The organism is Maritimibacter sp. UBA3975 (assembly GCF_002384975.1).
In the GTDB taxonomy this organism is placed as follows: domain Bacteria; phylum Pseudomonadota; class Alphaproteobacteria; order Rhodobacterales; family Rhodobacteraceae; genus Maritimibacter.
Map to the genome: position 1 here is coordinate 422,894 of NZ_DGCP01000009.1, position 110,142 is coordinate 533,035.

Genomic DNA, 110,142 nt, shown 5'->3' on the forward strand with positions numbered 1-110,142 from the left:
AGTTCCAGCGTGCGCGCGATGTCCGCCAGCGCCGGTCCGACGAGCCCGGCCTGGTAATACGCCGTCGCCCGGGCGTTCCAGCCCTCGGCGAACTCCGGCGCGTTCTCGACCAGCGCGGTGAAATGCTCGATGGCTTCGTCGAAAGCTTCTTCGCCCATCGCCTCGCGGCCGCGTTGCAGGAGCAGGTCCATCGCCGGCGAGCCAGATTCGGACCATTCCGACCAGATCTTGTTCTCGATCTGCTCCCAGCTGGTCTCATCCGCCTCCTCGAGCGAGTCGAACAGTTCATCGAGCCGCTCCTCGTCCACGGCATGGGCCGGACCGGCGAGGAGCAGCAAAAGGGCAATCATGCGTGTCATGCCCCCAATCTAACGCGCCATGCCATGCCCTGCCATCACCATCGCGCGACCGCGCCCCACCGGCGGCGTGAGGCAAGGCCGCGACCACTTCCCGCACGTCACTCCGCGCAATCCCCGGTTTCCCGGCCCCCCGCCCCCTGCTAACCTGCCGTTGACGTTAACTCGGGCGTGGCCCGGAACCCGGAGGACATGAAGGTGAGCGACGTGATCGACGCGGCTGTGACCGCGCTGAACGAAAAGATGGAAGGCCAGAGTTTCGACTCCACGGCGAAATTCGTGATCGAAGGCGAAGGCGCCGTCATCGTCGACGGCGACGGCGCCCACGCGGGCGACGAAGAGACGGACGTGACCCTCACCGCCTCGCAGGAAACCTTCGAGGCGATGATGTCGGGCGATCTCAACCCCACGTCCGCCTTCATGGGCGGCAAGCTCGCCGTGGATGGCGATATGGGCACGGCGATGAAGCTGGGCGCCATCCTCGCCTGATGGACAAGGCGCCGCTCTTCGACGACATCGCACAAGGCCCAGCGAACGGGTCCGCCTGGTGGCTCACCTGTTCGGACGGGGTGAAGATCCGTATGGGCCACTGGCCTGCGACGGGATCGGCTCCGGCCCGGGGAACGGTGCTCCTGTTCCCCGGCCGCACCGAATATGTCGAGAAGTACGGACCTGCCGCTGCGGAGTTCACTGGCGCGGGCTACGACATGATCTCGATCGACTGGCGCGGCCAGGGCATCGCAGATCGTGTCGCGCCCGACCGGCTTCTGGGCCACGTCGATGAGTTTGACCACTATCAGGCCGACCTCGCCGCCGTCATGGAGGCCGTGCGCGAGCTCGACCTGCCGAAACCTTACTACCTGATCGGGCACTCGATGGGCGGCTGCATCGGCCTGCGCGCGTTGCATGAAGGTCTGCCCGTGAACGCGGCGGTCTTTTCCGCCCCGATGTGGGGAATCGGCATGTCGCTCATGCTGCGCCCGATTGCCTGGTCTTTGTCATGGTTCACCCATTCCTACGGCAACGGCACACGCCTTGCCCCCGCGACCAAACGCGAGGGGTATGTCCAGATTTCGCCGTTTGAGGACAATCAGCTCACCCGCGACCCCGAGATGTGGGACTTCATGGTGCGCCAGCTCAAGGCCCAGCCGGACCTCGCCCTCGGCGGGCCTTCGGTCACATGGCTCTACCACGCCTTGCGCGAGACCGCCGAACTGGAGCGTATGGCGCCGCCGACGACGCCCACGCTGACTTTCCTCGGTACGAACGAACGCATCGTGGCGACCCCGCCGGTTCACAAGATCATGGGGGGCTGGACGAACGGCACTCTGGTCATGGTCAAGGACGCCGAGCACGAGATCATGATGGAAGTGCCCGAGAGCCGCACGATGTTCTTCAAACGCACGGTCGAGCACTTCTCGGCCCATCCTTGAGCCTTTCCGGTCTCGAAATATCCCGGGGGAGCGCGAGGGGGCAGCGCCCCCTCGCCCGGATCGCCGCGGGCGTCAGCCCGCGGCGAAAGGCTAGTGCGCCGGCTTGATGAAGGTCCCGTTGCGTAAGTCCTTCATCGCCTGCTGAAGCTCGGCGGGTGTGTTCATGACAATCGGCCCGTGCCAGGCCACCGGCTCCTCGATCGGCGCACCGGAGATCAGGAGGAAGCGCACGCCCTCCTCGCCAGCCTGCACCGTCACTTCGTCGCCGCTGCCGAAGCGCACGACGGTCCGGTTGCCGGACATGTCGCGGATGTTGACCTCCTGCCCCATCACTTCCTTTTCCAGCAGCACGCCGGACGGACGCGAGGCATCGGCAAAGGCCGCGGCCCCCTGGAACACATAGGCAAAGGCCCGGCGATAGGTGTCGATCCTGAACGTCTTTTTCACGCCCGCCGGGATGGTTACGTCAAGGTATTGCGGATCGGCGGCGATCCCGTCCACCGGGCCAGTCTTGCCCCAGAACTCGCCCGCGACGACGCGCACGATCGTTCCGTCGTCATCCACGACTTCGGGAATCTCCATCGACGGGATGTCCTGATAACGCGGGTCGGTCATCTTGAGCGAGGACGGCAGGTTTCCCCACAGCTGGAACCCGTGCATCTGGCCCTTGGCGTTTCCGGTCGGCATCTCCTGGTGCATGATGCCGGATCCGGCGGTCATCCACTGAATGTCGCCCGCGCCGAGCGTGCCGGCATTGCCGAGGCTGTCGCCATGTTCGACGGTGCCTTCGAGCACATAGGTGATCGTCTCGATCCCCCGGTGCGGGTGCCACGGAAAGCCATTGATGTAATCCTCCGGCACTTCGCCGCGGAAATCGTCGAACAGCAGGAAGGGATCATGCGCCTTCGGGTCGTGAAACCCGAAACCGCGGTGAAGTTTGACGCCTGCGCCCTCCAGTGTGGGCTGCGCCTGAGTTTGGGATACGACGGGTCGAATGGACATGACAGTCTCCTTTCGACCGATAGATAGGCGGAGGCCGGCCCCCGCACAATCGCACCCCTCCCCCTGATCCGGCGCAGCATCTGTGCGACGGCGCACAAACTGGCTGTTAGGGACAGCCCGATACGCCGGTCCAGCACAGCTGCGGTCCGAAGCGCGGCTCCGTAAAGACGGTGTCGATGAAGGTGTTGCTCTTCATGAACCCCCAGCCGCTGTCATAGCCCGGCTGCGCATTGGTCTTGAGCATCGGCGGAATGAACGGCGCGGTGTAGTTCACGCTCGTCTCCACCATGATGACGCGCTCGCCATAGCCGATGAGCGGGACCTTGTCGCGCAGCGCGTTGTTCACGTCGTCCGTCGAATAGGTGTCCTGCCCGCTGGTGGCGCGCGACCAGTCGCTGAAAAGCTCCCGGTTGTCATTACTCTCGCAATCGCTGGTGCAATAAATCTGCGTCACGCGGATCCACGTCGCGCTGTCGCCCTGCGTGAGGTATTTATAGACCTCCGCCACCCCCGCCAGATAGGTCGGATTGATCGAAGCCGTCTCCCGCGACAACAGGTCCGAGATCGCGTAGTTGCCCTTGAGCGCGATGTTGCGCGCCCGGAACACGTCGAAGATCGTGTAAACGGACAGGAATCCCCAGATCAGCAACGGCAGGATCAGGATCAGCTCGACCGAGAGCGAGGCGCTCTCGTCGCGCAGAAACCGGCGGAACGGATCGTTGGCGGTGTTCATGCTGCGGCCCCTCATGGTTCGTTCACGAAGGAAGAGGCCGCGACCACGGCGTACTGCCCTGCCCCGTCGACCGGCACGAGGTCGAGGATCCACGGCGACGGTGCAAAGAACGGGTCCACCTTCGCGCAGGCGCGCACGAGCATCACGTCGTTCGCGATGCCGAACGCCACGTTCGTTGCAGGCTGGATGTTCGCGCTCTTGTCCAGACACGCGATCTGCCCGGACGGGATGACCCAGGTGTCCGTCGAAATCGGCGTAAGCTCGATTAACATCGAGGTGCTGCAATTGGCCAGGATCGGCGCGCGGTCGCACAGGCGGGTCTTGAGCTCATCCGGAGTCGGCGGCGAGATAAGGCCCAGCCGAAGCTCGCGCACCGTGGTATCCAGCGACTTGTCGAGCATGACCGAGCGCAGAAGCAGCACGGACATCTCGAATGACGACAGAAAGAGCGTCATCAGCGCGGGGAACAGGATGACGAACTCGACCGTGGCCGTACCGTCTTCCCGTCTGATTGCCTGTCTTATTCTTTTTATTAGTCCTGCCCGGGGTTTCATGTCAGTAAACGAGCCTCAATTTTGAGATTTCGCGCGCGATGGCCGCGAAGGCCGCGGAAATGTCGAGACCATTGACGTCGAAGTAGTAGGAGTCGGCCGAGGCACAGTTGCGCATGATCGTGTCCTGGCTGTCGTCCACTTCGAAACCGATGGTGAAGACGACCATCCCCTCGCTCTTGGCGGCGGTGCAGATGTCGTCGAGTTGGTCGTTCTTGTCGTAGTAGTCGAAGCTGTCGGCCGCATCGGGCAGGAAGTTCCACTGGTCGTACCAGTCGGTCGTCTTCTCCTGCCACAAGGCGGCGAAGGTGAACTCGCTCGCGCCGGTGCCTTCGTTGACCGTGTCGCATTCCTCGACCCAGTCGTACTGCCACCACCAGCTGCCGTAGTAGTCCTTGACCCAGTTACACTCCTCATAGACCCCTTCACCGAAGGGGTGGTCGAGCCATTCGCCGCCATTGATCCACCAGTAACGGTCGTTGGCGGGATCATAGACCGACCAGTCGTTGGACGAGTCCGCCTTGAACACGCCCGACGGGCCGCCGTGGTAACCTTCGCGCAGGTAATCCTGCGATGTGTTGGCCCCGTCCGACATGAGCACCACGACCTTCTCGATGCCGCGGCGGCTGTAGTCGAAGGGGCGGCCCTCGAAGTCGCTGTGGATGTCGCCGTCCGCGATCAGTCCGCTGATGGCCGGCTGTGCGGCAGGGTCCAGCAGGGCCGTGCCCCACTTCATCCCGAGGTCGATCGAGGTGTTGCCGCTCGCATAAAGGCTGTCGATCTTGGTGCGAATGCTGTCGGCCGTCCGCCCGAAGGGGAATATCTCGCGCCACCGGTCGTTCGTCGAGCCGGAATAGTCGTTGTAACAGGGCGAATAGCTGTCGGGACGCGGGTCTTCGTCATCATCACGCTGCGGGTCGAAATAGCCGGTAAGCTGGATCGGATCGCCGAAGTACGACGGAAGCGGACGACCGTTGGTCGCGAAGTCGTCGGCCGAGAACGCCTGAACCGGCACGGTCAGGAAGTCGTCCTCATAGAAGGTGATGCAGTTGCTTTCGGTGTGCTCGGCCGTGTGGTTGAAATAGGACAGCAGGTCGTAGCCCAGAAGCACCTGTTCGGCGTAGGGCACGATGGAGATCGAAATGTCACCCTCACTCATCGAACAGTTCTGCGTTTCCGTCGGATCGGAGGGATCGCACAGCATCAGGTTAACAAACTGCTTGGCCGCCTTCTTGAGCTCATAAAGCTTGGAGTAGCCGGAGTAGGACGAGTTGCCCATCGACCCGGAAACGTCGAGCACCATCGACACCTCGGTCAACGACACCGCTTCTTCCGCAGCTCCGCTCGCCGGCAGGCGCATGTCGTACATTTCCATGAGCCGCAGGAAGGTGGTGTTGATACTCAGGTCGAGGTTCGCCTCGACCCGTCGCTCCGTATAGACGCGCACGGTGTCGCCACCGACGTTCTTCTCGACGTAGGATTCCGTGATGGTGAGGTCGTCGGCGGAAATGATATGGCCCAGCCCCGCCTTGGCGAAATAGTCCAGAACGACTTCCTGCGAGCCGAGCGGCTGATCCAGCGACGCCGCCGCCAGCACGGCCCGGTCGAGCGTGTTCTGCACATGCACCCGGTGGGTCTCGTACCGCATCGTGTCCACGGCAAGTCCGCCCGCCAGACACATCATCATGAAGATCGCGAGACCGAAGATGATGAAGGCCCCGCTTTCCTCGCGCGCAAAACTCTGCCCGTTCTCCTCCTCGGAGCGGGTGGCCATCGGTTCGTCCGGACGTTGATCCAACATCGTCTCGTCTCCCGCGCAAATGCGCATTGTCCGTGCAGCACACACGGAGTTCTCCTTGGTCCAAAGAGATGAGAACCGAGGCGGAATTAGGGCAAATGTTTGATATTTGATACTCATTGGCGCCCTGGACGCACTGATCCCGGCTCTGGCCCGCACTTTGATTCCGTCGTCGCGACAATCCGCCACAAAAACACCGTTGCCGTTACTGAAACATAACCACGCCGGGACCGCAGCGCGCGGGGGTGTTGTGGGCCCGCCGCGCGCGCCCTATGTCTTGGGAAACACCGTGAGAGGAGAGATCATGCACATGCCCACCCCCCGCCCCCGGTTCGATGCCGCGACCGACACGAAAGGTTCCGGAGGCGAGTTGGGCAATCTGCCGGACTGGGACCTGAGCGATCTCTACACCGCCCCCGACGCGCCCGAGGTCTCGGCTGACCTCGACCGGCTGAAAGATCTTTGCGCCGATTTCGCCGCGACTTACGAAGGCAAGCTCGCGGATCTCGACGCTGCGGGTCTGCTCACCTGCGTTCAGGCGCACGAGGAGATCGACCGCATCGCGGGGCGGCTCATGTCCTACGCGGGCCTGCGCTACTATCAGGTAACGACAGACGGCGAGCGCGCGCAATTCCTGCAAAACTGCCAGGAAAAGCTCACCGACTACACTACGCCGCTCGTCTTCTTCTCGCTCGAGATCAACCGCATCCCCGACGATAAGCTCGACGCGCTGTTCGACCAGAACGCCGACCTCGCCCGCTACAAGCCCGTCTTTGACCGCCTGCGCGCGATGCGGCCCTACCAGCTGTCGGACGAGCTGGAGAAGTTCCTCCATGACCAGTCCGCAGTGGGCTCAGCCGCTTGGAACAAGCTCTTCGACGAGACGATGGCCCGCCTCACCTTTTCGCCCGAGGGCGAAGACGAAGACATGTCGCTCGAGGCCACGCTGAACCTGCTGTCCGAACAGAAACGCTCCCGCCGCGAAGCCGCATCGCGCGAGCTCGCCCGCGTCTTCGGCGAGAACCTTTCCCTCTTCGCCCGCGTCCACAACACGCTCGCGAAAGAGAAGGAGATCGAGGATCGCTGGCGCCAGATGCCCTCGGCCCAGACCGCGCGCCACCTGTCGAACCACGTCGAACCCGAGGTGGTCGAGGCCCTGCGCAACGCAGTTGTTGATGCCTACCCGAAGCTGTCGCACCGCTACTACAAGCTCAAAGCCAAGTGGCTGGGGCTCGAGACGATGGAGGTCTGGGACCGCAACGCGCCACTCCCGATGGAGGAAGAGCGCGTCATCGACTGGCCGAACGCGCGCGAGATGGTGCTGTCGGCCTATGCCGGTTTCGACCCCGAAATGGCGGCCATCGCCGAGCCGTTCTTCGATCGCGGCTGGATCGACGCGGGCGTGAAACCCGGCAAGGCGCCCGGCGCCTTCGCCCATCCGACCGTGACGGATGTCCACCCCTATGTGCTCCTGAACTACCTCGGAAAACCGCGCGACGTGATGACGCTGGCGCACGAACTGGGCCACGGCGTCCATCAGGTGCTCGCCGCCGATCAGGGTGAACTTCTGGCCGACACGCCGCTCACCCTCGCGGAAACCGCCTCGGTGTTCGGCGAGATGCTCACCTTCCGCAAACTGCTCGCCGAGGCCCCGGACGCGGCACAGAAAAAGGTGCTGCTCGCGGGCAAGGTCGAGGACATGATCAACACGGTCGTGCGCCAGATCGCCTTCTACGACTTCGAGTGCAAACTGCACGAAGCCCGGCGCACACAGGGCGAACTCACCACCGACCAGATCAACGAGCTGTGGATGAGCGTGCAGGGCGAAAGCCTGGGCCCCGCATTCAACTTCATGGACGGGTATGAGACCTTCTGGTCCTACATCCCCCACTTCGTCCACTCGCCGTTCTATGTCTACGCCTACGCCTTCGGCGACGGCCTCGTGAACGCGCTCTATGCCGTGTACGAAGAGGGCGACCCGGACTTCCAGAAGAAGTATTTCGAGATGCTGAAAGCAGGCGGGTCCAAGCACCACTCGGAACTCCTGAAACCCTTCGGCCTGGATGCCTCCGACCCGAAATTCTGGGACAAGGGCCTCTCCATGATCTCAAGCTTCATCGACGAACTGGAAGCGATGGAAGACTGACTTTCGCCGCGGGCTTATGCCCGCGTCGACCCGTTGGAGGGGGCTGCCTGCCCCCTCCAAACCTCCCCCGGGGATATTTCTCGACCGGAAAATGGAAAGAGCCGCGCCGGTCTTTCCGGTCCGGAAATATCCTGCAGGGGGTCCGGGGGATGCAAAATCCCCCGGCGCGCGCGGGCAGCGCGGCGCCTATTTCAACTGGCTGTCCTTCGAACCGCGCCGGTTGATGCCGGGCCGCGCGCGAAAGGCCGCATCGCGCTCTTCCTGGCAATCGATGCAGATTTTCACACCGGGTACGGCCTGCCGCCGCGCTTCGGGAATGTCCTCACCGCATTCGGCACACTCCCGCAGGCTCTCGCCCACCGGCGCCTGTCGCGCACGCAGCCGTTCCAGCTCTTCGGAGATCGACGCGTCGATCTGTTCGTTCACCGCTCCGTCGCGGCTCCACCCACCGGCCATGCGCTTCCCTTTCGTAAGGTCTGTTCACCCGAGATAAGCTGTCATACCGTCCGATCAACAAGGAGGAGGCTATCGTGCGCGTCATCAAGTGGATTTTGGGCCTGGCCCTCGCGGCGGTGCTCCTCGGCCTCGCCGGTTTTCTCATCTTCGCACCGGGCATCGCGGAACGGCGCATGAACGTGGTCAAGACGCATGAGTCCTACCCCGTTTCGTCCGAGGCTGCGGCGTTTCATGACAGCCTCGTCGTTGGTGACTGGCACGCCGACACGCTGTTGTGGAAACGCGACCCGCTGAAGAAGTCCGACCGGGGCCACGTCGACCTCCCTCGGCTGATCGAAGGCAACGTGACGCTTCAGGTCTTCACCGCCGTCACCAAGTCGCCATCGGGCCTCAACTACGAGGAAAACTCGGCCGAGGCCTTCGACAACATCACTCTTCTGGCCGTGGGCCAGCTCTGGCCGCCCCGCACCTGGACGAGCCTCCTGGAACGCGCGCTTTTTCAGGCCGAGCGCCTGCGTGACGCCGTGGCCCGCTCCAACGGACGTCTCCGCCTCATCCGCACCGAAGGCGACCTCGACGCGGTCCTCGCCCTCGATGCTTCCGGCGAGAACGTGGTGGGCGGCATACTCGGCATCGAGGGCGCCCACCCGCTCGAAGGAGACATCGCCAATCTCGACCGGCTGGAGGCAGCCGGATACCGGCTCGTCGGGCTTCAGCACTTCTTCGACAACGAACTCGGCGGCTCGCTCCACGGCGCCGGAAACCACGGGCTGACCGACTTCGGACGGCAGGTGGTGGCCGAGGTCGCCGCGCGCGGGATGGTGCTCGACCTCGCGCATTCCAGCGCGCAGGTCGCGCGTGACGTGCTCGACATGACCGACATCCCGCTCATCGTGAGCCATACCGGCGTCTTTTCTCACTGCGAGACGACCCGCAATTTCCCCGATGACCTGATGGTCGACATTGCCGAAACCGGCGGGCTGATCGGCATCGGATACTGGGAGGATGTCACCTGCGACGACAGCCCGGCGGGCGTGGCGCAGACCATCAAGGCGGCCGTCGAACTTTTGGGCGACGATCACGTCGCCCTCGGCTCCGACTACGACGGCACCGTCACCACGGCCTTCGACACGGCAGAACTCGCCTCGCTCACGCAGGCCATGCTGGACGTCGGCCTCACCGAGGCGCAGATCCGCAAGGTGTCGGGCGAGAACATGATCCGGGTGCTGCGCGACCGCCTGAACTGACCCCGGCGCGACGCGAAAACGGCGTCACCCGCGGCCATCGCGGCGACCTGCCGAAGGCAGGGCGGCGCAAACCCTGCGCGGGCGTCAGCCCGCACCGTTTGGCAGCGCCTCAGTCCGGGATGCCCCAGCGGTCGAAGGGGAACGGGCGATCCTCGGTGGTGCCGGTGATGAACAATGTAGCCCGCGCCATCCAATCAGCCAGATCCTCGCCGAACTCCGCGATATAGTGGTTCTTTTCACGCCCGAAGAGCATCCAGAAGAACTGAATCAATCCGGCGATGATGACCAGCCCCCGCGCCACCCAGAGCGCAATGACGAAAAGCACCATCCACAGCCCGCGCAGCCAGATGTTCTCCGGCACGCTGTCATCCTCATATCCCGGTTCCTTCAGAACCGTCGGATCGGTGTCGTCTTCGGGTCCGTCGTCTGTCGTCGCCATCCTGTGCTCTCCCAAGCTGTCCTTACCAACTGATATCCGAAGCGGACGCGAATACCATATCCATCATCGCCTGCGTGCCCCGGCTCATCTCGAGCGGCATGGGATATGCCGCGCCGTCTCGCACCGATGCCGCGAAATTCTCCACTTGCAGAACATAATGATTCACCGCCGGAAAACGCTCCCGCGTCACCGTGCCGTCCGCCGCCCGCAGAACAATCTGCGCCTCGCCGAAAAGCCCCGCGTTGAACGGTGATGTGAGCGTGAGCGTCGCGCCATCCCCGTGAAAGGTCACATGCTGGCGCGGCGCAAGCCGGGTGGAGGTCATGGCGCAATAGGTGAACCGCCCCAGCGGCCCCTCCATCACCCCATCCGCCTGCGCCCATGTATCCACCCCGTTCTCGGTCCGGACCCGTGCAGCCAGCGTCAGCGGTTCCGCACCGGTCGCATAGCGCACCGAGCCATAGGCATAGACCCCGATGTCACGGATGCCCCCGCCCCCGGTTTCCGGCTTGTTGCGGATGTTGTCCATGTTGGCATTATGAAAGGAAAACGCCACATCCGCATGGCCCAACGTGCCCACCGCACCCTCGGCAAGGAGCGCCTTCGCCCGCTGCCATTGGGGGTGATGCACGATCATGAACGCCTCGGCCACCACCAGCCCGCTCTCGTCGCGCGCCGCGATCAGCGCGTCGATCTCGCCGGCTTCGAGCGCGATGGGTTTCTCGCACAACACATGCTTGCCCGCCGCCACGGCCTTCAATGTCCAGTCGACGTGCAGGTGATTGGGAAGCGGAATGTAGACCGCGTCGATCGCGTCCGAGGCGAGCAGCGCGTCGTAGTCGTCGAACACCGTGATCTGGTCGTTGATCGCCCGGAACCGCTCGGCCTTCGCATCAGATGAGGACGCCAGCGCCGCGAGCCGGTTGCCACGCGCGGCGTGGATCGCCGGTGCCATGTGTTCCGCCGCGAAATTCGCGGCCCCCAGAATACCCCAGCGCAATGCGTCGGCCATCGTCCCCTCCGTCAACAAAAAAGCCCGGGCGCGACGGCCCGGGCGTCCTGTGTCACTGTTAGCGCGATCAGGCCGTTTCGGCCATGCCCTTCTCGGCGGCGAGCTCCTGCATCCGCTTCTGGAGCTTTTCGAAGGCCCGCACCTCGATCTGGCGGATGCGCTCCCGGCTCACGTCGTACTGGCCGGACAGGTCTTCGAGCGTCACCGTCTCGTCCGAGAGACGGCGCTGGGTGAGAATGTCCTTCTCGCGGTCGTTCAGCACGTCCATCGCGGCGGACAGCATTTCACGCCGGACCGTGAGTTCGTCGCGCTCTTCGTAATCGGTGGCCTGGTCGGCATCCTCGTCCTCGAGCCAGTCCTGCCACTGCATCGACCCTTCGCCGTCATTGCTGATCGTCGCATTGAGCGAAGCATCGCCCCCCGACATCCGCCGGTTCATCGAGATCACTTCGGCCTCGGTGACACTCAGATCGTGCGCAATCCGCGCGACGTTTTCCGGGCGCAGGTCGCCGTCCTCGAGCGCGCCGATACGGGCTTTCGCCTTGCGCAGGTTGAAGAACAGCTTCTTCTGCGCGCTGGTCGTGCCGAGCTTCACCAGCGACCATGACCGCAGGATGTATTCCTGGATCGAGGCGCGAATCCACCACATCGCATAGGTCGCGAGGCGGAAGCCCTTTTCAGGGTCGAAACGTTTCACAGCCTGCATCAGGCCCACGTTCGCCTCGGAGATGACCTCGGCCTGCGGGAGGCCGTAGCCGCGATACCCCATGGCGATCTTGGCCGCGAGGCGCAGGTGACTCGTCACAAGCCGGTGCGCCGCTTCGGTGTCCTGATGATCGACCCAGGATTTGGCCAGCATGTATTCCTCTTCCGGTTCCAGCATCGGGAATTTCCGGATTTCCTGGAGATAGCGGTTCAGACCGCCTTCCGGGGTGGGTGCCGGCAAAGTTTGATAATTGCTCATGTGCTCTGCATCTCTCCACTGTCGCGCCCCAATGTTTCGGGGATTAACATTCTATTTAGGGCGCGCATACCGCCGTTCAAGGGTAATGAACCCTCGAAAACTTAACGAAGTATGAACCCATCTCCGTCGTTTTGGCAGGGGGCTCACGCCTTTGTGCTGAGTATTTCAGTCAGGTTTACCGCCCAGCACCGCGATCAGACCTGCCATGTCATCGGGCAAACGCGCCTCAAAGCGCAGCTGTTCCTTTGTCACCGGGTGGGTGAATCCCAGTGTCGCAGCGTGGAGCGCCTGCCTGCCGAAATCCCGCACATGCTGGGCAGCGTCGCTTCCCAATGCGGTCTCAGAGGGTTTACGCCGCCCGCCATAGGTCGGATCACCCACGAGACCGTGACCGGCATGGGCCATATGCACGCGGATCTGGTGGGTGCGCCCCGTCTCGAGCCAGCAGTCCACCAGCGCAAGCGCGGCGGGCTGCCCGAATGTTTCAACGACGCGGGCGCGTGTCACAGCATGGCGCCCACCCGACCAGGTGACCGCCTGTTTTTGCCGGTCGGTCTTGTGGCGCGCGAGCTGGGTCGTGATCTTGACGATCCCCCCCTGCTCGAAGCTCACGCCCCGCACACCCTTGAGTCGCGGGTCCGCCAGATCCGGCACACCATAGACCAGCGCGCGGTAGTGCCGTTCGACCGTGTGTTTCTCGAACTGCGTGGCCAGCCCGTGGTGGGCCGCGTCAGACTTGGCGACCACCAGCAGCCCGGAGGTGTCCTTGTCGATCCGGTGTACGATGCCCGGCCGCTTCTCTCCCCCCACGCCCGACAGGTCATCGCCGCAATGGGCAAGCAGCGCATTGACCAGCGTGCCGGTGGGCGTGCCCGGTGCCGGATGCACGACCATCCCCGCGGGCTTGTTCACGACGATCAGGTCGTCATCCTCCCACACCACGTCGAGCGCGATCGCCTCGGGCAGCATGTGGCTCTCTTCGGCCTCGGGGACAGTGATCGTCACCACCTCCCCTTCCGCGACCTTGGCCTTTGCGTCGGTCACGACCTCGCCCGCCCGCGCGACCGCCCCTTCGGCGATCAGCTTGGCGATGCGCGAGCGTGAGAGGTTCGCTTCCTCTGGCACATCGCGCGCCAGTGCCTTATCAAGCCGGGCGGGCGGATTTGGCCCGATCTCGACAAGGACGGTGGCAGTGGACGACATGGACGAGGCTCCGATCCCCGGCGCGGATACCGGGCTTGTGCGCTACCTGAAATGGCTGGTGACGACGCTCACCGTGACCATGATTGCGGGCCTCATAATCCTGATCGCGCTGGTTGTCATGCGATTCAATGCCCAGGCGACAGTCGATTTTCCCGATGGCCTTGCCCTGCCCGAGGGCGTGAGCGCGGCTGCCGTGACGCGCGGGTCCGACTGGATTGCCGTGGTCACGACAGACGACCGCATCCTGATCTATGAGACGGACGGGCAAACGCTGCGGCAGGAAATCACGGTCGGCCCGTCAGACTAGGCTCAGGGGCGCGTGGCTGCGAAACCCCCGGCATAGATCGTGCGGGCATCGTTACCGTGGAACGCGCCCACTGTGCCGGAGGCGCCGACAAGTCCTTCGAGGTCTCCATCGACCCCGGCATAGACCACCGAACCGGTGACATTCTTGCCCGAAATCTCGCCGTCGACCCGGAGCGAACCGTCCTCGCCCGTCAGGGTGGCCGCATCGAAATCAGCGGTCAGCGTGATATTTCCGGAATCCGTGCCCGACACGCCCTGAAGGGTATCGTAGGCAATCTCGATCCCCGAGACCACTTCGACTTCGTAGTCCGCGAGGTAGACCGCCTGCCCGGTCGGCACGACGTCGCCCACGTTCGAGCCGTTGATGATCCCGCCGTAGGAAACGGCATATGCCCCATTCATCGCGGTGAAATAAGCCGCCCCGCCGACGGCTTTCTCGACCGAACCCTGACCGATGATGGCGTAGTTAGCGTCGAAAAAGACCGGAGTTGCGGCACCCGAGGCCGGGCTGAAAAACTTGGAGTTTGTCAGAATGTTCGACGCGCCGCAGCCGCCGAGCAGGAGCGCGGCAAGCGGCAGGGTGACAGCAGTCCGACGCAGCACGCCGCGCGGTTGAACGGTCCGGGCCATCACCTGTCCTGCCCCGCGAAACCGCCCGCATAGACCGTGCCGCCCGTGCTGCCGTGGAATGCGCCAAGCACACCATCCGCTCCGATCTCGCCGTCGAGCGCGCCCGCCACGCTGCGGAAACTCACCGCCCCGTTCAGGTCGTTCACGAGGATAAGCCCCGCGACATCGAGGTCACCGGAACTGCCCGTGAGGGTGCCGGCGTCGAAATCTGCCGTCAGCGTGATGAGTCCGCTGTCGATGAGCGTGTCAGCCGTCAGCGTGCTGCCGGACTTTTTCACGTTCGAAAGCTGCACCACGCGGTAGCTCGCGTCGTAGGTCGCGCCGCCTGTCGTGACCGTCGTGCCGGGAGCGGAGCCGAAGTTCACGGCGGCATAGCCCAACGCGCTGTCGCTGTCGGTCCCGACGAGGAAGGTCACGCCGCCGATGGCCGGGTCCGCGACGCTGGCAAGCTCGGCGTTGTTCAGCGCGGCGGCTTCGATGGCGAGGTCGGACGGGCTGCCCCGCGTCCAGAACGAAGACGTGAAGGCGCTCGACGCGGTGACCGCCGTGGTCGTTCCCGCAGTGGTGCCGGTCGTCGTCGTGCCTGTTGTGGTTCCGGTGGAGGTCGTCGTGGCGCAGGCCGAAAGTGCCAGTGCGCCCGCCATGACTACGCTGCTCATCAGCTTCATTTTTTTGCCCTTCTTAGCCCCTGCGAAAACGCTATGGGATCGCCACTTAGGGGGCAAGTCTCTTGCTGAGAAATGGGAGCGTCTGTCGCAACCGTATCACGGGTCAGGAATTCCGGCACGGCAGGAGGGATATGGTACCGACACCCCGGCTCGAACGGGGGACCTCTTGATCCACAATCAAGCGCTCTAACCTACTGAGCTATGTCGGCACTCGAGCGCCGTTTAGCGTTCTGCCCTGCGCTTTGCAAGAGGCCGGACTTGAAAATCCGCCCGCCCGCGCGTAACTCAGCCGCAGCGCTGAAGGAGCCGTCTCATGGGTATCGATTCCGAAACCGACCTCACTGCAAACCTGCAAATCGGTCCGACCACGCTCGGCATGGTGCGCATCTATGTCGAGGGGGACGGCATCGACATCCCGATGGATTTCGACCCCGAAGAAGCCATTGAGATCGCGGAAGAAATCCGGGCAGCAGCGATGCAGGCGAAAAAGATGGGCGAAAAGGGCTCTAAGCCGAAGGGTCCGAAAAAGCGCTGACGCCGGGGTCGCGGTAGCCCTGAAGCCGCCGCGCGGCGTCGCGGGCGAACTTGAGCGTCATCTTCTTGCGCCGGGCCGGGGCCAGTTTGCTCTCCGGCCCCATCCTGACCACTTCCGCGTCATAGGGATCGGCAAGGATCAGCCCGGTTTCGTCCGGCAGGAGATCGAGCGGGAAGTCCGCGTCCACCGCCCAGAAGAACCGGTCGCAGAACTCCAGATACCCCTGCCACTTGTGATCCGCCATGAAATCGGCGCGTGAGGATTTGCACTCGATCACCCAGATTTCCCCTTTGGGACCAACGGCATAGAGGTCGGTGCGCAGGCCGCGCGTCGGCACGAACTCCTCCACACAGGCAAAGTCGTACCGGCGCAGGTGCCGCGCCACGCCGCGGGCCAGCAGTTGGCCGGGTTGCATCAGGGTCTCATCCATGGCCCCAGATATGAACAATCCGTGAACATTCTGCAAGACGCCCCCACGAGATTGCCGCATCAAGCCCCTTGCACGAACCCGCCCCGAGGCCTACCTCTGTGCGTGGCGGTCTGCCCTTCTCGTCGGACGGGAACATTCCAGTGGCCTTAAGCAACTCCGAGGGAGCTGGCTCTGTCCGGACCCTGGTTCGGTTACCCGGCGCCCACCTGAATATCAGGTCCTCGGGAATGCGCTTCCCAGACGGTTGCAGGCGGTCCCGCCACTTCATAGGCTCCTTCCGGTAACACCGGGAGGAGCCTTATGTTTTCAAAGGACAATCTGCCGCACGAGCCCCTGCCCCTCCCCGACCGGTTCGACTGGGCGGACGACACGGCGCGCGCCCGGGTCACGGCCTTCTTCGATCTCATGGCCGCGCGCCATACCGTGCGCGATTTTTCCGACCGGCCCGTGCCGCGCGACATCATCGAAACCGCCGTTGCCACCGCCGGGCGCGCCCCGTCCGGGGCCAACCACCAGCCGTGGTTCTTTGCGGCCGTGCAGGATGCCGGCCTGAAAGCGCGGATCAGGGCCGAGGCTGAGGCAGAAGAGGAAAGATTTTATGAAGGCGGCGCGGGGGACGAGTGGCTGCGCGCGCTCGAACCGCTGGGCACCGACGCGGACAAGCCGCATCTGGAGGTCGCGCCCTGGCTCATCGTCATCTTCGCCCAGCGCTGGGGAGAATTCGACGACGGTTCACGGTTCAAGAATTACTATGTGCCGGAAAGCGTGGGGATCGCGACCGGCTTTCTCATCACGGCATTGCATCAGGCCGGGCTGAGCTGCCTCACCCATACGCCGAACCCGATGAAATTCCTCAACAGCGCATTGGGCCGCCCGGCGTCCGAGAAGCCCGTGATGATCCTCGCCGTCGGGCATCCGGCGGACAATGCCACGGTCCCCGCTGTCGCGAAGATCAAGAAGCCGCTGTCGGAAATCCTGAAGGTTTACTGACGCTTACGCGGCGCAGTTGCCGTCGCCTCGACCCGCGCCGGAATGTTCGTCGCGACCGGAATACGCTTGCCGCCGCGCGGCTCGTCATCGTCGCCCATCCGCATGACGGTAATGGCGAACTGCACGCCGGAGAAAACGATCCCGTTGCCCATGAAGAGCATGATGACCGCCATGACGCCCACGTCCGAGGTGGACACGAGGTGCCACAGGTTGCCCACGTTGGTCCACAGGAGCAGCGCCACGAATACGGCGGCGAGGCCGAAGCCGATCAGGACGTGACGGATATAGAGCGATATGAGCTTGGGCATGACAGCACCTCCTGCCTCAAACCTAGGGAACAGGGCGCAGAACGCCAATGGTCGGATTGTCGCATCGGCGGGCGCACGCCGGCTCAAACGGCCAGATGCGACGAGTCACACCCTGTACACATGCTGTACATACGCTGTGCATACGATTGTGCAGACAGGCGACAGGTTAACGCTCAGAACGCCTCGGGCCGGGCTTCGCGCGCCATGTGGTCGAGGACCGCGTTCGTGAACTTCGGCTCCTGCCCGTCCGGGAAGAACGCCTTGGCCACGTCGACGAATTCCACGATCACCACCTTGGGTGGGGTGTCGCCAAGGACGAGTTCGGCCCCGGCAGCGCGAAAGAGCGCGCGCAGGGTCGGGTCGATGCGCGCGATGGGCCACTTGGCCACCAGCGCGCGGTCGGTCATCTGGTCGATCCGGGCCTGACGTTCGACCGCTTCGTTGATGAGGGCGCGGAACAGGTCGACATTGCCCTCTTCGAACTCGCCCTCTTCATAGGTTGCCCCGAACCGGTGATCTTCGAACTCGCGGCGCACCCGCTCGACCCCCTGCCCGGCGGCCTCCATCTGGAACAGCGCCTGCACGGCATAGAGCCGCGACGCCGATTTCATCTGGCGCTTGAGCTCCGGCGTCATCTTCCGCTTCGGGCTCTCGGTCTTTTCAGGGGTCTCGTCGGTCATCTCGGCTCTCGCGCAAACTCAGGCCGCGTATCTAGGGCATGGTCCGGGCGGAGGAAACCGCTTTTCCGCGCGGTTCGTGAAAAACCGCTCACGCGCCGGCAGGGCGGAACCCCACGGGGGTGACGGCCCCGTGCCACTTGCGGCTGAGCGCCACGAGGTGAAGCGCGGCGGCGGCGGCCCCGCCCCCCTTGTTCATCTCGGACGGGGCAGCGCGCACGACGGCCTGCTCGCGGTTCTCGACCGTGAGGATGCCGTTGCCGATGCACAGCCCGGCAAGGCCGAGTGTGGAGAGCCCGCGCGAGCTGTCGTTGCAGACCGTGTCGTAATGCGTCGTCTCGCCCCGGATCACGCAGCCCAGCGCCACGTAGCCGTCGAAATCGGCGGTGCGGTCGGCAATGCGGATGGCGGTCGGCAGTTCCAGCGCGCCGGGCACTTCGATCAGTTCCCACGCCGCGCCCGAGGCTTCGATCTCGGCCTTGGCACCGGCGATGAGGTCGTCGGCGATGTCGCGGTAATAGGGCGCGACCACGATCAGGATCTTCACCGGCTCATCGAATTCGGCGCGCGGCATGGTGTAGTGGGTTTCGGTTCCGGCCATCACTTCTCTCCCCGGATAGGATGGGTGTCTTCGATGGTGAGCCCGTAGGCGTCGAGTCCGACGACCTTGGGCAGCGGGCTGTCGGTGAGCAGGTGCAGCCGGTGGATGCCCAGCGCAGACAGGATCTGCGCGCCAAGCCCGTATTGGCGCAGGACCTGCGGGCTCACGTCGCCCTCGTCGGTCGCGAGCTTCATGGACGGGTCGCGCAGGAGGACGACCGCGCCACGCCCCTCGGCCGCGATGATCTCCATCGCGCGGGGGAGTTCGTCATGGGGATTGGGGCCAAGGCCCAGCGCATCCTCAAGCGGGTTCATCGCGTGCATGCGCACGAGCACCGGTGCATCCGTGGTCAGATCGCCCTTGGTCAGCACGATATGTTCGGCGCCCTGCGTCTCGTCCGTGAAAATGCGCAGCAACCAGTCGCCGCCATAGGCGGAGGTGACGGCCTTGACCGCGCTTTCGTTCACGAGGTTGTCGTGGCGGTGGCGGTAGGCGATGAGGTCCGAGATCGTCCCGATCTTGAGCCCGTGCTTCTGCGCGAAGGCCACGAGGTCGGGGAGCCGGGCCATCGAGCCGTCTTCATTCATGATCTCGCAGATCACGCCCGCCGGGTTGAGGCCCGCAAGGCGTGCGAGGTCCACGGCCGCCTCGGTATGGCCCGCGCGCACGAGGACGCCGCCATCCTTGGCGCGCAGCGGAAAGACGTGGCCGGGCGTGGCGATATCGGCCGCGCCCTTGGTCGGGTCGATGGCGACCGACACGGTGCGCGCGCGGTCATGGGCCGAGATGCCGGTGGTCACGCCTTCGCGCGCCTCGATGGAAATGGTGAAGGCCGTCTCGTGACGCGAAGAGTTCTGCGTCGACATGAGCGACAGACCCAGCGCATCCACGCGCTCTCCGGTGAGCGACAGGCAGATCAGGCCCCGGCCATGGGTTGCCATGAAATTGATCGCATCCGGGGTGGCCATCTGCGCGGGGATGACAAGGTCGCCTTCGTTCTCGCGGTCCTCGTGGTCGACCAGAATGAACATGCGCCCGTTGCGGGCGTCGTCGATGATCTCCTCGATCGGAGATATCACCTCGCCCCACTCCCGCTCGACGGGTCCGGGTGCGTCATAGATCTTGCCGTCCGACATCGCGGGCTCCCTTCCATTGCCCCCGCGAGATAACGCGCCGCGTCCGGCGACGCCAGAGGAACGTCGCGCACATATCCTGTGAAATCACGCGGGCTGCATTTTCCGCGCCCGTTCCCCTCTTCTTCGGTCCTCAAATACCTCGGGGGTGCGGGGGTAGAGCCCCCGCGTCTTGTGCGCATCCATCCGGCGTGACGTGCAGAGCCCCGAGCTTTCACGGCACCCCGCAGGGGTGCCCGGGTCGCTCGCGTGAGCGGGCGAAATCCCTCAGAACTGCCACAGCGCCGGAACGAAGGCGTATGCGTCGCCGTCGCGCATGACGTGGCCAACGCCGGGGAACGGGAAATGATAGCCCACCACCGGGATCCGGTCCGTCGCCGCCATGTCGAGCACGCGGCGGCGGGTGGCGACGGTGGCCTCGGGGTCGCTGTCCATCGAGCCGTACCAGTCGGGATGGGCGAAATGGCCGTAGGCATGGGTGATCGCATCGCCGAGGATGAGGAGTTGCTGGCCCCCGCTCTCCAGCATCACCGACATATGCCCCGGCGTATGGCCGTGGGTCGCGATCAGGCGCACGCCCGGCGCGACCTCGTGGCCGTCCTCGGCCAGTGTCCAGTCCACCCCGTCCACGGCGATGGAATTGGCCGCGCCCAGCACGAATTGCTGGTCCTCGGGCGCGACCCGGTCCACCAGCCCGTCTTGGGTCCAATAGGCGTGTTCGGCGGCCCCGATGGTGTATTCGGCATCCGGGATCAGCGCTTCGTCGAAGTCGTCGCGGATGCCCCAGATGTGGTCGGGATGCGCATGGGTGATAACGACGCGCTCGGTCGCGTAGGGGTCGATCCCGGCAGCCTCCAGATTGGTCATGAGCCGGCCCGCAGTGTCGAAGAACCGGTTGCCGGAGCCGACATCGATCAGGACCGAGGTCTCCCCCGTCTCGACATACACATGGTTGGTGTGGCCATAGATCTCGTCCGTCGGCAGGTAATGCGCGGCGAGGAAGGCCATCCGCTCGTCCTCGTCCGCGTTCATGCCGAGGGACGAGGTGGGCTGCGGGAACCAGCCGTCGGAGACGATGGTGAGTTTCAGGTCGCCCAGCGTGAAGCGGAAATGGCTGGGGTTGTCGCCGGCCGGCGGGCCGAGTTCCGCCCGCAAGGCGGCGGGCATGGCGAAGGCGGGCATGGCGGCGGCAAGTTTGAGCATGTCGCGGCGTGTGGGGCGCAGTAGTGGCATGTGGTCCTCCCTGTTTGGCGAGGATCATATGCACCAATGCGCATGATTGAAAGCATGTATGGCGCGCGGATCAGGGCTGGCCGAAATACCGCTCGGCCGGCAGGTATCCGGCCATGCGCCCCGCCACGGGCCATTCGGCCTCCAGCATCGTCGCGCCGATGACGACCACGGCGTCCGACGGGAGCCCGCGCGCGCTGGTGAGTTCCGCCAGTTTTTCGCGCGTCGCGGACCAGCCGTCGGCCAGCGTCGGCGCCTGTGCGGCGGCGTCGATGATTGCGGCGTTCGCGCCGTGAAAGCTGTGCGGGTCGAGCGGGCGATGGACCGCGGCGAGGCGCTGGGTCTGTGCCACGGCCCGCAGCCGGGCCGCCTCGGCCTCTGGCACCGCCACGAGTTTCGGCCCGGTTTTCAAAGCGTTGGATGAGAACAGGAGCGCGATCACGTCGCGCCCGGTGGCCGCGCGGATGGAGGCGTAGCTCTTGTAATCGATGCCCAGTTCGCGCGCCCGGCGCACCCGGAGGCGCACGATCTCGAGCGGCAGGGTCGGCAGAAGCTCGGCCCGCGCCCGGCGCCAAGCATACCGGTGCCAGCCCGAGGGCGCGCCCGGCCCGCCGTTATGCCCGATCCCGCTCACGCCGCATAGTCGGTGAGCCGCGCGACGTAGCGCGCCAGCGTGTCGATTTCGAGGTTCACGGCATCGCCCACCGCCACGTCGCCCCATGTGGTGACGTGCTTGGTATGGGTGATGAGATTGACGCCGAAGGTGTCGCCCTCGACCTCGTTCACGGTGAGCGACGTGCCGTTCAGCGCGACCGACCCCTTGGGCGCGATGAACCGGGCGAGTGCGGGGGGCACCTTGAAGGAGATCCGCGTGGACTCCCCGTCGTCATGCACGTCGGTCACCTGCGCCACGCCGTCCACATGGCCCGAGACGATGTGACCGCCCAGCTCATCCCCCACCTTCAGCGCGCGTTCGAGGTTCACGCGCTTGCCCTCGGCCCATGTGCCCAGGTTGGTCTTTTCCAGCGTCTCGCCGGAGACGAACACCTCGTACCAGTCCGGCCCGAGTTTGGTCACCGTCAGGCAGACCCCGTCCGACGCGATGGAGGCGCCAAGGTCGATACCCGACGTGTCGTAGCCGGTCCTGATCCGCGCGGTCAGATCCTCGCCACGCGCGACGGTTTCCACGGTGCCGATATCGGTGATGATGCCTGTGAACATGGCCGTCTCCTTTGCCTCATGGCTAATCGCAATCCGCCGCCTTGCCAAGGCGACCTGCCACGCTGCTGGTGCAGGATCGTCACAAAATGGCCGGGTTCGCGTGATTTGTGTCTTGCCAAGAGACAATGGCAAGGTTTTCCTTACCGAAACGCGGCGATAGTCTGCGACAGAGGCCAGAAAAGCAGGTAAAATCAGGCGCATGAAAGCCATCGACGGAACCGACCGGACATTCCTGTTCCTGCAGGGGCCCCACGGCCCCTATCTGCGCCGTCTGGCCACGATGCTGGCCGCCTCGGGCGCGTCCGTCTGGCGCGTCGGGTTCAACATGGGCGATCAGGTCTTCTGGAGCGAGCGGGCGACCTATATTCCCTTCACCGAAGCCCAGGACACATGGCCCACCCGCATCCGCGCGATCATCGCGGAGAAGGGCGTGAGCGACCTCGTCCTTTACGGGGACACCCGCTTCATCCACGCCGAGGCCGTGCGCGCCGCCGAGGAGGCGGGCGTCATGGTCCATGTCTTCGAAGAAGGCTACCTGCGCCCCTACTGGGTCAGCTATGAGCGCGGCGGGGCCAACGGGCATTCCCGGCTGATGGATATGGACGTGGCGCAGATGCAGCGCGTGCTGGCCGATGCGCAACTCGACATCCCCGAGCCGCCCGCCCATTGGGGCGACATGCGCCACCACATCTTCTACGGCGCGCTCTACCATTGGTTCGTGATGTTCGCGAACCGGCGCTATCGTGGCTTTCGCCCGCACCGCGCGCTGACGGTCGGCAAGGAGTTCCAGCTTTACCTGCGCCGCCTGCTTCTGATGCCGTTCCAGGCGTTGAACCGGATCATCGCCACCCGGCGCATCCGCAACGGCGGGTTTCCCTATCACCTGGCGCTGCTGCAACTCGCGCATGATGCGAGTTTCCTCGACCATTCGCCCTTCGACAGCGTGACCGAGTTCCTCGACCTCGTGATCGGGGGCTTTGCCGAAGGGGCCGCGCGTCACCATCACCTCGTCTTCAAGGCGCATCCGCTGGAGGATGGCCGGGTGCCGCTGCGCCGTGAGATCCGCCGTCTCGCCGCGAAATACGGCGTCGAGGGCCGGGTGCATTACGTCCGTGGCGGCAAGCTCGCCCGCCTTCTCGACCATGCGCGCAGCGCTGTGACGGTCAACTCCACCGCCGCGCAACAGGTGCTCTGGCGCGGTCTGCCGCTCAAGGCGTTCGGGGCCGCCGTCTATGACAAGCCGGAGTTCGTTTCGACCCAACCGCTGCCGGAGTTCTTCGCCCAGCCCACGCGCCCCGACAGCCGCGCCTACCACGACTACCGCCATTATCTGCTGGAGACGTCGCAGATCCCCGGCGGGTTCTATTCGGCCCGTGGCCGGCGTCAGCTTCTGCGGCAGGTGGTGGACATGATGCTGGCGCGGGACGACCCCTATGACGCCCTCGCCAAGGGCACCGCGGCCCCCCGGCAACAGTTGAGACTCGTGAAGTAACCGCCCGAATCGCCGCTGGATTTTTGCCCTCACCGCCTGTAGGTTGAGAAAAAAGAAAACTGAGGCAGAACTCCAAAAAGGAGCCCGGGCAGTGAAAAATCAGGGCATGACGTGGGCGCGAATTGCGCTCCTATTGGCGCTTGTGATGGGTGTGGCCGCATGTGACGTGCTCCCCCGAAGCGGTCCCAACAAGCAGGAAATCTACGCAGGATCGGTGCAGAGGCAGGGCGACGCCTTCGTCGTCTCGGTCAACGATCTTGTGACGCGGGCGACCGCCGTGACCCCGTCGCTGGGCTTCGGCCAGAACTTCCTGTCGGCCGGTCAGGTCGGCTCGGACACGATCCGCCCCGGCGACGTGCTGGGCGTGGCGATCTGGGAGAACGTCGAGCAGGGCATCCTCGCCTCCGCCGGCGCACCTGCTGCGCTCGAAGAGGTGCAGGTGGACGGCTCCGGCTTCATCTTCATCCCCTACGCGGGCCGCATCAAGGCCGCGGGCAACTCGCCCGAGGCGGTGCGCCGCATCATCACGGAACAACTCGCAACCCAGACCCCGGACCCGCAGGTCCTCGTCACCCGGATCGCGGGTGACGGTGCCACGGTGTCGATCACCGGCGCGGTCAACGGTCAGGGCGTCTATGCCATCGAACGGCCCACCCGCACGCTGGGCGCCATGCTGGCGCGCGCAGGCGGTGTCGCGGTCAACCCCGAGGTCGCGGTGGTCAAGATCATCCGTGGCGGGGCGACCGGCAAGATCTGGTACCAGGACCTGTTCGAGGACCCGCGCCTCGACATCGCGCTCAGGAACGGCGACCGCATCCTCGTGGAGGCCGACACCCGCGCGTTCACCGCGCTCGGGGCCACCGGCACGCAGACCCGCGTGAACTTCCAGACCCAGACGCTCTCGGCGTTGGAGGCCATCGCGCAGGTCGGCGGTCTGAACCCGACACTGGCCGACCCGACGGGCATCTTCATCTTCCGCAACGAGCCGGCCGAGATTGCCAATTCCGTGTTGGCACGCAGCGACCTCGTCGGTCCGCAGCGCATGATCTATGTGCTCAACCTGACCGAGCCCAACGGCATGTTCCAGGCGCGCGATTTCCTCGTGCGCGACGGCGACACGGTCTATGTGACCGAAGCCCCCTACGTCCAGTGGACCAAGGTCATCACGGCTCTCACCGGAACGCTCGGCGCGGCGGAAAGCCTCGCCACGGCGGGGAGCACCTTCGGCCTCATCGGCGGAACGCCGTAAGGTCACGGGTGGTGACGCCCTACGACAGGATCAAGGCCGCCGCGACGGAGCCCCCCTCCTCGCGGCGGCTTTACGTTTACTCGGGCGGTTTCCTGCGTGAACGTCGGGTGCGACGTATCCTGACGCTCGCGGGCTGGCAGCTCCGGCTGGGCCTGCCCCGGTCTGACGACAGCGTGGCGGTCTGGGGACAATCGCCCACGGCGCACCGCGGAGAAGCGATTGCCGCGCGGCGTGGCGCGGGGCTGGTGCGGGTGGAGGACGCCTTTCTGCGCTCGGTGAGGCTGGGCCGGGACGGCGAACCGCCCCTTGGCCTGCTTCTCGACCGGTCGGGCGTGCATTTCGACCCGGCCACGCCCTGTGACCTCGAACAGATGCTGGCCACCTCCCCGCTCGACGACTATGCGCTGCTGTCGCGCGCCCGCGACGCCGCCGACCGGATGCGCCACGCCCATATCTCGAAATACAACGCCTTCGACCCCGGGGCCGAAGTGCCCCGCGCGCCCTATGTCCTTGTCATAGACCAGACCCGCGACGATGCCTCGGTCACCGCGTCGGGCGCCACGCCGCAGACCTTTCGCGAGATGCTGGTCATGGCGCAGGAGGAACATCCGGGCCTGCGCGTCGTCATCAAGTCGCACCCGGAAACCCGCGCGGGCCACCGCCCCGGCTACTACGGGCCGGAACACGCGGTCGGAAAGGTCAGCCTGTTGACCGATCCGGTCAGCCCCTGGGCGCTGATGGAGGGTGCCGTGGGCGTCTACACCGTCTCCTCCGGCATGGGGTTCGAGGCGATCTACGCGGGCCACAAGCCGCGCGTCTTCGGCAAGCCGTTCTATGCGGGCTGGGGTCTCACCACGGACGAGAATCCGGTGCCGCGCCGCGAGCGCCGCCTCACGCGGGCGCAGCTTTTCGCAGCGGCGATGCTGGAATACCCGACGTGGTACGACCCTTACCGCGACCGGCTGTGCGAGATCGAGGACGTGTTGGGCACGCTGGAGGCCCGCGCCCGGGCCGCGCGAGAGGACGCGCCGGGCTATGTCGGCGCTGGGATGCGGCTGTGGAAGCGAAAGCCGCTGACGCGCTTTTTCGGCGCCGGTCGCGGCATGGTCTTTGCCGAGGGCGACAAGGCCGTGGGGCGCGCGGCAAAGGACGGCCGCCACCTCGCCGTCTGGGCCGGCAAGGCCGACACGCTCACCGCCCCGGCGCTCAGGATCGAGGACGGGTTCATCCGCTCGCGCGGCCTGGGCGCCGAACTGACGCCCCCGCTGTCATTGGTGCGCGACGACCTGGGCATCTACTACGACCCCGCCGCGCCGTCGCGGCTGGAAGCGCTGATCGCAGAGGCCGAACACCTGCCCCCCGGGGCGCGGGGCCGCGCCGCCGCGCTCATGGCGCGCCTCACGGCGACCGGCATCAGCAAATACAATCTCGACCGACCGGCCCTGCCCGATCTGCCCGAAGGCCACCGCATCCTCGTGCCCGGACAGGTGGAGGACGACGCGTCGATCCGCCTAGGCACTCGCGAGGTCACGCATAACCGCGGCCTCCTGCGCGGGGTGCGCGCGGCGAACCCGGACGCCGTGGTGATCTACAAACCCCACCCGGATGTGGAGGCCGGCCTGCGCGACGGCGCCTTGCCCGACGCAGAAGCCGCGGAGCTCGCCGACGTCGTGGCCACGGACACAGACGCCATCGCGCTGATCGAGGCGGTCGACGAGGTATGGACCATGACGTCGACACTGGGGTTCGAGGCGCTGATCCGGGGCAAGACGGTCTCCTGCCTCGGCGCGCCGTTCTATGCAGGCTGGGGCCTCACCCGCGATCTTGGCTGGGTGCCGGAGCGGCGCACGGCCCGGCCAAGCCTCGAAGGTCTGGTTCACGCGACCCTCATCGACTACCCGCGCTACCACGACCCGGTCACCAACACCCCCTGCCCGGTGGAGGTCATCCTCGACCGGATCGAGGCGGGCGACACAGGCCCGGGCTCGCCATCCCTGCGCCTCGTCTCCAAGCTGCAAGGCCTCCTCGCGCCCCACACGACCATCTGGCGCTGACGCCCCTCTTCTTCGTTCCGGAAATACTTCAGGGGGTGGGAGGCCTTCTCGGGAAGGCCTCGAGGGGGACTGGTCCCCCTGACCGCGGCGCCCTGCCGAAGGCGGGGCGGCGCAATACCTGCGCGGGCGCAAGCCCGCACCGCTATCGCGCGGCCCGCCACCTGTGCATGACGTCCGCGCCGACGATGCGCGTTTCCACCAGGTCCATCCGCGGCGCGTCCGAGAGCGCGCCCACGCCCATCGCGGCGAGCGAGGGCCGCCCCTCGGCCCCCAGCGCCAGCCCGGCAGTGAAGCCCACGAACTCGTCCACCAACCCGTCCGCCAGAAGTGAGGCGGCGAGGCCGCCGCCCCCTTCGCAGAACACCCGTGTCAGACCGGCCGCTCCGAGCGCGTCCAGCGCCGCACCTGCGTCCACCTGCCCCTGCACCACCGGAACCTCGAAGCAGCGCGCGCCCAGACCCTCCCAGGCCGAGACGACGTCGCGCGGGGCGCGGTCGCCGTGGACCAGCCAGAGCGGTACGTCGCGGGCGGTGCGGGCGAGCTTGCCGGTCAGGGGAATGTCGAGATGGCGCGAGAGCACGACGCGCACGGGCTGATGCGCCGCGCCGAGGTCACGGACGGTCAGCGTCGGATCGTCCGCCCGCGCGGTCCCGGCCCCGACCATCACCGCGTCATGGGTCATGCGCAGGGCGTGGACGTGGCGGCGCGCCTCTGGCCCCGTGATCCACTGGCTTTCGCCCGTGGCCGTCGCGATGCGCCCGTCGAGGGAGGCGGCGAGCTTGAGCGTCACCATCGGCCGCCCACGCTCGACCCGGCTCAGGAACCCGATCTGGTCGGTCCGTGCTGTCTCAGCGCCCTGCCCCACGTCGACCGTGATGCCCGCGTCGCGCAGCATGGCCAAGCCGCGCCCGTTCACCCGCGGGTCCGGGTCGCCAAGTGCGACAACGACCCGCGACACGCCCGCCGCGATCAGCGCGCCTGCGCAGGGCGGCGTCTCGCCGTGGTGGGAACAGGGTTCGAGCGTGACATAGACGGTCGCGCCGCGCGCCGCTGCGCCGGCCTGCACCAGAGCCACGACTTCCGCGTGGGGACGTCCGCCGGGCTGGGTCCAGCCGCGCCCGACGACCCGGCCGCCATTCACGATCACGCAGCCCACTGCCGGGTTCGGCCAGACAGCCCCATGGCCCCGGCGCCCGAGCGTCAGGGCCAGGTCCATGAACCGTGCGTCACTCACGTCGTTTCTTCGGGCGGGATATCCGGTCGCAGTTCGCTCATGAACTTCTCGAAGTCGTCAGCGGCCTGGAAGTTCTTGTAAACGCTCGCGAAACGCACATAAGCGACCGTGTCGATACGGGCGAGGCTCTCCATCACGATCTCGCCGATCATCTTGGAGGGAATGTCCGTCTCGCCCATGCTTTCGAGCCGGCGCACGATGCCGGAGATCATCTGGTCGATGCGTTCCGGCTCCACGGGCCGCTTCTGCATCGAGATCCGGATCGAGCGTTCCAGCTTCTCGCGGTCGAAATCCTCGCGCCGCCCGTTTGTCTTGATGACCACGAGGTCGCGCAGCTGCACGCGCTCGTAGGTGGTGAACCGGCCCCCGCAGGCCGGGCAGAACCGTCGCCGCCGGATCGCAACGTGATCCTCCGCAGGACGAGAGTCCTTCACTTGCGTGTCAATATTTCCGCAGAACGGGCACCGCATCCCATGTCCTTTTCTTCGCCTGTCACCTCTGATCGTGGGTCTTTGCCCACTTATCCACAGGCACTATAGGCCCGTGCCCAAGTTTTGGGTAGGCTCAATGCACCGTGCCCAGATATAGCGAGGGTGGTTTGTGGCCCCTATGCCGCAATCAGCGGATGAGTGCGGCCACTTCGCGGCCGTGCGGGCGGTCGCGATGTTCGAAAAGGTAAATTTCCTGCCAGGTTCCGAGGGTCATATGCCCACCAATAATCGGAATCTGTAAAGATATCGGGAGCAGCGAGGCCTTGATATGGGCAGGCATATCGTCCGGCCCCTCATAGGTGTGGGTGAGATAGGACATGGCCGGGTCGCTCGACGGCGGCACCAGCCGGGCGAAGTAGTTGGCGAGGTCGGTCTGCACCTCGGGGTCCGCGTTTTCCTGGATCAGGAGCGAGGCGGAGGTGTGGCGGATCATCAGGGTCAGCAGCGCCTCGTCCACCCCGGCGCCATCCACCCAGCGCGCCACGTCCCGGGTGAACTCGTAAAGCCCCTGCCCGCGTGTCTCGATCCGGAACGTCCTGTGCATGGTTCGCCAATCTCCCGCAATGTGATCGCACACACGACAATGTCAGCACGCACGCGGCGGGGCCAGCCTTAGGCTTTGGAAAAACAGGGAGAGACGACCATGAAACGCATGACGGCCAAGGACTTCGACCAGGAACTCCTCGACCTTTACGATTTCTACGCGCACGGGCAGATGTCCAAGCGCGAATTCCTCGACCGTGCCGGGAAATACGCCGTGGGCGGGCTGACCGCGCTGGCGCTGCTCGACATGCTCAGCCCGGATTACGCCTATGCCCATCAGGTGGAATTCACCGACCCCGACATCCTGCCGGAATACATCACCTATGACAGCCCGAACGGCCACGGGACAGTGCGCGCCTACCGCGTGACGCCGACGACGCCGGGGCCGCACCCGGCGGTGCTCGTCGTGCATGAGAACCGGGGGCTGAATCCCTATATCGAGGATGTCGCGCGCCGCGTGGCCAAGGCCGGGTTCCTCGCGTTGGCGCCGGACGGGCTGACCAGCGTGGGCGGCTATCCCGGCAACGACGACAAGGGGCGCGAATTGCAGCGCACCGTGGACGGCGCGAAGTTGATGAACGACTTTTTCGCCGGGGCGGAATACCTGATGGAGGCCGAGGGATCGACGGGCCGGGTCGGCTGCGTGGGCTTCTGTTACGGCGGCGGGGTGTGCAACGCGCTTGCGGTCGCCTATCCGGAACTGCGCGCGTCGGTACCGTTTTACGGGCGACAGGCCGCGGCGGAGGACGTGCCGAAGATCGAAGCGCCCCTGCTGCTGCAGTACGCGGAACTGGACGAGCGTATCAACGAGGGCTGGCCGGCCTATGAAGCCGCGCTGAAGGAACACGGCAAGACCTACACGGCCCATATCTATCCCGGCGTGAATCACGGGTTCCACAACGATACCACGCCGCGCTACGACGCCGATGCGGCGGACCTTGCCTGGGAGCGGACGGTGGCGTTCTTCGACGAACACCTGAGGTGAACGGTCTCCGCCCGGCTCGTTCTGGGCCGGGCGGGACGTGTTATTCGGCGGCGATGGCCTCGGCCGTCGGTGTGTTCAGCAGCCCGTTCTTTTCGAGCCGCTTCACCACGCGGCGGGCGTCGCGCTTGCGCTGGCCCTTCGCCTCGGCCCAAGCCGCCTTGAGGGCTTCCGCGTCAGCCTCGGGGTTCGCCCGTTTCCATTCGGTGAGCCAGCCGTGGTAGCCAATGAGCTTCACAGCCTTCTTGCGTGCCGCCGCTTCCGGGGTCAGCACGGGTTTTTCCGTTTTCGTTTTGGTCGCCATAATATGGTCCTCAATGGTTTCGCGCCTTCTTGCCGGGCGCTGGGGCACCATGCCCCTGTGGGCGCAGGTTACACCGGCTCGTTCATTTCGCGTAGCGGGAAATCAAGTGAGGGGTCGAAAATCACGGGGAGTGAGTCCGGATTGCACAAGGTTTCCAGCGGTATTCGACAAGCTTCGCCCCCAGATCATTGAGAGTGCTCAATTGAATTGACATTTTGCATCTAATCCGTCATTTTGTATGACATATAGCGAAAAGGACGATCAAAATGACCCCAGAACAATGTAAGGCAGCCAGGGCTTTGTTGGGCTGGTCGCAAAACCACCTCGCAGAGAACGCACTTGTATCGCGAGCAACTGTCGCTGACTTCGAGAGCCGCGAGCGTGCGCCTACTACAAACAATCTTCGTGCAATCAAAGCTTCCTTCTATGCCGCAGGTATCGAAATGTTGCCCAAAGGCGAAGAGTTTGGAGAGGGCGTTCGATTCCGCGAGCGGAAGATGAGGTATGTAAACAGCTTTAGGTTACTGTCGAACCGAGACGGCATCGCGATCCCGATGGAGTTCGCAGGGGAACCATTCAAATGCTTCGTGACCAAAGAAGCCTTGGAAGACCAAACAAAAATGTCCGTAACAAATCTAGAACAATATCAGACTGCAGCATCTCAGATTCTGCCGTTAATCCTGAACGCCGCTGAGAACTATTGCAAAGCGAGCGGAGTAGAAGACGAAATAGTCATCGACTCCGCCCGACTAACTGCAGCCGGTCACTGATCCAGGAAGCTCCGAAGCTTCCGGCTCCGGCTCGGGTGCTTGAGTTTCCTGAGCGCCTTCGCCTCGATCTGGCGGATGCGTTCGCGGGTGACGCTGAACTGCTGACCCACCTCTTCGAGCGTGTGGTCGGTGTTCATGCCGATGCCGAAGCGCATGCGCAGGACGCGTTCCTCGCGCGGGGTGAGGGAGGCCAGAACGCGGGTCGTGGTTTCCTTCAGGTTCTCCTGAATGGCCGAGTCGAGCGGCAGGACGGCGTTCTTGTCCTCGATGAAATCGCCAAGCTGGGAGTCCTCTTCGTCGCCGATGGGCGTTTCGAGCGAGATCGGCTCCTTGGCGATCTTCATCACCTTGCGGACCTTCTCGAGCGGCATTTGCAGCTTTTCGGCCAGCTCCTCCGGCGTCGGCTCGCGGCCGATTTCGTGGAGCATCTGGCGGCCCGTGCGCACCAGCTTGTTGATCGTCTCGATCATGTGGACCGGGATACGGATCGTGCGGGCCTGGTCGGCGATAGACCGGGTTATGGCCTGACGAATCCACCATGTCGCGTAGGTCGAGAACTTGTAGCCCCGGCGATACTCGAACTTGTCCACGGCCTTCATCAGGCCGATGTTACCTTCCTGAATGAGATCAAGGAATTGCAGGCCGCGGTTCGTGTATTTCTTGGCGATGGAGATGACGAGGCGGAGGTTCGCTTCGACCATTTCCTTCTTGGCCTGACGGGCCTCTTTTTCGCCCTTCTGGACCTGCGCCACGATGCGGCGGAATTCGCTGATGTCGACACCGACATACTGACCGACCTGCGCCATGTCACCGCGCAGTTCCGTCACCTTGTCGGAGGAGCGTTCGATGAAGGCCTGCCAGCCCCGGCCCGGCTTTTCGGCCATGCGGTCGAGCCAGGTCGGGTCGAGTTCCTCGCCCCGGTAGGCGTCGACGAATTCACGGCGGTTGATTCGGGCCTGATCGGCGAGCTTCACCATCGAGCTGTCGATGGACATGATGCGCCGGTTGATGCCGTAAAGCTGGTCGACGAGCGCTTCGATCCGGTTGTTGTGCAGGTGCAGTTCGTTGACCAGCAGCACGATTTCCGAGCGCAGCTTCTGATACGCGCCTTCGGCCTTGTCCGAGAACGAGCCGTCCTCGTTCAACGTGGCCGACATGCGCAGATCCTGCATTTCGGACAGCTTGGTGTAGTCGCGGGCGATCAGTTCGAGCGTTTCGAGCACACGGGGCTTGAGCGCGGCCTCCATCGCGGCGAGCGACATGTTGGCCTGATCGTCCTCGTCATCCTCGTCGTCGTCCTTGGCGATCGGGTTGCCGTCGGCGTCGAGCTCCGGTTGATCGTCTTCTTTCTTCGCGGTCTGACCGGCAGCGGGCGTCGCGGCCGCTTCGCCCAGCCCCGGAACCACCTCGTCGTCGTCACCCTCTTCGCCCATCTGGCGGCCGAAGGTGGCGTCAAGGTCGATCACGTCGCGCAGGAGAATGTCTTCGTTGAGAAGTTCGTCGCGCCAGATCGTGATGGCCTGGAACGTGAGCGGGCTTTCGCAGAGCCCCGCGATCATCGTGTTCCGGCCCGCCTCGATCCGCTTGGCGATGGCGATCTCGCCCTCACGCGACAGAAGCTCCACCGAGCCCATTTCGCGCAGATACATGCGCACCGGGTCGTCGGTGCGGTCGAGCTTTTCGGATTCCGCCCCCGCGACCGTGACTTCGCCCTTGCCGTTCTTGGCGACAACCTCGGTCGAGCCCTTGGCGTCGTCGTCTTCAGCTTCCTCGTCCTCGATGATGTTGATGCCCATCTCGGAGAGCATCGACATCACGTCCTCGATCTGCTCAGACGAGACCTGATCGGGCGGAAGCACCTGGTTGAGCTGGTCATAGGTGATGTAGCCCCGTTCACGGGCCTCGGCGATCATCTTCTTGACGGCAGCCTGATCCATGTCCGCCATCGGATTGGCGTCATCCTGCTCCGGCTTGTTCTGATCGTCGTTCGAGTCTTTCGCGGCCATGCGGCTTCCCTTCTCTCGGGTGTGATCCCGGGCGTCCCGACGTGGGGGACTGATTCGGAGTGATTCGCTTGAGGCGATTTTTTCCTCGAATCACTGATTCGCCAACCCGTTTACCCCGGATTCCTTGGCTATGTGTCAAAATGTGATGGGAATCAGGGTCTCTTGCGTCCGCCCTGTTGGTCCTCGATCTGCTTCAGGAGCGCATCGAGCGCGTCCTTTTCCTCGCGGGCCACCAGAACGCCGTTATCCGCACGTTCGAACAGCCCCTTGTCTTCGCCCTGCCCGCGCCGTGCCTCGTCGAGCACACGGACCGCCTCGGACAGTCGCCATGTCAGCCCCTCGTCGGCGAGCGCGTCGATTTCGACCGCGGCATCGTCGACCTCGCGCCGCGCCCCGCGCGACGCTTCCAGCTTGGCCAGTTCCTCGGCCAGGCACAGGGCCGCAAGTTCGGAGTCGTCCGGCCGCCGGATCGGGGGAGCAATCTGCACATGGTTGAGCGCAAAGAGCTTTTCAAGAGCCCTGAGTCCCACTTCCGCCTGGATTTTTTCGCGCAGCGCATCGCTGTCGTCGGTGTGATGGGACAGGAGCACGCGCTGGAGCGCCGCGTGTTCCTCGGTCGCCATGTCGATCCGCTCCACCGCGCTCTCGAAGCTTTGCATGAGGCGGGGGTGGGTGATGATCGTGGCGAGGATCACGGCCTCGCGCAGCACCTCCTCCACCTGCCCCGAAGCGGCGGCGAGGAGCGAGCCCTTGGTGGCGGGCTGGAACGCGGGGCCTGCGGGCTTCCACGGCCCGCGCCGGCCGCCTTTCCCCCCGCCTTGCCAGCCGCCCTGACGGGGGCCGGAGTCGCGGCGCGGGTTGAACAGTTCGTACCGCAGGCGCTTGATTTCCTCGCCGTAGTGCTGGCGAATCGACGGGTCCTGGATGCGCGCGATAGCCGTGCGCAGATCCCGGTCGAGGGCCGCGCGCCGTTCAGGGCTGTCGATGGACTTGCCCTCGGTCTCACGCTGCCACAGCAGGCTCACCATCGGGCGGGCGGCGTCGAGCACTTTCTGCATCGCACCCGCGCCCTGCGCCTTGATCAGATCGTCCGGGTCCAGCCCCTCGGGCATGATGGCGAAACGCAGCGACTGCCCGGCTTCGAGCAACGGGAGCGCCGTGTCGATCACGCGCATGGCGGCGCGCAGGCCCGCCGTGTCACCGTCGAGCGCGATGATCGGCTCTGGCCCGATGCGCCACAGGAGGCGCAGCTGGTCCTCGGTGATCGCGGTGCCCAGCGGGGCGACGGTGGCGCCGAACCCGGCCTCGGAGAGCGCGATCACGTCCATATAGCCCTCGGCCACGACGAGCGGCGCGCCCTTGCCCGCCGCCTCACGCGCCGGGCCGTGGTTGAAGAGCGACCGGCCCTTGTCGAACAGCTCGGTTTCAGGGCCGTTCAGGTACTTGGCGCGTGCATTGGGGTCGAGCGCCCGGCCCCCGAGACTGATCGCCCGGCCGCGCGGGTCGCGGATGGGAAAGATGATGCGCCCGCGAAAGCGATCGTAGGGATTGCCGCCTTCGTCGGGTTTGATGGCGAGGCCGGAATCGACGATCAGATCCTCGGCCACGCCCTTTTCCTTGAGGTGGCGGATGACGCCCTGCCGGTTGTCGGGGGCAAAGCCGATGTCCCACCGCGCCTGCGCGTCTTCTTTCAGTCCGCGCCGGTCAAGGTATTCGCGCGCGCCGGTGCCCTGGTTGGTCTTGAGCTGGAGGCGGTAATACTGCACCGCCTGCTCCATCACTTCGGCCAGCTGGGTGCGCCGGTCGGCTTTCTCCTGCGCCTTGGGGTCGCGGGCGGGCATCTGCATCCCGGCCTCGCGGGCGAGGATTTCGATCGCCTCCATGAAGCCCACGTTCTCGGTCTCTTTCACGAACCCGATGGCGTCGCCCTTCGCGTGGCAGCCGAAGCAGTAGTAGAATCCCTTGCGGTCATCGACGTGGAAACTGGCGGTTTTTTCCTGGTGGAACGGGCACGGCGCCCAAAGGTCGCCCTTGGCCTGATTGGATTTTCGCTGATCCCACATGACCTTGCGCCCGACCACCTGCGCGAGCGAGGTGCGGGTGCGAAGTTCGTCCAGGAATCCGGGGGGCAGCGACATGACCCCTATATAGGCCTCTGCCGCGTCCGCCTCAATTGACCACGCAGGCCTCGGGCGCAGATTTGTACAGACGGTAGGTCGTGGGGGCGCCGACCTGCTCGGCGATGTTGATCGCGCCGCCGCACTCTTCCGTCGCGCCGACCGTCAGGTGTTCGGTGCGGATGTCGAGCACGTCGCCCGTGTCCCGGACCACGGTGAACGACCCGCCGTCGCAATCGACGGCGCAGGCCACGGGGTCATCCTGATAGCAAGACAGCGACTGGTCGAAATGCAGCCCGCCCAGCCCCAGCGCGCCGACATGCCCGCCATCGGCCGAGATCACGTCGAGCGCGACGTTCAGGCCGTATTGGTCGCGGGTGAAATTCATCGAGATCGCCTCGACCACCTGCGCCGGGTGCGCCGCGAGATGCGCCGCGTCATAGGACCGGTGATAGCACCCTTCGGGTTCGGCTTGTGCGGCCGTTGCAATAAGAGCAGCTGCGCATAGCGCCAAAATCCAAAGTAGAACTTTCAATCCAATACCTTTCCAAAAAGTGTCACGCGGCCACGGATTTGCGCAGCATGTCCCAATAGATCGTTTCGACCGTTTCGCGGCTGAGGCGGCCTTCGTCGCGGAACCAAGTCGTCACGCCGTTCAGCATGGAAATCGCGGCCATCGCGGCGAGTTTCGGGTCGGGCACCGCGAAGTCGCCGGAGGCGTTGCCCGCCTCGAGAATGTCGATGAGGCCCTGTTCATAGCGGCGGCGCAGCACTTCGATCTCGGCGAAGTTTTCAGGCTCGAGATTGCGCAACTCCATGTAGGCGATGAAGATATTGTCGGGCCGGTCGAGGTGGTAGTGGATGTGAAAGCGGGCGAAGGCCTCCAACCGTTCGGGTGGCGTGCCGTTCACGTCAGCTTCGGCCCAGGCCGCCAGCAGTTCCTCCATATGAACCTTCATCAGGTCGTAGAGCAGCGACTGCTTGTCGGGGGTGTAGAGGTAGAGCGCGCCGGCCTGCACGCCCACCTCGGCGGCGATCTTGCGCATCGAGACCGCCGCGTAGCCATCGCGCGCGAAGAGCTTCAGCGCCGCTTCGCGCACCTTGGGGCCGGTGATGTCGGCGTGTGAGCCTGATTTTCGCGCCATAGGGCGAGGTTAACTGAACGAGCGTTCAGATCAAGCGCTAGCGCACCCGCCCGGTTGGCCGGACGGGTGCCGGAATATCAGGCGGTCAGACCCTCGGGCTCAGGCAGGCCATTCGCCCGGCAGGTCGCCGTCAGCGTGTTGGCTAGCAGGCAGGCGATGGTCATCGGCCCGACGCCACCGGGGACCGGCGTGATCGCACCCGCGACCTCGGAGGCAGAGGCGAAATCGACGTCGCCCACCAGCTTGCCCTTCGCGCCTTCTTCGGCGGGCGGCAGGCGGTTGATGCCGACGTCGATGACCACCGCGCCCTTCTTGAGCCAGTCGCCCGTCACCATCTCGGCCCGGCCCACGGCGGCGACCACGATGTCGGCCTCGCGCACCACGTCCTCGATGTCCTTGGTGCGGCTGTGGGCGATGGTCACGGTGCAGCTGTCACGGAGAAGAAGCTGCGCCATCGGCTTTCCAACGATGTTCGAGCGTCCCACGACCACCGCCGTCTTGCCCGACAGCGAGCCGAAGTGGTCGCGCAGCAGCATCAGGCAGCCCAAGGGCGTGCAGGGCACCATCGCCTTTTGCCCGGTCGCCAGCAGGCCCACGTTCGAGATGTGGAAGCCATCGACGTCCTTGGCCGGGTCGATCGCGTTGATGACCTTGTCTTCGTCGATGTGATCGGGGAGCGGCAGTTGCACGAGGATGCCGTTCACGGCCGGGTCGTTGTTCAGCTTGTCGACCAGCGCCAGCAGGTCGGCCTCGGACGTGGAGACGTCGAGCTTGTGCTCGAAGCTTTCCATGCCCGCCTCGACCGTCTGCTTGCCTTTGGAGCGGACGTAGACCTGACTGGCCGGGTCTTCACCCACGAGCACCACGGCCAGCCCCGGCTTGATGCCCTGCTTGGCGAGTTCCGCCACATGCTCGGCCACCTTGCCGCGCACCTCGGCCGCGAAGGCCTTGCCGTCTATGATTGTCGCGCTCATGCGTCGTCTCCTGTCTTTCCAAGGTCCCGCTCTTCGCGGGCGATGATTGCCTCGACCATGACGCGCCACATCGCTTCGGCCATGTCGGGGTCGATCCCGAGCCGCTCGGCCCGTGCGCGGGTCTTGTCATAGACCGTCTGTGCCCGTGCCGGGGCGGCGGCGGCGATGCCTTCGCGTTTCTTGATCGGCACGACCGCCTCCACATGGGCCATGCGTTCGGCGAGCAGCACCATGATCTCGTCGTCGATGGCGTCGATCCCCGCGCGGATGGCGGCAAGATCGGTGAGTGTGGCGGGGTCGGGCCGGGTCATTCAGAAATCCGTCTTGTCATAGGCGTCGCGGTAATGCTCCATCTGCATCCGCGTGGCCAGCACCGCGTTCTTCATCAGCGTGGCGACCGTGACCGGGCCGACACCGCCGGGCACCGGGGTGAGCCAGCCCGCGACCGGCGCGACGCTGTCGAAATCGACATCACCCACCGTCTTGCCGTCGACCCGGTTGATCCCGATGTCGATGACCGCCGCCCCCGGCTTGATCATGTCGCCCGTCACCAGCCCTGCGCGGCCGACGGCGACGAAGACGGCGTCCGAGGCGCGGCTGTGCATTGCGACCGAGCGGGTCATGTGGTGGCAGACTGTGACCGTCGCGCCCAGCCCCATGAGGAGGAAGGCGATGGGTTTGCCGACGATTTCGCTGTGCCCGATCACGGTGACGGTCAGACCCTCAAGGCTCAGGGGCAGGGTTTTCAGGATTTCGACGGCCGCCACGGCGGTACAGGGCCCGAGCGCAAGGTCATTGTAGACGATGTTGCCGATCGAGGCTGGGTGCATTCCTTCCACGTCCTTGAGGGGATGGACGGCCTTTTGCAGCACCTTCACCGGGATATGCGCGGGCAGCGGCCGCTGGATGATGATGCCGTTCACCCGCGGGTCGTGGTTGAGGCCCTGAAGGATACCGATGAGCTGTTCGAGCGAGGTCGTCTTGGGATAGGCCCGCGCCTCGAACTCGACGCCCGCGCTTTCCGCGCTTCTCTTCTGGTTGCGGACGTAGATGTCGGAGGCCTCGGCATCGCCCACCGAGATCGACACGAGCCGGGGGGACCAGCCGAGGTCGCAGAGCGCGCGCGATTCTGCGGCCACCTCTTCACGCATCTTCGCCGCGATGGATTTTCCGTCGATCAGGGCGGCCCGATGCTCGGTCGATGATTGCATGTCGCTCTCCTCTTCTCGTGCAGTCGCCCTGCTTTCAGGATGCGCCGGGGCGAGCGGATCGCCCCGGCGCCAATGGGCTTAGAACAGGCCTTCGACGGCGCCGTTCTTGTCCAGCCCGATGGACAGGGCCGCCGGTTTGGACGGCAGGCCCGGCATGGTCATGATCTCACCGCAGACCACGACGACGAAGCCCGCCCCCGCCGAAAGCCGCACTTCGCGGATCGGCACGGAATGGCCCGTGGGTGCGCCGCGCAGGTTCGGGTCGGTCGAAAAGGAATACTGCGTCTTGGCCATGCAGACCGGAAGGTGGCCGTAGCCCGCGTCTTCCCACGCCTTGAGCTGGTCGCGGATCTTCTTGTCGGCGAGCACCTCATCGGCGCGGTAGATGCGCTTGGCGACCGTTTCGATTTTTTCGAACAGGCTCAGATCGTCGCCGTAGAGCGGTGCGAAGGCGGCCATTTCGGCATCCGCAATTTCGGCCACCCGGGTCGCGAGGTCCACGGTGCCGGCGGAGCCTTTGGCCCAGTGCTGGCACAGGATCGCCTCCGACCCATGCTCGGCGACGTAATCCTTCACCGCCTGCACTTCGTTAACCGTATCGGTGACGAAGTGGTTGATCGCGACCACCACCGGAACGCCGAAGGATTTGAGGTTCTCGATGTGACGGCCAAGGTTTGGGCAGCCCGCTTTCACGGCGTCCACGTTCTCGGCGCCCAGATCGGCCTTGGCCACACCGCCGTTCATCTTCATCGCGCGCACGGTGGCGACGAGCACCACGGCGGAGGGGGCGAGCCCACCCTTGCGGCACTTGATGTTCATGAACTTCTCGGCGCCCAGGTCAGCCCCGAAGCCCGCTTCCGTCACGACGTAGTCGGCGAGTTTGAGCGCGGTGCGCGTGGCGATGAGCGAGTTGCAGCCGTGGGCGATGTTGGCGAAGGGGCCGCCATGCACGAAGGCCGGGTTGTTTTCCAGCGTTTGAACGAGGTTGGGCTGCATCGCGTCCTTGAGCAGCACGGTCATCGCACCGTCCGCGCCGATGTCACGGCAGGTGATCGCCACGCGGTCACGTGTGTAGGCCACGATGATGTCACCGAGGCGGGACTGCAGGTCGGCCAGGTCCTTGGCGAGGCAGAGGATCGCCATGACTTCGGAGGCGACGGTGATGTCGAAGCCGGTCTGACGCGGAAAACCGTTGGCGACGCCGCCGAGCGAGGTCACCACGTCGCGCAGGGCGCGGTCGTTGAGGTCGACGACCCGCTTCCAGGTCACGCGCCGTTCGTCGATGGCAAGCTCGTTGCCCCAGTAGATGTGGTTGTCGATCATCGCCGACAGGAGGTTGTGGGCCGAGGTGATCGCGTGGAAGTCGCCGGTGAAGTGGAGGTTCATCTCTTCCATCGGCACCACTTGTGCGTAGCCGCCGCCGGCCGCGCCACCCTTCATGCCGAAGTTCGGCCCGAGCGAGGCTTCGCGGATGCAGATCGCGGCGTTCTTGCCGATCTTGTTCAGGCCGTCGCCGAGACCGACCGTCGTGGTCGTCTTGCCCTCGCCCGCGGGGGTCGGGTTGATCGCGGTCACGAGGATCAGCTTGCCGTCGGGGCGGTCCTCGACGGAGTTGATGAAGTCCTGGCTGACCTTGGCCTTGTCGTGGCCGTAGGGCAGCAGGTGATCGGCGGGGATGCCCAGCTTGTCACCGATTTCCTGGATCGGACGTTTCTTCGCTTCGCGCGCGATTTCGATGTCGGATTTGTGGCTCATGTATTCATTCCTCCCGGATTCCACGGCGATGCGCGTGTGTCGGGGTTATGATGAATACATGGCGCAGGGCGCAACCAAAAACGCGACCTAATTGGGGGCAGTCACGTCACTGGCGCGACCGTGGCGTCTACGAAAGGAAACCTGGTCCACCGCCGGCGCCCTCGGGATACCAGGGACGTTGTGCCGGGACGTAGAGCGTAAGCCGGTCGCCGAGGGCCAGCCGCCCTTCCCGCTCGACCCACGCCGTGATGCCACGCAGGTCGATGGCCGCTGGTTTGAACTTGGCGCCGAAGCCGGGCGCGTGCGCCTCCACCGAGCGGCCCGCGAGCGTGCAGGGGTGGTTGACCATCTCGGCGACGAGCGTGCAGCCATCCGGGGCCTGAAGCCGCGAACCGGGGGGCAGGAAGCTGAGATCCGGGATGCCCTCGACCACGATGGAGGCGCCGATCCACGCAGGCTCCAGCCGGTCGATCCCCATGCCGCGCGCGATGAGCGCAAGCTCCTCCTCCGACAGGATGGAAAGCTGGCGGGTGTTGCGGATCTCGGTGCCCTTCGGATGGAGCGTCCCGACGCGCACGCAGGCGGGGCGGGTCAGGCCGCCGTGCGACTCGCCCTCGATCCCCTCGAAAGTCACGCGCACGCTGTCGGACGGCTCGGAGGCCAGAGCTGCCTCCCGGTCGGTCACGGCGCCAATATAGGTGATGCGCCCCTCGAAGGCGGTCTGTTCATAGATGTCAGGCATGTCTCAGGTCTGCTGGTGTTTCGTCAGGACGAAGAAGACACGTTTGAACGGGAAATGCACGTTACCGTTTTCGCGCGCCGGGTAGTGACGGGCGAGCAGCGCGTCGTAGGCGGAATTGTAGCGCGCGGCCTCGGTCTCGGTCATCTCGGCCACGAAGGGGCGCATGACCGTGGAGCGGGTGAACTGGCGTACCGGATGGCTCCCGGCGACCGGGGCGAGATCCTGCACATAGGTCGTCTCCCACGCGCGCACATCGCCCAACGGGTCGAGCATGGCCGCGTAGTCCTGCGGCGGGGCGACGGGGGGCGCCCAGTCCGCGAAATCGAACCGGTCGGGAAACATGTCCTCGGCCAGATCGCGCAGGAGCTTGTGGGACGGCTCGTCATACTGGCGCGGCATCTGGACGGCGAGCGCCCCGCGCTCCGGCAGCATGGCGGCCCAGTGTGCAAAGAGCCCCGCATGATCGGGGAGCCAGTTGGCGAGCGCGTTCGAGAAGATCAGGGCGGGGGTGTAGCCCGGCGTCCAGTCGGTCGCGTCGTCGCGGGTGAGCCGGTCGTACAGCCCAGTCGCGTCGGCCTCGTCCAGCATGGTGCCGGAGTTGTCGACGCCGAACAATTCGCGGGTCGGGTAGCGGGTGGAGAGCGCCTCGGCCACCGCCCCTGCCCCGCAGCCCATGTCGACGATCGGCCCCTCGGGCAGGTCGCGCACCTGCGCCAGCAGTTCCAGCGCCGGGCGCAGGCGCAGGCCGCGGAAACGCTGGTAGGCTTCGGGGTCCCAGTCGGCTGTGGTCATTGGGGGCGTTCCTTCATGTGGGTTCGGCACACCCTAGTCGCAGTCCGGGCCGGACGATACCTCGCGTGCGCGGCGAACCGGGTCAGTAGGTCAGATCGCAGGTCATTTCTTCGAACGGCGCGATGGTTGTCGCGACGCGCACGCCGTCGGGCATGTCGTGATAGCTGACCTGCCCCATGTGGTAGGAGGTTTCGCCCCCCAGCCGCATCGCGAAGATCACCAGTTCGGTTGGGCCGGTGTGCTGATCGGTGTAGAACAGTGACAGGCGGAACATCCCGTCATGCGGGCGCAGCCCCGCGACGCGGGCCGGGTACGACGTGCCAAGGGTCTGGATCGTGCCTGTATCGCCGCGCCAGTCGATCAGGTCCATCGAGACGAAGCTGCCGGCCGCCATGTGCCGGTGCTGGCAACTCCCCGCCACCGGCAGGTCGGCCGCCATCGCGACCGAAGGGGCAAGCAACAGGCAGGCGACGGCGAGGCGGGTTGTGGTCCGGGACATGGGCGGTGCTTTCGGCGCTGACGGTGCCCGACCTTGGCACATCCCGGGCAAAGCGGGAATGGCCGGACGAAAAAGGCCGGGTCGAAACCCGGCCTTTTCAGTGTCTGTGTCTCGTCGCGCCTCAGGCGGTCGGTTCCGGCTCCATACCGCCGTCGCCCTTGGGCTTTTTGCGCGGCTTGGTTTTCGGGATCGCGGCGACCGAGGGCTTATCCTCGGCGGCCTCGCCCGCGCCACCATCCTCATCTTCGTCGATGTGGGGCGGCTCACCGGCCATCACGCGCTTGATCTCGGCACCCGTGAGCGTCTCGTACTCAAGCAGGCCTTCGGCCAGACGTTCCCACTCCACCTTGCGCTCTTCGAGGATGCGGCGGGCGGTTTCATAGCCGTCCTGCACGAAGCGGCGCACCTCTTCCTCGATCAGCTCCTTGGTGTGGGCGGAGACGGAGAAGCCCCCGGTGTTGCCCTGGTAGCCTTCGGCGGCCTCGGCGTAGTCAATGTTGCCGACCTTTTCCGACATGCCCCAGCGCATGACCATCGCGCGGGCCAGCTGGCTGGCCTGCATGATGTCGCCGGCGGGACCGTTCGACACTTCGTCCTCGCCCCAGCGCATGATCTCGGCGGCCTTGCCGGCCATCGTCATGGCAAGCTGCTGGACGCACTGGTCCTTGTGCCAGTTCAGGCGGTCGATCTCGGGCAGAGACACGACCATGCCCAGGGCGCCACCGCGCGGGATGATCGTGGCCTTGTAGACCGGGTCGCATTTCGGAAGCGACATGCCCACCACCGCGTGACCGGCTTCGTGATAGGCGGTGTGTTCCTTCTGCTCGTCGGTCAGGACCATCGACCGGCGCTCGGCACCCATCATGACCTTGTCCTTGGCGTTCTCGAAATCCTCCATTACCACGAACCGTCGGCCCACGCGGGCGGCCATCAGCGCCGCCTCGTTCACGAGGTTGGCGAGGTCGGCGCCCGAGAAGCCGGGCGTGCCGCGCGCGATGATGCGCAGGTCCACGTCGGGGCCGAGCGGCACCTTGCGGGCATGGACGCCGAGGATCTTTTCGCGGCCCTTGATGTCGGGGTTCGGCACGGTGACCTGACGGTCGAAGCGGCCGGGGCGCAGAAGCGCGGGGTCGAGCACATCCTTGCGGTTGGTGGCCGCGATGATGATGACGCCCTCGTTGGACTCGAAGCCGTCCATTTCGACCAGAAGCTGGTTCAGGGTCTGCTCACGCTCGTCATTGCCGCCGCCGTAGCCTGCGCCACGCGAGCGGCCGACCGCGTCGATCTCGTCGATGAAGACGATGCAGGGCGCATTCTTCTTGGCCTGTTCGAACATGTCACGCACGCGGGACGCACCCACGCCGACGAACATCTCGACAAAGTCGGAGCCGGAGATGGAGAAGAACGGCACGCCAGCCTCGCCCGCGACGGAGCGAGCCAGAAGCGTTTTACCGGTGCCGGGAGGGCCCACGAGCAGCGCACCCTTGGGGATCTGGCCGCCGAGGCGCGAGAATTTCTGCGGGTTACGCAGGAATTCCACGATCTCCTGAAGCTCTTCCTTGGCCTCGTCGATGCCGGCCACGTCGTCGAAGGTAACACGACCTTCACGCTCGGTCAGCAGCTTCGCGCGCGACTTGCCGAAGCCCATCGCGCCGCCTTTGCCGCCGCCCTGCATCCGGTTCATCATGAAGAACCAGAAGCCGATGAGTATGATCACCGGCAGGAGCAACGAGAGCAGCGACAGGAAGCCGGATTGTTCCTGCTTCTTCGCCTCGACATTGACGCCCTCGGCGATCAGCCGTTCAGAGACGTCTGTGTCGCGCGGCACGACGGTCGAGTAGACGGTGCCGCCGGTGCCGACGTAGGTCACGTCTTCGCCGTCGAGCGTGGCTTTCGTCACCTCGCCGTTGTCGACGTCTTCGATAAATTCGGAATAGCTCACAGCGGTCGAGGCGATGGTGCCCTGACCGTTGGAAAACAGGTTGAACAGGGCCAGGATCAGCAAAAAGAGCACGATCCAGAAGGCGAAGTTTCGCGCGTTACCCAAGGTCATCTCCTCGTGAAGCGAGTTGGTGGCAGGCGCGGTGGCTCAGCTCCGCGCAACCTTCACTCTAAAATAGGGAAGGTTGTCATATGTTCAATGCGATAAAAGAGAGGGAAGGTAATCCCCGCGAGGATGGTTGATTTCCGCCGACCACCCTTCGGGCGCTCCCGCGACGGGGGCCGCGACGAGGGTATCGCCTTCAAAGACGGCCGGGGACGCGAGGAGCGTGTCGCGCGGCAGGCCGGTGTCGCGCCAGCTTGGGCAGAGCGAAAGCCCGGCTTCGCCAAGTGCGCGGATCGTCAGGTTTTGTGTGGACGCGCCCGGCGGTGCGACCATGCGCCAGCGTCCGTCCCAGAGGTCGCGGACAGGTGCGTGCACCCCGGCGACCGCTTGCAATTCCCTCGTGACCCGCAGCGTTGCGTTCCGCCCGGTGAGCACGCAGCCTCCGAGCGTCGCCTTGCCCCCGGCCAGCGCCGCCTGCGTCGCTGCCTGAAGCGCGCGGCGGCGGGGACGATATGTCGCGCCCGACACCCAGCCGATCGCATGGGCGACAAGACGGTCGCGGGTTTCGGCGGGCAGCGCAGGGAGTTCGGCGGCCTGAAACACCACATCGCCCGCCTCCACCCGTGCGATCCGGCGGGCTTCCAAATGCGCCAGATACTCCAGCGCAACGCGGGCTTCGCGCAGCGTTTGGGCCGTACTGGCAAGGCGTTCGGCGTCGATCCCGAGGGGGCCGAGCAGGTCGAGGGCCGACCGCATTTTCACCCGGTCATAGGTGGGATCGTCGTTCGACGGGTCTTCGATCCACGTCGCTCCTTTGCCGCGCAGCCAGTCGCGCAGGGCGGCCCGGGGAACGCCGAGGAGCGGGCGCAGCCAGCGCCGGCCCCGGTCGCTCCAGTCGGCGCGCATATGGCCCAGACCGTCGACGCCGGAGCCGCGGGCCAGCCGCATAAGAAAGGTCTCGGCCACGTCGTCCTGCGTGTGACCCAGAAGGATCGGGCCGGTCCCTGAGGCGGCGAGAAGATCGTACCGGGCGTCACGGGCGGCGGCTTGCAGGTTGCCCTGATTGTCCCACCCGTCCCAGTGCCGCGTTTCATGGGCAAGTCCCAGCGTGGCGCAGAGTGCGGCCACCTGCGCCGCCTCCCCCGCCGCCTCGGGCCGTAGCCCGTGATCCACCGTCACGGCACTCACGCCGATACCGGTCTCGCGCGCCCAATCATGGGTCGCGAGGAGGAGCGCCATGCTGTCGCCGCCGCCGGACACGGCCACGGTAACGTGATCGAAAGGGGCCCGGTCCTGCGCGGCTGCGAGCGCCTCCCGCAGCGCCGCGTCGGGTGTCACGAACAGCCGAGCTGCTGCCGCTCCGCCTGCGCCTCGCCTGCCGCGTTCGAGCCGGGGAAGCGATTGGGCACCTCGCCCAGTGTCGCGCAGGCCTCGCTCACCTGACCAAGCTGGCCGAGCGCCGTGCCGAGTTGCAAGAGCGCATCCGGGGCGGATTGCCCGCCCGGCTCGGCAGAGAAGGACGCGAGATAAGCGCGCGCCGCCTCGGCCACCATGTTCTGCGCGTTGAGCGCCTCGCCGCGCAGAAACAGCGCGCGACCGGTGAGCGGTGTGCCGGGGTAGTTGTCAACGAAGGACTGAAACTGCGTCGCGGCACCGTTGAAATCCCCGGACTCGAGCGCGGCCAGTGCCGCGTCGAAATCCGCCTGCTCGCCCACCGCCAGTTGTGTGCCGGTGTCGCCGGTATTCGCGTCAGGCAAGGTCGAGGTGGGAAGCTGGCCGGCCGGCAGGTCGGGCTGAACCGCCTCCACCCCGCCAAGAGGCTTGGAGAGCCCCTCGTTCATGATGTCGCAATCGGGTTCCAGCTCGCACAGCCGGAAGGACAGGTCGCCCAGCCGGTTTGCCCCGTCGGTGGCAATGGAGTTGAGCCGGAATTCCAGTTCCTCGGTCTTGCCGGTGAGGCGTTGCAGCGCGGTCTCGATGGCATTCACGCGGTCGAGCGGGGTGCCCGACCCCACGGGCGCCGGGGCGCCGGTCGTGTTCAGCTCGGTGCGCAGGCGCGCGAGCTCCACGTTCAGCACGGTCAGTTCCTGACGGACATCCGCCAGCGTCTGGTCACGGTCCTGTGCCAGCCCCGGCACGGCGAAGGCCGCGGCGAGCGCCGCAGCCAGAAAGATTTTCGTCAGCCCCATCGGCCCTCTCTCACCCGCGCCGTCAGGTGCCGGCGCCGGTCGTCAGCACCGTCACCGCACGGCGGTTTTGCGCATAGCAGCTTTCGTCGGAGCAGATCGCGAGCGGCCGCTCCTTGCCATAGCTTACGGTTTTCAGGCGGTTGGGCGCAACGCCGCGTTCGATGAGGTAGCTTTGCACCGCACTTGCCCGCCGCGCGCCGAGCGCCACGTTGTATTCCCGGGTGCCCTGTTCGTCCGCGTGCCCCTCGATGATCGCGGAGTAGGCCTGGTTCGAGGACAGCCACTGGGCCTGCTGGGCCAGAACCGCCTCGGCCTGCGGGTTCAGGGTGGACTGGTCCACTTCGAAAAGCACCCGGTCCCCGATGCTCTGGTTGAAATAGGCGGCGGAGGTCGGGTCGTTCACGCCGCCCGCGTTGGCACCGGAATTGGCGGCATCCGCAGCGTTGAACCGGTCCTGAGAACAGGCCGAGATCGCGAGCGTGCCGACCATCAGCGCGACGAGGGTAATCTTTTTCATGGGCTTCAATGTCCTGTCTTTATCGTTGCTCGATTGCGGCGATCCTAGCACATGACGCACCGTGTCGTCGCGGCTTTCCTAGTTCTGGAGCGGCCCCCAGCTCGGGTCCGATGCGGCGTCCGGCGTGGGCACCCGGCGCAGGTTGCGCCCCGAGATGTCGACCGAGTAGAGCCCCGGCGCGCCGTCGGCCCCCTGACTTTCACGGGTGAACATGATCACGCGCCCGTTTGGCGCCCAGGTGGGGCCTTCGTCAAGGAACGACGCCGTGAGGAGGCGTTCCTCGGAGCCGTCCGTGCGCATGACGCCGATGTGGAAACGCCCGCTGTTTTGCTTGGTGAAGGCCACGAGATCGCCGCGCGGCGACCAGACCGGCGTGCCGTAGCGGCCGGGGCCGAAGCTGATGCGCTGCGCCTCGCCGCCGTTCGCCGACATGACGTAAAGCTGCTGCGTGCCCGAGCGGTCGCTTTCGAAGACGATGCGCGAGCCGTCGGGCGAGAAGCTGGGCGCGGTTTCGATCGCGGGCGAACTGGTGAGCTGCTGGATCGAGCCGCCGTTCACGTCCATCCGGTAGATGTCGGAGTTGCCGCCCTGCTCCAGCGAGAAGATGATCGCTTGCCCGTCAGGCGAGAATCGCGGCGAGAAGGCCATGTTGCCGCCGCCGGTGCCCAGTGAGCGGCGCTGCGCGGAGCCGACCTCGAGCACGAAGATCTGCGGCTGTCCCGTCTCGTAGGAGGTATAGAGCACGCGGGTCCCGTCCGGCGAGAAGCGCGGCGCGAAGACGAGCGACTCGGCGTCGGTGAGGTATTTCACGTTCGCGCCGTCATAATCCATGACCGCGATCCGCTTGCGCCGCGCGTTCTTGGGGCCGCTCTCGGAGACGAAGACCACGCGGCTGTCGAAATACCCACTCTCGCCCGTGATGCGGGAATAGACGGTGTCGGCCACCTTGTGCGCGATGCGGCGGATGCCGTCGGCGGTGCCGGTGAATTGCAGCCCCTGCCCCAGCTCGGCGCCCGAGACGACATCGTAGACCCGGAACTTGACCGTGATCTGCCCGCCGCTTTCGGCCACCGCCCCGGTGATAAGCGCCTGAGCGTTCACGGCCTTCCAGTCGGCATACTGGATCGGAGACGCGAAATTGGTGACGTTCGAGATGAAGGCCGATGACGGGATTTCCCGGAACAGCCCGGTGCCAGACAGGTCCGCCGCGATCACGCGGCTGATTTCCTCAGCATAGGCCCCTGCCCCGCCGGTCTCGGCCTGAAAGGTCGGCACGGCGAAGGGCAGCGGCTCGATGACCCCCTCGGTGATCTCGATTCGCAGCGGTCCCTGCTGGGCCTGAGCGGGCGTGGCGGAGAGCACGGGCGCGAGCGCCAGAAGCGCCAGGGCATATGCCAGGAGTTTGTTCATCGTCATCGCAGCCTCATATTCTCCGGATTGAAGGTCATTTCAATCTCACGCCACTGTTCGTACTTATCACTCGGCAAGTTATAGCCGTTTGCGCCGCAACGGATAACCGCCCGTCGCGCAGCTTGAAAGGCTGTTTGGGTGGCCTGCCCGTTCGGCCCGTTCGACGAGACCAGTTCGATCCCCGACGGAACGCCGTTGGGTTGCATCTGGACCAGCACCACCACGGTCGTCTTCATCGCATCGGTCGACGACGACCCGAGGTTCCAGCATTGGCTCACCGCAAGGCGCAGGCCCTCACGCTCGCCAGAGGTGAGCGGCGGGCCGGTCGGGGCCTCGGTCTGGGCCGCACCGGGGGTGTCGAGCGCGTCGTTCACGGCGTCGGCCACGGCATCGGCGATCGGGTCGCGTTCGGTTTCCGTTTCCGGCTCGGGCTGCGGCTCCGGTTCGGGCTCCGGCTCGGGCTGGGCCGTTTCGACTTCCGGTTCCGGGCGCTGCGGGCGCGGTTGCGGGCGGATCGAGCTTGTGGGCGCGGCGGACTGGGGCGTTTCGGCCTCGGTCACGATCTCGGTGGTCGCGGCCTCGGGCTGGGTCGCCTCCTGCTCTTCCTCGGGCGGCGTGTCGACCGCGTCCTCGCTGGGCGCGACCTCGGGGGCCACTTCCGGCGCGATCTCGGCCTGCGGTTCCGGCTCCGGCGCGATCTCGGGGGCGACACGGTCGGCCTCGGGCGGCGTCGGGTCGGTGGTGTCCGGCGGCGTGTCTTCAGTCGGCAGCGCAGGCTCGGGCGTTGGCGGCTCCGGCTGCGGTGTCGGTTCGGGTTCCGGCGCGGGCTCGGGCTCAGGCTCGGGACGCGGGGGTGGATTGGGCGAGACTTCGGGCGCGGGTTCCGGCTCCGGTTCCGGCTCGGGCGTGCCAACGGGCGGGGCGGTCAGGGCCGCGAACTCTTCTTCGGAAATGATCGACACGTCCGCGACCGGCACGGGCGGCTCATCGAGGCTCCGCTCGAACAGGCCCCCGAACAGGAGCCAGAGGATCAGAAGTCCGTGACCGATCCCCGAGATATAATAGCCGGTCTTCACGATCCGCCTCTACCTCGACGCCTCGTCCATGCTCGGCCCGCCCGTGTCGGTGACGAGGCCGATGTCATTGAACCCGGCGGCGTTGAGCGCGCCCATGACCTGCGCCACGCGTTCGTAGGGCACGCGCCCGTCGGCGCGCAGGAATATCTTGTTGTCCGTCCGCTCGGCGGCGACGGCGCGCAGGCGCGGGATCAGGTCGTCGCGGGCGATTTCGGTCGTCATCAGGGTGATGGTCCCTTCTTCGGTCAGCGTGACGGTCAGTGGTTCTTCCTCGACGGCCGGGAGCGGTGTCGCGGCGGTCTCGGGAAGCTGGACGGGCACGCCCACGGTCATCAGCGGCGCGGCAACCATGAAGATGATGAGCAGCACCAACATCACGTCCACGAAGGGCGTGATGTTGATCTCGGCCATCATCGCGCGATGGCGCCCGCGACGGCGGCCCCGGCGGGCGCGCGGTTTTGCCTGGGTGACGGTGCCGGCCATGTCAGCTGTCCAACTGGCGGCTGAGGATGGTCGAGAATTCGTCCGCGAAGCTTTCCCAGCCCGCCGCGATGTTGTCGCTGTCGGAGGTGAGCTTGTTGTAGAAGATCAGCGCCGGAATGGCCGCGAGCAGACCAAGCCCCGTGGCCAGCAACGCCTCGGCGATGCCCGGTGCCACGACGGCAAGGTTGGTGTTTTGCTGCTGCGCGATCTCGGTGAAGGCGTGCATGATGCCCCAGACGGTCCCGAAGAGGCCGATGAACGGCCCGGAGGAGGCTGTCGTCGCGAGGAAACCCAGCTGGGTGTTGAGGCTCTCGGCCTCTTTCGCGATGGCCACGTCCATCGACCGGTCGATCCGGCTCTGCGCGCCGCCGATCAACCCGCCGTCCGCGCGGTGCGACCTGCGCCATTCCAGCATCCCGGCGGCGAATACACGCTCTGCCGAACTCGTGGGTGTCGGGCCGATCTGGTCGTACAGTTCGTCCAGCGGCTCACCCGACCAGAACGCCTGATCGAACACAGCCGCCTCGCGCCGCGCGCGCCGGTATTGCATGAACTTGGTTACGATGATCGCCCACGAATAGAACGAGGCCGCGATGAGCAAAATCATCACCAGCTTCACGATCAATGTCGAACGAATGAAAAGCGCCCAGAAGGAAAAATCCATTTCCCCTGCCAGCGCGAGGGCTTCCTGTTCCATATCGGTCCCGTATACCTGCCTCGGTTCGCCGTCTCTGTCGGACGGCTCTAATGCCCGCGAAGGTAGCCGAATTGAAGCCCAATAGCCAACAAAACCGCGTGTAGGCTATGAATTTCCGGGTTTCAGTGCAGGTTTTGGCGGATATTCGCCGGTAGCCGCGCGGGCGCGCCCGTCTCGGTCAGGGCGACGATCGTGACCGTGGATTGAAACAGCAGATCAACCCCGCGCATCACGTCCTGGCGCAGGACGATCCGCACCCCCGTCATCGCTTCGAGCGAGGTTTGCACGGTCAGGTCGTCGTCGAATTTCGCGGGGGCGAGGTAGTCGGCCTCGATGTGCCGCACGGCGAAGACGATGCCGGTCTCGGCCTTCACCTGCGTCTGGTCCACCCCCATCTCGCGAATCCACTCGGTCCGGGCGCGTTCGATGAACTTCAGGTAGTTGGCGTAATAGACGATGCCCGCGAGGTCGGTGTCCTCGTAATAGACATGGACGGGGAAGGTATGGGTCATGGTCAATCCGATTTGATCAGGCCGGAATACCCGGCCACCGCGAGAACGGAGAACGCCCAGCCCAGCACGATGTGGAGCCAGAGATAGGCGCGGCCGAAGCGACCCCAGGGCGAAGGCGCGGATTCGTCGGGAATCCAATAGCCCTGCATCTCCAGCGCGACAATGGGCAGGAGGGTGTCGAGCGCATACATCCCGGCGTGAAAGATCGGGTAGGAGGCCGCGGACGGCTGATCGAGGTAGCAGGCAAGCTGGCTCTCGCCGGTGTTGAGGGCCGCGCCACCGGCCAGGCTCACACCCGGCGCGCAGCCCGCCCATTCCGGGGAGCGCAGGACGAAAGCGTTGTTCGGCTTGAAGGCGTCGCGGGCGTAGGTCTCGGAAAAGATGACCGTGCCCGCCCCCCACATCGCGAGCAGCCAGACGACCGCCAGAAGCGGCACGCGCCCGTAGCGCACCGTCACGGCGAGGATGGTATCGCCGAGCGCCGCAAAGGCGGCACCGGGGATGCGCCCTTCCCGGACCAGCCGACGGCGCCGCGCGGCGCGGTGGCGTTTCTCCTTGGCGATCAGGACGCGGCGCGCCTCGTCGCGGTAGCCCATGTCGCGCAGCACACGAGCGCAGCTTTCCCACGGCTGGGGCCAGAAATCGGCCCCGTCCTTGCCGGTATCCTGGCGGTCGAGCCAGGCGATCCGCTCTTTCGAGGACAGTCCCGCCCCGGTGAGCGAACCGTATCGGAAGCGGTTGAGGAACAGGTTGCCGGACGCGGGCCATGTGTCCGGCGCATCGCACAGGGAAGACACTTCTGCATCCTCGAGGTGCAGCTCGCCGTCGATGCGCCCGTGCCTGAGAAACAGGATGCCGCCGATCCGCGCGCCTTCAAGCGACAGGGCGACCTTGCCGTCGCCGCCCGACAGATGCGCCCCTGAACAATCGACGTTCCCGCCCACCGTCGCGCCGAGAAAGATCATCGGACCGGATGTGACCGCGTCGCGCAGGAACAATCCGCCCCTGAGTTCCAGCCGGTCGGCCTCGACCCCCGGAATGCGGCTCATCATGAGAAAAAGATTGTCGATCACGGCGGAGCGGAGGACCGGGGCCGCTTCGAAGTCGCAGTCGATCAAGGCGATATCGCGCGGGGCCCGGCAGCCTTCGAGGTCCAGCCGCCCGGTGATCCGGGCGCCGGCCAGCCGCACGCCTTTCTCATGGACCCGCGCCCCGGCTACGGCCTCTGACAGGTCGTCGAGGTCGTTCAGGAGAACCTGCCGCAGCAGCGCCGCGCGCACCTCGTTTCCGGTGTCGGGGTCCAGGACGATGGTGTCGCCTGACGCCAACCCGGTCAGCAGCGCCGTTTCGCCAGCCGACAATTCCCCGAAATCTGCGATGTTCGCCATGACACCCCGGCCCGTCCCCTTGCGAAAGCCTAGCCGGTCAGCAGGAATTCGGCCAGCGGCTCATACACCGGGCCGTCGTCGCGCAGGTGGGAGCGGTTGAGCGAGACGCTGTCGGCCAGTTCCGTCGGCAGCGCATAGGGCGCGTTGAGCTTGAGGAAATCGCCCAGTCCCCGATGCTCTTTCTCGCTCATCTGTTTGCCAAAACGCGCGAGCGTCACATGGGGGCGGAAACGGCGACGCTCCATCGTCACCCCGGCCTCGCGGGCCAGTCTCGTGACCCGGTCGTGGAGCGTCAGCAGTTCCGGCGTGGGCCGCGCGTCCATGAGGACGAGGTTGGGCTTTCGCCCGCCCATCACGTCGATATTGGTAAGCGTCAGCGCGATGGGCGCATCGGGCAGGTCGGCCATACGCGCCGCGATGTCGTGGGCCTGCCCCGGATCGATGTCGCCGAGGAAGGCGAGCGTGAGGTGCAGGTTCTCTTCCTCGACCAGCCGCCCGACCGTCAGACCCGCCTGCAACCGCGTGAGCGGGCGCAGCAAGCTTTCGGGAAGGTCGAGCGCGATGAAGGCGCGCATCAGCCCGCCTGTATCCTTGCGGCGAGCCTGAGTGCGTGGGAGGCGTCATCGGCGGCTGCCGGCATCACCGGGTCGTAGGCTGCGCGGATCAGGTCCGCGATCTCGGGGCGCAGCATCGTCATCCCGTTCTCGGGGTGCTTGGCGAGCGGCGAGGTTTCGGCAAAGGCCCCCTCGCCCCAGGCCAGCATGATCTGCGCCGCCTGCATCATCGCGACCGTCTCGGCAGGCAGCTTTTCCATGCCGCCGCCCAGACGCACGAAGGCGAAGGCGGCCTTGATCGCGCCCGCCTCGTCGAAGCGGAAGGTGCGGTATTGCACGGCCTGCACCTCAGACAGCCTGGCGACGAGTTTCGAAAGATCCGGGATCAGGCGGTCGAGATCGGGAACCTCCAGCAGTTCTGCCCAGTCCCGGAAGAAAAAGATCATCAGGTTCGCGCCGAGTTCGGGGTCCGTCTCGGCCATCGGGTGTCCGGCGAAGGTCGTGACCGCCTCGAGCGCGCCCTTCACGGTCGCGAGCGTCGCATCCTCGACCCCGAAGACGACCGGCGCGATGGGGCGGCCCCAGCGGGCGAAGGCATAGGCGCCTTTTCGGGTGAACAGGCTCTCGATCTCGTCTGCGGTCATGGCGGCCCCTTTCGGCGCGCCAGATACCGCGTCGGGACACGGCTCGCAACTACTGCGGGGCGAGGTCGCGCAGCGATGCGGGCAGCGGGCCGTCGGTATCGCCGAAAAGCTGCGGCGCCTGCCCGGCCTCGGACAGTACGATCACGACGCGCGCCCCGTCTTCGGATACTGCCACCGCGACGCGGTCGGTTTCGCATTCCAGTTTTTCGCAGGCCGAGCCCACGATCCAGTCGCCCTCGAAGGCGAAAGGCCCACCCAGTTCCGCGTTCTCCTGGGCCGTGGCCAGCGCCTCGGGCGTCATCATCTCCATCAGCGGGTCCTGCAATTCGGCGGCACCGAAGAAGTCGAACACGTAACTGTCGAGCCAGAAGGTGCCGGGATCGCCGATGGACCAGCCGACCTGCTGTGCCGGCTCCTGCACTTCGGTGATCCTTTCGCCATCGTAGATGAACGACACCGGCCCTTGCCCGACCTCGACGCTGGGTGACGTGACCTTGGCCCCCGCTGGTACTTCGGTCAGTTCGAACCCCTCGGCGCAGGTCCCGAAGACCTCCGAGAAGTCGACGCCGCTGTCCGACAGCTTCGCCCAGACATATTCGGTCGCGCAGGCGTTGCCGCCTTGGGACACGGCGATCAGCACCCAGTCATGCAGGGCAGCTTCGATGAAGGCCACATAGGGGCCGGAGGGCAGCTCGAGAACCTCGCCCTGAAACAGCAGCCCCTTCTCCATCTCGCCCACGGGCGCGATCTCGACCGGACCGAACCGGGTATCGAGGGCTGCTGCGGGCCAGGCCGCGAGGCCCAGGAGGGCGGTCATCATCCAACGCATCTGTCGTCTCCAAAAAAACCTGACGTCGGGGCCAACCGCCCGACCCTGTGAAACGCCGTCCGGTGCCACAAGGTTCACGGCCCCTTCTTCGTTTCGCGAATATGTCGGGGGGACCGGGGGGGGCTGGCCCCCTGCGGGCCGACTGCCGCCCGAGGTGACACCGCTCATCGCGCACCGGGGTCGCGCAGGCTGCGGCGCATGATCTTGCCGGTGGCGGTCATCGGCAACTCTTCCACAAAGGCCACGCTGCGCGGCGCGACATGCGGCGAGACCTTGTCGCGCACCCGCTGGATCAAGGCGGCCTCCAGACCATCCGGTGCAACCCCGCTGCGCAGCACGACAAAAGCCTTCACCACTTCACCCCGCGTCTCGTCCGGCACACCTACGGCGGCGGCCATGACCACATCCGGGTGGCCGGTGAGGCAGGTTTCGATCTCGGTCGGCCCGATCCGGTAGCCTGCCGAGGAGATCACGTCGTCATCCCGGCTCACGTAGGTGAAGTAGCCGTCTTCGTCCATCACGCCAAGATCGCCGGTGCGCATCCAGTCGCCGGTAAACTTTTCGGCTGTCTTCTCCGGCAGGTTCCAGTAGCCCAGAAACATCACCGGGTCGGGCCGCTTCACCGCGATCTCGCCCGTGGTGCCCGGTGCCACCTCCTGCCCCGCCCCGTCGATCACCGCGACCTCGTGCCCGGGCACGGCCTGCCCCATGCTGCCCGGGCGCACCTCCATCGAACCGGCGCAGGAGGCCAGCACCAGATTGCACTCCGTCTGGCCGTAGAATTCGTTGATCGTGACCCCGAACGCACGTTTCGCCCAGTCGAGCAGATCGGCCCCCAGTGCCTCGCCGCCGGACCCGATGGTGCGTATGCTTACCGTTTCGGGGATTTCCGCCTGCCGCATCAGCTTGAGCGCCGTTGGCGGCAGGAACAGGTTGCGCACCTTTTGTTCTGCAATAAGGCGATAGGCCTCGGCCGGGTCGAACTTGCGCATCCGGCAGGAGACGAGGCGCACACCGTGGTAAAGGCAGGGCATCGCTATATCCATGAGCCCGCCGATCCAGGCCCAGTCGGCGGGCGTCCAGCCCACGTCGCCCGGTTGCGGAAAGCCTTCGTGATGCAGCTCGATCGACGGCAGATGCCCGATCAGGAACCGGTGCGCATGAAGCGCGCCCTTGGGCGGTCCCGTCGTGCCGGAGGTATAGATGATGACGGCGGGGTCTTCGGCCCCGACCGGCTCCGGCGGAGCCGGTGGCGCGGCCTCGATCTCGGCCCAGAAATCGCGACCGTCGCCCCCATCGACCACGAAAACCGCCTCGAGATCCGGCAGGTCACCGCGGATCGCGGCCAGTTTCTCGGCCCCGGCGGCGTCCGTCACGACAAGTTTCGCCCCGCTGTCAGCCAGCCGGAAGGCCAGCGCATCGGGCCCGAAAAGCGAAAACAGCGGAATCGAGATCGCGGCCCGCTTCCACGTCGCGAGATGAGCGATCAGCGTCTCGGGCGACTGGCCCAGCAGCACGCCCACCCGGTCGCCGCGCCCCAGCCCGGCTTTCGCAAAGACCCCCGCCAGCCGGTCCGACGCGTCGCGCAATGCGCCATAGGTCCAGTCGCGCGCGTTCTCACCGACATGGGTGAAGGCCACGCGCTCCGGCTCCGCGCGCGCCCAGCTGTCACAGCACGCCTCGGCCATGTTGAAATCATCGGGAATGTTCCAGCGAAACGCCCGCCGCAGCGCGGCCCAGTCGCCCGGATCACCGACGACCCGGCGCGCGGTCATTTCGCGTAGACGGTCAGCGTGTGGAGCCCGGCGAGCCCGACCTCGAGCAGCCTGAGCGCCGGCAGGGAAATGCGGCTTCCCGCCGTGGCCGGCCCGTCGATGGGCCTGAGTTCGAGGCTCACGGACTTGCCGTTCTCCGCCTCGACCCGCCCCTGCGTCACGGACGACACCAGCGGGGTTTCCATCCAGATCCCCGGCTCCGTCGGGCTGCCCAAAGTGGCGACCGTGGTGCCGAGCGACCGCTCGCCCGCAGGCTCCGGTATCGCGACGGCCGCCGCCCGCTCTTCGTCTGTCGTGGTGTCGAAGGCATCCTCGGTGCGCGCGTCCGGTGGTGGCGGAGGGGTGGTCACGACGCTGTCCGCCGGTTTCACATTCGCGGCAGGCTGGAGGAACGCGGGACCGTCTGCACAGGCCCCAAGCCCCAGTAAAGCAATCAGAACAAACCGTTTCATGGGCCGATCCTACGCGGATCGCGCGCAGGCTCACAAGACCCGATAGCGCTTGCCCCGGCGCCCGGCCATCCTTACGTTCTTCCCATGACCGACGCACCTCTTATCGACCCGTTCCAACGCCCGATCAGCTACCTCAGGCTGTCGGTGACGGACCGCTGCGATTTCCGCTGCACCTATTGCATGGCCGAGAACATGACGTTCCTTCCGAAAAAGGAACTTCTGACGCTCGAGGAACTCGACCGCGTCTCGTCGGCCTTCATCGGCCTGGGCGTGCGCAAACTGCGCATAACCGGGGGCGAGCCGCTCGTGCGCCGTGACATCATGGAATACTTCCGCGCCATGTCGCGCCACCTCGACTCCGGCGCGCTGGACGAGCTGACACTCACCACCAACGGCTCGCAACTCGAACGCTTCGCGGGCGAGCTTCACGACGCCGGCGTGCGCCGCGTGAACATCTCACTCGACAGCCTCGATCCGCAGAAATTCGCCGACATCACCCGGCGCGGCGACCTGTCCAAGGTCATCCGCGGCCTCGACGCGGCACAGGAGGCAGGGCTGCGCGTCAAGATCAACGCGGTCGCGCTCAAGAACTTCAACGACGTGGAACTCTTCGACCTCACCGAATGGTGCGCCAAACGCGACATGGACCTGACATGGATCGAGGTCATGCCGATGGGCGACATCGGCAACGAGGACCGGCTGGACCAATACTGGCCCCTCACCGACCTGCGCGACAAGCTCGAAGAACGCTACACCGTCACGCCCCTTGCCGAACGCTCCGGCGGCCCTGCCCGCTACGTCCGGCTTGAGGAGACGGGTCAGAAGATCGGCTTCATCACGCCGCTCACGCATAATTTCTGCGAAAGCTGCAACCGCGTGCGCATGACCTGCACCGGCGAGCTTTACATGTGCCTGGGCCAAGAAGACCGCGCCGACCTGCGCACGCCCCTGCGCGATCACCCCGAGACCGACGAACCGCTCGTCGCGTCGATCCGCGAGGCCATCACGCGCAAGCCCAAGGGCCACGATTTCGACTATTCGCGCCAACGCGCCGATGGTCAGGTCTCACGCCACATGAGCCACACGGGCGGCTGACGCCAACGCCAGACCCTGCCTTTCGCTTCGGAGCCGCCGTCGCCTGAGACCGGACGGCCGACGACGTGGGCGACGATCCAGAGAAATCGCCGAGGGCCCCCGGCTTGCCGGGGATACGGCTATTTCTCTTGAGCGGCGAACGCGGCGGTGGCAGGCAAGGATCAGGTGACGACGGATCCAGGAGCGAAAGGTCTTTCGCTTTGGTGAGCCGGAGCCACCCTTCCCCAGAATAAAGCGTGCGGCGCCGGCCGCACTCCGTTTCCCAGCGCAAGGCCAGTCTCACGCCGCCGGCATCCGCCGTTCCACGATTTCGGCCCACCAGCTACAGCCCGCCGGAATCGCCTCGTCGTTGAAGTTGTATTCCGGGTGATGCACCGGCGCGGTGTCACCGTTGCCGACGAGGATATAGGCCCCCGGCCGCGCCTCCAGCATATAGGCGAAATCCTCGCCCCCCATGATCGGGTCGGCCTCGGCCGTCTCCTGCCCCGTGACCGACTTTGCGACCTCGGCGGCGAACACGGTCTGTTCCTCGGAATTCACCATGACCGGATAGCCCGGCAGATATGTGAAATCGGCCCGCGCGCCAAAGCCCGCGGCGATCCCCTCGGCCAGCGCGCGCACCCGTTCCGGCGCGGCCTCGCGCACATCGGCGTCATGGGTGCGGATCGTGCCCTTCATATGCACCCGCTGCGGGATGACGTTGTAGCTGTCGCCATCCGTCTGCATCGTCGTGACGCTCACCACCACATGCTTCACCGGGTCCACGTTGCGGCTCGCGATGGTCTGGAGCGCGACGATCACGTGGCTCGCCACTACCGTCGGGTCGATCCCCTCGTGCGGCTTGGCAGCGTGGCCGCCCTTGCCCTCGATCGTCAGGTCGAATTGGTCGGTGGCCGCAAAGAACCCGCCCGCGCGGATCTGGAACTCGCCCACCGGCACGCCGGGCCAGTTGTGCATGCCATAGACCTCCTGAATGCCCCAGCGGTCCATCATCCCGTCCTCGACCATCTCGCGCCCGCCGCCGCCGCCCTCTTCGGCAGGCTGAAAGATCACCACGCAGGTGCCGTCGAAATTCCGGGTCTCGGCAAGGTATTGCGCAGCCCCCAACAGCATCGAGGTATGGCCGTCATGTCCGCAGGCATGCATCTTGCCCTCGGTGCCGGAGGCATAGGGCAGCCCCGTCGCCTCCTTGATCGGCAGCGCGTCCATGTCGGCGCGCAGCCCGATCACCTTGCCGCTGGTGTCGGTCTTGCCCTTGATGACCGCCACGACCCCGGTGCGCCCGATCCCCTCGACCACCTCGTCACAGCCGAAGGCGCGCAGCTTCTCGGCCACGAGCGCGGCGGTGCGGTGGGTGTCGAACAGAAGCTCGGGATTGGCGTGGATGTCCTGTCGCCACGCGGTGATGTCACCGTGCAGTTCGGCGAAGCGGTTCTTGATGGGCATGAGGGTCTCCTTTGCACGGAATCTGTGCCCGGACCCGGCGACAGTCAAGCGCCCTCAGTCTTCGAACAGCGTGCCCTGCCCCGGCGCGCGCGGCGCGTCCAGGCCCAGATGCCGCCACGCCAGATGGCCAAGCATCCGGCCCCGCGGCGTGCGCTGGATCAGCCCCTGTTGCAGCAGGAACGGCTCGATCACCTCCTCCAGCGCGTCCCGGCTTTCCGACAGCGCCGCCGCAAGCGTCTCGATCCCGACCGGACCGCCGCCGTAGTGCTCGGCCATCAGTTTCAGATACCGCCGGTCGGCGCCGTCCAACCCGAGATGATCCACCCCGAGGCGGGTGAGAGCATTGTCCGCGATCGCCCGCGTTATCCGGCCATCGCCTTCCACCACGGCAAAGTCCACCACCCGGCGCAACAGCCGCCCGGCAATGCGCGGCGTGCCGCGTGCCCGCTTGGCGATCTCGAGCGCGCCTTCGTCCTCGGCCGGAGCGTTCAGCTTGAGCGCGTTCTTGGTGACGATCCGGTGCAATTCCTCGACCGTGTAGAACTGGAGCCGCGTCGGGATGCCGAACCGGTCGCGCAGCGGCGTCGTCAATAGGCCCAGCCGAGTGGTCGCGCCCACCAGCGTAAAGGGCTGCAACTCGATGCGCACGGTGCGCGCCGCAGGCCCCTCACCGATGACGAGGTCGAGCTCGAAATCCTCCATCGCCGGATAAAGCACCTCCTCGACCACAGGGTTCAGCCTGTGAATCTCGTCGATGAACAGCACGTCGCGCGCTTCGAGGTTAGTGAGGATAGCCGCCAGATCGCCCGCTTTCGCCAGCACGGGGCCCGAGGTCATGCGAAAATTCACGCCCAGTTCGCGCGCCATGATCTGGGCGAGCGTGGTCTTGCCCAGACCGGGGGGACCGTGAAACAGCGCATGATCCATCGCCTCGCCTCGGCGCCGGGCGCTTTCGATGAACACCTTGAGGTTCGCGCGCGCTTCGGCCTGACCGATGAAATCATCGAGCGTCTGAGGGCGCAGCGCGCGGTCGAAATCTTCGGCCATCGGCTCGGGGCGCAGGGTGGGGTCAGGCTCGGTCATGCTCTTCGCTCGCTGTGCAGCGGCTCATCGCCCGGGGCCGGGCGAAGACACCCCGAGGGTGGATGAGCCTCACCTTCCCTACCCTTTCGGCGCAAGCAGCTTCAAGGCCGCGCGGATCAGGCCGGAGGTGTCCAGATCGGGGGCGTCGCCCAGAGCTGTCGCCACCGCGCTGGCCGCCTCGCCCGGCGCGTAGCCAAGGTTGGCGAGCGCCGAAAGCGCCTCCTGCTGCGCGGTGTTGGCGGACGCGGGCCGGGGCCTGGCCATCGGGGCCGTTACCGGGTCGTCGCTTTCCACGAGGGTCACGTCATCCGCCACAGGCGCAGCGCCTGCGCCCATCGCCATGACGGTCGGGGCTTTGTCCTTGAGCTCGTTCACCACCCGTTGCGCCGTCTTGGGCCCCAGCCCCTTTGCCGCCTTCACCGCGTTCCAGTCGCCCAGAGCGATGGCCCGGCTCACCCCGTCCGCGCCGAGCGCGCCGAGGATGGCGGTCGCGGCCTTGGCCCCGATCCCCTGCACGGTCATCAGAAGGCGGAACCATTCCTTTTCGGTGAGCGACAGGAACCCGTGCAATTGCATCAGATCCTCACGCACGATCAGGTCCGTGTAGAGCGCCACCGCCTCGCCCGGCCCCGGCAGGCTCGCGAGCGTCCTGTCCGAGACGTGAACGATATAGCCGACCCCGCGCACGTCGATCAGAACGTGATCGTCGCCCTTGTAGTCGATCCGGCCCGACAGCTTTCCGATCATGCGCGCACCTTCGCCACGGCGGCAGCGAGCTTGTCGCCCGCCCGCGCGTGGTGGGCATGGCACAGAGCGATGGCCAGCGCGTCCGCCGCGTCCGGACCGGCAAGCTCCACACCCGGCAGTTGCAGCCGCACCATGTGGTCGATCTGGCGCTTGTCGGCATGACCCACGCCGACCACGGTCTTCTTGATCGTGTTGGGCGCATATTCCCCGACGCTGAGTCCCGCCCGGGCCGGGACAAGCATCGCGATCCCGCGCGCCTGACCGAGTTTCAGGGTGCCGGCGCCGTCCTTGTTCACGAAGGTCTGCTCCACCGCCGCCGTATCGGGCGCGAAACGGGCGACCACGTCGCTCAGCGCGTCGAACAGCGCCAGAAGGCGGTCGGCAAGTGCCGTGCCCTCGCCGTGACAGACCCCGTTCGCGACATGGCTGATTCTGCTGCCCGACACATCGATCACGCCCCAGCCGAGGTTTCTCAGCCCCGGGTCGATGCCCAAAACCCGCATTTTGACCGCCCCTTTTGTTCTGCTTTTGACAAAAATTAGCACGAAACGCGAACATCTGCCAAGATGAATACTTCGACAGCGGAGTTCCGCTTGCTGATTTCCGGACGGAAAACGACTTCGGAAAGCGTGAAACCGACGCTTTTGTGCGTCCGGATTCCCGAAAATATTTCAAATGGTTAAGCGGATATTAAGCTATGCACACCCGGCAGAGAACCCATGCAAGAACTGCATTTGTGCCCGGACCGGTTTGTCCCTATCTGCACCAGTTCTGAGGCGATGGATTCTCTGTCGCCCAATACTTAAGCAAGGAGCGCAGATATGGCTGCAAGAACCGCCACCTACGAATTCGCCGGTCACGTCTCGCGCGTTATCCGGTTCGTCGCCGACTTCCGCATCGACTTGGAGCGCCGCCGTGCCCGCCGCGCCACCCGTCGCAAGCTGGAAACCCTCACCGACTCGCAACTCACGGATATCGGTGTGAAGCGCCTCGACGTGTTCATGATGCGCTGACCCCCCGAGACGACAAAGGCCGCCCCGAAGGACGGCCTTTTCAGGCCCCGCCGCATTTCCGGCGGGGCTTTTTTTTGGTTACTCGTCCACCGGCAACGCCACGAAGCGGGGATCGCCGCCGCGCCGCACGAGCAGGAGGAGCGACTGACGTCCCCCATCGCGGGCCGCTTCGATCCGCTCCTCGAGGTCGGAAATCGACGACAGGCGCTGTTGGCCCGCCTCGGTGATCACGTCGCCCTCGACGATACCCTTCTCGGCAGCCTGGCTGTCGCCCTCGACCGCGACGACGACGAGGCCTTCGGCGCCGGCGTCCAGCCCGAGTTCTTCGCGCAGTTCATCGGTCATTTCCGAAAGTGTCAGGCCGAGGATCGTGGATTGCTCCACGTCAGGGGCCGGAGTGTCTTCATCACCGCCCGCGCTTTCATCGGCTGCCAGTGCCTCTTCCCGGCGACCGAGCACCACCTTGAGCGTCTGGGTCTGGCCATCGCGCAGGACGACGACGCGCACGGTTTCGCCCACGCCGGAATTGCCGACGATGCGGACGAGCTCGCGTGTGTCGGCGACGTCCTGACCGGCGAAGCTGAGGATGAGGTCGCCCGCTTCCATGCCGCCGTCCTTGGCCGGGCCGTCCGGCACGTCGGTGACGAGCGCGCCTGCGGTGCTGTCGAGTTCCATCGCCTCGGCCACGTCAGGGCTCACGTCCTGGATGCGCACGCCAAGCCAGCCGCGGCGCGTCTCGCCGAATTCCTGAAGCTGATCGACAACCTTGGTCACGACGTTCGAGGCCATTGCGAAGCCGATGCCGATGGAGCCGCCGTTGGGCGACAGGATCGCGGTGTTCACGCCGACGACCTGACCGTCGAGGTTGAACAGCGGGCCGCCCGAGTTGCCCCGGTTGATCGCCGCGTCGGTCTGGAGGAAGTCGTCATAGGTGCCCTGAAGCTCCCGTCCACGGGCCGAGATGATCCCGGCGGAGATCGAGAATCCCTGCCCCAGCGGGTTGCCCATCGCCATGACCCAGTCGCCCACGCGGATCGCGTCCGAATCGCCGAAGGGCACGAAGGGAAGCGGCTCGTCCGTTTCGACCTTGAGGAGCGCGATGTCGGTGTTCGGGTCTGTGCCGACGACGGTCGCGTCAAGCTCGCCCCGGTCCCCGAAGAACTCGATGACGATCTCGTCCGCGCCTTCGATGACGTGGTTGTTGGTGACGATGTAGCCGTCCTCGGAGATCACGAAGCCGGAACCCAGCGCCGATGAGCGGCGGGTGCGGGGCGGCTGTCCTTCGCCGTCACGCTCAAGGAAATCGCGGAAGAAATCTTCGAACGGTGAGCCTTCGGGCACCATCGGTGACGGTCCCGTGTCCTGCGAAACGACCGTGGCGGTGGTGATGTTCACCACCGACGGGCTCACCTTCTCGGCGAGGTCCGCAAAGCTCGTCGGGCGGGTCTGGGCCGTCGCGAGCTGCGTCGCGGCGAGCACGATGGCGGCCATGACGGCGAAAAGGGTTGCGATAAATCTGGGGTTCGTTCGGGTCAAAACCCTTGCCTGCGCTTTCACTGCAGTCTCCTCTGAAATCCTGCCGGACGTTTCGACCATCATTCCAGATAGGAGCCCGGTCGTGCAACGCAATCTTGACCACGAGCCGTCACGCCGCCGTGACGTGGCAGGGCGTTGCCGATCATCCCTGGACGATCCAGACCATCGCAACGCCCACCCCGATGGCCACAAGGCCGACCATGCGCCGCTGGTCGCGGCTCATGGTGGCGATGGCTTCCAGCAGGTTTTCGAGCCTGCCGGGAAGGAAGAAGAAGACCAGGCCCTCGATCACGAGGGCCAGGCCAAGACCCAGCAAGAGCCAGCTCATTCGTCGGCGGGCTGGGTGTCCGCTGCGCCGGTGGTGTCGCTTCCGCCGGTGTCGGTTTCGGTTTCAGCGCTGTCAGGCAGCCCCGCATCCGGAACCTCGATGACAGGACCGGCGTCGGTCGAGCTGTCCTCGGCCGTGTCGGTCTGGACCGCCGGGAGCTGCCCGGCACTGCGCGCGATCTGGGCCGACGTGTCGGACTTCAGGTAGTTGAAGAACTCGCTGTTGGGCGAGATCACCAGCGTCGAGTTCCGGCCCTGAATGGCCCGCTCGTAGGCGCTCATTGACCGGTAGAAGGCGAAGAACTCCGGATCGCGGCCGAAGGCTTCGGCATAGATCGCGTTCCGCAGCGCATCCGCCTCACCGCGAATGATGTCGGCTTCCCGCTGCGCTTCCGACGTGGTTTCCACCACGGTCCGGTCGGCCTGTGCACGAAGACGCTGCGCGGCCTCGTTACCACGCGCGATCTCGTCTGCCGCTTCCCGCTGACGCTCGGCGCGCATCCGTTCGAACGTCGCCTCGAGGTTCTGGTCGGGAAGGTCGGCGCGCTTGATGCGCACGTCGATGACCCGGATACCGAGCGCGTCGGCTTCGTCCCGCGACTGGTCGCGGATCTGGTTCATCAGCGACACACGATCGACCGAGAGCACGGCGTCGGACGGCACACCACCCAGCACTTCGCGAAGCTCGGCGTTGAGGATGCGCTCCAGACGGCTGCGGGCGCCCGAAATGCCCGACGCGCCCACCGCACGGCGGAACTGCGTGGCATCGGTGATGCGCCAGCGCGCGAAGGCGTCCACGACGAGACGACGATCATCCGCCGGGGTGACTTCGAGCGGCTCGGTGTCGAGCGGCAGGATGCGGTCATCGTACTTGGCGATCTCGTGGATCACCGGCACTTTGAAATACAGGCCGGGCTCACCGATTTCGGCCGTAACCTCACCGAACCAAAGGCGCAGCGCCTTTTCGCGTTCGTCGACGATGTAGTAGGAATTCAGGCCGATGAAGACGAGTACGGCCAGGATCCCGAGAATGACGTAGGAACGACGCATCAGTTCGACCCCCCGGTATTGGTGTTGGTGGAGTTGCGGCGCAACTCGTTCAGCGGGAGATAGGGCACGACGCCCTGCTCGCCGCCGACGGCATCGTCCATGATGATCTTGTCGACATCACTCAGAACCCGCTCAAGCGTTTCGATATAGAGACGACGGCGCGTCACCTCCGGTGCCTTGGCGTATTCGTCGTAGACCGCGACGAAGCGAGACGCTTCACCCTCGGCTTCGTTGACGACACGCGCCCGGTAGGCTTCGGCCTGTTCCAGCGTCTGCGCAGCTTCACCGCGGGCCTCCGCGACCACGCGGTTGGCGTAGGCGTCGGCCTGGGATTGCAGCGTGTCGCGGGTCTGTTCAGCCGCCTGCACTTCGCGGAAGCTGTCGATGACCTCGCGCGGCGGGTCGGCCCGGTCGAAGTTCACACGCACGATGTTCACGCCCGACTCGTAGCTGTCGAGCGTCGACTGGATCAGTTCCTGAAGCTCCTGGGCAATGATGCCCCGGTCGCGGTTCAGGATCGGCGCAAGCGAGGAACGACCGATGATCTCACGCATCGCCGATTCCGACACGGCGCGGATCGTGTTGACCGGATCGGCCACGTTGAACACGAATTTCTCGACGTCGCCGATGTTCCAGACGACCTGATAGTCGATGTCGACGATGTTCTCGTCGCCGGTCAGCATCAGCCCTTCGTCGAGGCCCACACCGATATCTTCGGTGTTTTCACGGGTGACGGGGTAGATTTCCTTGGTCACCACGGGCCAGGGCGCGAAGTTCAGACCCTCGGTCCCGACCTGGTAGCGTTCACCGAAGAGAAGCTCGACCGATTGCTCGGACGTGTCGACGCGGTAGAAGCTCGCAAAAAGCCACAGCGCCACGGCTGCGACCAGCACGATCAGGATCGTCCCCCGCGAAAACCGTGGGCCCGAGGGACCATCGCCGCCCCCGTTACCCCTGTTCGAGCCGCCCTTGCCGCCCATCAGGACGCGAAGCTGCTCCTGTCCGCGCCGCATGAGATCGTCGATCTCCGGCATGTTGCCGCCCTGCTGGCCGGGGCGACGGTCATCGCCCCTCTGGCCACGGTCGTCACCGCCGTTCGATCCGCCGTTTTGTCCGCCGCGGTTTCCACCGCCGCCCCAAGGTCCGCCGCTGTCGCTGGCCATGTGTGTGAAATCCTCCAAAAACTGTCCGGTCATAACTGGCGCTTGAACACCTGTTTTTCAACCCGGATCACGGGTTATCTATCTGGTTCAGTCCGCACGGACCGGGGTCTTCATCAGCACGATTTCCTCGGCCATCGTCGGATGCACCGCGACGGCGCGGTCGAAATCGGCCTTGGTCGCGCCCATCTTCACCGCGACGGCGGCGAGCTGGATCATCTCCCCCGCCCCGTCCGCGACGATGTGACACCCGAGTACGCGCTGGCTCTCCTGGCTCACGATAAGCTTGAAAAGCGCCTTTTCGTCCCGGTCGATGAAGCTTTTTTGCATCGGGCGGAACGTGGCGCAATAGACGTCGATCTTCTCCTGCGCCCGCGCGCCCTCTTCGGTGAGACCGACGGTGCCGTATTCCGGCTGGGTGAAGACGGCCGAGGCTACGAGTTCGTGGTCGGGCTTGGTCGGGTTGCCTTTGAAAACGGTTTCGACGAAGGCGGCGCCTTCACGGATCGCGACCGGGGTAAGCGCGATGCGGTTCGTCACGTCGCCGATCGCGAAGACCGAGGGAACGGAAGTCTGGGAATAATCGTCCACCACGATCTCGCCACTTTCGCCCAATTCGACGCCAAGGTCGGTGAGGCCGAGACCATCGGAATTGGGCACCCGCCCCGTGGCCCAGAGCACTTCGTCCACCATCACCTTGTGATCGTCCGTACCGCGGGCCCGGATGCGTCCTTCGGCACGCTCGAATTCACGGGGGCTGACGCCGACGCGCAGGTCGATCCCCTGGGCCAGCATGATCTCGGCAATGTGCCCGCGCACCTCGTCGTCGAAGCCGCGCAGGATCTGGGGGCCGCGGTGCCATTGCGTGACATGCACGCCCAGACCGTTGAGAATACAGGCGAATTCACAGGCGATATAGCCGCCGCCGAGGATCAGGACTTTCTCCGGCAGCCGGTCGAGATTGAAGATTTCGTTCGACGTGATCCCCAGCTCCGCCCCGGGCAGGTCGGGAATGAAAGGCCGACCGCCGGTCGCGACGAGGATATGCTTGGCCGAGAAGGTCCTGCCGTTGGACAGTTCGACCGTATGCGCATCCTTGAGCACCGCGCGAGCATCATGGATCTCGGTTCCGGGACGAGCGAGGTTGGTGCGGTAGATGTTTTCGAGCCGCGTGAGTTCAGCGTGGAGCTTCGGGCGAAACACCGACCAGTCGAAACTGCCGTCGGGCATGTCCCAGCCGAAATCGCGTGCCTCGGCGGCGGCGGGACCGAATTTCGAGGCGAAGACCATCAGCTTCTTGGGCACGCAGCCCCGGATCACACAAGTCCCGCCCATGCGGAACTCTTCGGCCAGCCCGACGCGCGCGCCGCTCTCGGCGGCCACCCGGCCTGCCCGCACACCGCCGGAGCCGCCGCCGATCACGAAAAGGTCGTAGTCGAATGTGCTCATGGTCATCCCTTCCGATCCGTCCGGGGTGGATATTCCACACAAATCCCCGGGATGCCAGCGGGCGCGGCGCAGCGTCCGGTCACGTCAGGGTGTGAAGCGTTGCACAATGGCGCGGGCTCACGCCCGCACAGGATTTGCGCCGCCCTGCCTTGCGGCAGGCCATCGCAGCGGAGGGGGCCAGCCCCCTCGCGGCCTGCGGGCAGGCCGCACACCCCCGGGATATTTGCCGACCGGAAAGACCGGGGGATCAGATGTCGGTGAAGAGGTTGTCGGTTTCGGCGAACTCGATGAGCCCCTCGTCATGGGTCCCCTCGTTGATGTCGATCACCTCGACCCTGCCGCCCTGATGGCCGATGACGACCTTGTCGCAGATGTCGATGAAAAGGCCGTTCTCCACCACGCCGGGAATCTGGTTCAGGACCATGGAAAGCTGGCGCGGATTGCCGATGCGTTGCAAGTGCAGGTCGACGATATGGTTGCCCTCGTCCGTGACATAGGGGGAGTCGCCGTTCATGCGCAGGGTGCCCGACTGGCCCAGCACGTCGAGCGAGGCGAGCGTTTCTTCGAGCAGCGCCTTGGATGTCTGCCAGCCGAAGGGGATGATCTCGACCGGCAGGGGGAAGGCGCCGAGGTGTTCGACCTGTTTGGACGAATCCGAAATGACGATCATCATGTCCGAGGCCGTCGCCACGATCTTTTCCTGAAGCAGTGCGCCCCCGCCGCCTTTGATGAGGTTGAGGTCCGCGTCGAATTCGTCCGCCCCGTCGATGGTGACGTCCAGCCAGCGCGCCTCATCCAGAGAGACGACCTTGATGCCCACCTGCCGGGCAAGCTCGGCGGTGCGGGTGGAGGTCGGCACACCGGAGATCTTGAGCCCCTCCTCGCGCACGCGTTCCCCGAGGCAGCGCACCATCCAGGCAGCGGTAGAGCCGGTCCCAAGTCCCACGCGCATCCCGTCCTCGATGAAATCGACCGCGCGCTTGGCGGCGACGAACTTGGCGGTGTCGATGGGCGAGAGGTTCGAAGACATGGGCAGACCTGCAAAATGATCGGTTTCCCGGCCTTATAGGCAATCGCTCCGCCGTTCGCGAGGGTCAATCGGCCCGGCGACCGCGCTTGTTCCCCGGCGCGACCAGAGGCATTGTCGCGGGGCCGTCGCCGGGACTCCGACGGCGCACGCCAAGGAATTGGAAACCCGGAGCAGCTAGGGTCAGGCCATGAAACGGATCGGATATCTCGCACTGGGCTGGGCCGCGCTCGCCCTTGGCGCCATCGGCGTGGTGGTTCCCGGGCTTCCGACGACGCCGTTCCTGCTCGTCGCGGCCTTCGCGTTCGGAAAGGGCAGCCCGCGGACCCGGGCCTGGCTGATCGATCACGCCCATCTCGGTCCGCCCATCCGCGACTGGGAGGAGCGGGGTGCGATTTCGCGAAAGGCGAAGGTGCTGGCGGTATCCATGATGGCCGCCCTACTGCTATTGTCTGTGCTCTTGGGCCTGCGCCCCGCGCTGATCGCCGTGCAGGCGGTGTGCATGGGCGGTGCCGCGTTGTTCATCCTCACGCGCCCCGATTGACTTTATGGCATGGCAAGGCAGGCTGCGATGGCGGCGTCGAGGTGTTCGGCGGGGAGTATGATGAGCAGTCCGGGGCCGGAGCTTTCGATTTCGACCGGCCCGGCGGCCGCGTTGGAGGTGCCGACCCGGCCCAGCGGCGACAGGAGGATATCCTCATGCGACCAGACCAGACCGCGCAGATTGACCCGGAGCTCGTCCATGGGAAAGGCCGAGACCCGCGTGCCTTCAGGCAGCTCGAGGGTCACCCGTTTCGGCGCGTGAAAGCAGATGTCGTGGTCACCCACGAGGATGCAACGCCGGTCCCAGCGCACGAGCGCATTGTAGCAGGCAAGTTCATGGTCCAGCCGTTTGCCCATGAATCCCGCGCCGAGGATGAGCGGCGCGTCGATGTTCACCAGCGCCTTGTCGAAGTCGGTCGTGTCTTGATCGTCGATGTAGTGAATCGTGTCCGGGTCGAGGGCCGCGCGCGTGTCCGCGTCCAGACTGTCGAGATCGCCGATCACCGCCGCGGGTTTGTGTCCCATGGAAAGCGCAGCGCGCGCGGCCCCGTCGCAGACGACCAGATTCGGCGCCCGCGCCATGAGTCGGGTGACGGTGCCGGGGGCGAGGTCACCTCCGCCCAGGAGGGTCACCATTTCCCCAAAGGGTGCAAATCCGGGAACAATGGCCCCATTTGTATCCATATCAGAAACTATCCACATTTCGGTCCCGAAAAAATACCGTCAATATCGCGGTTTTGTGCAATTTCGCAGGACAGGGCATGGTAAACCAGTCCCTGCTGGATCGGGGGAGAAAGCGAGTCAGACATGGTGAGTTCGAGCAGGATCCTCACTGTATCATACGGGACCTTCAGCTGTACGCTTGAAGGATTTGATGACCCGTTCTCGACGATGAAGTCCATCGCCGAGTACTTCCGCGACCTTGCGGCGGATGACCGCTATTTCGGGGCCGAGCCCCCGCAGCCGGATGCCGAGATGCTCCACCAGATCGCCGAACGCGAGATCAAGCGTCGCGTCGAGGCGAAGGTGAGCGAGCATGGTGTCGTGCTGCGCCAGACCTCTGACGACGATCTGCTGCTGACCGGCCTGCTCGCCGGGACGACGGCCGTCAAGGATAATGACGCGGCCACCGAGGCGCGCCGCGAAGCCGCCGAAGCGGAAGCGGAGCGCCAGGCTGCCGAGGTCGAGCGCGAGGCCGAAGAACGCCGCGCCGCCGAGGAAGAAGCCGCCGAGGCCGCAGCCGAAGCGCAGCAGGCCATGGAAGACGAGGCCGAAGCACGCAGGCTTGCTGAGGAAGAGGCGGAAGCCGAAGCCGAACGTCAGGCCACCGAAGAGGCAGAAGCGGCTCGGACTGCCGAGGCGGAAGCCGAAGCGACGCGTATTGCCGAAGAAAAGGCGCAAGCACAGCGGGAAGCCGACGCGGAAGCCGAAGCCAAGCTGGCCGCCGAGGCCGAGGCAGAAGCCAAGCGCGAAGCTGAACACGCCGAAGAACAACGTCGTGCGGCCGCGGAAGCAGAAGCGGCAGGCCGCCGTGCCGCCGCCGAGGCCGAAGCTCAGGCCCGCCGGGCCGAAGATGAAGCCGAAGCGGAGGCCCGCCGCGACGAGACCGACGGGGAAGACGACGAAGGCCAGACCGACTTCGGCACCGTCACCGACCGTATTCGCCGCATCCACGCGGTCGTCGACAATACGGACCGGGGTGGCGACGACTATTCCGAGGACGAGCACGCCGAAGATTACTTCTACGCGGGCGACGATGACGATGCGCTCGACGATATCCTCGAACAGGCATTGATCGCCGAGGAAGAGGACGAATCGGATGTCGACGCCACTGCGTCCGACGATACCGGTGCGGCCCCTGTTGCTGCCGACGCGGCAGCGACGGATGATGACGACGAAGACGATGACGCATCGTTGAGCGCGCTTCTGGACAAAGTTGCCGCAGGTTCCGCCGAAGAGGAAACGCCCGAAGAAGACGCGGCATCGGCCGACACCGCGACGGACGATGTGGCCGAGGAGGCCCCGGCCGACGAGGAAGACCAGCAGGCTGCGACCGTCGAGGCAGACAGCGAAGCCGACGATCAACCGGAGGCCGAAGCGGCCCCGGTCGAGACCGACGCGCAGCCCGAGGAAGCGCCCAAGCGCCGCCCCGTCGCCCGCGTCGTGCGCGTGCGACGCCCGTTCGGTCGCGACGAAGCGCCGAAAGCGCCGGTTCAGACCGACGACGAAGCCGTCGCGGCCCCGACCGAAGAGCCTTATGACCCGGACGAGGACGACTTCACCGTTCCCGGCGAAAGCACGCTCGACCCCGATGCCGAAGCTGATCTGGCCGCCGAACTCGCCGAAGTCGAGCGCGAATCGCGTGACGCCATCGAGCGCGGCGATCTTGAAGCCGACCTCACCGAAGAACGCGCGGCCGATGCCGATGAGGCGGCTCCCGAGGTCGCAGAAGAAGACGCGCTCGAGGCCGTCGAAACCGCAGGTGCGCTCGACATCGCTCCGGAAGAGGAGCCGGAAGACCGCATCCACGGTGACCGCAAGCCGCAGCGCAATGCCTTCGACGATGTCGACATGGGCGAAACCGACCGCGCGATCGACCGAATTCTGGAGAAGACCAACGACCAGCTCGCCACCGGCGAAAGCTCGCGCCGCCGCAATGCGATCCAGCACCTCAAAGCCGCCGTTCAGGCCACGCGGGCCGATCGCGACGAGGTGAGCGATGCGCTCGATTCCATCGACCCGACGCCGCTCAAGAACGACGAATACCGTGACGACCTCGCCCGCGTGGTGCGTCCGCGCCGCCCGCAGGCGGATGCGGACAAGCCCAAGCGCCGCCTCGCGCCGCTGGTGCTCGTCTCCGAGCAGCGCGTCGACGAGCCGGCCGAGGCAGAGGAAGAGGGCGTCCAACCCTCGCGCCCCGCTGCGACCGTGAGCCAGCCGGCCCGCCCCGTGCGCCCTGTGCGCCCGCGCCGCGTCGGCAAGTCAAACCTCGCGATGGAGGAACAGGTCGACCAGGAAGACGTGGCCGAGGATGCCGGCGAAGCGGCCTCCGACAACATGACCACGGGCTTTCGCGCGTTTACAGCCGATCTCGGTGTCGAGGGGATTGAGGATGCGCTGGAGGCAGCCGCCGCTTTCGTGACCCAGGAAGTGGGCCGCCCCTGGGCTACCCGCCCGCAGATCATCTCGCTCGCGCTCGCCGTGACGCCGGGCGCGTCGCGCGAGGATGCGCTGGCGAGCTTCGGTCAGCTCATGCGGGCCGGTCAGATCCAGAAGGTCGATCGCGGTCAGTTCGTGCTGACCGAGGAAAGCCTTTACTACGAGTGACGCGCCTCCGGGGGGAGACGCTGCCAACGGCGGGGTGAGAGATCACTCCGCCGTTTCGTCGTCTTCGGGACGCGCCGCCGCCACGCCGGTAAAGAGCTTCTTGAACGGCAAGATCCATGCGAAGCCGAGCACCACGAAGATCAGCAGTTCAACGAGGATCGGCGGCCGCGGGATCAGCGCGACGATGCTGACCGCGACGACGATGTAGAGCGGCAGTCCGATCACGAGAACGACCAGCGACCAACGCTTGCGGGCTTTCAGAGAGAGGGCCATGACGCCTCCTTTCGGATCGGTTACGCGCTCAGTCCGCGAACGGATCGGTGACGAGGATCGTGTCTTCACGCTCCGGGCTGGTGGACAGGAGCGCGACGGGGCAGCCGATCAGCTCCTCGACCCGGCGCACATACTTGATCGCCTCGGCGGGCAGGTCGGCCCAGCTGCGCGCGCCCTCGGTCGACTCGCTCCAGCCGGACATTTCCTCATAGACCGGCACGCAGCGCGCCTGCTGGTCGGCGGCCGTGGGCAGGTAGTCCAGCATGGTGCCGTCAAGGTCATAGCCCACGCAGATCTTGAGCGTCTCGAATCCGTCGAGGACGTCCAGCTTGGTCAGGCAGATGCCGTTCATGCCGGAGATCGCGCAGGTCTGGCGCACGAGCGCCGCGTCGAACCAGCCGCAGCGCCGCTTGCGCCCCGTGGTGGTGCCAAACTCATGCCCCCGCTCGCCCAGCCGCTGACCATCCGCGTCGTCGAGTTCCGTTGGGAACGGCCCCTCGCCCACGCGGGTGGTGTAGGCTTTGACGATGCCGAGCACATAGTCGATCCCGCCCGGACCGACGCCCACGCCGGTCGCCGCCTGCCCCGCGATCACGTTGGACGAGGTCACGAAGGGATAGGTGCCGAAGTCGATGTCGAGAAGCGCGCCCTGCGCCCCTTCGAACAGGATGCGCTTGCCCGCCTTGCGCTTTTCATTGAGCACTTTCCATGCGGGGGCCGCGTATTCGAGGATCTTCGGCGCGATGTCCCTGAGCTTCTCGATCAGCGCCTCACGGTCGACCTCTTCGACGCCCAGTCCCTTGCGCAGCGGATTGTGGTGCTGAAGCGCGCGGTCGACCCGCGCCTCCAGCGTCGCGTCGTCGGCAAGGTCGGCCACGCGGATCACCCGGCGCCCCACCTTGTCCTCATAGGCCGGTCCGATTCCGCGCCCGGTCGTGCCGATCTTGGTACCCTTGGAGGCCGCTTCTTCCCGCGCACGGTCAAGCTCGCCGTGGAACGGCAGGATAAGCGGCGTGTTCTCGGCGATCATCAGCGTTTCGGGCGTAATCTCCACCCCCTGTGCGCGGATCGTCTCGATCTCGCCCAGCAGGTGCCACGGGTCCAGAACGACGCCGTTGCCGATGATCGACAATTTGCCGCCGCGCACGACACCCGAGGGCAGCGCGTGCAACTTGTAGACTGTCCCGTCGATGACGAGCGTATGGCCCGCGTTATGACCGCCCTGAAACCGGCAGATCACATCCGCCCGCTCGGACAGCCAGTCGACGATCTTGCCTTTTCCCTCGTCGCCCCACTGGGCGCCCACGACGACTACGTTGGCCATGCTTATCCTCGATCTGGAAAACCCGCGCCCGTATACCCAAGCCGGCGGGCGGGTGAAAGACAATTCACCGCCCCGGTGCCCGATTGCCATTCAGGTTGCCCGAAGTCGGGCTTTGGGGTTGCGACCGCGCCCCGTTCACCCTAGATAGCCGCATCGGAACACTGGCACCGAAAGGCCACCGGAAGACCCATGGAAAACGTCCTTCTCGTCATCCTTCTCCTGCTCGCACTGTCACTCATCGGCATCGTGCTCCTGCAACGCTCCGAAGGCGGCGGGCTCGGCATGGGTGGCGGCGGTGGTGGCGGTGGCGGCGGCGTCATGTCCGCCCGCAGCGCCGCGACGGCCCTGTCGAAACTGACCTGGGTTCTGGGTATTTCCTTTCTGGCCTGCTCACTCGCCTTGACGATAATCTCGGCGCAGAACTCTGCCGACAGCTCGGTAACCGACCTGATTTCCGCGCCTGCCGCCGATGACGGCGACGCCGCGCCCGCGACCCCGGCCCTGCCGGACGTGACCGACATGATGCCGTCCTCGTCAGACGATCAGCCGACGGACGCGCCCGCCGCGCCGCCGCGCGCAGACTGACCACGGCCCCGCCGCCTCGCCCGGCCTCGGGCGGGGTGTCTTCGCACCACACTACAACCTGTTGATACGCCGGAAAAACCGGCCACATCATATTGCGGTTTGCTTGCCACAAGCCCGGGAATCGGCTATTCCGAAATCCCGTGATGATGGGTTTTCTGATCCGGCCCCGGCCGGACGAAGCGCACCGCATCCAACCAAAATCACGGGGGCAGCCCTTACATGGCACGTTACATCTTCATTACCGGCGGCGTGGTCTCATCGCTCGGCAAGGGCCTGACCGCTGCGGCGCTCGGCGCCTTGCTACAGGCGCGCGGCTTTTCCGTCCGGATGCGAAAGCTGGACCCTTACCTGAACGTCGACCCCGGCACGATGTCGCCCTTCGAGCATGGCGAGGTGTTCGTCACCGATGATGGGGCGGAAACCGACCTCGACCTGGGCCACTACGAACGCTTCACCGGCGTTGCCGCGCGGGCCACGGATTCCGTGTCCTCGGGCCGCATCTACACCAACGTGCTGGAGAAAGAACGGCGCGGCGACTACCTTGGCAAGACGATCCAGGTGATCCCGCACGTCACCAATGAAATCAAGGACTTCATCGGGATCGGCGACGACGAGGTCGATTTCATGTTGTGCGAAATCGGCGGCACCGTCGGCGATATCGAGGCGCTGCCCTTCTTCGAAGCCATCCGTCAGTTCAGCCAGGAACGCGCGCGCGGCCAGTGCATCTTCATGCACCTCACGCTGCTCCCGTACCTGGCGGCCTCGGGCGAGTTGAAGACGAAACCCACGCAGCACAGCGTCAAGGAACTCCGCTCCATCGGCATCGCGCCCGACGTGCTGGTCTGCCGCGCCGAGCACCCGATCCCGGAAAAAGAACGCGCCAAGATCGCGCTGTTTTGTAACGTGCGCCCCGACAGCGTCATCCCGGCTTATGACCTCAAGTCGATCTATGAGGCGCCGATGTCGTTCCACCGCGCGGGGCTGGACCAGGCCGTGCTCGACGCCTTCCAGATCAGCCCGGCCCCGGCCCCCAACATGACCCGCTGGGAGGATGTAGAGGACCGCATCCACAACGCCGAGGGCGAGGTGAAGATCGCCATCGTCGGTAAATACGTTCAGCTCGAGGACGCCTACAAGTCGATCAAGGAGGCGCTGACGCATGGCGGCATGGCCAACCGGGTCAAGGTGACGACCGAATGGGTCGATGCCGAGATTTTCGAAAAGGAAGACCCGGCCCCGCACCTTGAAGGCTATCATGCGATCCTCGTCCCCGGCGGCTTCGGCGAGCGTGGGACGGAGGGCAAGATCCGCGCGGCCAAGTTCGCCCGTGAGCACAAGGTGCCTTACCTGGGCATCTGCCTCGGGATGCAGATGGCGGTGATCGAGGCGGCCCGCAACGTGGTCGGCCTTGCGGATGCCGGGTCCGAGGAATTCGACCACGAGGCCGGGAAAAAGCGTTTTACGCCCGTTGTTTACCACCTCAAGGAATGGGTGCAGGGCAACTACACGGTCAAGCGCAAGGTCTCGGACGACAAAGGCGGCACCATGCGGCTTGGTGCCTATACGGCAACGCTCGCGGAAGGCTCCAAGGTAGCCGAGGTCTACGGCACGACGACCATCGAGGAGCGCCACCGTCACCGTTACGAGGTCGACATCAAGTATCGCGATGAGCTCGAAGACAAAGGCCTCGTCTTTTCCGGCATGTCGCCCGACGGCCGCCTGCCCGAGATCGTCGAATGGAAGGACCATCCGTGGTTCATCGGGGTTCAGTATCACCCCGAACTGAAGTCCAAACCCTTCGCCCCCGCGCCGCTCTTTGCCGATTTCGTTCGCGCGGCCATCGAACAGGAAAGGCTCGTCTGATGGCCAAAGGCTACTGGATCGCCCGTGTCGATGTTTCCGACTTGGACATCTACAAGACCTATATTGCCGCCAATGCCGCGCCTTTCGCCAAATACGGCGCGCGGTTCCTCGTGCGTGGCGGCGACTTCCGCACGGCCGAGGGCACGTCGCGCTCGCGCAACGTGGTGATCGAATTTCCGAGCTACGCCGATGCGCTGGCCTGCTACGACAGCGCGGAATACCAGGCGGCCAAAGCCCTGCGCGACCCGGTCTCGGACGGCGACCTCGTGATCGCCGAGGGTTACGAGGGTTAAGGCACACTTCTCTGCTTTAGAAATAATTCGGGGGAGCGCGCGCGGGCAGCGTCCCTTCGCCAGTCGCACGGGCCCGCGCACGCGGGTCCGGGCTGAACCTGCGCGCGCGCCAGCGCGCACATTTTCGCGAAAGCGGCGTTGATGCTGGAAAGCGGTGGCGAGTCGGCCTATGTCGGAAGAATGTTGGACAAGCTTCTCAATTCGCTCTTCGGGTCCGAAAAGCCCGATGACCTCCCCGACGCCGACGCCCGCGTCGCGCTGACCGCGCTTCTCGTGCGGATTGCGAAATCGGACGGACAATACGACACGACCGAGCAGGACCAGATCCGCGAGATCGTGGCCGAACGCTACGACCTTACGCCGGAACTGGCCCAGGACCTCATGTTCCACGCCGAGGAGCTTGAGTCGCAGGCCCCCGACACTGTCCGCTTCACCGAAGCGATCAAGAGCGCCGTGCCTTACGAGGACCGGACCGAAGTGGTCGCCGCCGCGTGGCGCGTGGTTCTGGCGGATGGGGACCGGGCGGACGAGGAAGACGCGTTGATGCGTCTGATCGCCAAGTTCCTGGGCATCTCCGACCGCGATTCCCACATCGCGCGGCAAAAGGCGGCCGGCTGATCCGGCCTGCCCGTTTTCGCGGCACCTGACCCAACGGCAGCGCGGCGCGGCACCTGTCACCGGCAATCTACCGTTGCAAACAAACAGGTTTTCGTCCCTACTCGGTGATCGAAAGCGATGTGATCAAATCCCGTGCAGAACACAGAACCAGCCGTCATAGAAATCAACGACCTGCACAAGAGCTTTGGAGCGCTCGAAGTGCTGAAAGGGGTGAGCCTCGCGGCGCCTCGTGGTCACGCGATCTCGATGATCGGCTCGTCCGGCTCGGGAAAATCGACGCTTCTGCGATGCTGCAACCTGCTCGAAGACAGCCAGTCCGGCGAGATCCTGTTCGAGGGTGAGCCGATCCGCTGGCATGGCACGGGACAGAACCGCCGGCCGGCCGACCGGGCGCAGGTCACGCGCATCCGGACGAACCTGTCGATGGTGTTCCAGCAGTTCAACCTTTGGTCCCACATGACGATCCTCGAGAACGTCATGGAGGCCCCCGTCACGGTGCTGGGGCGCCCGAAACGTGAGGTCGAGGAGGCCGCGCGCGGCTATCTCGACAAGGTCGGCATCGGCGACAAATGCGATGTCTACCCAGCCCAGCTTTCGGGCGGTCAGCAGCAGCGCGCCGCCATCGCGCGGGCGCTGTGCATGGAGCCCAAGGCGCTTTTGTTCGACGAACCCACCTCCGCGCTCGACCCCGAGCTCGAGCAGGAGGTCGTGCGTGTCATCAAGGCGCTCGCCCAGGAAGGGCGCACCATGATCGTCGTGACCCACGACATGCGCATGGCGCATGATGTGGCCGATCACGTGGTCTTTCTCCATCAGGGAAAGATCGAGGAAGAAGGGCCACCCAAGGAGCTCTTCTCCAACCCGAAATCGGAGCGGTTGCAGCAGTTTCTGTCTGCCACCATTCCGGCCTGAACACTCAACATGGGAGCAATAACATGAAGAAACTGATCCTCACCGCCGCAGCCCTCGCGCTGACCGCCGGGACCGCGATGGCCGAAAGCCACGCCATGACCGTGCGCATGGGCACCGAGGGCGCTTACCCTCCGTTCAATTTCCTCAATGACGACGGCGAAGTGGACGGCTTCGAGCGTGAACTGGGCGACGCGATCTGCGAAACCGCCGAACTGACCTGCGAATGGGTCACGAACGAGTGGGATTCGATTATCCCGAACCTCGTCTCCAGCAACTACGACACGATCATCGCGGGCATGTCGATCACCGACGAACGCGATGAGGTCATCGACTTCACCGAGGCCTACTTCCCGCCGGACCCGTCCTCGTTCGTCGCCACGTCCGACGCGTTTGACGGCACCGGCGTGATCGCGGCACAGACCGGCACCATCCAGGCCAGTCACGTCGCCTCGATCGAAGGTGCCCAGCTTATCGAGTTCGCTACGCCCGACGAAACCATCGCGGCCGTGAAGAACGGCGAAGCCGATGCCGTACTCGCCGACAAATCGTTCCTCGAACCCATCGTTGCTGAAGACGGCGATCTGATGTTCGCCGGCGAAGACGTCATGCTTGGCGGCGGAATCGGGATCGGCGTGCGCGAGAGCGACACCGAGCTCAAGGACAAGCTCGACGCGGCGATCGCCTCGCTGAAAGAAGACGGCACCGTGAACGAACTCATCGAGAAATGGTTCGACGGCATGGAAGGCCCGTATTGATCGAGGCCGGGGCGGCCTTCGGGCCGCCCTACCCCATGACAGAGACAGCCGACACACACTCAGGCGCACCACGCGACCTGCCCCGCGCCGGAAAGGTCCCGGCGCGTGCTTGAGGTCTGCGACGACCCCCAAGCCCTTGCGGGGGTTCAGTGGCTGACCTGCTATCTCACGAGCGGCAAGCACCTCCTGTTCTACCAGTCCTTCGGGACCGTGATGCTGCTCCTGCTCGTTACAGCGCCCGTCTCGCTCGCCTTCGGGTTCGCAGGTGCCGGGGCCGCCCGGTCCCGCGTGGCGCCGCTGCGTTGGCTGGGCAAGGGATATACGTCCATCGTGCGCGGCGTACCGGACATCGCGTTTTTCCTGTTCTTCGTCATCGCGCTCGATCAAGCCTTCGAGTGGCTGCGCCATCAGGTGAAATGCCCGGACTGGGACGCGCCGATCCGGCAAGGCAGCGATTTCGTCGTCTGCGCGCAGGCCAAGCTGCCGCTTTCGTCCTCGCCTCAATGGGTGCATGAAAGCTATGGCTTCGCGCTCGCCGTCCTGACCTTCGCCATCGTCTTCGGCGCTTTCGCGGCCAATGTGCTCTACGGGGCCATGCGCTCGGTCCCGCGTGCGCAAATGGAAACCGCCGAGGCCTATGGCATGACGCACCGGCAAGCCTACTGGCGGATCCTCGTGCCGCAGATGTGGGTCTATGCGCTGCCGGGCCTGTCGAACCTTTGGATGATCCTCATCAAGGCCACGCCGCTTCTGTTCCTGCTCGGGGTCGAGGATATCGTCTACTGGGCGCGCGAACTGGGCGGGTCCAAGACCGCGCGGTTCTCGGACTTCCCGCACGGCGACTGGCGCATGTACTATTTCGGTGCACTTCTCGTCTTTTACCTGCTTCTCACCCGCGTCTCCGAGGTCGTGCTCGACCGGCTGATGGCCCGCCTCTCCCACGGTCAGGCGACCGCCGCCGGGGAAGCGCAGCGAAAGGCCACCGCATGAGTTGCTGGGAAACAGTCATGGACTACGGCCTGCGTTCCATCGGGATCGGCGAGCGGTTGTTGCCGCGCACTGATTTCACGCTGTGTCAGCAGTTCACGCTGATCGGCTCGGGCATGATCTGGAACATCTACTTCGGGGTGCTTGCGCTGGCCGCCGGGTTCTTCCTGTCGATCACCGTGGCGCTCGGCAAGGCCGCGCGCAATCCGGTGGCGCGCAAGTCGGCGGAATGGTTCATCTTCATTTTCCGTGGCTCGCCGCTCTTCATCCAGTTTTTCTTCGCCTATTTCGCCTTTCTCTCGCTCAAGCAGGTGTCGCCGATCTTCGACCCACTGACCTCGGCGGCGCTGGGGGCGACGATCGTGTTGTTTCTCAACACCTCGGCCTACGCCGGCGAGATCTTTTTCGGCGCACTGAAGTCGATTCCCAAGGGCGACCTCGAAGCCGCCGATGCCTATGGCCTCATGGGCTGGAAGCGATTCCGGCGGATCACCTTCCCGACGATGCTGCGCCTGGCCTGGCCCGCCTATACGAACGAGGCGATCTTCCTGTTTCACGCCACGGCGCTGGTGTTCTTTTCGGGTTTTCCGGCGTGGCAGCAGCGGGGCGACGCGCTGTACTACGCCAGCTATTTTGCGGACAAGACATTCAATCCTTTCGTGCCCTACCCGATCCTCGCCTTCTATTTCATCCTGCTGACGCTGACCGTCATAACTGTCTTCGGGGCGATCAACCGGCGGCTGACGCGACACCTGCCGCAGGAGTACCGCCCAAGGATGCGCCTGCGACCGATGCTGGTGCGCTGAGGACCGCGCACGTTCCGGCACCGCTCAGAGATGTCCTGCCGGTCCCGGTCGCCACCACAGAACGTCGGACGCTTTCGGTCTTTGGGAGTCCAGGACCCCAGGGGGCTGAAACTGTTAACAACTGGCTGCCAATGGGCGGCGCAAGAAGCGTCCCCGTGCGCCGCGACCGACCCCCTTGCCGCGCTCCGGCGCCTCGGATACTGTCGCGTCAAATTTGATCAAATTGAGGCATCATGCTTATCGGCATCCTGCAAACCGGCCACGTGCCGGACGCGCTCATCGGTGAGGTGGGCGACTATTCCGGCATGTTCGAACGCCTGCTGGCCGGGCACGACTTCATCTTCCGCACCTGGAATGTGGTCGATGGGGAATTCCCGGAAAACGCCGAAGACGCGCAGGGCTGGCTCATCACCGGTTCGCGCCACGGCGCCTACGAGGACCATGACTGGATTGCGCCGCTGGAGAACCTGATCCGCGAGATCGCCGCCTCCGGCCGCCCGCTCGTCGGGATCTGTTTCGGCCATCAGATCATCGCGCAGGCGATGGGCGGCAAGGTCGAGAAATTCCGCGGCGGCTGGTCCGTCGGGCGGCAGGTCTATGACTTCGGCGACACCGAGCTCGCTCTCAACGCGTGGCATCAGGATCAGGTCGTGGACCTTCCCGAGGGCGCGCAGGTGATTGCAGAGAGTGACTTCTGCCGAAATGCGGCGATGGTGATCGGGTCGAACATCCTGACCGTGCAGCCGCATCCGGAATTCGACGCGGACATGGTGCGCGGCCTCATCGAGCACCGCTCCGGCACGGTTCCGCCAGATCTTGTGTCCGCCGCGCGCGCCACTTTGCAAAAACCAACGGACAACGCAGAATTTGCGGCCCGCATGGCAGCATTTCTGCAAAAAGGAGCCAAGTGATGGCCAAGGACTGGACCCTCGACCTGCCCGAGGCCGCTCAGGCCTATCTCCACGAACGACGGTTGGACGAGGTGGAGTGCATCGTCTCGGACCTTCCCGGCATAGCGCGTGGCAAGGCGGTTCCGGCACAGAAGTTCCTGCGCCAGACCTATTTCCATCTGCCCGACTCGATCTTCTTCCAGACGATCACGGGCGATTGGGGGGAAGCCGCGGGCGAAGAAGGGTTCATCGAACGCGACATGATCCTCAAGCCCGACATGTCGACCTCAACTGCTGCGCCGTGGACCGCCGACATCACGTTGCAGGTCATCCATGACGCCTATGACCGAAACGGCGCGCTGATCCCCTATTCCCCGCGCAACGTGCTCAAGCGTGTGGTCTCGCTCTACCACGCCCAGGGCTGGACGCCGGTGGTCGCGCCGGAAATGGAATTCTTCCTCGTCGCCCGCAACCTCGACCCCGCCAAGAAGATCGAGCCGATGATGGGCCGCTCAGGCCGCCCGGCCGCCGCGCGTCAGGCCTATTCCATGACGGCCGTGGACGAGTTCGGCCCGGTGATCGACGACATCTACGACTTCGCCGAGGCACAAGGGTTCGAGATCGACGGGATCACGCAAGAGGGCGGGGCCGGCCAGCTCGAAATCAACCTGCGCCATGGCGACCCGGTAAAACTTGCCGACGAAGTGTTCTACTTCAAGCGCCTGATCCGCGAAGCGGCGCTGCGCCACGATTGTTTCGCCACGTTCATGGCAAAGCCCATCGCCGAAGAGCCGGGCAGCGCCATGCATATCCACCATTCCGTGGTGGAGACCGACACCGGAAAAAACATCTTCGCGGGCCCCCAGGGCGGCGATACGGACGCGTTTTTCACCTTCATCGGCGGTTTGCAAAAGCACCTGCCGGAGGTGATCGCAGTCATGGCACCCTATGTGAACAGCTATCGCCGGTATGTGCGCGACAACGCGGCCCCCATCAACCTCGCCTGGGGCCGCGACAACCGCACGACAGGCATCCGCATCCCCCTGTCCGGGCCGGACTCCCGCCGGATCGAAAACCGGCTGACGGGGATGGATGCGAACCCCTATCTCGCCATGGCTGTGTCGCTCGCCGCCGGATACCTTGGCATGATGAACGACGTGCGGGCCGAACCGCAGTACCGGGGCGATGCCTATGCGGCGGACGAGGAAATTCCCCATGACCTGTGGTCCGCGCTCGACCTGTTCGACGAGGCCAAGGAGATGCACGAGGTCCTGGGCCCCGAGTTCGCCCGCGTCTATTCCATCGTGAAGCGCACGGAATACCAGGAATTCCTTTCGGTCATCAGCCCGTGGGAGCGAGAGCACCTGTTGCTCAACGTCTGACGCCCCGAGGGGCCGCAAAGACCTCCGAATGGGGCGGTGAGGGTTTCCAGACCCCGCCGCCCTTTCATTTTTCTTTCCTCGCCTTTATCGCGGTGTTACACTTTTCCCGAATATCACCTTCGGAAAACCCGAAAAGGATACGAGTATGACCCTGGGCCCCAACGTCTATGACGCCGAACCCATCCCTGAAGCTGCCCGCGCCGAGATCGACCGGCTGCTGCAATCAGGGGATCTTTTCCGCTACACCGCGCCGCAGGATGCTCCCGTGGCGCTGCTGGAGCGGGAATTCGCCGACATGATGGGCGTCAAGTATGCGTTGGCCGTGGCCTCCTGCTCGGCCGCGCTGTTTCTGTCGCTCAAGGCGCTGGCGCTGCCCCGTGACACCAAGGTCCTGATCCCGGCCTTCACCTTCGCCGCGGTCCCCTCCTCGGTCGTGCACGCCGACTGTGTACCGGTGCTCGTGGATGTGCAGGACAACTACCGCGTCGGTATGGACGACTTCGCCGCCAAGCTCACGGACGAGATCGGAGCAGTCATCATCAGCCACATGCGGGGCCATACGTCGGACATGGATGCGATCATGGCGCTGTGCGACGCCAAGGGCATTCCGGTGGTCGAGGATGCGGCCCACTCGCTCGGCACGCTCTGGCATGGCGAGAAAATCGGCACGATCGGCAAGATCGGCTGTTTCTCGTTCCAGTCCTACAAGATGCTGAACGCCGGCGAAGGCGGGGTGCTCATCACCGACGACCCCGACGTCATCGCCCGCGCGGTGATCATGTCCGGTGCCTATGAGCACAACTGGAAAAAGCACAAGGGCCCGCACGGCGACAACTCGACGGAGCTAGAAGAGGCCTTTGCCCGCTGGCAGAACAAGCTGCCGCTTTACAACACGCGTCTGTCGAACCTGTCGGCCGCCGTGATCCGCCCTCAGATCCCCGAACTGGAGCGCCGCGTCACCGACGGGTTGCGCAACCACGACTACGTCGCGGCCAAACTCAACGAGAGCCGCTGGATCGACGTGCCCGCGCCCCTGACACCCGAGACCCGCGCGCCGGATTCGATCCAGTTCAACCTCGTCGACATGTCCGAAACCGAAACCCGCGCCTTCATGGATGCGGCCAAGCGCCGGGGTGTCTCGGTCCAGGTCTTCGGTCTGCACACCGACAACGCCCGCGCCTACCGCAACTGGGAATTCCTGGGCGACCCCGGGCCGCTTCCGGGAACCGACCGGATGCTCACGAAAGCCTGCGATACGCGCCTGCCCGTTCGTCTGAAAAAGCCCGAACTCGACTTCATCGCTGATGCGCTGGTCGCTGCGGCGGCGGATGTGAAGCAGGCCGCCTCGGTCGCGGCGGAGTAAGCCACCTTGCCGGAACGCCAAGGGCCGCCCCGACGGGCGACCCTTTTGCGTTGGCGGTGACACAACCTGTCAGGCCGCCATTTTTCCGGCCTGTCCGGCGGCCCGGTCCACGACAACTTGCGGCCTGAGACAAAGTGCAGTGACCAGCGGAAGGGCGGCGGTCGACAGGAACATCACGCCCGCCCCCGCGCCATCGACGACAAGTCCCGCCAGCACGGGACCGACGACGTTACCCGCCGCCGTGGCGAGCAACGCCGTGGTGAAGGCCAGCGACGGACAGCCCGGGAACAGCCGTTCGGACCAGAACGCCAGAACGGCACTCGTCATCATCACGTTCATCCCCTGAAGCCCGGCGGAGCCGATCAGGCCGGGCCAGGTTCCCGGGAGCAGCGCGACCAAGGCCAATGACCCGGCCCCGATCAACATGAGGAGTCGCAGAAGGACGGTCAGCCCGATGCGATCCCGCACCCGCCCCGTGGCAAGTCCCGCGAGACCGAAGAAGCCGTAGAAGATAAAGACCAGCGCCGGGGCCGCCCCGTCCGGTATCCTCGACACGCCTTCGCGTGCGAAGGTATCGGCGGCGAAAGAGATGTAGACGGCGGAGGTGACACCGAACACGAAGGCGACAGCAAATAGCGGCGCGGCGGGCCAGCGCAGGAGGTCGCGCCACCCCTTCTGTGGCCGCGGTTCGGGGGACTTGTCCACCTGTCGCAGGGCCCGCCAGTTGCCGTACAGGGCCAGCGCGGCGGCGGCGGCGAAAACGGCCCAGCCGACGCGCCAATGCACGCCAAGAAACACGGTGCCGAGCGCGATGGCCCCAGCGACGGCAATCCCGGCGCTGGTGCCAGTGCTGATCTCGGACAGAGCGGTCTTGCGGTCCACTTCCCGGATCTTTCGGTGCACGGCGTCATTGAAAGGCGTCCACGCGAACCCCGCGCTCGACGCCGCGAGGAACACGCCCGCCGCGAGCAGCGGCACGTTCGGAGCGGCTGCCACGATGCCAAGGCCGACCGTGGCTGCGGCGAGGCCGGTGAGGACCGGGGCCGCCGGTCCCCTTCTGTCGAGCATGGCCTGTGCGGCGAGAAGCCCCAAGAAAAACCCGGCGAAGCCGAGGCTCGAGACCACCCCGACTGCGACGGACGAGAGCGAAAAGGTCGCTGCGAAGGCGGGCACGAACAGACCGAAGCCCATCCGTGCGGGGCCAAATCCGATACTTGTGGCCGTGAAACCCGCGGCCGACAGGTTCCCGAACCAGGTCATGTGCGTGCTCCCCGAGACGCGTTGCAGTCTGGTGAAAAACGCGGCGGTCCCGGCCGATGTTCAATTGCCGAGCACGCAAGGCCCGCAAGAGCCTCGCAACAGAGTTGGTCTTCTTCGGATTTTCTGCACCACCGAAAAGGTCAGAGCACCCGCATCTTGTCCGCGAGCCACGGCATCCGCTCGTGAAACGGGGTTATGATCATCTCGCCGAGGTGGCGCTTCATACGGTCCGCCACGTCACCCGGCAGATCGCCCAGCACCCCGCGCCGGGCGGTCAGGGTGATGCGACGGGAGAAGGAGGGGAACGGAAGTTCGATGATGTCCACGTCGCGCACGAACCGCTGCGCCCGCAGAACGCCGAGCGGCGTGAGGATCGTCCAGCCGGCCCCGGCGGCGACCATCGAGAGGATCGCGTGGTAGCTGTCCAGTTCGAACCTGTGGCTCAGACGGAAATCCTGCGTGGCGAGGTGTGAGGCGATCTGACGACCCATGAAGTGCCGTGCGGAATATTGAACGAGCGGCAAGGCACGCAGTTCTTCCATCCGGTTTTCGCCCACCACCTGACCGCGCGGGACGGCAGCGACGAAGGGCTCTTCGAGGAGCGGGTGAACCTCCTGCCCCTCCGCCGCCTCGCCCATATCGGCCGAGACCACGACGTCCAGCGCCCGGGCCTCCAGTTGATCGAAGAGCCGGTGGGACGCACCGGTTTCCAGCAGGAACTGGGTGCGCGGCCAGTCCCGGGCCAGTTCGGTCAGGAGCGCAGGGGTCACGTCGGCGTCGAAATCCTCGATCATCCCGATGCGAAAGCGGCTGAGGCGCGTCATGTCGGCGGCCGCGAGTTCGGCCTTGGCCTGTTCAGCCTCGTTCAGGATGGTAAGCGCGCGGCGCCGGAACAACTCACCCGCCGGCGTGCAGACGAGCGGCCGTGCGGACCGGTCGATAAGCGCCGTCCCCACGGAGGTTTCCAGATTGGTCAACTGCTGGCTCACGCTCGACGGACTCGCGCCGAGGCGCCGGGCCGCCGCCGAAATCGACCGCTCGTCCGCGATGGCGGCAAAAACCTCGACCCCCCAGAGGGTGATACGTCCTGCGGTCTCGACCACCTTCGGCCTCGTATGGTTGTCCCGGTCCGGGGCCGGGGCGGATTACATGCCGGAGAGCTTTTTCTGCAAGGCGGCGAGCTGTTTGCGGATCTCGTCCAGCTCCTCGTCCTTCTGGCCGCCGCCTGAGCCGGAGGTCGGCGTTTCGCCCCCCTCCTCACCGCCAGTCGGCCAGCCGGCCATCATCGCCTTCATGAATGCCTGCTGCTGGGCCTGAAGCGCGTCGAACCCGGGCATCTGGGCCATCGGGTTCGGGATGGTGCTCATGTTTTCCATCACCTTGGATTGCCCCTCACGCAGCATCTCGAAGCTGGCGGCGAGGAACTGCGGCACGACGCTTTGCGCTTGCGTCGTGTAGCTGCGGACAAGGTCGGTCAGCACATCCACCGGCAAGACGCTTTCGCCCCGGCTTTCATGTTCTGCGATGATCTGAAGAAGGTATTGTCGGGTGAGGTCGTCGCCGGATTTCAGATCCACGATCTGAACTTCCCTGCCCTCCGCGATGAAGCCTGCAATATCCTCCAGCGTCACATAGTCCGAAGTCTCGGTATTGTAGAGACGGCGGCTGGCGTAGCGCTTGATGAGGAGCGGATCCTTGGTTTCGGCCACGAGGTCCTCCCAACGTATTAGATGTGCCCGCACTGCGGCGGTGCAGAAAAAAGCCTACGCCAGTGCAGAAAAGAAAAGCAAGGGGGTCACGCTGTCGCGCCGCTTTCACAGGCCTTGGCGCACAAAAAAGGCGGGCCCGTCGGGCCCGCCAGGGTGTTCTCGTCGGCGGGGAGGAGGTCGCCGACCAAGAAATCCTTACTTCGCGGCGGCTTTCGTCGCCTTCGTCACGTCGTCCGTGGCTTTCTTGACGGCGGCGGTGGCTTCTTCGCCCATGTCCTTGCCAGCGGCGAGCATCAGCTCGACGGTGTCCATCTGGACTTTCTTGGCGATCTCGGCGTAGGCCGACATGTGCTCGGCAGCGGACTCGGCCTGAGCGGAGGCGAAGTCGGTCATCGCTTTGGTGTAGTCGGCAGGATCGTCTTTCGTGGACGTCATCTCGCCCATTTTCGACAGGGTCGACTTGGTCCAGGCAGTCGAAATCTCGGTCGACTTGTCAGCGGCTTCGAGGGCGACTTTGGTCATCTTCTCGCCGAGGGCGGCGGAGGATTTCATCGCGCCTTCAAAGGCCGACATGTCCATCGGGAACGAACCCATCATGTCCTGCATCATCTTGCTGTAGTCGGTTGTGGTCTTGGCCATTGTGGTATCTCCTGATCTTCCCCGGAACTGCCCGGGGGTGAATTTCTGCGTGTGCAAAGAATATGCGTGCTGCAGTGCAGAAAATCAACCCTTTTTCTGCACTGCAGCATAAAAAGGGTGACCAAACGTCAAAAGCCGGGAAAATCAGACCTTTGGCGACGCGACGACATAGGTTCCGGGTGCTTTTTCGAGCGGCGGATGATCCGAATCGCCCACCTCACGCGCCTCGATCTTCTTGCCGGAACGCTTCGCGAGCCACTTGCCCCAGCGGTGCCACCAAGTGCCCTCATGCTTGTCGGCAGCCTCGAGCCAGTCCTCGGGCGCTTCCGGCCAGTCTTCGTTGGTGTAGTGGCCATACTTCTTCTTGGACGGGGGGTTCACGATGCCCGCGATATGGCCGGACTCGGACAGGATGAAGGTCTTGTCCTTCGATCCCATCTTGCGCATCCCGCGGTAAGAGCTTTTCCACGCCGCGATGTGATCTGTCTCGCAGGCGATTGCGCATATCGGAACCTCCACCTCTTCGATCCGCGCGCGGGTGCCGAGAATGGGAAAGCCCTTCCCCTCGCCCGCGAACTCGTCGCGCTGGCACAGGCCGCGCAGGTATTGCGTTGCCATACGGCCCGGAAGGTTCGTGCTGTCGCCATTCCAGTAAAGCAGGTCGAACGCGGGCGGCGCCGCACCCATCATGTACGACTTGATCGCCGGACCGTAGACCAGATCACGCGAGCGCAGGTAGCTGAAGGTGCGCGACATGTAGAGCGAGGGCAGAATGCCCGTCTCTTCGACCTCGGCTTCGATCCCGTCGACGAAATCGTCGTCGAGGAACACGCCCACCTCGCCCCGGTCCGAAAAATCCGTCAGCGCGGTAAAGAAGGTGGCCGAGTTGATCTTGTCTTCGCCGCGCTGTTTCAGAAGCGACAGGGTGAGCGCGAGCGTGGTGCCGGCGATGCAGTAGCCGATCACGTTGATCTTGTCCTGCCCGGTCATGGCGCGGACTTCGTCGATGGCCGTGAAGAACCCCTCTTCGACGTAGTCCTCCATCCCCACGTCGGCATAGGATTCGTCCGGATTGATCCAGGACACGACGTAGAGCGTGAAGCCCTGATCCACGATCCAGCGGATCAGGCTGTTCTCGGGCTTGAGGTCGAGGATGTAGAACTTGTTGATCCACGGCGGGAAGATGAGGAGCGGGCGCGAATACACCTTCTCGGTCGTCGGCTTGTACTGGATGAGCTCCATCATCCGGTTGCGGAAGACGACGTTGCCTTCGGCGGTGCCCAGGTTCTCGCCCACCTTGAAAGCGTCGGGATCGCTGAGCGTCACGACCAGTTCGCCGTCGTGGCGTTCGAGATCGCGGATCATGTTCTCCAGCCCGTCGACAAGCGACTGCCCCTCGGTCTCAACCGCGCGCTCAAGCGCGTCGGGGTTCGTGGCGAGGAAGTTCGTCGGCGACATCAGGTCGACGATCTGTTGCGTGAAGAAGGTGACCCGGCGCCGGTCGCTGTCATCCAGACCCTCCAGCCCTTCGACCGCCTCGTTCATCGCCTCGGAGGTGATGAGATACTGCTGCTTGAGGTAATTGAAATATGGATGCGTGTCCCACAGCGGGTTGCGAAAGCGCGGGTCCTTGGGCGTGTGGTCCTCGGGCGTCGTGCCCTGCGTCAACATCGCCTGCTGCGCTTCGACCGCATGGCGCAACGTGCGGCCCCAGTATTCGACCTGATTTTCCAGCATCTTGCCGGGGTTTTCCATCATTTCGGACCAGTAGGCGCCCATGGTCTTCATATAGAAGTCCTGCCCCGGACCCTGAAGCGACGGTCGAATCGGCTGTTTCTTTGCAAGTGCAGCAGCGAAGCGCTCCGACAGCTCCTCGATCCGACCCAGGTTTTCCGTGAGTTTCTCGCTGCTTTCCTTGGAATTGACTTCGTCAGTTGCCATGGGAACACTTCCGCCTTATCTTTTTGTGCACGTGCAGCAATCCGCCGTGCATCCTTCGGTCTCCGAGGGTAACGGACGTGGGCTGCACGAAGCAACCGAAAGGCTTACGATGCGTTACCTTGCCACGTACGATGTTATGGAAACGGTTCGAAACACGAACCAATGGCTGGGCGCGACCGCCAAAGCCATCGGCGATTCACCCGCCGTGGCCCTGACCCCGAACCCGTTTTTCAACTGGCTCTCGGCCTGGGGCGAAGTCACCGAGCGCAGCTTCGCGCGCATGGTCGCCAAGCCCGACTGGGGTATCTACTCGGTCGTAGGCGATGACGGACGCGATCATGTCGTTTCGGTCGAGAAGGTGGTGGAACGCCCGTTCGGCGATCTGGTGCATTTCAATGTGCAGGGCCGCAAGCCCAAGGACCGGCGCATCTTCCTCGTCGCGCCCATGTCGGGCCATTACGCGACGCTCCTGCGGTCCACCGTCGCCTCGCTCCTGCCCGATGCCGAGGTCTACATCACCGACTGGCACAACGCGCGCGACATTCCGGTGTCCAAGGGCAAGTTCGATATCGAGGACTACACGAGTTACGTGACCGAGTTCATGCGTGAGCTCGGCCCCGACATCAACGTGGTCGCCGTCTGTCAGCCCGCGCCGCTGGTGCTGGCCGCGACCGCATACCTCGCCCAGCTCGACCCCGAAGCGCAACCGCAGACCCTGACCCTCATCGGCGGGCCGATCGACCCGGACGCGAACGCGACGGATGTCACCGACTTCGGCAACCGAGTCACGATGGGGTATCTTGAGGAAACCGCAATCCAGCGCGTCGGCTTCAAATACGCGGGCGCCGGGCGGCTGGTCTATCCGGGCCTTCTGCAACTGTCCTCCTTCATGGCGATGAATGCCGACAAGCACGGCAAGGCGTTTTCGGATCAGGTCATGGCGGTTGCCCGCGGCGAAGCGGGCGATCACGACAAGCACAACAAGTTCTACGACGAATACCTCGCCGTCATGGACATGACCGCCGAGTTCTATCTCTCGACGGTCGAGCGCATCTTCAAGGAACGCGAGATCGCCAAAAACGAATTCGTGGTGGACGGACACCAGATCGACATCGGCGCAATCACCAACGTGGCGGTGATGACGGTCGAAGGGTCCAACGACGACATCTCGGCACCCGGCCAGTGCAAGGCGGCGCTGCCGCTCCTTACCGGCCTGCCCGAGGAGAAGAAGAACCACCATCTCGAAGATGGCGCGGGCCACTATGGCATCTTTGCCGGCAAGTCGTGGCGCAACAACATCCGGCCCTTCGTGCTGAACTTCATGGACGAACATGCAGGCGAACACGCTGAGCAGGCCAAGAAGAAAAAGACGAAGAAATCCGGTGCGACCGCCAAGCCTGACGCTGCAAAGACGCCGAATCTGAAGGCCGTCTGAGCCGGATCGGGCCGCCGCAGCGGCGGCCCCCGCCCTACTTCAGGACCATCGGAAGATCGAGCCACGCTTGCATCGCGAGCGTGGCTTTTTCCGGTGTTTCCAACATCGGCACGTGCCCCGCATCCTCGATGATCGCGAGTTCTGCATAGGGTATGAGTTCGGCCATGAACGTGTGGCGTTTGACCGGGGTGATCTGATCGTGTTCGCCGCAGAGCACGAGCGACGGCATCTTGAGGCTGCGCAGGGCCTTCTGTGCGTCCGGACGGCGCTGCATCGCGCGCGATTGGCGCACGAACACTTCCGAGCCATGGGCGCGCGCCATGGCCTGCATCGTCTCGATCACCCGGCCCCGGCTGGGCCCCGGCGCGAAATTGTCCGGGGCGAGGGTGTCGGCCATCGCCTCCTCCAACCGCCCCGCCTGAGCCTTGACGATCTGGGGTTCGCGCCAGACCGCCTGTTCGGGCGTTTCAGGCAGCGGAGTCGTGGAGATAAGGCAGAGCCGCGTCACACGTTCCGGCACGCGCCGCAGGATCTCCATCGCGACGACACCGCCCATCGCGTGCCCGCAGAGCGCGAAGCGCGAGGGCGCCTGGAACAGGATGTCTGCGGCCATCTCGCGGATCGAGTGGGCGTCAGAGACGTTGGCGACCGTGACCGCATGGCTGCGCGAGAGCGTTTCGATCTGCGGGCCGAACACCCGCGCGTCCGACATCATGCCGGGCACCAGCAAGACCGCGTCCTTCATCCGATGACCTCTTCGACCGTGCGCAGAAGGAGCGCGAGGGCTGCAGGGTCGGAAAACCGGTGTTCGGCCCCTTTGACGAAGGTCAGGCGCACGTCCTCACCGTCGATATGGTCGAGCAGGTTGAGCGCCACGTCGCGCTCCACATCGGCATCCGCCGTGCCTTGCAACAGCCGGACCGGGAACTTCATCGGCAGCGGGCGGCGCAGCACCAGTTGCTCGCGCCCGTCTTCGATCAGCCGCTTGGTGATCGGATAGGGGTCGCCGTACTCCGAGGGGAGGAGCACCAGGCCATCGCGGTTCAGCTTGGCCTTCTCGAAATCCGAGAAGTCGCGCCACATGCTGTCCTCGGTGAAATCCGGCGCTGCGGCGACGCCGACGAACCCTGCGAACTTTTCCTTGATTTCGCGGGTCAGGATCGCGGTGATCCAGCCGCCCATGGACGAACCGACGAACACCTGCGGCCCCGTCGTTTCGGCCGCGATCACAGAACGTGCATCCGCCGCCCAGTCACCGATGCAGCCGTCGACGAATTCGCCCGAGCTCTGCCCGTGGCCCGAGTAATCGAAGCGCAGGAACGCGCGCCCGTTGGCCTTGGCCCAGTCCTCGAGCGCGATGGCCTTGGTGCCCTCCATGTCCGACTTGAAGCCCCCGAGGAAGATGACCCCCGGCCCTTTTCCGTCCGTCTTGTGAAACGCGATGCGCCGCCCTTCGGCGGTCTCGTGATAGCTTGGCTCGCTCACGCGTGCTGCCCCTTTGTCCCTGTCGTTTGCGCGCGATCCTGCAACACCGGTCGCGGGTTGGAAAGGGGGTCAGCCGTGCTCGGCTTCCTTCAGCCCAAATGCCACGCCCGCTCCCACGAGCGCCATGGCCCCGAAGCCTGTCAGCGCAGCCGCTGGACCGATGAAAGACAGGGCTCCGCCGAAGGCGCCAGAGATCAGCAGAAGCCCGCCGATGAACGTGTTGGCCGTCGCGGCATAGGCGGCGCGCGTGTCGTCCGTCGCGAGATCGACGAGGTAAGTGGAGCGCCCCTGACGCACCCCGTGGTGGGCGATCATCAGGACGAAGAGCGCCACCGGCATCGCCCAGATCGCCGCGGCGAGGCCCGCGAGCTTGAGGCCCACGGCCGCCGCCATGGCAGTGGCACCCAGCACTCCCGCCGCGATCAGCACGCGGCGCGAGGACCGGTCGGAGAACCGGCCCCAGGCGTAGGAGGACAAAAAGGACGCAGCAGCGGAGGCAATCACCAGTGCGCCGAGTTGCCCCAGACCGCTGTCAGATTCTCCCGACAGAAGCACGAGGTACGGCGGGGCGAGCGCGGTGGCGGTCAGAAAACCGCGCGCCACGACGAACCGCGCGAAGACCGGGTCACTTCGCAAGACCTTCCAGGGCCGCAACGCTTCGCCGCCCTGGCCCGGTTCTGCGGGCGCCTCTTTCAGCGTGGAAAACAGCGCCGCAGCCGCGAACCAGAGAACGGCAGAGAGGGCGACCGCAATGGCGAGTGCGGCCGTGCCGTCGAGCCAACCCAGGACCAGCAGCAACGCGAAAACCGCCACGCCCGCAGAGGCGACCGAACCCGCGAGCCCTGTGACGGACCCGCGCCGTCGTTTGCCTACCGTGCGCCCGAGGATGTCCTTGTAGCTGACCGACGCCGCAGCCCGGCTGAGCGCCAAGAGCGCGACGCCGCCGACGAAGGCCCAGCCGGCCGCCGCGCCCTCCAGCGTCAGGGCAGCGATCGCGATGGCGGCTGCGGCGACGCCCTGACCCACGCTGCCCGCGACCCACATCCAGCGCCGCGCGCGCATCTGGTCGAGCCGGTGGGCGAGGAAAACCTGCGGCAGGAGCGCACCCGCTTCGCGAAGCGGCACAAGCGCCGAGACGAATGCACCGGAAGCGCCGAGCGCATTCAGCAGGAAGGCGAGCACCAGCTTGGGATTGATCAGCCCGTCCGCGAGTTTCGTCATCGTGAGCGAGGCGACGTGCTTCAGCCCGTTGGAAGCTTCGTGGTCGTATTCCGGCTCCCCGGCGAGGGACGTGTAGGCGTCTTTGATCATGGGTCTCTTGCTGGCTTTCGGCTGGCGTGAGGTGGGTTTTACGCGACAGTTCGCGGATCGGTTCTCAAAAAGAACCCGCTCACCTCCCCCGCAATCGGTTCTTGAGCCACCCGAGACCGACGTAGGCGGCCCCACCCGCCACGCCGCCACGAGCCGCGAGGCGTCGAAGACGCCCCTGGCGGTCGAGCGGCGCGTCGATACTATCGGCCAGCGCCCGGGCCCGCCGTCCGTGCCCAAGCCACCCCTGCGCAAAAGACCGGAAGGACAGCGCGTAGAGACGCGAGCGGAAGGCGCCCCAATCCGCGCGCGTCACGTCGTTTCGCGCCCGGGCACGCTCGGCCAGCTTCTCTTCCGCGGCGACGCGAAAACGGCGGCCGCGTTTGCTGCGCAGGGCATCGTTCTGGCGTGGCCCCGCCCCGGTGCGCACCCGCACGAGCGAGCGCGGCAGGATCGCCAGCCGCTGCGCCATCATCACGGCGCGTTCGCTGTATTCGCGGTCCTCGAACAGCGCAAACGTCGCATCCCAAGGTCCGATCTCGCGCGCAAAGGCTGTGGTAAGACTGATGCGCCCCGCGTTGCCCCAAAGCCGCCCGATCATAGTGCGATGGACGAGGCGCAGGGAGGGGTCCGGGATCTGCTCCATGATTATCTCCCCGGTCGCCTCATCGAAGCGCCGAAACCCGGCAAAGACCATATCTGCGCCATCAGAGTAGGCTTCAGTGAGGGCCGCAAGCGTGCCGGCCTCCATCTGGTCGTCGGAATCGAGGAAATAGACGTAGTCGCCCGTCACCGCCTCGAGCCCGGTGTTGCGCGCGACGCTCGCGCCGGCGTTCTCCTGCTCGATAAGCCGCACACGATAGCTGTCCGGATCGAACCCGTCGCGCCCGGAAAGGCCCGCGATCCAGTCGCGCACCACCTGCACCGTCGCGTCGGATGACCCATCGTCCACGACGATATGCTCCACCGGCCGATGGTCCTGACGCCAGACGCTTTCGAGCGTCTCTTCGATGAGGCCAGCCCGGTTGTAAGCGGGCGTGACGACGGAAAAAAGCGCGGACATGGTCCCTCGACCGACTGGGGCACGCCGCGTTCAAAACCCGCGCCGCATCGTTGCGCGCGACGATTGCACCGGCACCCAAGAGGGTCAAGCCGTGCTGCACCGGCCACGAGGCAGATGCGCTCAGAGCGCGGGCATTGACTTTGCCGGCACCTGCGGGCACATCCGCCCCATCATAACCCGCAACCGGGCGTTCCGTGGGCGCCAAACTGACGAGGAGACTGGCCATGAGCCATATTTCCCTGACATTCCCCGATGGTAATTCGCGCGTTTACGACGCTGGCGTAACCGCTGCCGATGTCGCCGCCGATATCTCCAACTCTCTGGCGAAGAAGGCGATTTCCGCGACCGTGAATGGTGCGCATTACGATCTTCAGTGGCCGATCGAGGGCGACGCCGAGATCGCCATTCACACGATGAAGGACGACGCGCAGGCGCTGGAGCTGATCCGCCATGACGCGGCCCACATCATGGCGCGCGCCGTGCAAGAGCTGTGGCCGGAGACCAAGGTCACCATTGGCCCCGTCATCGAACACGGTTGGTACTACGACTTCGACCGCGAGGAGGCCTTCACGCCCGAAGACCTCGGTCAGATCGAGGCGAAGATGAAGGAAATCATCAACGCCCGCGACGAGGTCCGCACCGAAGTCTGGTCGCGCGCCGACGCCATCGCGCACTATGAGGAGACGGGCGAGCCTTACAAAGTCGAGCTGGTCAACGCCATTCCCGACGACGGCCAGCCGATCCGCATGTACTGGCACGGTGAGTGGCAGGATCTGTGTCGTGGCCCGCATCTTCAGCACACGGGACAGGTGCCCGCCGACGCCTTCAAACTGATGAAAGTCGCCGGGGCCTACTGGCGCGGCGACTCCAGCCGCCCGATGCTTCAGCGGATCTATGGCGTCGCGTTCAAGAACCGTGACGACCTGAAGAAGCACCTCACCTTCCTCGAAGAAGCCGAGAAGCGCGACCACCGCCGTTTGGGTCGCGAGATGGACCTGTTCCACATGCAGGAAGTGGCCCCCGGTCAGGTGTTCTGGCACCCGAACGGCTGGACGATCTACACCACGCTTCAGGATTACATGCGCCGCCAGCAGAAGGCCGGCGGCTATGTCGAGGTGAACACCCCGCAGGTCGTCGACCGAAAGCTGTGGGAGGCGTCGGGCCACTGGGAGAAATACCAGGAAAACATGTTCATCGTCGAAGTGGACGAGGAGCACGCGCGCGAAAAGGCGATCAACGCGCTCAAGCCGATGAACTGCCCATGTCACGTCCAGATTTTCAATGTGGGCCTCAAGTCCTACCGTGACCTGCCGCTGCGCATGGCCGAATTCGGGTCGTGCAGCCGCTATGAACCCTCGGGCGCACTGCACGGGATCATGCGGGTGCGCGGGTTTACGCAGGACGACGCGCATATCTTCTGCACCGAGGACCAGATCGAGGAGGAAACGGAGAAGTTCATTACGTTCCTCGCGAACATCTACCGCGACCTCGGCTTTCCGACCTACAAGATCAAGTTCTCCGACCGCCCCGATACGCGGGCCGGATCGGACGAGATCTGGGACAAGGCGGAAAAGGCCCTGCTCGACGCCACCCACAAGGTGACGAACGACGTGGAGCTCAACCCGGGCGAAGGCGCGTTTTATGGTCCGAAGCTGGAATTCGTGCTGACCGACGCCATCGGGCGCGACTGGCAGTGCGGGACGTTGCAGGTGGACTTCGTGACGCCGGAACGGCTCGACGCGAACTATGTGGGCGAGGACGGGGCCAAGCACCACCCGGTGATGCTGCACCGCGCGACGCTCGGGTCGTTCGAGCGGTTCATCGGCATCCTGATCGAGGAACACGCGGGCAAGCTGCCGTTCTGGATCGCCCCGCGTCAGGTGGTCGTCGCGTCGATCGTTTCGGACGCCGACGATTATGTGCAAGAGGTGGTGGCAGAGTTGCGCGCCAAGGGCGTGCGTGCCGAGGCCGATATCCGCAACGAGAAGATCAACTACAAGGTCCGCGAGCACTCGGTCGGCAAGGTTCCGGTCATTCTGGCCATCGGGATGAAGGAAGTTGAGGACCGGACTGTTACACTCCGCCGGTTGGGCGAGAAGCAGACGCGGGTTGTCGCTTTGGACGAAGTGGTACAAGAACTCTCGACTGAGGCGACACCGCCGGACCTCGCCTGATCCAACCCATTGATTTCAAACGAAACGGGCGGTCCGCGTGGCCGCCCGTTTCACGTTCAATTCACGAAAGCGTTTGTTTCACTGCGTCACAGGGCCGCGCTGCATAGGCGCGTGAATGGTCTGTGACGCACCTCCGGGGCTAGCAATTGGTCACCGCAAAGACGCGGAACAGAATGCAACTTGGAGGACAGACCTTTGACCCAGAAACTTTCCACTGCCGCCGTGGCCGGCGCCGTCGCGACCGCTCTCGCATCGCTCACTCTCCCTGCCCACGCACAGGATATGGAGAAATGCTACGGCGTCGCCAAAGCCGGCGAAAACGGCTGCGCCGCGGGCCCGGGCACGACCTGTGCTGGCACGTCCAAAGTCGACTATCAGGGCAACGCATGGTCGCTCGTGCCTGCCGGCACCTGCGAAGAGATGACCATCGAAGCCTCGATGACCGAGGACATGACGGAACGCATGGGCTCGCTCGAGCCGCTCGACCGCGACCTGCCGATGGACGGCTAACGCCCCCGGCGCGGGCGGGACGGCTCTCTGCCCGCGCCATACCAGACACAAGTCGGGAGGGGACGATGCTCGACATGACGGGACACAAACTGCCACCCGCGCCCGGCGTGGGGTTCAAACCACAGCATTATGCCGAGGTTATCTCGGACAGTGGGGCGGCCAAGTGGCTGGAAATTCACGCGGAAAACTACATGGGCGACGGCGGGCGACCGCTGGCGCAACTGCGCGCGCTCGCCGAGCGGTTTCCGATCTCGGTCCACGGCGTTGGGCTGTCGATCGGTGGCGATGAGCCGCTGGACGCGGATCACCTCGCCCGGCTCAAGCGGTTGATCGGCTGGCTCGATCCCGCGAGTTTCTCGGAACATCTCGCTTGGTCATCGCATGGCGGCACCTATTTCAACGACCTTCTCCCGCTCCCCTACACACCTCAGACGCTGGCCCGCGTCGAGCGGCACATTCACGAGGTGCAGGAGGCGCTTGGGCGGCGGATGCTGCTCGAGAACCCCTCAACCTACCTCGCCTTTTCCGAGTCGACGATGGCCGAGACCGATTTTCTCTCGGAGCTCGTGCGGCGGACGGGCTGCGGCCTGCTGCTCGACATCAACAATGTCTTCGTCGCCTGCACCAACCAGCAGACCGACCCCCGCGACTACCTCGCGGCATTTCCGCTCCACGCGGTCGGCGAGGTTCATCTGGGCGGACATGACGCGGACGAGGACGACGCGGGCGCACCGCTCCTGATCGACGCGCACGGGTCGGAGGTGGTCGATCCGGTCTGGACGCTCTACGCCGAAACCGTGCGGTGGATGGGGCCCAAACCCACCCTGATCGAATGGGACAACGACGTGCCGGAATGGGAGGTCCTGAAAGAGGAAGCTGCCCGCGCCGCGACAATTCTGGGCCGGGTGAATGCATGAGGAATGCGACCCAAGATTCTGCCAAAAAGAGATTTTTCCAACAGGCGAGAGACAGCCGCCACGGCCAAAGCCCGGAGGTGCAGGAGATGACCTGGAACACCGCCCTGCTCGACCCCGATCGCGCGCCAGAGGGGCTTTCAGACCCGCAGGGCCAGCCCCCGGGCCGACGGTTCGACGTTTACCGCAACAACGTCATGTCCTCGCTCGTTCAGGCGATGCGCGACGGGTTCCCTGTCGTTCGACGGCTCGTCGGTGAAGAGTTCTTCGCGGCGATGGCTGGGGCATTCGTGCGCACCCACCCGCCGGACTCGCCGGTCCTTTTTACCTACGGCACCGCGTTCCCCGCTTTCCTTGAAAACTTCCCCCCGGCGCGGAGTTTGCCGTATCTCCCGGACATCGCGCGGCTGGAGCTGGCGCTGCGCCGGGCCTATCACGCCGCTGACTGCGTGGCCGTCGCACCCGATGCGCTCAATCGGCCCGACATCGACGACGCGCGGCTCACGCTGGCCCCGGCGGTTGCCGTGCTCTCGTCTCCTTACCCGATCCACGCGATCTGGCGGATCAACATGGACCCGGACGCGCCCAAACCCACGTCAGGTGCGCAATCGGTGCTCATCACCCGCGCAGACTGGGATCCGCTGGCCGAACCCATTCCGGCGACCGAGGCCCGCTTCTTCAACGCTCTCGGCACCGCGACACTGGCCGAGGCCGCCGCCTCGGTTCCCGATCTCGATCTCGCAACCGCCCTCGCCCGGCTCATCGCCCGCAAGGCCATCATCACCGTGGAGGTGCCCGCATGATCCAGTCCATCCTCACCCGCCTGGACGCAGCAACTTCGCCCGTCATCGGGACGTTGCTGCGTGTCACCTTCGCGGCCACACTGGCCGGGTATTTCTGGGCTTCAGCGCTCACAAAACTCGACGGGGGGAGCCTTTCGGTGAACGGCTATGCCCAGATTTTCCCGAAGGCGATGGAAGCGGTGAATTATGACGCTTCGCAGCTTGGCGTGTTTCATGCGCTCGTTGTGGCTGCCGGGACCGCAGCGGAGTTTGTGCTCCCCGCGCTCCTCATCGTCGGCCTGCTCACGCGCCTTGCCGCACTTGGCATGATCGGCTTCGTGGTCGTTCAAACGCTCACCGATCTTTTCGGCCACGGCGCGCTCGGCCAGCCCGAGACGCTGGGGGCCTGGTTCGACCGGGTGCCTGACAGCCTGATCCTCGACCAGCGCCTGATGTGGGTTACATTGCTTCTCACGCTCGTCTTTACGGGGCCTGGCCCGCTATCTCTGGACCGGCTCCTGGGACGACGCTTTCAGAGCCAGGCGGCCCTTGCGGCCTGATCCCAGCCAAGCGTGCGGCGCCCGCCGTCTTCGACGACCGGGCGCTTCATGAGTGTCGGATAAGCAAGAATCAGCGCAACCGGATCGCCGGTTCGCGCCTCGCCATCGAGCTCGCGCCATGTGGTGGAACGCTTGTTCACTAACGCATCGCCAAAATCATCGAAGAACGCTTGCAGATCAGATATTTGCAGCGGTGCCTCGCGAATATCGACAAGTTCCGGCGTTTTTCCCGCCGCCGCGAGCTCTTTCATCGCCCGCCGCACCGTGTCGCAGCTCTTGATCCCGTAGACCCGCATGGCACCACCTTTCGAAAAATCTTCACTTGAGTTTTCGCGTTTTTGACGCATCGTTGAGGTGTGAGACAAGTACTTCCAGACCAATGCTCCTTCCGGGGCAGCTGAAGACCTGGCTGCACCAACCCGCCGCAATACCGTGGGCGGACAACTTGAAGGAGAGACGGAATGCCCACCGGCACCGTGAAATGGTTCAATGCGACCAAAGGCTATGGTTTCATCGCGCCCGACGACGGCGGCAAGGATGTGTTCGTACACATTTCAGCCGTCGAGCGCGCCGGACTGACGGGCCTGGCCGACAACCAGAAGGTCGAATACGAGATGATCCCGGGCCGTGACGGTCGGGAAAGCGCGGGCGACCTCAGGACGCTCTGACACAGCTCGTAACGGACAGGGTGAAACCCCGCGTCCAGCGCGGGGTTTCTTTGTTTCGGCTGTGCCTCAGGTGACTGCGCGCACGATCATGACGCCCGCCCAAGCACAGAACCCTGTCAGGACGGTTCCCCAGATCACGTCGGTCGCCACCATCTGCGGCGCCCAGAGGCGCAGGGTCGCGTAGTTGGTGAATTCGTATGTCCCGTAGGCCATCGCTCCGATCACGGCGCCGCCGATCAGCGCCGAGACCGGCGTGTCGTTCTTCAGTGCGGGGAGCGACACCAGCCAGACAAGTCCGCCGACGTAAAACAAGTAAAATACGGCGGCAGGTACGATCCGGATCGGCATCTGGAGCCAGTCGCCAAGATGCTGGTCGAACAGTGGTTTCATCACCTTGTTCAGCATCACGGCATCAATGCCGAGGAAAAGAACGGCGGTGATTATGTAGAGCAGGACAGGCTGCATCGCGTAACCTCAGCTTTGTTTTCAAAGGAGTTACGCGCTGACCCGGCGAACGGATCCAAAAAATCAGCACCGGCGGCTTGGACTGTGGCGCACGCGCTTCACCGGGGAGAGTTCCCAGTCGCGAAGTTCGGTGTTGATGTCGGCCGTCGCCTGTTCCACGCGACCTTCGACGCCAAGAAAGCGGCCAACGAAGCCTTCGCCGGTCGTGATGCCGAGGCGACGTTTGAGGTCCAGTGCAAGGAGATCGAGAAACGGCCACCGGCGCGGAGGCTCAACGACGATGCGAACGACCTCTACCCGACCCTCGTCGGTGACGAAATAGCGTTGCGAGAGTGTCGCTTCCCGTTGTGCCCGCACCTCTTCAACCGCGCGCACATCCTCGAACCCGCATTCCCAGGCACCCTTTGCGAGCGCGTTCTGCGGTGTGGTTGCTGCCATCACGATCGCTACGGCGACCGCGCCCCTGAATGTAAAATGTCCCATGCCGTGAATTTAGGAGGAGCTTCGTAAAGGGCGCAATAACGCGTCTGCCTCGCAAAAAGATACAGGCTCAGGTTGTGCAGATAGGCAACAGGTCAGCCGCAGCGCACGAGGTCGCGCAGCCGGCAGGCCGGGTCGGCAGCGCGTAACGGGGCCGCGTGAACCTCGCGCCAAGCGGCCTCGTCAAAGGCGGGAAAGAACGCGTCCGCATCTGGCACGTCGAGTTCCACCTCGGTCACGAGAAGCCGGTCGGCGCGTGGCAGAAGCGCCTCATAGATGCCCGCCCCGCCGATCCCGTAGACACGCGTGTAACCCGCCGCCCGCGCCAGCGAGACCGCCTCGCCGACCGACGCCGCCACGTTCTCTGTCAGGGACCTGTCGCAGGAAACCACAATATTCAGCCGATTTTTCAACGGCTTCACCGGCAAGCTTTCCCACGTCCTGCGCCCCATGACGAGCGCGCCTCCGGTTGTTTCGCGTTGAAACATCTTCAAGTCTTCCGGCGCCCGCCACGGGATGTCGCCATCTCGTCCGATGGCACCGCCCCGCGCCCGGGCCACCACCAGCGTCAGCATCAGACAGCCACCGGCGCGCGGATCGCGGGGGCCGGGTCGTAGCCCGGGAAAGTGAAGTCGTCGTAACGGAAATCGAAAATCGAACGGACGTCGCGCCCGATCTCGATCTGCGGCAGCGGTCGCGGATCGCGTGAAAGTTGTTCACGCACTTGGTCCATGTGGTTGGAATAAATATGCGCGTCACCGATTGAGTGGACGAAATCCCCCGGCTCGTACCCGGTCACATGGGCGAGCATAACCTGAAGGAGCGCATAGGACGCGATGTTGAACGGCACGCCGAGGAACATGTCGGCGGAACGTTGGTAGAGCTGAAGGTGCAGCTTGCCGCCAATGATGCGCACCTGCCAGAGCGTATGGCACGGCGGCAAAGCCATGTCGGGCACGTCGCCGGGGTTCCAGGCCGAGACGATGAGCCGGCGGCTGTCGGGTGTCTTTCGGATTTGCTCCACAAGATCGGCGATCTGGTCCACCTCCCCGATCACCGGCGCTCCGTCCGGCCCACGCGAGAGTTTCGGAAAATGCCGCCACTGGTGGCCGTAGACCGGGCCGAGGTCGCCATTCTCGTCGGCCCATTCATCCCAGATCGAAACGCCGTTTTCCTTCAGGTAGCCGATATTCGTGTCGCCCGAGAGGAACCACAGAAGCTCGTGAACGATCGAGCGAAGGTGAAGCTTCTTCGTGGTGACGAGCGGGAAGCCATCGGCCAGCGGATACCGGCACTGAAGCCCGAAATAGGAGGTCGTGCCGGTCCCGGTCCGGTCGCTCGAGAGCGACCCCTCGTCCAGCACGGTTCTGAGCGCATCCAGGTATTGACGCATGGCGATCTCCCTTGTCCCGACTCCTTCCCGAGGAAGCGGTGCGCCCACCATATGTTGCGAAAATTATACAGACAACCACTAGGGGCGCGGGCCCTGCGGCGTGGGGGATTCTTGACAGTTGCGGTCCCGGATGCGCTACTGCCAGACAAGAAACGAGTGGGCAGGAATGGTGGTATCCGTGCAAACACGCAACGCTCCGCGCCGCCCCCTGATTGGGGGGGTGAGCCGCCGTGCACGGTCGCGTAGACACTCCGTTATGTGGGGTCGCAGAATCATGTCCGTCGTCGCGCTTTGCGCGGCCCTCGGCACCCCGGCGCTGGCGCAGGCGCCGGATCGGTCAACCGTTCTTCCAGCCGCCGCCGAGGCGCTCGCCGCCGGCGACGCGCCGCGGGCGCTTGGCCTGACCAATGCCGTGATTGCGGCCAACCCGCGCGACATCGACGCACTGCTTCTGAAATCGCAGATCCTCTTCGCGATGGGCCAGTCACGTTCGGCGCGCGAGGCGTCGCAGGCCGCGTTCAACGCCTCCGACATCCCGGCCGCCCGCTACGCCGCGGCCGTGCGCACCGCCGACATCATCGCGCAGGATGGCAACTATGTGCTCTCGCAGTTCTGGCTGCGCCGCGCCTTGCCATACGTCCAGACTGATGCGGAAATGGAGCGCTTGGTGCAGGCCTACCGCTTCGTCAAACAGAAGAACCCCTGGCGCTTCTCGTTCTCGGGCGGGGCATCGCCGAATTCGAACATCAACAACGGCTCGTCCGAGAGCATCATTTATATCTACGGACTGCCCTTCGTGCTCTCGCCAACCGCACGGGCGCTGTCTGGTTTCACCGCCGAGGCACAGGGCAAGCTGGAGTACCGGCTGTTCGAGAGCCAGCGCTCCCAGACCACCATTGGCGTCGAGGGTGCCGGGCGCATGAACTGGCTTGACGCGAAATCGCGCGCCGCGGCGCCGACGGTGTCGGGACATGATTACGATTTCTACTCGCTGGCCGTGATCGCTACGCACAAGCAGATCGTGGGCAACGGCATTAGGCTTGAGTTCTCCGGTCGCGCCGGGCGCAACTGGTACGGCGGCACCAAGCTGAGCGACTTCTTCGGCGCGGGCGCGGCCGTCACTTTCCCCATCGCACAGGGGCGCGATGCCCTGACTTTTACGGGACGGGCCGATCGGAGTCTGCTTGTGCAGGGCGGTCTGGTGCCTGAAACCACACTTTCGGCGGGCGCGAGCTATGGGCACAAGCTTGCCTGGGGCGACACCGTGCGCGCTTCGCTCAACTACACCCGCAGTTTTTCCTCCGGCGCAGCACAGGTCTATTCGCTGCCCTCCGTCGGCCTCGAATACCAGTTCAATCGCCCGATCCTCGGGGCGCATTTGGAGATCGGGGGCAATTACGGCTACAAGACCTACAACTTTTCGCCCTTCAGCACGACGGGGCGGCAGGACCGGATTCTTTCGGGCCGCGTCTCGGCCGATTTCCGGGGCCTGTCCTACATGGGGTTCTCGCCTGTCGTGACCGTCGAGGCCAAACGGGTGTGGTCCAATGTGCCGATCTACTCGCAGCAGACGCTTTCTGGCGGGATCAGTTTCGAATCGCGTTTCTGACGCGCTCGGGCTTGTCCTATCACTGGGCTTGATCGCCGGCGCCGCGCCTGCGGCGTCACAGGACGGAACGTGTCGTCAGGCTTTGGTTCTGGCCCTCGACGTATCGGGCTCGGTCGATTCAGGCGAATACAGGCTCCAGATGGACGGGCTCGCGCAGGCGCTGACCGATCCGCAGGTTGCCCGCGCCATCCTCGCCCCCGGCGCCGCGCCCATCGCGCTTTACGTTTTCGAATGGAGCGGACCGCAGTTTCAGAACCTGCTCGTCGATTGGACGCTGGTGACGGACCGGCCGACGCTGAACGGGATCGCGGGAACCCTGCGTGACACGCGGCGGAGCCCTTCGCCCCCGTCCACCGCGCTCGGCACGGCTATGGCGGTGGGCGGTTCGGCGCTCGCGCGCGGACCAGAGTGCTGGAAGGGTACGATCGATATTTCCGGAGACGGAAAATCGAATACGGGGCCGCGACCTCAGGACCTCGACGACCTCGCGCAACTCGAGGGGGTGACGGTGAACGCGCTCGTCATCAACACGATCGATTCCATGGGTGCCGGGCCGGGCGACGACGACCTTTTCAGCTATTTCGAGAACCTCGTGATCCGCGGCCCGGGCGCGTTCGTGGAACGTGCCGACGGGTTCGAAGATTATGCCCGCGCGATGAAAAAGAAACTCCTGCGTGAGATCAACGCGCTGGCCGTGGGCGGGCTCGAAGCATCTGAAGTTCCTGACCGGGGTTAGGCGCCATGGGTCGCGCGTCGCGTACTACCCGCGCCGGGGCCTTTTCCTGCGCCCCGTTCACCAACCATCCCGGTCAGTAGATGTAGCGGATCTGGTCGGTCCAGAACCGTTCGACCCGTTTCAGCGAAGTGTTCACCTCGTCGATTCCGTCGAGCGACAGGATGGCCCGTTCCTCCAACCCGGCAGAGTGTCGTTCGAAGAGGCCGCCGACCACGTCGCGGATGTGCCGCCCCTTGTCAGTCAGCCGAACCCGCACGGAGCGCCTGTCGATCTCGGAGCGCTGATGGTGCATGTATCCCATCTCCACCAGTTTCTTGAGGTTGTATGAGACGTTGGAGCCCTGGTAATAGCCGCGGCTTTTCAACTCGCCCGCCGTCACCTCGTTCTCACCGATGTTGAACAGAAGGAGCGCCTGAACGGCGTTGATTTCAAGGACGCCAAGGCGTTCAAACTCGTCTTTGATGACATCGAGCAGAAGCCTGTGCAGCCGCTCGATCAGCGACAGGGCGTCCAGGTATTGCGCCAGATACCGGGTGTCCGTGCCCGCAACGATGGGACCGTGAATGCTCATGCCTGTCTCCGCATTTGACTGCTTGCGCGACAGGTTTGAACGAAAACTCGGAATATTCGGTTAAAGGTCGAGGAAAAACATGCGCCTATCCGGCGATCTTATGATCCCGGATCAACGCGATGAGTCCCGCAAAACGGTCCGGCGGCGACACCTGGCCCGAAACCCACTGATAGAGGTCCTGATCGTTCTCAAGCAACAGTTCGTCGTAGAGATCAAGCTCGGTGGCCGAGAGCCCGGCCAGACGATCGTCGGCAAAAGGGCCGAGGATCATGTCCATCTCTTTGGTTCCACGCCGCCAGGACCGCATTCCCATGCGCTTGAGGCGCGTTTCAGCCGTCTCGGTCATAGTCACGCGCTGCCGTCCTCCAGCATCTTGCGCAGGCCCTTCTCGAGCCGCGCCATCCGCTTGGTCGCATCCGTGATGTCGGTCTGCACTTCGCGCAATTCCAGAAGGAGCGCCTTGGCGTCCCGTGAGAGCGTCCCTTCGGTGCCCGGGGGATCGACGCCCTCGCCTTCACCGGTGAGCAGCCAACGCAGCGACACGCTCAGAAGCCCCGACACCATCTGGAGCCGGTTGGCGCGCGGCTCGGAAATATCGTTCTCCCACGAAGCCAGCGTCTTTACCTTGATGCCCAGTTTCTTGGCCAGTTCCTTCTGGCTCAGCCCCGCCGCTTCGCGTGCACCGGCCAGCCGGTCGCCGAATGTGGCGTTCTCATCGGAGTACCAGTTGTCGTCCATCCCGCGTCCTTCCCGCTTGATCGCTCGTCTGGCGGAGCGTAGGACGAAGCCGACCCCTGATCTCAGCCGGATGCGACCATGACGATCCTCTCCGCGACGCTCGACCGCGTCAAACCTTCGCCCACCATTGCCGTAACAACTCTTGCGCAGGAATTGAAGGCCGCGGGTCGCGATGTCATCGGTTTGGGAGCGGGCGAGCCGGATTTCGACACGCCCGACAACATCAAGGATGCAGCGAAGGCCGCGATGGACGCGGGAAAGACGAAATACACCGCCCCGGACGGAATGCCGGAGCTGAAACAGGCGATCTGCGCCAAGTTCGCGCGCGAGAACGGGCTGAGCTACGAACCCGCGCAGGTCAGCGTCGGCACCGGCGGCAAGCAGATCCTCTACAATGCCCTCATGGCGACACTGAATCCCGGCGACGAGGTGGTGATCCCCGCCCCCTACTGGGTGAGCTATCCGGACATGGTCCTTCTTGCGGGCGGAGAGCCGGTGACAGTGGACTGCGGCATAGATACCGGGTTCAAGATGACGCCCGCGCAGTTGGACGCCGCCATCACGCCCAGGACCAAGTGGCTGATCTTCAATTCCCCGTCGAACCCGACCGGCGCGGGCTATACCCATGACGAGCTGGCCGCCCTCTGCGCCGTCCTGATGAAGCACCCCCATGTCTGGGTCATGTCCGACGACATGTACGAGCATCTCGTCTTCGACGACTTCGAGTTTTTCACGCCCGCGCAGATCGAGCCGGCGCTTTATGAGCGCACCTTGACGGTCAACGGCGTGTCCAAAGCCTATGCCATGACCGGCTGGCGGATCGGCTACGGCGCAGGGCCGAAAGTGCTGATCGACGCCATGCGCAAGATCCAGTCGCAGTCGACCTCGAACCCCTGCACGATCAGCCAGTGGGCCGCGGTCGAGGCGCTGAACGGGCCGCAAGACTTCCTGGCTGAGAACGCCAAAGTGTTTCAGCGTCGCCGCGACCTCGTGGTGGAGATGTTGAACGCGGCGCAGGGAATCGACTGCCCGACGCCGGAGGGTGCGTTCTACGTCTACCCTTCTATTGCGGGCTGCATCGGCAAGGCCACGCCCGAGGGCACCGTGATCACGGATGACGAGACCTTCTGCAAGGCGTTGCTCGAAGCCACAGGGGTTGCGGTCGTGTTCGGCGCGGCCTTCGGCGTCTCCCCGAATTTCCGCGTGAGTTATGCCACGTCTGACGAACAGCTGACGACCGCCTGCACGCGCATTCAGGACTTCTGCGCGTCACTTTCCTGAGCCAGGTTTACGTTGCGGTAAGGCACCGATCCACTGGCCCTGTTTGAACGAGCCGGTTACAAATGCCGCGGGCAGGAGTAACAAGAAACCATGTCGACCGAGCTTCCCGAGTATTTCTTTCGCGTTCGCGAGAACGGCGCCTTCGTTTTCAAGGTGGATACACAGAACCGCCACCGCCGTATCGAGATGGACCAGATCGCCGTCGTCAATACGAAGAATGGCGATATCAAACCCCATGGTGACCGCACCCTGTCGAATCAGGACATGGCGGCGATTTCCGATTGGCTGGCCGAGCGGCAGGAATTGCTCTCTGCCCGCCAGATCGACGATATACTGCGCGCTGTGGATACGCTGAACTACACCGCCCATTGGGTGCAGAAGGATGCGGATGACCACCAGCTCGAGATGGTGACAGACTCGCTCCTGATGGCGATGCACGACCTGCGCACGCTTCTTGTCCGCAAAAAGGCCGAGCGGTTGATACGCGAGGACTGAACGGTGTCGCCGGGCGCGGGGCGCCCGACGACCCGCTGGGGGGCGCTGCCCCCCAGCCCCCCGAGGTATTTCTGGACCAAAGAAGAGGGACAGCGCGGGCGCGAGGCCGGTGCGTCAGGCGTAGCGCGCCCCTTCAGGATCGACGTAGCGGGTAAGGCGCCAGAACCGAAGCTGAAGGAAGACGGCCGCACAGGCGAGCCCGAGGACGAGGCCAAGCCAGACCCCCACGCCTTCCCATCCCAGCACGATGCCGAAAACGTAGGTCGTCGGTGCGCCGATGAGCCAGTAGCTTATCGCAGCGACGATGAGCGGCTGGCGCGTGTCCTGCATGCCGCGCAGGATCGAAATGGCGAGCACCTGCGCCGAGTCGACGAACTGGAACAGCGCGGCCATGGCGAGGAGCGTGGCGCCGATGGCGAGGATTTCACCGCGCAATGGGTCATCCGGGTCGATAAACAGCCCGATGAGCGTTTCTGGAACGGCAAGAAAAATCACCAGCGACACCACCGCGAAGCCGAACCCCAGGAGCCAGACCGCAACGGCCCCATCGGTGAGACCCTGACGGTCGCGCCGTCCGTAAGCCCGGCCCGCGCGCACGGTGGCCGCGTTGGACAGTCCAAGCTGCACCATGAAAGCGATGGTGGCGATCTGGAGCGCGACGCCATGCGCGGCAAGCTGGATGGTGCCGATCCACCCCATCACGATCGAGGAGAAATTGAACAGCCCGACCTCTGCCACCGTCGTCAGCCCGATTTGCCAGCCCATTCCTGAAACTTCGCGCAGCGCCTCGCCGTCGGGGCGCCAGAGCCTGCGGAAGAGATCATGGTCCGGGAAGGTGCGAATGGCGTAGACCGCGAGCCAGACCGCAGAGATGAGATTGACCCCGAGCGAAGCGATGGCCGCGCCGCGGATGCCCAGTTCGGGAAAGCCGAAGCTGCCGAAGATCAGCAGGTAGTTGAAGACGACGTTGGCGAGCGCCGCGCCGACGGTCACGCGGAACTGCACCCGCGTTTTCTCGAGCGCGGAGAGGTAGCCCTTGAGGACCATCACCGCGAGACCGGGCAGGATGC

General features: G+C 65.1%; 119 protein-coding genes and 1 tRNA gene (2 of these 120 only partly in view). 38 read left to right on the top strand and 82 right to left on the bottom strand.

The genetic code is table 11. The annotated features are described in order from the left end of the window. On the bottom strand, positions 1–359 hold the 5' portion of the coding sequence (locus B2585_RS07075; protein ID WP_292021430.1) for a tetratricopeptide repeat protein. It extends 175 nt beyond the left edge of the window; only the first 359 of its 534 coding nucleotides appear in the window; it begins with the start codon at positions 357–359; its stop codon lies beyond the left edge, outside the window. A 195-nt stretch (positions 360–554) separates the two neighbouring features. On the opposite strand from B2585_RS07075, the gene B2585_RS07080 reads away from it, so the two are divergent. After that, positions 555–845 carry an SCP2 sterol-binding domain-containing protein gene (locus B2585_RS07080; protein ID WP_292022761.1) on the top strand — a complete coding sequence of 97 codons (291 nt, stop codon included), beginning with the start codon at positions 555–557 and terminating at the stop codon, positions 843–845. After that, positions 845–1,789, top strand: coding sequence for an alpha/beta fold hydrolase (locus B2585_RS07085; protein ID WP_292021432.1), 945 nt, complete (start codon positions 845–847; stop codon positions 1,787–1,789). The genes B2585_RS07080 and B2585_RS07085 overlap by 1 nt, the downstream gene beginning before the upstream one ends. Before the next feature lie 90 nt (positions 1,790–1,879). Here B2585_RS07085 and B2585_RS07090 read toward each other — a convergent pair whose 3' ends face one another. The 4 genes from B2585_RS07090 to B2585_RS07105 form a co-directional block, all read right to left on the bottom strand. Continuing rightward, the gene (locus B2585_RS07090) at positions 1,880–2,791 is read right to left on the bottom strand and encodes a pirin family protein (protein ID WP_292021434.1); all 912 of its coding nucleotides are present in this window, start codon (positions 2,789–2,791) and stop codon (positions 1,880–1,882) included. 106 nt (positions 2,792–2,897) lie between these two features. Further along, positions 2,898–3,524, bottom strand: coding sequence for a hypothetical protein (locus B2585_RS07095; protein WP_292021436.1), 627 nt, complete (start codon positions 3,522–3,524; stop codon positions 2,898–2,900). Between the two features lie 11 nt (positions 3,525–3,535). Next, positions 3,536–4,078 (bottom strand): TadE/TadG family type IV pilus assembly protein, encoded by a 543-nt coding sequence (locus B2585_RS07100; protein WP_292021437.1) that lies wholly within the window; start codon positions 4,076–4,078, stop codon positions 3,536–3,538. Between the two features lies 1 nt (position 4,079). After that, positions 4,080–5,876, bottom strand: a complete 1,797-nt coding sequence (locus tag B2585_RS07105) for a TadE/TadG family type IV pilus assembly protein (RefSeq protein WP_292021439.1) — start codon at positions 5,874–5,876, stop codon at positions 4,080–4,082. Between the two features lie 301 nt (positions 5,877–6,177). Here B2585_RS07105 and B2585_RS07110 point away from each other — a divergent pair, with 301 nt between their 5' ends. Further along, a complete protein-coding gene (locus B2585_RS07110) occupies positions 6,178–8,019 on the top strand; it encodes a M3 family oligoendopeptidase (protein ID WP_292021440.1) in 1,842 nt (613 codons plus the stop codon). Positions 8,020–8,205: 186 nt separating this feature from the next. Here the strand turns inward: B2585_RS07110 and B2585_RS07115 are convergent, their stop codons facing one another. Further along, the gene (locus B2585_RS07115; protein ID WP_292021443.1) at positions 8,206–8,475 is read right to left on the bottom strand and encodes a DksA/TraR family C4-type zinc finger protein; all 270 of its coding nucleotides are present in this window, start codon (positions 8,473–8,475) and stop codon (positions 8,206–8,208) included. 71 nt (positions 8,476–8,546) lie between these two features. Here B2585_RS07115 and B2585_RS07120 point away from each other — a divergent pair, with 71 nt between their 5' ends. Beyond that, complete coding sequence (locus B2585_RS07120; protein ID WP_414674047.1) at positions 8,547–9,722, top strand: dipeptidase; 1,176 nt, start codon at positions 8,547–8,549, stop codon at positions 9,720–9,722. Positions 9,723–9,831: 109 nt separating this feature from the next. On the opposite strand, the gene B2585_RS07125 is transcribed toward B2585_RS07120, so the two are convergent. The 4 genes from B2585_RS07125 to B2585_RS07140 form a co-directional block, all read right to left on the bottom strand. Further along, positions 9,832–10,161: a DUF4389 domain-containing protein gene (locus tag B2585_RS07125; protein ID WP_292021446.1), complete on the bottom strand. Its 330-nt coding sequence runs from the start codon at positions 10,159–10,161 to the stop codon at positions 9,832–9,834. Between the two features lie 22 nt (positions 10,162–10,183). Further along, the gene (locus tag B2585_RS07130) at positions 10,184–11,173 is read right to left on the bottom strand and encodes a Gfo/Idh/MocA family protein (RefSeq protein WP_292021448.1); all 990 of its coding nucleotides are present in this window, start codon (positions 11,171–11,173) and stop codon (positions 10,184–10,186) included. A 67-nt stretch (positions 11,174–11,240) separates the two neighbouring features. Further along, positions 11,241–12,137 carry an RNA polymerase sigma factor RpoH gene (rpoH, locus tag B2585_RS07135; protein WP_292021450.1) on the bottom strand — a complete coding sequence of 299 codons (897 nt, stop codon included), beginning with the start codon at positions 12,135–12,137 and terminating at the stop codon, positions 11,241–11,243. 165 nt (positions 12,138–12,302) lie between these two features. Beyond that, positions 12,303–13,340: an RluA family pseudouridine synthase gene (locus tag B2585_RS07140; RefSeq protein WP_292021452.1), complete on the bottom strand. Its 1,038-nt coding sequence runs from the start codon at positions 13,338–13,340 to the stop codon at positions 12,303–12,305. On the opposite strand from B2585_RS07140, the gene B2585_RS07145 reads away from it, so the two are divergent. After that, positions 13,339–13,647: a DUF6476 family protein gene (locus tag B2585_RS07145; protein WP_292022763.1), complete on the top strand. Its 309-nt coding sequence runs from the start codon at positions 13,339–13,341 to the stop codon at positions 13,645–13,647. The genes B2585_RS07140 and B2585_RS07145 overlap by 2 nt on opposite strands. A 2-nt stretch (positions 13,648–13,649) precedes the next feature. On the opposite strand, the gene B2585_RS07150 is transcribed toward B2585_RS07145, so the two are convergent. From B2585_RS07150 to B2585_RS07160, 3 genes are all read right to left on the bottom strand, one after another. Next, on the bottom strand, positions 13,650–14,276 hold the full coding sequence (locus B2585_RS07150) for a hypothetical protein (RefSeq protein ID WP_292021454.1): 627 nt from the start codon (positions 14,274–14,276) through the stop codon (positions 13,650–13,652). Further along, on the bottom strand, positions 14,276–14,935 hold the full coding sequence (locus tag B2585_RS07155; RefSeq protein ID WP_292021455.1) for a hypothetical protein: 660 nt from the start codon (positions 14,933–14,935) through the stop codon (positions 14,276–14,278). Before B2585_RS07155 ends, B2585_RS07150 begins: the two co-directional genes overlap by 1 nt. A 141-nt stretch (positions 14,936–15,076) precedes the next feature. Further along, a tRNA-His gene (locus tag B2585_RS07160) sits at positions 15,077–15,153 on the bottom strand. Positions 15,154–15,257: 104 nt separating this feature from the next. On the opposite strand from B2585_RS07160, the gene B2585_RS07165 reads away from it, so the two are divergent. After that, complete coding sequence (locus tag B2585_RS07165; RefSeq protein ID WP_292021457.1) at positions 15,258–15,479, top strand: DUF6324 family protein; 222 nt, start codon at positions 15,258–15,260, stop codon at positions 15,477–15,479. On the opposite strand, the gene B2585_RS07170 is transcribed toward B2585_RS07165, so the two are convergent. Further along, positions 15,451–15,909: an MmcB family DNA repair protein gene (locus B2585_RS07170; RefSeq protein WP_292021459.1), complete on the bottom strand. Its 459-nt coding sequence runs from the start codon at positions 15,907–15,909 to the stop codon at positions 15,451–15,453. The genes B2585_RS07165 and B2585_RS07170 overlap by 29 nt on opposite strands. 300 nt (positions 15,910–16,209) lie before the next feature. Here B2585_RS07170 and B2585_RS07175 point away from each other — a divergent pair, with 300 nt between their 5' ends. After that, positions 16,210–16,899, top strand: a complete 690-nt coding sequence (locus tag B2585_RS07175; protein WP_292021460.1) for a nitroreductase family protein — start codon at positions 16,210–16,212, stop codon at positions 16,897–16,899. On the opposite strand, the gene B2585_RS07180 is transcribed toward B2585_RS07175, so the two are convergent. The 7 genes from B2585_RS07180 to B2585_RS07210 form a co-directional block, all read right to left on the bottom strand. Continuing rightward, positions 16,893–17,207, bottom strand: a complete 315-nt coding sequence (locus B2585_RS07180) for a hypothetical protein (protein WP_292021462.1) — start codon at positions 17,205–17,207, stop codon at positions 16,893–16,895. The two genes, B2585_RS07175 and B2585_RS07180, sit on opposite strands and share 7 nt — an antisense overlap. Before the next feature lie 173 nt (positions 17,208–17,380). Further along, positions 17,381–17,887, bottom strand: coding sequence for a transcription antitermination factor NusB (gene nusB, locus B2585_RS07185; protein WP_292021464.1), 507 nt, complete (start codon positions 17,885–17,887; stop codon positions 17,381–17,383). 88 nt (positions 17,888–17,975) lie between these two features. Beyond that, a complete protein-coding gene (locus B2585_RS07190) occupies positions 17,976–18,485 on the bottom strand; it encodes a 6,7-dimethyl-8-ribityllumazine synthase (RefSeq protein ID WP_292021466.1) in 510 nt (169 codons plus the stop codon). Beyond that, positions 18,485–19,621, bottom strand: a complete 1,137-nt coding sequence (ribB, locus tag B2585_RS07195; RefSeq protein WP_292021468.1) for a 3,4-dihydroxy-2-butanone-4-phosphate synthase — start codon at positions 19,619–19,621, stop codon at positions 18,485–18,487. The genes B2585_RS07190 and ribB overlap by 1 nt, the downstream gene beginning before the upstream one ends. 264 nt (positions 19,622–19,885) lie before the next feature. Then, positions 19,886–20,851, bottom strand: a complete 966-nt coding sequence (locus B2585_RS07200; protein WP_292021470.1) for an MBL fold metallo-hydrolase — start codon at positions 20,849–20,851, stop codon at positions 19,886–19,888. Positions 20,852–20,921: 70 nt separating this feature from the next. After that, complete coding sequence (locus tag B2585_RS07205; protein ID WP_292021472.1) at positions 20,922–21,482, bottom strand: hypothetical protein; 561 nt, start codon at positions 21,480–21,482, stop codon at positions 20,922–20,924. Then, positions 21,479–22,069: a riboflavin synthase gene (locus B2585_RS07210; protein WP_292021474.1), complete on the bottom strand. Its 591-nt coding sequence runs from the start codon at positions 22,067–22,069 to the stop codon at positions 21,479–21,481. Before B2585_RS07210 ends, B2585_RS07205 begins: the two co-directional genes overlap by 4 nt. A 199-nt stretch (positions 22,070–22,268) precedes the next feature. Between B2585_RS07210 and B2585_RS07215 the strand changes: the two genes are divergently transcribed. The 3 genes from B2585_RS07215 to B2585_RS07225 all read left to right on the top strand — a co-directional run bounded on the left by B2585_RS07215 (position 22,269) and on the right by B2585_RS07225 (position 26,864). After that, positions 22,269–23,561: a capsule biosynthesis protein gene (locus B2585_RS07215; protein ID WP_292021476.1), complete on the top strand. Its 1,293-nt coding sequence runs from the start codon at positions 22,269–22,271 to the stop codon at positions 23,559–23,561. Positions 23,562–23,667: 106 nt separating this feature from the next. Further along, positions 23,668–24,810 carry a polysaccharide biosynthesis/export family protein gene (locus B2585_RS07220; protein ID WP_292021478.1) on the top strand — a complete coding sequence of 381 codons (1,143 nt, stop codon included), beginning with the start codon at positions 23,668–23,670 and terminating at the stop codon, positions 24,808–24,810. 11 nt (positions 24,811–24,821) lie between these two features. After that, a complete protein-coding gene (locus B2585_RS07225) occupies positions 24,822–26,864 on the top strand; it encodes a capsular polysaccharide biosynthesis protein (protein WP_292021479.1) in 2,043 nt (680 codons plus the stop codon). 142 nt (positions 26,865–27,006) lie between these two features. On the opposite strand, the gene ribD is transcribed toward B2585_RS07225, so the two are convergent. The 3 genes from ribD to B2585_RS07240 all read right to left on the bottom strand — a co-directional run bounded on the left by ribD (position 27,007) and on the right by B2585_RS07240 (position 29,133). Next, entirely contained in the window at positions 27,007–28,080 is a 1,074-nt protein-coding gene (ribD, locus tag B2585_RS07230) for a bifunctional diaminohydroxyphosphoribosylaminopyrimidine deaminase/5-amino-6-(5-phosphoribosylamino)uracil reductase RibD (protein WP_292022764.1), read from the bottom strand. 14 nt (positions 28,081–28,094) lie between these two features. Next, the gene (nrdR, locus tag B2585_RS07235; protein ID WP_292021482.1) at positions 28,095–28,568 is read right to left on the bottom strand and encodes a transcriptional regulator NrdR; all 474 of its coding nucleotides are present in this window, start codon (positions 28,566–28,568) and stop codon (positions 28,095–28,097) included. A 148-nt stretch (positions 28,569–28,716) separates the two neighbouring features. Continuing rightward, positions 28,717–29,133 (bottom strand): secondary thiamine-phosphate synthase enzyme YjbQ, encoded by a 417-nt coding sequence (locus B2585_RS07240; protein ID WP_292021484.1) that lies wholly within the window; start codon positions 29,131–29,133, stop codon positions 28,717–28,719. A 99-nt stretch (positions 29,134–29,232) separates the two neighbouring features. On the opposite strand from B2585_RS07240, the gene yghX reads away from it, so the two are divergent. Continuing rightward, positions 29,233–30,117: a YghX family hydrolase gene (yghX, locus tag B2585_RS07245; protein WP_292021486.1), complete on the top strand. Its 885-nt coding sequence runs from the start codon at positions 29,233–29,235 to the stop codon at positions 30,115–30,117. Between the two features lie 40 nt (positions 30,118–30,157). On the opposite strand, the gene B2585_RS07250 is transcribed toward yghX, so the two are convergent. Beyond that, positions 30,158–30,418: a hypothetical protein gene (locus B2585_RS07250; protein WP_292021488.1), complete on the bottom strand. Its 261-nt coding sequence runs from the start codon at positions 30,416–30,418 to the stop codon at positions 30,158–30,160. Between the two features lie 266 nt (positions 30,419–30,684). On the opposite strand from B2585_RS07250, the gene B2585_RS07255 reads away from it, so the two are divergent. Beyond that, positions 30,685–31,188, top strand: coding sequence for a helix-turn-helix transcriptional regulator (locus tag B2585_RS07255; RefSeq protein WP_292021490.1), 504 nt, complete (start codon positions 30,685–30,687; stop codon positions 31,186–31,188). Here B2585_RS07255 and rpoD read toward each other — a convergent pair. From rpoD to B2585_RS07385, 26 genes are all read right to left on the bottom strand, one after another. After that, the gene (gene rpoD, locus B2585_RS07260; RefSeq protein WP_292021492.1) at positions 31,182–33,194 is read right to left on the bottom strand and encodes an RNA polymerase sigma factor RpoD; all 2,013 of its coding nucleotides are present in this window, start codon (positions 33,192–33,194) and stop codon (positions 31,182–31,184) included. The two genes, B2585_RS07255 and rpoD, sit on opposite strands and share 7 nt — an antisense overlap. Before the next feature lie 152 nt (positions 33,195–33,346). After that, entirely contained in the window at positions 33,347–35,332 is a 1,986-nt protein-coding gene (gene dnaG / locus B2585_RS07265; RefSeq protein WP_292021494.1) for a DNA primase, read from the bottom strand. 31 nt (positions 35,333–35,363) lie between these two features. Then, a complete protein-coding gene (locus B2585_RS07270; protein WP_292021496.1) occupies positions 35,364–35,825 on the bottom strand; it encodes a hypothetical protein in 462 nt (153 codons plus the stop codon). 43 nt (positions 35,826–35,868) lie between these two features. After that, positions 35,869–36,456 carry a TetR/AcrR family transcriptional regulator gene (locus B2585_RS07275; RefSeq protein ID WP_292021498.1) on the bottom strand — a complete coding sequence of 196 codons (588 nt, stop codon included), beginning with the start codon at positions 36,454–36,456 and terminating at the stop codon, positions 35,869–35,871. Positions 36,457–36,533: 77 nt separating this feature from the next. After that, positions 36,534–37,430 carry a bifunctional methylenetetrahydrofolate dehydrogenase/methenyltetrahydrofolate cyclohydrolase FolD gene (gene folD, locus B2585_RS07280; RefSeq protein WP_292021501.1) on the bottom strand — a complete coding sequence of 299 codons (897 nt, stop codon included), beginning with the start codon at positions 37,428–37,430 and terminating at the stop codon, positions 36,534–36,536. Beyond that, positions 37,427–37,741: a chorismate mutase gene (locus B2585_RS07285; protein WP_292021503.1), complete on the bottom strand. Its 315-nt coding sequence runs from the start codon at positions 37,739–37,741 to the stop codon at positions 37,427–37,429. The genes folD and B2585_RS07285 overlap by 4 nt, the downstream gene beginning before the upstream one ends. Then, a complete protein-coding gene (locus tag B2585_RS07290; RefSeq protein ID WP_292021505.1) occupies positions 37,742–38,641 on the bottom strand; it encodes a bifunctional 5,10-methylenetetrahydrofolate dehydrogenase/5,10-methenyltetrahydrofolate cyclohydrolase in 900 nt (299 codons plus the stop codon). A 78-nt stretch (positions 38,642–38,719) separates the two neighbouring features. Next, a complete protein-coding gene (locus B2585_RS07295; protein ID WP_292021507.1) occupies positions 38,720–40,396 on the bottom strand; it encodes a formate--tetrahydrofolate ligase in 1,677 nt (558 codons plus the stop codon). Positions 40,397–40,523: 127 nt separating this feature from the next. After that, positions 40,524–41,138, bottom strand: coding sequence for an MOSC domain-containing protein (locus B2585_RS07300; RefSeq protein ID WP_292021509.1), 615 nt, complete (start codon positions 41,136–41,138; stop codon positions 40,524–40,526). A gap of 3 nt (positions 41,139–41,141) precedes the next feature. After that, positions 41,142–41,930 (bottom strand): methyltransferase domain-containing protein, encoded by a 789-nt coding sequence (locus B2585_RS07305; RefSeq protein WP_292021511.1) that lies wholly within the window; start codon positions 41,928–41,930, stop codon positions 41,142–41,144. 82 nt (positions 41,931–42,012) lie between these two features. After that, positions 42,013–42,429, bottom strand: a complete 417-nt coding sequence (locus B2585_RS07310) for a hypothetical protein (RefSeq protein WP_292021512.1) — start codon at positions 42,427–42,429, stop codon at positions 42,013–42,015. A gap of 121 nt (positions 42,430–42,550) precedes the next feature. Next, complete coding sequence (gene ftsH, locus B2585_RS07315; RefSeq protein WP_292021514.1) at positions 42,551–44,476, bottom strand: ATP-dependent zinc metalloprotease FtsH; 1,926 nt, start codon at positions 44,474–44,476, stop codon at positions 42,551–42,553. A gap of 90 nt (positions 44,477–44,566) precedes the next feature. Then, positions 44,567–45,814, bottom strand: a complete 1,248-nt coding sequence (gene tilS / locus B2585_RS07320; protein ID WP_292021516.1) for a tRNA lysidine(34) synthetase TilS — start codon at positions 45,812–45,814, stop codon at positions 44,567–44,569. Beyond that, positions 45,811–46,665 (bottom strand): tol-pal system protein YbgF, encoded by an 855-nt coding sequence (ybgF, locus tag B2585_RS07325; RefSeq protein WP_292021517.1) that lies wholly within the window; start codon positions 46,663–46,665, stop codon positions 45,811–45,813. Before ybgF ends, tilS begins: the two co-directional genes overlap by 4 nt. A gap of 22 nt (positions 46,666–46,687) precedes the next feature. Next, positions 46,688–47,182 (bottom strand): peptidoglycan-associated lipoprotein Pal, encoded by a 495-nt coding sequence (gene pal / locus B2585_RS07330; RefSeq protein WP_292021519.1) that lies wholly within the window; start codon positions 47,180–47,182, stop codon positions 46,688–46,690. A 78-nt stretch (positions 47,183–47,260) separates the two neighbouring features. Beyond that, positions 47,261–48,592, bottom strand: a complete 1,332-nt coding sequence (gene tolB, locus B2585_RS07335; protein WP_292022766.1) for a Tol-Pal system beta propeller repeat protein TolB — start codon at positions 48,590–48,592, stop codon at positions 47,261–47,263. A gap of 2 nt (positions 48,593–48,594) precedes the next feature. Further along, positions 48,595–49,668 carry a hypothetical protein gene (locus B2585_RS07340; protein ID WP_292021522.1) on the bottom strand — a complete coding sequence of 358 codons (1,074 nt, stop codon included), beginning with the start codon at positions 49,666–49,668 and terminating at the stop codon, positions 48,595–48,597. 9 nt (positions 49,669–49,677) lie between these two features. Next, complete coding sequence (tolR, locus tag B2585_RS07345; protein WP_292021525.1) at positions 49,678–50,151, bottom strand: protein TolR; 474 nt, start codon at positions 50,149–50,151, stop codon at positions 49,678–49,680. Between the two features lies 1 nt (position 50,152). After that, complete coding sequence (gene tolQ, locus B2585_RS07350; protein ID WP_292021526.1) at positions 50,153–50,848, bottom strand: protein TolQ; 696 nt, start codon at positions 50,846–50,848, stop codon at positions 50,153–50,155. A gap of 122 nt (positions 50,849–50,970) precedes the next feature. Next, positions 50,971–51,360, bottom strand: coding sequence for a tol-pal system-associated acyl-CoA thioesterase (gene ybgC / locus B2585_RS07355; RefSeq protein WP_292021528.1), 390 nt, complete (start codon positions 51,358–51,360; stop codon positions 50,971–50,973). A 2-nt stretch (positions 51,361–51,362) separates the two neighbouring features. Further along, complete coding sequence (locus tag B2585_RS07360) at positions 51,363–52,748, bottom strand: hypothetical protein (protein WP_292021529.1); 1,386 nt, start codon at positions 52,746–52,748, stop codon at positions 51,363–51,365. Between the two features lie 29 nt (positions 52,749–52,777). After that, positions 52,778–53,323: an RNA 2',3'-cyclic phosphodiesterase gene (gene thpR / locus B2585_RS07365; protein WP_292021531.1), complete on the bottom strand. Its 546-nt coding sequence runs from the start codon at positions 53,321–53,323 to the stop codon at positions 52,778–52,780. Then, positions 53,323–53,946, bottom strand: coding sequence for a hypothetical protein (locus B2585_RS07370; RefSeq protein WP_292021534.1), 624 nt, complete (start codon positions 53,944–53,946; stop codon positions 53,323–53,325). Before B2585_RS07370 ends, thpR begins: the two co-directional genes overlap by 1 nt. Before the next feature lie 49 nt (positions 53,947–53,995). Continuing rightward, positions 53,996–54,775: a hypothetical protein gene (locus tag B2585_RS07375; protein ID WP_292021536.1), complete on the bottom strand. Its 780-nt coding sequence runs from the start codon at positions 54,773–54,775 to the stop codon at positions 53,996–53,998. Between the two features lie 164 nt (positions 54,776–54,939). Next, complete coding sequence (locus B2585_RS07380) at positions 54,940–56,550, bottom strand: AMP-binding protein (RefSeq protein ID WP_292021537.1); 1,611 nt, start codon at positions 56,548–56,550, stop codon at positions 54,940–54,942. Next, entirely contained in the window at positions 56,547–57,002 is a 456-nt protein-coding gene (locus tag B2585_RS07385) for a D-galactarate dehydratase (RefSeq protein ID WP_292021539.1), read from the bottom strand. The genes B2585_RS07380 and B2585_RS07385 overlap by 4 nt, the downstream gene beginning before the upstream one ends. A gap of 84 nt (positions 57,003–57,086) precedes the next feature. On the opposite strand from B2585_RS07385, the gene moaA reads away from it, so the two are divergent. Beyond that, positions 57,087–58,097 carry a GTP 3',8-cyclase MoaA gene (gene moaA, locus B2585_RS07390; RefSeq protein WP_292021542.1) on the top strand — a complete coding sequence of 337 codons (1,011 nt, stop codon included), beginning with the start codon at positions 57,087–57,089 and terminating at the stop codon, positions 58,095–58,097. Between the two features lie 279 nt (positions 58,098–58,376). Here moaA and B2585_RS07395 read toward each other — a convergent pair whose 3' ends face one another. The 4 genes from B2585_RS07395 to ruvC all read right to left on the bottom strand — a co-directional run bounded on the left by B2585_RS07395 (position 58,377) and on the right by ruvC (position 61,876). Next, a complete protein-coding gene (locus tag B2585_RS07395) occupies positions 58,377–59,543 on the bottom strand; it encodes a M20 aminoacylase family protein (protein WP_292021544.1) in 1,167 nt (388 codons plus the stop codon). 54 nt (positions 59,544–59,597) lie between these two features. Further along, positions 59,598–60,626: a Holliday junction branch migration DNA helicase RuvB gene (gene ruvB, locus B2585_RS07400; RefSeq protein ID WP_292021545.1), complete on the bottom strand. Its 1,029-nt coding sequence runs from the start codon at positions 60,624–60,626 to the stop codon at positions 59,598–59,600. Between the two features lie 78 nt (positions 60,627–60,704). After that, positions 60,705–61,373 (bottom strand): Holliday junction branch migration protein RuvA, encoded by a 669-nt coding sequence (gene ruvA, locus B2585_RS07405; protein WP_292021547.1) that lies wholly within the window; start codon positions 61,371–61,373, stop codon positions 60,705–60,707. Continuing rightward, entirely contained in the window at positions 61,370–61,876 is a 507-nt protein-coding gene (ruvC, locus tag B2585_RS07410) for a crossover junction endodeoxyribonuclease RuvC (RefSeq protein ID WP_292021549.1), read from the bottom strand. The genes ruvA and ruvC overlap by 4 nt, the downstream gene beginning before the upstream one ends. 318 nt (positions 61,877–62,194) lie before the next feature. Here ruvC and B2585_RS07415 point away from each other — a divergent pair, with 318 nt between their 5' ends. Then, positions 62,195–62,386, top strand: coding sequence for a DUF1127 domain-containing protein (locus B2585_RS07415; RefSeq protein ID WP_292021551.1), 192 nt, complete (start codon positions 62,195–62,197; stop codon positions 62,384–62,386). 78 nt (positions 62,387–62,464) lie between these two features. On the opposite strand, the gene B2585_RS07420 is transcribed toward B2585_RS07415, so the two are convergent. The 6 genes from B2585_RS07420 to rpiA all read right to left on the bottom strand — a co-directional run bounded on the left by B2585_RS07420 (position 62,465) and on the right by rpiA (position 68,938). Next, positions 62,465–63,982, bottom strand: a complete 1,518-nt coding sequence (locus B2585_RS07420; protein WP_414674048.1) for a Do family serine endopeptidase — start codon at positions 63,980–63,982, stop codon at positions 62,465–62,467. 82 nt (positions 63,983–64,064) lie between these two features. Further along, positions 64,065–64,250: a DUF2065 domain-containing protein gene (locus B2585_RS07425; protein ID WP_292021558.1), complete on the bottom strand. Its 186-nt coding sequence runs from the start codon at positions 64,248–64,250 to the stop codon at positions 64,065–64,067. After that, on the bottom strand, positions 64,247–65,299 hold the full coding sequence (gene hflC, locus B2585_RS07430; RefSeq protein ID WP_292021560.1) for a protease modulator HflC: 1,053 nt from the start codon (positions 65,297–65,299) through the stop codon (positions 64,247–64,249). The genes B2585_RS07425 and hflC overlap by 4 nt, the downstream gene beginning before the upstream one ends. Then, the gene (gene hflK, locus B2585_RS07435) at positions 65,299–66,462 is read right to left on the bottom strand and encodes an FtsH protease activity modulator HflK (protein WP_292022768.1); all 1,164 of its coding nucleotides are present in this window, start codon (positions 66,460–66,462) and stop codon (positions 65,299–65,301) included. Before hflK ends, hflC begins: the two co-directional genes overlap by 1 nt. Positions 66,463–66,549: 87 nt before the next feature. Continuing rightward, a complete protein-coding gene (gene gorA / locus B2585_RS07440) occupies positions 66,550–67,908 on the bottom strand; it encodes a glutathione-disulfide reductase (protein WP_339718218.1) in 1,359 nt (452 codons plus the stop codon). A 247-nt stretch (positions 67,909–68,155) separates the two neighbouring features. Next, positions 68,156–68,938, bottom strand: a complete 783-nt coding sequence (gene rpiA, locus B2585_RS07445; protein WP_292021565.1) for a ribose-5-phosphate isomerase RpiA — start codon at positions 68,936–68,938, stop codon at positions 68,156–68,158. A 187-nt stretch (positions 68,939–69,125) separates the two neighbouring features. On the opposite strand from rpiA, the gene B2585_RS07450 reads away from it, so the two are divergent. Further along, complete coding sequence (locus B2585_RS07450; RefSeq protein WP_292021567.1) at positions 69,126–69,479, top strand: YbaN family protein; 354 nt, start codon at positions 69,126–69,128, stop codon at positions 69,477–69,479. Positions 69,480–69,481: 2 nt separating this feature from the next. Here B2585_RS07450 and B2585_RS07455 read toward each other — a convergent pair whose 3' ends face one another. Next, positions 69,482–70,114 (bottom strand): thiamine diphosphokinase, encoded by a 633-nt coding sequence (locus B2585_RS07455; protein ID WP_292021568.1) that lies wholly within the window; start codon positions 70,112–70,114, stop codon positions 69,482–69,484. Positions 70,115–70,369: 255 nt separating this feature from the next. Between B2585_RS07455 and B2585_RS07460 the strand changes: the two genes are divergently transcribed. Continuing rightward, a complete protein-coding gene (locus tag B2585_RS07460) occupies positions 70,370–72,805 on the top strand; it encodes a hypothetical protein (protein ID WP_292021570.1) in 2,436 nt (811 codons plus the stop codon). Between the two features lie 42 nt (positions 72,806–72,847). Here B2585_RS07460 and B2585_RS07465 read toward each other — a convergent pair whose 3' ends face one another. Then, the gene (locus B2585_RS07465) at positions 72,848–73,078 is read right to left on the bottom strand and encodes a DUF2842 domain-containing protein (RefSeq protein WP_292021572.1); all 231 of its coding nucleotides are present in this window, start codon (positions 73,076–73,078) and stop codon (positions 72,848–72,850) included. A gap of 28 nt (positions 73,079–73,106) precedes the next feature. Then, the gene (locus B2585_RS07470; RefSeq protein ID WP_292021574.1) at positions 73,107–74,402 is read right to left on the bottom strand and encodes an adenylosuccinate synthase; all 1,296 of its coding nucleotides are present in this window, start codon (positions 74,400–74,402) and stop codon (positions 73,107–73,109) included. A gap of 189 nt (positions 74,403–74,591) precedes the next feature. Between B2585_RS07470 and secG the strand changes: the two genes are divergently transcribed. From secG to B2585_RS07525, 11 genes are all read left to right on the top strand, one after another. Then, positions 74,592–74,987: a preprotein translocase subunit SecG gene (secG, locus tag B2585_RS07475; RefSeq protein WP_292021576.1), complete on the top strand. Its 396-nt coding sequence runs from the start codon at positions 74,592–74,594 to the stop codon at positions 74,985–74,987. Positions 74,988–75,206: 219 nt separating this feature from the next. Beyond that, complete coding sequence (locus tag B2585_RS07480; RefSeq protein ID WP_292021578.1) at positions 75,207–76,850, top strand: CTP synthase; 1,644 nt, start codon at positions 75,207–75,209, stop codon at positions 76,848–76,850. Continuing rightward, positions 76,850–77,143, top strand: a complete 294-nt coding sequence (locus tag B2585_RS07485) for a DUF1330 domain-containing protein (RefSeq protein ID WP_292021579.1) — start codon at positions 76,850–76,852, stop codon at positions 77,141–77,143. Before B2585_RS07480 ends, B2585_RS07485 begins: the two co-directional genes overlap by 1 nt. Before the next feature lie 180 nt (positions 77,144–77,323). Then, positions 77,324–77,761 carry a TerB family tellurite resistance protein gene (locus tag B2585_RS07490; RefSeq protein WP_292021580.1) on the top strand — a complete coding sequence of 146 codons (438 nt, stop codon included), beginning with the start codon at positions 77,324–77,326 and terminating at the stop codon, positions 77,759–77,761. A gap of 132 nt (positions 77,762–77,893) precedes the next feature. Further along, positions 77,894–78,673, top strand: coding sequence for an ABC transporter ATP-binding protein (locus tag B2585_RS07495; RefSeq protein ID WP_292021581.1), 780 nt, complete (start codon positions 77,894–77,896; stop codon positions 78,671–78,673). Positions 78,674–78,696: 23 nt separating this feature from the next. Beyond that, positions 78,697–79,428, top strand: coding sequence for a transporter substrate-binding domain-containing protein (locus tag B2585_RS07500; RefSeq protein ID WP_292021582.1), 732 nt, complete (start codon positions 78,697–78,699; stop codon positions 79,426–79,428). Between the two features lie 105 nt (positions 79,429–79,533). After that, on the top strand, positions 79,534–80,418 hold the full coding sequence (locus B2585_RS07505) for an ABC transporter permease (protein WP_292021584.1): 885 nt from the start codon (positions 79,534–79,536) through the stop codon (positions 80,416–80,418). Further along, on the top strand, positions 80,415–81,221 hold the full coding sequence (locus B2585_RS07510) for an ABC transporter permease (protein ID WP_292021585.1): 807 nt from the start codon (positions 80,415–80,417) through the stop codon (positions 81,219–81,221). The genes B2585_RS07505 and B2585_RS07510 overlap by 4 nt, the downstream gene beginning before the upstream one ends. Before the next feature lie 233 nt (positions 81,222–81,454). Beyond that, the gene (locus B2585_RS07515) at positions 81,455–82,132 is read left to right on the top strand and encodes a type 1 glutamine amidotransferase (protein ID WP_292021586.1); all 678 of its coding nucleotides are present in this window, start codon (positions 81,455–81,457) and stop codon (positions 82,130–82,132) included. Then, positions 82,132–83,493 (top strand): glutamine synthetase family protein, encoded by a 1,362-nt coding sequence (locus tag B2585_RS07520; RefSeq protein WP_292021587.1) that lies wholly within the window; start codon positions 82,132–82,134, stop codon positions 83,491–83,493. The genes B2585_RS07515 and B2585_RS07520 overlap by 1 nt, the downstream gene beginning before the upstream one ends. 145 nt (positions 83,494–83,638) lie before the next feature. Then, positions 83,639–84,856 (top strand): DegT/DnrJ/EryC1/StrS family aminotransferase, encoded by a 1,218-nt coding sequence (locus B2585_RS07525; protein WP_292021588.1) that lies wholly within the window; start codon positions 83,639–83,641, stop codon positions 84,854–84,856. Positions 84,857–84,925: 69 nt separating this feature from the next. Here B2585_RS07525 and B2585_RS07530 read toward each other — a convergent pair whose 3' ends face one another. The 5 genes from B2585_RS07530 to B2585_RS07550 form a co-directional block, all read right to left on the bottom strand. After that, positions 84,926–86,116: an MFS transporter gene (locus tag B2585_RS07530; protein ID WP_292021589.1), complete on the bottom strand. Its 1,191-nt coding sequence runs from the start codon at positions 86,114–86,116 to the stop codon at positions 84,926–84,928. A 140-nt stretch (positions 86,117–86,256) separates the two neighbouring features. Beyond that, positions 86,257–87,219 (bottom strand): LysR family transcriptional regulator, encoded by a 963-nt coding sequence (locus B2585_RS07535; protein ID WP_292021590.1) that lies wholly within the window; start codon positions 87,217–87,219, stop codon positions 86,257–86,259. Positions 87,220–87,261: 42 nt separating this feature from the next. Continuing rightward, positions 87,262–87,825 (bottom strand): polyhydroxyalkanoate synthesis repressor PhaR, encoded by a 564-nt coding sequence (gene phaR, locus B2585_RS07540; RefSeq protein WP_292021591.1) that lies wholly within the window; start codon positions 87,823–87,825, stop codon positions 87,262–87,264. A 195-nt stretch (positions 87,826–88,020) separates the two neighbouring features. After that, positions 88,021–88,464: a phasin family protein gene (locus tag B2585_RS07545; protein ID WP_292021592.1), complete on the bottom strand. Its 444-nt coding sequence runs from the start codon at positions 88,462–88,464 to the stop codon at positions 88,021–88,023. A 144-nt stretch (positions 88,465–88,608) separates the two neighbouring features. After that, the gene (locus B2585_RS07550) at positions 88,609–90,405 is read right to left on the bottom strand and encodes a PHA/PHB synthase family protein (RefSeq protein ID WP_292021593.1); all 1,797 of its coding nucleotides are present in this window, start codon (positions 90,403–90,405) and stop codon (positions 88,609–88,611) included. A gap of 109 nt (positions 90,406–90,514) precedes the next feature. Here B2585_RS07550 and phaZ point away from each other — a divergent pair, with 109 nt between their 5' ends. Then, positions 90,515–91,840 carry a polyhydroxyalkanoate depolymerase gene (gene phaZ, locus B2585_RS07555; protein WP_292021594.1) on the top strand — a complete coding sequence of 442 codons (1,326 nt, stop codon included), beginning with the start codon at positions 90,515–90,517 and terminating at the stop codon, positions 91,838–91,840. Positions 91,841–91,874: 34 nt separating this feature from the next. Here phaZ and B2585_RS07560 read toward each other — a convergent pair whose 3' ends face one another. From B2585_RS07560 to B2585_RS07575, 4 genes are all read right to left on the bottom strand, one after another. Beyond that, on the bottom strand, positions 91,875–92,585 hold the full coding sequence (locus B2585_RS07560; RefSeq protein ID WP_292021595.1) for an alpha/beta fold hydrolase: 711 nt from the start codon (positions 92,583–92,585) through the stop codon (positions 91,875–91,877). After that, positions 92,582–93,325, bottom strand: a complete 744-nt coding sequence (locus tag B2585_RS07565) for an alpha/beta hydrolase (RefSeq protein WP_292021596.1) — start codon at positions 93,323–93,325, stop codon at positions 92,582–92,584. Before B2585_RS07565 ends, B2585_RS07560 begins: the two co-directional genes overlap by 4 nt. A 69-nt stretch (positions 93,326–93,394) precedes the next feature. Further along, a complete protein-coding gene (locus B2585_RS07570) occupies positions 93,395–94,636 on the bottom strand; it encodes an MFS transporter (RefSeq protein WP_292021597.1) in 1,242 nt (413 codons plus the stop codon). A gap of 79 nt (positions 94,637–94,715) precedes the next feature. Beyond that, complete coding sequence (locus B2585_RS07575) at positions 94,716–95,696, bottom strand: glycosyltransferase family 2 protein (protein ID WP_292021598.1); 981 nt, start codon at positions 95,694–95,696, stop codon at positions 94,716–94,718. 224 nt (positions 95,697–95,920) lie between these two features. On the opposite strand from B2585_RS07575, the gene thrS reads away from it, so the two are divergent. The 5 genes from thrS to B2585_RS07600 all read left to right on the top strand — a co-directional run bounded on the left by thrS (position 95,921) and on the right by B2585_RS07600 (position 100,636). Then, the gene (thrS, locus tag B2585_RS07580; RefSeq protein ID WP_292021599.1) at positions 95,921–97,870 is read left to right on the top strand and encodes a threonine--tRNA ligase; all 1,950 of its coding nucleotides are present in this window, start codon (positions 95,921–95,923) and stop codon (positions 97,868–97,870) included. A 195-nt stretch (positions 97,871–98,065) separates the two neighbouring features. After that, a complete protein-coding gene (locus B2585_RS07585) occupies positions 98,066–98,380 on the top strand; it encodes a DUF2282 domain-containing protein (RefSeq protein WP_292021600.1) in 315 nt (104 codons plus the stop codon). Positions 98,381–98,445: 65 nt separating this feature from the next. Continuing rightward, a complete protein-coding gene (locus tag B2585_RS07590) occupies positions 98,446–99,297 on the top strand; it encodes a DUF692 domain-containing protein (RefSeq protein ID WP_292021601.1) in 852 nt (283 codons plus the stop codon). Between the two features lie 86 nt (positions 99,298–99,383). Beyond that, a complete protein-coding gene (locus B2585_RS07595) occupies positions 99,384–100,097 on the top strand; it encodes a DNA-binding domain-containing protein (protein ID WP_292021602.1) in 714 nt (237 codons plus the stop codon). After that, a complete protein-coding gene (locus tag B2585_RS07600) occupies positions 100,094–100,636 on the top strand; it encodes a DoxX family protein (RefSeq protein WP_292021603.1) in 543 nt (180 codons plus the stop codon). Before B2585_RS07595 ends, B2585_RS07600 begins: the two co-directional genes overlap by 4 nt. Here B2585_RS07600 and B2585_RS07605 read toward each other — a convergent pair. Further along, on the bottom strand, positions 100,609–101,016 hold the full coding sequence (locus B2585_RS07605; RefSeq protein WP_292021605.1) for an arsenate reductase family protein: 408 nt from the start codon (positions 101,014–101,016) through the stop codon (positions 100,609–100,611). The two genes, B2585_RS07600 and B2585_RS07605, sit on opposite strands and share 28 nt — an antisense overlap. Before the next feature lie 81 nt (positions 101,017–101,097). On the opposite strand from B2585_RS07605, the gene B2585_RS07610 reads away from it, so the two are divergent. Next, entirely contained in the window at positions 101,098–101,304 is a 207-nt protein-coding gene (locus tag B2585_RS07610) for a cold-shock protein (protein ID WP_292021607.1), read from the top strand. 66 nt (positions 101,305–101,370) lie between these two features. Here the strand turns inward: B2585_RS07610 and B2585_RS07615 are convergent, their stop codons facing one another. From B2585_RS07615 to B2585_RS07630, 4 genes are all read right to left on the bottom strand, one after another. Beyond that, on the bottom strand, positions 101,371–101,769 hold the full coding sequence (locus B2585_RS07615; RefSeq protein WP_292021611.1) for a DUF2177 family protein: 399 nt from the start codon (positions 101,767–101,769) through the stop codon (positions 101,371–101,373). A 63-nt stretch (positions 101,770–101,832) separates the two neighbouring features. After that, on the bottom strand, positions 101,833–102,207 hold the full coding sequence (locus B2585_RS07620; RefSeq protein WP_292021613.1) for a hypothetical protein: 375 nt from the start codon (positions 102,205–102,207) through the stop codon (positions 101,833–101,835). A 137-nt stretch (positions 102,208–102,344) separates the two neighbouring features. Continuing rightward, a complete protein-coding gene (locus tag B2585_RS07625) occupies positions 102,345–102,824 on the bottom strand; it encodes a dihydrofolate reductase (RefSeq protein ID WP_292021615.1) in 480 nt (159 codons plus the stop codon). Further along, positions 102,824–103,642, bottom strand: a complete 819-nt coding sequence (locus tag B2585_RS07630) for a thymidylate synthase (RefSeq protein ID WP_292021617.1) — start codon at positions 103,640–103,642, stop codon at positions 102,824–102,826. The genes B2585_RS07625 and B2585_RS07630 overlap by 1 nt, the downstream gene beginning before the upstream one ends. A gap of 274 nt (positions 103,643–103,916) precedes the next feature. Between B2585_RS07630 and B2585_RS07635 the strand changes: the two genes are divergently transcribed. Both B2585_RS07635 and B2585_RS07640 read left to right on the top strand, forming a co-directional pair. Beyond that, positions 103,917–105,251, top strand: coding sequence for a tetratricopeptide repeat protein (locus tag B2585_RS07635; RefSeq protein WP_292021621.1), 1,335 nt, complete (start codon positions 103,917–103,919; stop codon positions 105,249–105,251). A gap of 28 nt (positions 105,252–105,279) precedes the next feature. Beyond that, positions 105,280–105,987 (top strand): DUF1194 domain-containing protein, encoded by a 708-nt coding sequence (locus B2585_RS07640; protein ID WP_292021623.1) that lies wholly within the window; start codon positions 105,280–105,282, stop codon positions 105,985–105,987. 73 nt (positions 105,988–106,060) lie between these two features. On the opposite strand, the gene B2585_RS07645 is transcribed toward B2585_RS07640, so the two are convergent. The 3 genes from B2585_RS07645 to B2585_RS07655 all read right to left on the bottom strand — a co-directional run bounded on the left by B2585_RS07645 (position 106,061) and on the right by B2585_RS07655 (position 107,296). Further along, a complete protein-coding gene (locus B2585_RS07645; RefSeq protein WP_292021627.1) occupies positions 106,061–106,558 on the bottom strand; it encodes a MarR family winged helix-turn-helix transcriptional regulator in 498 nt (165 codons plus the stop codon). Between the two features lie 85 nt (positions 106,559–106,643). Further along, entirely contained in the window at positions 106,644–106,904 is a 261-nt protein-coding gene (locus tag B2585_RS07650) for a succinate dehydrogenase assembly factor 2 (protein ID WP_292021628.1), read from the bottom strand. 2 nt (positions 106,905–106,906) lie between these two features. Further along, entirely contained in the window at positions 106,907–107,296 is a 390-nt protein-coding gene (locus B2585_RS07655) for a helix-turn-helix domain-containing protein (RefSeq protein ID WP_292021631.1), read from the bottom strand. 78 nt (positions 107,297–107,374) lie between these two features. On the opposite strand from B2585_RS07655, the gene B2585_RS07660 reads away from it, so the two are divergent. Then, positions 107,375–108,577: a pyridoxal phosphate-dependent aminotransferase gene (locus B2585_RS07660; protein WP_292021633.1), complete on the top strand. Its 1,203-nt coding sequence runs from the start codon at positions 107,375–107,377 to the stop codon at positions 108,575–108,577. 90 nt (positions 108,578–108,667) lie between these two features. Next, positions 108,668–109,072, top strand: a complete 405-nt coding sequence (locus B2585_RS07665; RefSeq protein WP_292021635.1) for a hypothetical protein — start codon at positions 108,668–108,670, stop codon at positions 109,070–109,072. Between the two features lie 114 nt (positions 109,073–109,186). Here B2585_RS07665 and B2585_RS07670 read toward each other — a convergent pair whose 3' ends face one another. Next, on the bottom strand, positions 109,187–110,142 hold the 3' portion of the coding sequence (locus B2585_RS07670) for an MATE family efflux transporter (protein ID WP_292021637.1). The gene runs 415 nt beyond the window's last position; only the last 956 of its 1,371 coding nucleotides appear in the window; the start codon falls outside the window, past its right edge; its stop codon occupies positions 109,187–109,189.

Excerpts from the sequence above, each read along its gene's own strand:
- B2585_RS07085 (WP_292021432.1), top strand. The coding sequence starts at position 845 with ATGGACAAGGCGCCGCTCTTCGACGACATCGCACAAGGCCCAGCGAAC.
- B2585_RS07090 (WP_292021434.1), bottom strand. The coding sequence starts at position 2,791 with ATGTCCATTCGACCCGTCGTATCCCAAACTCAGGCGCAGCCCACACTG.
- B2585_RS07095 (WP_292021436.1), bottom strand. The coding sequence starts at position 3,524 with ATGAACACCGCCAACGATCCGTTCCGCCGGTTTCTGCGCGACGAGAGC.
- B2585_RS07100 (WP_292021437.1), bottom strand. The coding sequence starts at position 4,078 with ATGAAACCCCGGGCAGGACTAATAAAAAGAATAAGACAGGCAATCAGA.
- B2585_RS07105 (WP_292021439.1), bottom strand. The coding sequence starts at position 5,876 with ATGTTGGATCAACGTCCGGACGAACCGATGGCCACCCGCTCCGAGGAG.
- B2585_RS07110 (WP_292021440.1), top strand. The coding sequence starts at position 6,178 with ATGCACATGCCCACCCCCCGCCCCCGGTTCGATGCCGCGACCGACACG.
- B2585_RS07115 (WP_292021443.1), bottom strand. The coding sequence starts at position 8,475 with ATGGCCGGTGGGTGGAGCCGCGACGGAGCGGTGAACGAACAGATCGAC.
- B2585_RS07125 (WP_292021446.1), bottom strand. The coding sequence starts at position 10,161 with ATGGCGACGACAGACGACGGACCCGAAGACGACACCGATCCGACGGTT.
- B2585_RS07130 (WP_292021448.1), bottom strand. The coding sequence starts at position 11,173 with ATGGCCGACGCATTGCGCTGGGGTATTCTGGGGGCCGCGAATTTCGCG.
- rpoH (WP_292021450.1), bottom strand. The coding sequence starts at position 12,137 with ATGAGCAATTATCAAACTTTGCCGGCACCCACCCCGGAAGGCGGTCTG.
- B2585_RS07145 (WP_292022763.1), top strand. The coding sequence starts at position 13,339 with ATGGACGAGGCTCCGATCCCCGGCGCGGATACCGGGCTTGTGCGCTAC.
- B2585_RS07140 (WP_292021452.1), bottom strand. The coding sequence starts at position 13,340 with ATGTCGTCCACTGCCACCGTCCTTGTCGAGATCGGGCCAAATCCGCCC.
- B2585_RS07150 (WP_292021454.1), bottom strand. The coding sequence starts at position 14,276 with ATGGCCCGGACCGTTCAACCGCGCGGCGTGCTGCGTCGGACTGCTGTC.
- B2585_RS07155 (WP_292021455.1), bottom strand. The coding sequence starts at position 14,935 with ATGAGCAGCGTAGTCATGGCGGGCGCACTGGCACTTTCGGCCTGCGCC.
- B2585_RS07165 (WP_292021457.1), top strand. The coding sequence starts at position 15,258 with ATGGGTATCGATTCCGAAACCGACCTCACTGCAAACCTGCAAATCGGT.
- B2585_RS07170 (WP_292021459.1), bottom strand. The coding sequence starts at position 15,909 with ATGGATGAGACCCTGATGCAACCCGGCCAACTGCTGGCCCGCGGCGTG.
- B2585_RS07175 (WP_292021460.1), top strand. The coding sequence starts at position 16,210 with ATGTTTTCAAAGGACAATCTGCCGCACGAGCCCCTGCCCCTCCCCGAC.
- B2585_RS07180 (WP_292021462.1), bottom strand. The coding sequence starts at position 17,207 with ATGCCCAAGCTCATATCGCTCTATATCCGTCACGTCCTGATCGGCTTC.
- nusB (WP_292021464.1), bottom strand. The coding sequence starts at position 17,887 with ATGACCGACGAGACCCCTGAAAAGACCGAGAGCCCGAAGCGGAAGATG.
- B2585_RS07190 (WP_292021466.1), bottom strand. The coding sequence starts at position 18,485 with ATGGCCGGAACCGAAACCCACTACACCATGCCGCGCGCCGAATTCGAT.
- ribB (WP_292021468.1), bottom strand. The coding sequence starts at position 19,621 with ATGTCGGACGGCAAGATCTATGACGCACCCGGACCCGTCGAGCGGGAG.
- B2585_RS07200 (WP_292021470.1), bottom strand. The coding sequence starts at position 20,851 with ATGCCACTACTGCGCCCCACACGCCGCGACATGCTCAAACTTGCCGCC.
- B2585_RS07210 (WP_292021474.1), bottom strand. The coding sequence starts at position 22,069 with ATGTTCACAGGCATCATCACCGATATCGGCACCGTGGAAACCGTCGCG.
- B2585_RS07215 (WP_292021476.1), top strand. The coding sequence starts at position 22,269 with ATGAAAGCCATCGACGGAACCGACCGGACATTCCTGTTCCTGCAGGGG.
- B2585_RS07220 (WP_292021478.1), top strand. The coding sequence starts at position 23,668 with ATGACGTGGGCGCGAATTGCGCTCCTATTGGCGCTTGTGATGGGTGTG.
- ribD (WP_292022764.1), bottom strand. The coding sequence starts at position 28,080 with ATGGACCTGGCCCTGACGCTCGGGCGCCGGGGCCATGGGGCTGTCTGG.
- nrdR (WP_292021482.1), bottom strand. The coding sequence starts at position 28,568 with ATGCGGTGCCCGTTCTGCGGAAATATTGACACGCAAGTGAAGGACTCT.
- B2585_RS07240 (WP_292021484.1), bottom strand. The coding sequence starts at position 29,133 with ATGCACAGGACGTTCCGGATCGAGACACGCGGGCAGGGGCTTTACGAG.
- yghX (WP_292021486.1), top strand. The coding sequence starts at position 29,233 with ATGAAACGCATGACGGCCAAGGACTTCGACCAGGAACTCCTCGACCTT.
- B2585_RS07250 (WP_292021488.1), bottom strand. The coding sequence starts at position 30,418 with ATGGCGACCAAAACGAAAACGGAAAAACCCGTGCTGACCCCGGAAGCG.
- B2585_RS07255 (WP_292021490.1), top strand. The coding sequence starts at position 30,685 with ATGACCCCAGAACAATGTAAGGCAGCCAGGGCTTTGTTGGGCTGGTCG.
- rpoD (WP_292021492.1), bottom strand. The coding sequence starts at position 33,194 with ATGGCCGCGAAAGACTCGAACGACGATCAGAACAAGCCGGAGCAGGAT.
- dnaG (WP_292021494.1), bottom strand. The coding sequence starts at position 35,332 with ATGTCGCTGCCCCCCGGATTCCTGGACGAACTTCGCACCCGCACCTCG.
- B2585_RS07275 (WP_292021498.1), bottom strand. The coding sequence starts at position 36,456 with ATGGCGCGAAAATCAGGCTCACACGCCGACATCACCGGCCCCAAGGTG.
- folD (WP_292021501.1), bottom strand. The coding sequence starts at position 37,430 with ATGAGCGCGACAATCATAGACGGCAAGGCCTTCGCGGCCGAGGTGCGC.
- B2585_RS07285 (WP_292021503.1), bottom strand. The coding sequence starts at position 37,741 with ATGACCCGGCCCGACCCCGCCACACTCACCGATCTTGCCGCCATCCGC.
- B2585_RS07290 (WP_292021505.1), bottom strand. The coding sequence starts at position 38,641 with ATGCAATCATCGACCGAGCATCGGGCCGCCCTGATCGACGGAAAATCC.
- B2585_RS07295 (WP_292021507.1), bottom strand. The coding sequence starts at position 40,396 with ATGAGCCACAAATCCGACATCGAAATCGCGCGCGAAGCGAAGAAACGT.
- B2585_RS07300 (WP_292021509.1), bottom strand. The coding sequence starts at position 41,138 with ATGCCTGACATCTATGAACAGACCGCCTTCGAGGGGCGCATCACCTAT.
- B2585_RS07305 (WP_292021511.1), bottom strand. The coding sequence starts at position 41,930 with ATGACCACAGCCGACTGGGACCCCGAAGCCTACCAGCGTTTCCGCGGC.
- B2585_RS07310 (WP_292021512.1), bottom strand. The coding sequence starts at position 42,429 with ATGTCCCGGACCACAACCCGCCTCGCCGTCGCCTGCCTGTTGCTTGCC.
- ybgF (WP_292021517.1), bottom strand. The coding sequence starts at position 46,665 with ATGGGGCTGACGAAAATCTTTCTGGCTGCGGCGCTCGCCGCGGCCTTC.
- pal (WP_292021519.1), bottom strand. The coding sequence starts at position 47,182 with ATGAAAAAGATTACCCTCGTCGCGCTGATGGTCGGCACGCTCGCGATC.
- tolB (WP_292022766.1), bottom strand. The coding sequence starts at position 48,592 with ATGAACAAACTCCTGGCATATGCCCTGGCGCTTCTGGCGCTCGCGCCC.
- tolR (WP_292021525.1), bottom strand. The coding sequence starts at position 50,151 with ATGGCCGGCACCGTCACCCAGGCAAAACCGCGCGCCCGCCGGGGCCGC.
- tolQ (WP_292021526.1), bottom strand. The coding sequence starts at position 50,848 with ATGGAACAGGAAGCCCTCGCGCTGGCAGGGGAAATGGATTTTTCCTTC.
- ybgC (WP_292021528.1), bottom strand. The coding sequence starts at position 51,360 with ATGACCCATACCTTCCCCGTCCATGTCTATTACGAGGACACCGACCTC.
- B2585_RS07360 (WP_292021529.1), bottom strand. The coding sequence starts at position 52,748 with ATGGCGAACATCGCAGATTTCGGGGAATTGTCGGCTGGCGAAACGGCG.
- thpR (WP_292021531.1), bottom strand. The coding sequence starts at position 53,323 with ATGCGCGCCTTCATCGCGCTCGACCTTCCCGAAAGCTTGCTGCGCCCG.
- B2585_RS07370 (WP_292021534.1), bottom strand. The coding sequence starts at position 53,946 with ATGACCGCAGACGAGATCGAGAGCCTGTTCACCCGAAAAGGCGCCTAT.
- B2585_RS07375 (WP_292021536.1), bottom strand. The coding sequence starts at position 54,775 with ATGCGTTGGATGATGACCGCCCTCCTGGGCCTCGCGGCCTGGCCCGCA.
- B2585_RS07380 (WP_292021537.1), bottom strand. The coding sequence starts at position 56,550 with ATGACCGCGCGCCGGGTCGTCGGTGATCCGGGCGACTGGGCCGCGCTG.
- B2585_RS07385 (WP_292021539.1), bottom strand. The coding sequence starts at position 57,002 with ATGAAACGGTTTGTTCTGATTGCTTTACTGGGGCTTGGGGCCTGTGCA.
- moaA (WP_292021542.1), top strand. The coding sequence starts at position 57,087 with ATGACCGACGCACCTCTTATCGACCCGTTCCAACGCCCGATCAGCTAC.
- B2585_RS07395 (WP_292021544.1), bottom strand. The coding sequence starts at position 59,543 with ATGCCCATCAAGAACCGCTTCGCCGAACTGCACGGTGACATCACCGCG.
- ruvB (WP_292021545.1), bottom strand. The coding sequence starts at position 60,626 with ATGACCGAGCCTGACCCCACCCTGCGCCCCGAGCCGATGGCCGAAGAT.
- ruvA (WP_292021547.1), bottom strand. The coding sequence starts at position 61,373 with ATGATCGGAAAGCTGTCGGGCCGGATCGACTACAAGGGCGACGATCAC.
- ruvC (WP_292021549.1), bottom strand. The coding sequence starts at position 61,876 with ATGCGGGTTTTGGGCATCGACCCGGGGCTGAGAAACCTCGGCTGGGGC.
- B2585_RS07415 (WP_292021551.1), top strand. The coding sequence starts at position 62,195 with ATGGCTGCAAGAACCGCCACCTACGAATTCGCCGGTCACGTCTCGCGC.
- B2585_RS07420 (WP_414674048.1), bottom strand. The coding sequence starts at position 63,982 with ATGGTCGAAACGTCCGGCAGGATTTCAGAGGAGACTGCAGTGAAAGCG.
- B2585_RS07425 (WP_292021558.1), bottom strand. The coding sequence starts at position 64,250 with ATGAGCTGGCTCTTGCTGGGTCTTGGCCTGGCCCTCGTGATCGAGGGC.
- hflC (WP_292021560.1), bottom strand. The coding sequence starts at position 65,299 with ATGCGTCGTTCCTACGTCATTCTCGGGATCCTGGCCGTACTCGTCTTC.
- hflK (WP_292022768.1), bottom strand. The coding sequence starts at position 66,462 with ATGGCCAGCGACAGCGGCGGACCTTGGGGCGGCGGTGGAAACCGCGGC.
- gorA (WP_339718218.1), bottom strand. The coding sequence starts at position 67,908 with ATGAGCACATTCGACTACGACCTTTTCGTGATCGGCGGCGGCTCCGGC.
- rpiA (WP_292021565.1), bottom strand. The coding sequence starts at position 68,938 with ATGTCTTCGAACCTCTCGCCCATCGACACCGCCAAGTTCGTCGCCGCC.
- B2585_RS07450 (WP_292021567.1), top strand. The coding sequence starts at position 69,126 with ATGAAACGGATCGGATATCTCGCACTGGGCTGGGCCGCGCTCGCCCTT.
- B2585_RS07455 (WP_292021568.1), bottom strand. The coding sequence starts at position 70,114 with ATGGTGACCCTCCTGGGCGGAGGTGACCTCGCCCCCGGCACCGTCACC.
- B2585_RS07460 (WP_292021570.1), top strand. The coding sequence starts at position 70,370 with ATGAAGTCCATCGCCGAGTACTTCCGCGACCTTGCGGCGGATGACCGC.
- B2585_RS07465 (WP_292021572.1), bottom strand. The coding sequence starts at position 73,078 with ATGGCCCTCTCTCTGAAAGCCCGCAAGCGTTGGTCGCTGGTCGTTCTC.
- B2585_RS07470 (WP_292021574.1), bottom strand. The coding sequence starts at position 74,402 with ATGGCCAACGTAGTCGTCGTGGGCGCCCAGTGGGGCGACGAGGGAAAA.
- secG (WP_292021576.1), top strand. The coding sequence starts at position 74,592 with ATGGAAAACGTCCTTCTCGTCATCCTTCTCCTGCTCGCACTGTCACTC.
- B2585_RS07480 (WP_292021578.1), top strand. The coding sequence starts at position 75,207 with ATGGCACGTTACATCTTCATTACCGGCGGCGTGGTCTCATCGCTCGGC.
- B2585_RS07485 (WP_292021579.1), top strand. The coding sequence starts at position 76,850 with ATGGCCAAAGGCTACTGGATCGCCCGTGTCGATGTTTCCGACTTGGAC.
- B2585_RS07490 (WP_292021580.1), top strand. The coding sequence starts at position 77,324 with ATGTTGGACAAGCTTCTCAATTCGCTCTTCGGGTCCGAAAAGCCCGAT.
- B2585_RS07500 (WP_292021582.1), top strand. The coding sequence starts at position 78,697 with ATGAAGAAACTGATCCTCACCGCCGCAGCCCTCGCGCTGACCGCCGGG.
- B2585_RS07510 (WP_292021585.1), top strand. The coding sequence starts at position 80,415 with ATGAGTTGCTGGGAAACAGTCATGGACTACGGCCTGCGTTCCATCGGG.
- B2585_RS07515 (WP_292021586.1), top strand. The coding sequence starts at position 81,455 with ATGCTTATCGGCATCCTGCAAACCGGCCACGTGCCGGACGCGCTCATC.
- B2585_RS07520 (WP_292021587.1), top strand. The coding sequence starts at position 82,132 with ATGGCCAAGGACTGGACCCTCGACCTGCCCGAGGCCGCTCAGGCCTAT.
- B2585_RS07525 (WP_292021588.1), top strand. The coding sequence starts at position 83,639 with ATGACCCTGGGCCCCAACGTCTATGACGCCGAACCCATCCCTGAAGCT.
- B2585_RS07530 (WP_292021589.1), bottom strand. The coding sequence starts at position 86,116 with ATGACCTGGTTCGGGAACCTGTCGGCCGCGGGTTTCACGGCCACAAGT.
- B2585_RS07545 (WP_292021592.1), bottom strand. The coding sequence starts at position 88,464 with ATGGCCAAGACCACAACCGACTACAGCAAGATGATGCAGGACATGATG.
- B2585_RS07550 (WP_292021593.1), bottom strand. The coding sequence starts at position 90,405 with ATGGCAACTGACGAAGTCAATTCCAAGGAAAGCAGCGAGAAACTCACG.
- phaZ (WP_292021594.1), top strand. The coding sequence starts at position 90,515 with ATGCGTTACCTTGCCACGTACGATGTTATGGAAACGGTTCGAAACACG.
- B2585_RS07560 (WP_292021595.1), bottom strand. The coding sequence starts at position 92,585 with ATGAAGGACGCGGTCTTGCTGGTGCCCGGCATGATGTCGGACGCGCGG.
- B2585_RS07570 (WP_292021597.1), bottom strand. The coding sequence starts at position 94,636 with ATGATCAAAGACGCCTACACGTCCCTCGCCGGGGAGCCGGAATACGAC.
- B2585_RS07575 (WP_292021598.1), bottom strand. The coding sequence starts at position 95,696 with ATGTCCGCGCTTTTTTCCGTCGTCACGCCCGCTTACAACCGGGCTGGC.
- thrS (WP_292021599.1), top strand. The coding sequence starts at position 95,921 with ATGAGCCATATTTCCCTGACATTCCCCGATGGTAATTCGCGCGTTTAC.
- B2585_RS07590 (WP_292021601.1), top strand. The coding sequence starts at position 98,446 with ATGCTCGACATGACGGGACACAAACTGCCACCCGCGCCCGGCGTGGGG.
- B2585_RS07595 (WP_292021602.1), top strand. The coding sequence starts at position 99,384 with ATGACCTGGAACACCGCCCTGCTCGACCCCGATCGCGCGCCAGAGGGG.
- B2585_RS07600 (WP_292021603.1), top strand. The coding sequence starts at position 100,094 with ATGATCCAGTCCATCCTCACCCGCCTGGACGCAGCAACTTCGCCCGTC.
- B2585_RS07610 (WP_292021607.1), top strand. The coding sequence starts at position 101,098 with ATGCCCACCGGCACCGTGAAATGGTTCAATGCGACCAAAGGCTATGGT.
- B2585_RS07615 (WP_292021611.1), bottom strand. The coding sequence starts at position 101,769 with ATGCAGCCTGTCCTGCTCTACATAATCACCGCCGTTCTTTTCCTCGGC.
- B2585_RS07620 (WP_292021613.1), bottom strand. The coding sequence starts at position 102,207 with ATGGCAGCAACCACACCGCAGAACGCGCTCGCAAAGGGTGCCTGGGAA.
- B2585_RS07625 (WP_292021615.1), bottom strand. The coding sequence starts at position 102,824 with ATGCTGACGCTGGTGGTGGCCCGGGCGCGGGGCGGTGCCATCGGACGA.
- B2585_RS07630 (WP_292021617.1), bottom strand. The coding sequence starts at position 103,642 with ATGCGTCAATACCTGGATGCGCTCAGAACCGTGCTGGACGAGGGGTCG.
- B2585_RS07635 (WP_292021621.1), top strand. The coding sequence starts at position 103,917 with ATGTCCGTCGTCGCGCTTTGCGCGGCCCTCGGCACCCCGGCGCTGGCG.
- B2585_RS07645 (WP_292021627.1), bottom strand. The coding sequence starts at position 106,558 with ATGAGCATTCACGGTCCCATCGTTGCGGGCACGGACACCCGGTATCTG.
- B2585_RS07650 (WP_292021628.1), bottom strand. The coding sequence starts at position 106,904 with ATGACCGAGACGGCTGAAACGCGCCTCAAGCGCATGGGAATGCGGTCC.
- B2585_RS07655 (WP_292021631.1), bottom strand. The coding sequence starts at position 107,296 with ATGGACGACAACTGGTACTCCGATGAGAACGCCACATTCGGCGACCGG.
- B2585_RS07660 (WP_292021633.1), top strand. The coding sequence starts at position 107,375 with ATGACGATCCTCTCCGCGACGCTCGACCGCGTCAAACCTTCGCCCACC.
- B2585_RS07665 (WP_292021635.1), top strand. The coding sequence starts at position 108,668 with ATGTCGACCGAGCTTCCCGAGTATTTCTTTCGCGTTCGCGAGAACGGC.